General features: G+C 70.5%; 102 protein-coding genes, 1 tRNA gene, 5 pseudogenes and 1 riboswitch (1 of these 109 running past the window's edge). Of the genes and pseudogenes, 26 read left to right on the forward strand and 82 right to left on the reverse strand.

Translation table 11 applies throughout. The features are described 5' to 3' along the window. Positions 1-98: 98 nt before the first annotated feature. The 10 genes from ACFYW9_RS26200 to ACFYW9_RS26245 form a co-directional block, all read right to left on the reverse strand. A complete protein-coding gene (locus ACFYW9_RS26200) occupies positions 99-896 on the reverse strand; it encodes a histone protein (protein WP_389154948.1) in 798 nt (265 codons plus the stop codon). Between the two features lie 286 nt (positions 897-1182). After that, on the reverse strand, positions 1183-1455 hold the full coding sequence (locus tag ACFYW9_RS26205) for a hypothetical protein (RefSeq protein ID WP_389154951.1): 273 nt from the start codon (positions 1453-1455) through the stop codon (positions 1183-1185). Positions 1456-2295: 840 nt separating this feature from the next. After that, positions 2296-3480 (reverse strand): alcohol dehydrogenase catalytic domain-containing protein, encoded by a 1185-nt coding sequence (locus ACFYW9_RS26210; protein ID WP_389154954.1) that lies wholly within the window; start codon positions 3478-3480, stop codon positions 2296-2298. A 39-nt stretch (positions 3481-3519) separates the two neighbouring features. Next, a complete protein-coding gene (locus tag ACFYW9_RS26215; protein WP_389154958.1) occupies positions 3520-4539 on the reverse strand; it encodes an SDR family NAD(P)-dependent oxidoreductase in 1020 nt (339 codons plus the stop codon). A gap of 41 nt (positions 4540-4580) precedes the next feature. After that, positions 4581-4862 carry a hypothetical protein gene (locus ACFYW9_RS26220; protein WP_389154961.1) on the reverse strand — a complete coding sequence of 94 codons (282 nt, stop codon included), beginning with the start codon at positions 4860-4862 and terminating at the stop codon, positions 4581-4583. Positions 4863-5226: 364 nt separating this feature from the next. After that, entirely contained in the window at positions 5227-5493 is a 267-nt protein-coding gene (locus ACFYW9_RS26225; protein ID WP_351875973.1) for a DUF4235 domain-containing protein, read from the reverse strand. A 4-nt stretch (positions 5494-5497) separates the two neighbouring features. After that, positions 5498-5947 (reverse strand): DUF3618 domain-containing protein, encoded by a 450-nt coding sequence (locus tag ACFYW9_RS26230; protein WP_389154964.1) that lies wholly within the window; start codon positions 5945-5947, stop codon positions 5498-5500. Continuing rightward, positions 5944-6315 carry a phage holin family protein gene (locus ACFYW9_RS26235; protein WP_389155247.1) on the reverse strand — a complete coding sequence of 124 codons (372 nt, stop codon included), beginning with the start codon at positions 6313-6315 and terminating at the stop codon, positions 5944-5946. The genes ACFYW9_RS26230 and ACFYW9_RS26235 overlap by 4 nt, the downstream gene beginning before the upstream one ends. 215 nt (positions 6316-6530) lie before the next feature. Next, complete coding sequence (locus ACFYW9_RS26240) at positions 6531-6920, reverse strand: phosphatase PAP2 family protein (protein ID WP_389154967.1); 390 nt, start codon at positions 6918-6920, stop codon at positions 6531-6533. Then, complete coding sequence (locus ACFYW9_RS26245; RefSeq protein WP_389154970.1) at positions 6917-7969, reverse strand: YihY/virulence factor BrkB family protein; 1053 nt, start codon at positions 7967-7969, stop codon at positions 6917-6919. The genes ACFYW9_RS26240 and ACFYW9_RS26245 overlap by 4 nt, the downstream gene beginning before the upstream one ends. An 830-nt stretch (positions 7970-8799) precedes the next feature. On the opposite strand from ACFYW9_RS26245, the gene ACFYW9_RS26250 reads away from it, so the two are divergent. After that, positions 8800-9624: a DUF2382 domain-containing protein gene (locus ACFYW9_RS26250; RefSeq protein ID WP_389154973.1), complete on the forward strand. Its 825-nt coding sequence runs from the start codon at positions 8800-8802 to the stop codon at positions 9622-9624. Positions 9625-10546: 922 nt separating this feature from the next. Here ACFYW9_RS26250 and ACFYW9_RS26255 read toward each other — a convergent pair. Together ACFYW9_RS26255 and ACFYW9_RS26260 are read right to left on the reverse strand one after the other, a co-directional pair. Then, positions 10547-10681, reverse strand: a complete 135-nt coding sequence (locus ACFYW9_RS26255; RefSeq protein ID WP_389154976.1) for an ANTAR domain-containing protein — start codon at positions 10679-10681, stop codon at positions 10547-10549. A 212-nt stretch (positions 10682-10893) separates the two neighbouring features. Continuing rightward, on the reverse strand, positions 10894-11313 hold the full coding sequence (locus ACFYW9_RS26260) for an ATP-binding protein (protein ID WP_389154979.1): 420 nt from the start codon (positions 11311-11313) through the stop codon (positions 10894-10896). A gap of 331 nt (positions 11314-11644) precedes the next feature. On the opposite strand from ACFYW9_RS26260, the gene ACFYW9_RS26265 reads away from it, so the two are divergent. Then, complete coding sequence (locus ACFYW9_RS26265; RefSeq protein WP_389154982.1) at positions 11645-12163, forward strand: STAS domain-containing protein; 519 nt, start codon at positions 11645-11647, stop codon at positions 12161-12163. Here ACFYW9_RS26265 and ACFYW9_RS26270 read toward each other — a convergent pair. Continuing rightward, positions 12104-12439, reverse strand: coding sequence for a DUF6415 family natural product biosynthesis protein (locus ACFYW9_RS26270; RefSeq protein ID WP_389154985.1), 336 nt, complete (start codon positions 12437-12439; stop codon positions 12104-12106). The genes ACFYW9_RS26265 and ACFYW9_RS26270 overlap by 60 nt on opposite strands. A gap of 165 nt (positions 12440-12604) precedes the next feature. On the opposite strand from ACFYW9_RS26270, the gene ACFYW9_RS26275 reads away from it, so the two are divergent. Beyond that, a complete protein-coding gene (locus ACFYW9_RS26275) occupies positions 12605-12916 on the forward strand; it encodes a hypothetical protein (RefSeq protein WP_389154988.1) in 312 nt (103 codons plus the stop codon). 91 nt (positions 12917-13007) lie between these two features. Continuing rightward, a pseudogene (locus tag ACFYW9_RS26280) lies at positions 13008-13242 on the forward strand (hypothetical protein); the annotation flags it as partial. 127 nt (positions 13243-13369) lie between these two features. On the opposite strand, the gene ACFYW9_RS26285 reads toward ACFYW9_RS26280, so the two are convergent. The 14 genes from ACFYW9_RS26285 to ACFYW9_RS26350 all read right to left on the reverse strand — a co-directional run bounded on the left by ACFYW9_RS26285 (position 13370) and on the right by ACFYW9_RS26350 (position 26045). Beyond that, positions 13370-13443, reverse strand: a tRNA-Pro gene (locus ACFYW9_RS26285). A 57-nt stretch (positions 13444-13500) separates the two neighbouring features. Then, positions 13501-14919, reverse strand: coding sequence for an MFS transporter (locus ACFYW9_RS26290; RefSeq protein ID WP_389155250.1), 1419 nt, complete (start codon positions 14917-14919; stop codon positions 13501-13503). Positions 14920-15070: 151 nt separating this feature from the next. Then, complete coding sequence (locus ACFYW9_RS26295; protein WP_389154991.1) at positions 15071-15430, reverse strand: MmcQ/YjbR family DNA-binding protein; 360 nt, start codon at positions 15428-15430, stop codon at positions 15071-15073. A gap of 139 nt (positions 15431-15569) precedes the next feature. Next, positions 15570-16103 (reverse strand): GNAT family N-acetyltransferase, encoded by a 534-nt coding sequence (locus ACFYW9_RS26300; protein WP_389155253.1) that lies wholly within the window; start codon positions 16101-16103, stop codon positions 15570-15572. Next, positions 16103-16678 (reverse strand): helix-turn-helix domain-containing protein, encoded by a 576-nt coding sequence (locus tag ACFYW9_RS26305; RefSeq protein WP_389154994.1) that lies wholly within the window; start codon positions 16676-16678, stop codon positions 16103-16105. Before ACFYW9_RS26305 ends, ACFYW9_RS26300 begins: the two co-directional genes overlap by 1 nt. A 41-nt stretch (positions 16679-16719) precedes the next feature. Continuing rightward, complete coding sequence (locus ACFYW9_RS26310) at positions 16720-17625, reverse strand: LysR family transcriptional regulator (RefSeq protein WP_328672776.1); 906 nt, start codon at positions 17623-17625, stop codon at positions 16720-16722. A 79-nt stretch (positions 17626-17704) separates the two neighbouring features. Continuing rightward, the gene (locus ACFYW9_RS26315; protein ID WP_351870668.1) at positions 17705-18898 is read right to left on the reverse strand and encodes a glycine C-acetyltransferase; all 1194 of its coding nucleotides are present in this window, start codon (positions 18896-18898) and stop codon (positions 17705-17707) included. An 18-nt stretch (positions 18899-18916) separates the two neighbouring features. After that, the gene (gene tdh / locus ACFYW9_RS26320; RefSeq protein ID WP_351870535.1) at positions 18917-19945 is read right to left on the reverse strand and encodes an L-threonine 3-dehydrogenase; all 1029 of its coding nucleotides are present in this window, start codon (positions 19943-19945) and stop codon (positions 18917-18919) included. Positions 19946-20319: 374 nt separating this feature from the next. Then, positions 20320-20904, reverse strand: coding sequence for a GAF domain-containing protein (locus ACFYW9_RS26325; protein WP_389154999.1), 585 nt, complete (start codon positions 20902-20904; stop codon positions 20320-20322). After that, positions 20901-21500, reverse strand: coding sequence for an ATP/GTP-binding protein (locus ACFYW9_RS26330; protein WP_389155002.1), 600 nt, complete (start codon positions 21498-21500; stop codon positions 20901-20903). Before ACFYW9_RS26330 ends, ACFYW9_RS26325 begins: the two co-directional genes overlap by 4 nt. Beyond that, on the reverse strand, positions 21478-21849 hold the full coding sequence (locus ACFYW9_RS26335; RefSeq protein WP_351870672.1) for a DUF742 domain-containing protein: 372 nt from the start codon (positions 21847-21849) through the stop codon (positions 21478-21480). Before ACFYW9_RS26335 ends, ACFYW9_RS26330 begins: the two co-directional genes overlap by 23 nt. 2 nt (positions 21850-21851) lie before the next feature. After that, positions 21852-22286, reverse strand: coding sequence for a roadblock/LC7 domain-containing protein (locus ACFYW9_RS26340; RefSeq protein ID WP_351870540.1), 435 nt, complete (start codon positions 22284-22286; stop codon positions 21852-21854). A gap of 65 nt (positions 22287-22351) precedes the next feature. After that, on the reverse strand, positions 22352-24481 hold the full coding sequence (locus tag ACFYW9_RS26345) for an ATP-binding protein (protein WP_389155006.1): 2130 nt from the start codon (positions 24479-24481) through the stop codon (positions 22352-22354). A gap of 346 nt (positions 24482-24827) precedes the next feature. After that, positions 24828-26045 carry an MBL fold metallo-hydrolase gene (locus tag ACFYW9_RS26350; protein WP_389155009.1) on the reverse strand — a complete coding sequence of 406 codons (1218 nt, stop codon included), beginning with the start codon at positions 26043-26045 and terminating at the stop codon, positions 24828-24830. A 408-nt stretch (positions 26046-26453) separates the two neighbouring features. Between ACFYW9_RS26350 and ACFYW9_RS26355 the strand changes: the two genes are divergently transcribed. The 3 genes from ACFYW9_RS26355 to ACFYW9_RS26365 all read left to right on the forward strand — a co-directional run bounded on the left by ACFYW9_RS26355 (position 26454) and on the right by ACFYW9_RS26365 (position 30018). After that, entirely contained in the window at positions 26454-28073 is a 1620-nt protein-coding gene (locus ACFYW9_RS26355) for a 5-guanidino-2-oxopentanoate decarboxylase (protein WP_351870550.1), read from the forward strand. After that, entirely contained in the window at positions 28070-29254 is a 1185-nt protein-coding gene (locus tag ACFYW9_RS26360) for a Glu/Leu/Phe/Val dehydrogenase dimerization domain-containing protein (protein WP_389155014.1), read from the forward strand. Before ACFYW9_RS26355 ends, ACFYW9_RS26360 begins: the two co-directional genes overlap by 4 nt. A gap of 143 nt (positions 29255-29397) precedes the next feature. Continuing rightward, positions 29398-30018, forward strand: a complete 621-nt coding sequence (locus ACFYW9_RS26365) for a TetR family transcriptional regulator C-terminal domain-containing protein (protein ID WP_351870556.1) — start codon at positions 29398-29400, stop codon at positions 30016-30018. A gap of 222 nt (positions 30019-30240) precedes the next feature. Here ACFYW9_RS26365 and ACFYW9_RS26370 read toward each other — a convergent pair whose 3' ends face one another. After that, positions 30241-31026 (reverse strand): SGNH/GDSL hydrolase family protein, encoded by a 786-nt coding sequence (locus tag ACFYW9_RS26370; protein WP_351870674.1) that lies wholly within the window; start codon positions 31024-31026, stop codon positions 30241-30243. A gap of 271 nt (positions 31027-31297) precedes the next feature. Next, positions 31298-32230, reverse strand: a complete 933-nt coding sequence (locus ACFYW9_RS26375) for a peptidoglycan DD-metalloendopeptidase family protein (protein WP_389155018.1) — start codon at positions 32228-32230, stop codon at positions 31298-31300. A 4-nt stretch (positions 32231-32234) separates the two neighbouring features. After that, positions 32235-32396, reverse strand: a riboswitch (cyclic di-AMP (ydaO/yuaA leader). A 641-nt stretch (positions 32397-33037) separates the two neighbouring features. Between ACFYW9_RS26375 and ACFYW9_RS26380 the strand changes: the two genes are divergently transcribed. After that, positions 33038-33835, forward strand: coding sequence for a tyrosine-protein phosphatase (locus tag ACFYW9_RS26380; RefSeq protein ID WP_389155021.1), 798 nt, complete (start codon positions 33038-33040; stop codon positions 33833-33835). A gap of 23 nt (positions 33836-33858) precedes the next feature. On the opposite strand, the gene ACFYW9_RS26385 is transcribed toward ACFYW9_RS26380, so the two are convergent. From ACFYW9_RS26385 to ACFYW9_RS26480, 20 genes are all read right to left on the reverse strand, one after another. Then, positions 33859-33975 (reverse strand): DUF6126 family protein, encoded by a 117-nt coding sequence (locus ACFYW9_RS26385; RefSeq protein ID WP_037618597.1) that lies wholly within the window; start codon positions 33973-33975, stop codon positions 33859-33861. 26 nt (positions 33976-34001) lie between these two features. Next, positions 34002-34640 carry an XRE family transcriptional regulator gene (locus ACFYW9_RS26390; protein ID WP_351870567.1) on the reverse strand — a complete coding sequence of 213 codons (639 nt, stop codon included), beginning with the start codon at positions 34638-34640 and terminating at the stop codon, positions 34002-34004. 108 nt (positions 34641-34748) lie between these two features. Next, positions 34749-36149 (reverse strand): aspartate aminotransferase family protein, encoded by a 1401-nt coding sequence (locus tag ACFYW9_RS26395; RefSeq protein WP_351870570.1) that lies wholly within the window; start codon positions 36147-36149, stop codon positions 34749-34751. Next, complete coding sequence (gene dxs / locus ACFYW9_RS26400) at positions 36146-38098, reverse strand: 1-deoxy-D-xylulose-5-phosphate synthase (RefSeq protein WP_389155026.1); 1953 nt, start codon at positions 38096-38098, stop codon at positions 36146-36148. Before dxs ends, ACFYW9_RS26395 begins: the two co-directional genes overlap by 4 nt. A gap of 27 nt (positions 38099-38125) precedes the next feature. Continuing rightward, a complete protein-coding gene (gene ispG / locus ACFYW9_RS26405) occupies positions 38126-39283 on the reverse strand; it encodes a flavodoxin-dependent (E)-4-hydroxy-3-methylbut-2-enyl-diphosphate synthase (protein ID WP_389155029.1) in 1158 nt (385 codons plus the stop codon). Positions 39284-39287: 4 nt separating this feature from the next. Then, a complete protein-coding gene (hpnH, locus tag ACFYW9_RS26410; protein WP_389155032.1) occupies positions 39288-40310 on the reverse strand; it encodes an adenosyl-hopene transferase HpnH in 1023 nt (340 codons plus the stop codon). A gap of 5 nt (positions 40311-40315) precedes the next feature. Further along, positions 40316-40957: a 1-hydroxy-2-methyl-2-butenyl 4-diphosphate reductase gene (locus ACFYW9_RS26415; protein WP_389155035.1), complete on the reverse strand. Its 642-nt coding sequence runs from the start codon at positions 40955-40957 to the stop codon at positions 40316-40318. Between the two features lies 1 nt (position 40958). Continuing rightward, entirely contained in the window at positions 40959-42962 is a 2004-nt protein-coding gene (gene shc, locus ACFYW9_RS26420) for a squalene--hopene cyclase (RefSeq protein WP_389155038.1), read from the reverse strand. Between the two features lie 152 nt (positions 42963-43114). After that, on the reverse strand, positions 43115-44245 hold the full coding sequence (locus ACFYW9_RS26425) for a polyprenyl synthetase family protein (RefSeq protein ID WP_351870587.1): 1131 nt from the start codon (positions 44243-44245) through the stop codon (positions 43115-43117). Further along, positions 44242-45648 carry a hydroxysqualene dehydroxylase HpnE gene (gene hpnE, locus ACFYW9_RS26430; RefSeq protein ID WP_389155042.1) on the reverse strand — a complete coding sequence of 469 codons (1407 nt, stop codon included), beginning with the start codon at positions 45646-45648 and terminating at the stop codon, positions 44242-44244. The genes ACFYW9_RS26425 and hpnE overlap by 4 nt, the downstream gene beginning before the upstream one ends. Further along, positions 45645-45785: a DUF6380 family protein gene (locus tag ACFYW9_RS26435; RefSeq protein WP_351870593.1), complete on the reverse strand. Its 141-nt coding sequence runs from the start codon at positions 45783-45785 to the stop codon at positions 45645-45647. Before ACFYW9_RS26435 ends, hpnE begins: the two co-directional genes overlap by 4 nt. Continuing rightward, on the reverse strand, positions 45785-46735 hold the full coding sequence (hpnD, locus tag ACFYW9_RS26440) for a presqualene diphosphate synthase HpnD (protein WP_351870596.1): 951 nt from the start codon (positions 46733-46735) through the stop codon (positions 45785-45787). Before hpnD ends, ACFYW9_RS26435 begins: the two co-directional genes overlap by 1 nt. Beyond that, positions 46732-47634, reverse strand: coding sequence for a squalene synthase HpnC (gene hpnC / locus ACFYW9_RS26445; RefSeq protein ID WP_389155048.1), 903 nt, complete (start codon positions 47632-47634; stop codon positions 46732-46734). Before hpnC ends, hpnD begins: the two co-directional genes overlap by 4 nt. Positions 47635-48003: 369 nt before the next feature. Next, positions 48004-48783, reverse strand: coding sequence for an ABC transporter ATP-binding protein (locus ACFYW9_RS26450; RefSeq protein WP_389155051.1), 780 nt, complete (start codon positions 48781-48783; stop codon positions 48004-48006). Then, entirely contained in the window at positions 48776-49705 is a 930-nt protein-coding gene (locus ACFYW9_RS26455) for an ABC transporter permease (protein WP_389155055.1), read from the reverse strand. Before ACFYW9_RS26455 ends, ACFYW9_RS26450 begins: the two co-directional genes overlap by 8 nt. 97 nt (positions 49706-49802) lie before the next feature. Further along, complete coding sequence (locus ACFYW9_RS26460) at positions 49803-50648, reverse strand: glycosyltransferase family 2 protein (RefSeq protein WP_387301319.1); 846 nt, start codon at positions 50646-50648, stop codon at positions 49803-49805. Between the two features lie 35 nt (positions 50649-50683). Continuing rightward, on the reverse strand, positions 50684-51463 hold the full coding sequence (locus tag ACFYW9_RS26465) for a CDP-alcohol phosphatidyltransferase family protein (protein ID WP_351870607.1): 780 nt from the start codon (positions 51461-51463) through the stop codon (positions 50684-50686). Beyond that, positions 51441-52502: an iron-containing alcohol dehydrogenase family protein gene (locus ACFYW9_RS26470; protein ID WP_351870610.1), complete on the reverse strand. Its 1062-nt coding sequence runs from the start codon at positions 52500-52502 to the stop codon at positions 51441-51443. Before ACFYW9_RS26470 ends, ACFYW9_RS26465 begins: the two co-directional genes overlap by 23 nt. Beyond that, complete coding sequence (locus ACFYW9_RS26475) at positions 52490-53242, reverse strand: phosphocholine cytidylyltransferase family protein (RefSeq protein ID WP_351870614.1); 753 nt, start codon at positions 53240-53242, stop codon at positions 52490-52492. The genes ACFYW9_RS26470 and ACFYW9_RS26475 overlap by 13 nt, the downstream gene beginning before the upstream one ends. Next, positions 53239-55035: a DUF5941 domain-containing protein gene (locus ACFYW9_RS26480; protein WP_389155259.1), complete on the reverse strand. Its 1797-nt coding sequence runs from the start codon at positions 55033-55035 to the stop codon at positions 53239-53241. The genes ACFYW9_RS26475 and ACFYW9_RS26480 overlap by 4 nt, the downstream gene beginning before the upstream one ends. Before the next feature lie 316 nt (positions 55036-55351). Here ACFYW9_RS26480 and galE point away from each other — a divergent pair, with 316 nt between their 5' ends. From galE to idi, 3 genes are all read left to right on the forward strand, one after another. Continuing rightward, complete coding sequence (galE, locus tag ACFYW9_RS26485; RefSeq protein ID WP_389155060.1) at positions 55352-56332, forward strand: UDP-glucose 4-epimerase GalE; 981 nt, start codon at positions 55352-55354, stop codon at positions 56330-56332. Positions 56333-56467: 135 nt separating this feature from the next. Continuing rightward, on the forward strand, positions 56468-57406 hold the full coding sequence (locus ACFYW9_RS26490) for a cation diffusion facilitator family transporter (protein WP_389155063.1): 939 nt from the start codon (positions 56468-56470) through the stop codon (positions 57404-57406). A 320-nt stretch (positions 57407-57726) separates the two neighbouring features. After that, positions 57727-58320, forward strand: a complete 594-nt coding sequence (idi, locus tag ACFYW9_RS26495; protein WP_326784322.1) for an isopentenyl-diphosphate Delta-isomerase — start codon at positions 57727-57729, stop codon at positions 58318-58320. A gap of 16 nt (positions 58321-58336) precedes the next feature. Here the strand turns inward: idi and ACFYW9_RS26500 are convergent, their stop codons facing one another. After that, positions 58337-58837 (reverse strand): ATP-binding protein, encoded by a 501-nt coding sequence (locus tag ACFYW9_RS26500; protein WP_326790709.1) that lies wholly within the window; start codon positions 58835-58837, stop codon positions 58337-58339. A 298-nt stretch (positions 58838-59135) separates the two neighbouring features. Here ACFYW9_RS26500 and ACFYW9_RS26505 point away from each other — a divergent pair, with 298 nt between their 5' ends. Next, positions 59136-59879 carry an enoyl-CoA hydratase/isomerase family protein gene (locus tag ACFYW9_RS26505; RefSeq protein ID WP_389155068.1) on the forward strand — a complete coding sequence of 248 codons (744 nt, stop codon included), beginning with the start codon at positions 59136-59138 and terminating at the stop codon, positions 59877-59879. 407 nt (positions 59880-60286) lie between these two features. Here the strand turns inward: ACFYW9_RS26505 and ACFYW9_RS26510 are convergent, their stop codons facing one another. The 10 genes from ACFYW9_RS26510 to ACFYW9_RS26555 all read right to left on the reverse strand — a co-directional run bounded on the left by ACFYW9_RS26510 (position 60287) and on the right by ACFYW9_RS26555 (position 71750). Further along, positions 60287-60985: an SDR family oxidoreductase gene (locus ACFYW9_RS26510; protein ID WP_389155071.1), complete on the reverse strand. Its 699-nt coding sequence runs from the start codon at positions 60983-60985 to the stop codon at positions 60287-60289. A 623-nt stretch (positions 60986-61608) separates the two neighbouring features. Next, the gene (locus ACFYW9_RS26515) at positions 61609-62685 is read right to left on the reverse strand and encodes an alpha-hydroxy acid oxidase (RefSeq protein ID WP_389155074.1); all 1077 of its coding nucleotides are present in this window, start codon (positions 62683-62685) and stop codon (positions 61609-61611) included. Between the two features lie 133 nt (positions 62686-62818). Next, entirely contained in the window at positions 62819-64123 is a 1305-nt protein-coding gene (locus tag ACFYW9_RS26520) for a PLP-dependent aminotransferase family protein (RefSeq protein ID WP_389155078.1), read from the reverse strand. 39 nt (positions 64124-64162) lie between these two features. Further along, complete coding sequence (locus ACFYW9_RS26525; protein ID WP_389155081.1) at positions 64163-65089, reverse strand: prephenate dehydrogenase; 927 nt, start codon at positions 65087-65089, stop codon at positions 64163-64165. After that, positions 65074-65991, reverse strand: a complete 918-nt coding sequence (locus ACFYW9_RS26530) for a phytanoyl-CoA dioxygenase family protein (RefSeq protein WP_099944317.1) — start codon at positions 65989-65991, stop codon at positions 65074-65076. Before ACFYW9_RS26530 ends, ACFYW9_RS26525 begins: the two co-directional genes overlap by 16 nt. A 52-nt stretch (positions 65992-66043) precedes the next feature. Further along, a complete protein-coding gene (gene hppD / locus ACFYW9_RS26535) occupies positions 66044-67108 on the reverse strand; it encodes a 4-hydroxyphenylpyruvate dioxygenase (RefSeq protein WP_389155085.1) in 1065 nt (354 codons plus the stop codon). 106 nt (positions 67109-67214) lie between these two features. Then, positions 67215-67721, reverse strand: a complete 507-nt coding sequence (locus ACFYW9_RS26540) for a flavin reductase family protein (protein ID WP_351870631.1) — start codon at positions 67719-67721, stop codon at positions 67215-67217. Positions 67722-67914: 193 nt separating this feature from the next. Then, positions 67915-69159, reverse strand: coding sequence for an acetyl-CoA carboxylase biotin carboxylase subunit family protein (locus ACFYW9_RS26545; RefSeq protein WP_389155088.1), 1245 nt, complete (start codon positions 69157-69159; stop codon positions 67915-67917). A 267-nt stretch (positions 69160-69426) separates the two neighbouring features. Further along, the gene (locus tag ACFYW9_RS26550) at positions 69427-70485 is read right to left on the reverse strand and encodes an LLM class flavin-dependent oxidoreductase (protein WP_389155091.1); all 1059 of its coding nucleotides are present in this window, start codon (positions 70483-70485) and stop codon (positions 69427-69429) included. A 20-nt stretch (positions 70486-70505) separates the two neighbouring features. Next, positions 70506-71750 carry an ATP-grasp domain-containing protein gene (locus ACFYW9_RS26555; RefSeq protein ID WP_389155094.1) on the reverse strand — a complete coding sequence of 415 codons (1245 nt, stop codon included), beginning with the start codon at positions 71748-71750 and terminating at the stop codon, positions 70506-70508. Positions 71751-72515: 765 nt separating this feature from the next. On the opposite strand from ACFYW9_RS26555, the gene ACFYW9_RS26560 reads away from it, so the two are divergent. Further along, complete coding sequence (locus tag ACFYW9_RS26560) at positions 72516-73388, forward strand: LuxR C-terminal-related transcriptional regulator (RefSeq protein ID WP_389155097.1); 873 nt, start codon at positions 72516-72518, stop codon at positions 73386-73388. Between the two features lie 616 nt (positions 73389-74004). Here the strand turns inward: ACFYW9_RS26560 and ACFYW9_RS26565 are convergent. Beyond that, complete coding sequence (locus ACFYW9_RS26565; protein ID WP_389155100.1) at positions 74005-75159, reverse strand: MFS transporter; 1155 nt, start codon at positions 75157-75159, stop codon at positions 74005-74007. Between the two features lie 454 nt (positions 75160-75613). Between ACFYW9_RS26565 and ACFYW9_RS26570 the strand changes: the two are divergent. Next, positions 75614-75799, forward strand: a pseudogene (locus ACFYW9_RS26570) (transposase); the annotation flags it as partial. 73 nt (positions 75800-75872) lie between these two features. Here ACFYW9_RS26570 and ACFYW9_RS26575 read toward each other — a convergent pair. Then, positions 75873-76073, reverse strand: a pseudogene (locus tag ACFYW9_RS26575) (XRE family transcriptional regulator); the annotation flags it as partial. 160 nt (positions 76074-76233) lie between these two features. Here ACFYW9_RS26575 and ACFYW9_RS26580 point away from each other — a divergent pair. Further along, the gene (locus tag ACFYW9_RS26580) at positions 76234-76683 is read left to right on the forward strand and encodes an SRPBCC family protein (RefSeq protein ID WP_389155103.1); all 450 of its coding nucleotides are present in this window, start codon (positions 76234-76236) and stop codon (positions 76681-76683) included. Between the two features lie 195 nt (positions 76684-76878). Here ACFYW9_RS26580 and ACFYW9_RS26585 read toward each other — a convergent pair. The 3 genes and pseudogenes from ACFYW9_RS26585 to ACFYW9_RS26595 all read right to left on the reverse strand — a co-directional run. Then, positions 76879-77577: pseudogene (locus ACFYW9_RS26585) on the reverse strand (IS3 family transposase); the annotation flags it as partial. 92 nt (positions 77578-77669) lie between these two features. Further along, entirely contained in the window at positions 77670-78305 is a 636-nt protein-coding gene (locus tag ACFYW9_RS26590; protein WP_389155106.1) for a DJ-1/PfpI family protein, read from the reverse strand. Between the two features lie 149 nt (positions 78306-78454). Next, entirely contained in the window at positions 78455-79408 is a 954-nt protein-coding gene (locus tag ACFYW9_RS26595) for a GlxA family transcriptional regulator (RefSeq protein WP_389155109.1), read from the reverse strand. Positions 79409-79520: 112 nt separating this feature from the next. On the opposite strand from ACFYW9_RS26595, the gene ACFYW9_RS26600 reads away from it, so the two are divergent. Together ACFYW9_RS26600 and ACFYW9_RS26605 are read left to right on the forward strand one after the other, a co-directional pair. Continuing rightward, positions 79521-80387, forward strand: coding sequence for a hypothetical protein (locus ACFYW9_RS26600; protein ID WP_389155112.1), 867 nt, complete (start codon positions 79521-79523; stop codon positions 80385-80387). 144 nt (positions 80388-80531) lie between these two features. Then, positions 80532-82937, forward strand: a complete 2406-nt coding sequence (locus ACFYW9_RS26605) for a Tex family protein (protein ID WP_389155115.1) — start codon at positions 80532-80534, stop codon at positions 82935-82937. 273 nt (positions 82938-83210) lie between these two features. On the opposite strand, the gene ACFYW9_RS26610 is transcribed toward ACFYW9_RS26605, so the two are convergent. After that, a complete protein-coding gene (locus ACFYW9_RS26610) occupies positions 83211-84851 on the reverse strand; it encodes an ABC-F family ATP-binding cassette domain-containing protein (protein ID WP_389155118.1) in 1641 nt (546 codons plus the stop codon). A 135-nt stretch (positions 84852-84986) separates the two neighbouring features. Continuing rightward, positions 84987-85472, reverse strand: a pseudogene (locus ACFYW9_RS26615) (oxidoreductase); the annotation flags it as partial. A gap of 68 nt (positions 85473-85540) precedes the next feature. Here ACFYW9_RS26615 and ACFYW9_RS26620 point away from each other — a divergent pair. Further along, positions 85541-86503 carry an FAD-dependent oxidoreductase gene (locus ACFYW9_RS26620; protein ID WP_389155121.1) on the forward strand — a complete coding sequence of 321 codons (963 nt, stop codon included), beginning with the start codon at positions 85541-85543 and terminating at the stop codon, positions 86501-86503. Positions 86504-86628: 125 nt separating this feature from the next. Here the strand turns inward: ACFYW9_RS26620 and ACFYW9_RS26625 are convergent, their stop codons facing one another. After that, a complete protein-coding gene (locus ACFYW9_RS26625; protein ID WP_389155124.1) occupies positions 86629-88587 on the reverse strand; it encodes a Xaa-Pro dipeptidyl-peptidase in 1959 nt (652 codons plus the stop codon). A gap of 182 nt (positions 88588-88769) precedes the next feature. Here ACFYW9_RS26625 and ACFYW9_RS26630 point away from each other — a divergent pair, with 182 nt between their 5' ends. Further along, on the forward strand, positions 88770-90269 hold the full coding sequence (locus ACFYW9_RS26630; protein ID WP_389155127.1) for a M1 family metallopeptidase: 1500 nt from the start codon (positions 88770-88772) through the stop codon (positions 90267-90269). A gap of 148 nt (positions 90270-90417) precedes the next feature. On the opposite strand, the gene ACFYW9_RS26635 is transcribed toward ACFYW9_RS26630, so the two are convergent. Both ACFYW9_RS26635 and ACFYW9_RS26640 read right to left on the reverse strand, forming a co-directional pair. Next, positions 90418-91362 (reverse strand): adenosine kinase, encoded by a 945-nt coding sequence (locus ACFYW9_RS26635; RefSeq protein ID WP_389155130.1) that lies wholly within the window; start codon positions 91360-91362, stop codon positions 90418-90420. Between the two features lie 245 nt (positions 91363-91607). After that, positions 91608-92693: a DUF5937 family protein gene (locus tag ACFYW9_RS26640; RefSeq protein ID WP_389155133.1), complete on the reverse strand. Its 1086-nt coding sequence runs from the start codon at positions 92691-92693 to the stop codon at positions 91608-91610. A 265-nt stretch (positions 92694-92958) separates the two neighbouring features. Here ACFYW9_RS26640 and ACFYW9_RS26645 point away from each other — a divergent pair, with 265 nt between their 5' ends. Together ACFYW9_RS26645 and ACFYW9_RS26650 are read left to right on the forward strand one after the other, a co-directional pair. Continuing rightward, a complete protein-coding gene (locus tag ACFYW9_RS26645; protein ID WP_389155136.1) occupies positions 92959-93243 on the forward strand; it encodes a hypothetical protein in 285 nt (94 codons plus the stop codon). A 233-nt stretch (positions 93244-93476) separates the two neighbouring features. Further along, positions 93477-94175 carry a MerR family transcriptional regulator gene (locus tag ACFYW9_RS26650; protein WP_389155139.1) on the forward strand — a complete coding sequence of 233 codons (699 nt, stop codon included), beginning with the start codon at positions 93477-93479 and terminating at the stop codon, positions 94173-94175. A gap of 63 nt (positions 94176-94238) precedes the next feature. Here ACFYW9_RS26650 and ACFYW9_RS26655 read toward each other — a convergent pair whose 3' ends face one another. Beyond that, entirely contained in the window at positions 94239-94964 is a 726-nt protein-coding gene (locus tag ACFYW9_RS26655; RefSeq protein WP_389155142.1) for an SDR family NAD(P)-dependent oxidoreductase, read from the reverse strand. A gap of 142 nt (positions 94965-95106) precedes the next feature. Between ACFYW9_RS26655 and ACFYW9_RS26660 the strand changes: the two genes are divergently transcribed. The 3 genes from ACFYW9_RS26660 (at position 95107) to ACFYW9_RS26670 (ending at position 98772) form a co-directional block, all read left to right on the forward strand. Beyond that, entirely contained in the window at positions 95107-96135 is a 1029-nt protein-coding gene (locus tag ACFYW9_RS26660; RefSeq protein ID WP_389155145.1) for an ABC transporter permease, read from the forward strand. A gap of 83 nt (positions 96136-96218) precedes the next feature. After that, a complete protein-coding gene (locus ACFYW9_RS26665; RefSeq protein ID WP_389155149.1) occupies positions 96219-97286 on the forward strand; it encodes a sugar ABC transporter substrate-binding protein in 1068 nt (355 codons plus the stop codon). Between the two features lies 1 nt (position 97287). Continuing rightward, positions 97288-98772: a sugar ABC transporter ATP-binding protein gene (locus ACFYW9_RS26670; protein WP_389155152.1), complete on the forward strand. Its 1485-nt coding sequence runs from the start codon at positions 97288-97290 to the stop codon at positions 98770-98772. Between the two features lie 52 nt (positions 98773-98824). On the opposite strand, the gene ACFYW9_RS26675 is transcribed toward ACFYW9_RS26670, so the two are convergent. The 7 genes from ACFYW9_RS26675 to ACFYW9_RS26705 form a co-directional block, all read right to left on the reverse strand. Beyond that, complete coding sequence (locus ACFYW9_RS26675) at positions 98825-99568, reverse strand: IclR family transcriptional regulator (protein ID WP_389155155.1); 744 nt, start codon at positions 99566-99568, stop codon at positions 98825-98827. Between the two features lie 165 nt (positions 99569-99733). Then, the gene (locus ACFYW9_RS26680) at positions 99734-101359 is read right to left on the reverse strand and encodes a thiamine pyrophosphate-binding protein (protein WP_389155158.1); all 1626 of its coding nucleotides are present in this window, start codon (positions 101357-101359) and stop codon (positions 99734-99736) included. A gap of 272 nt (positions 101360-101631) precedes the next feature. Next, positions 101632-103824 (reverse strand): 3-hydroxyacyl-CoA dehydrogenase NAD-binding domain-containing protein, encoded by a 2193-nt coding sequence (locus tag ACFYW9_RS26685; protein WP_389155161.1) that lies wholly within the window; start codon positions 103822-103824, stop codon positions 101632-101634. Between the two features lie 38 nt (positions 103825-103862). Beyond that, on the reverse strand, positions 103863-105077 hold the full coding sequence (locus tag ACFYW9_RS26690; protein ID WP_351873331.1) for an acetyl-CoA C-acetyltransferase: 1215 nt from the start codon (positions 105075-105077) through the stop codon (positions 103863-103865). A 22-nt stretch (positions 105078-105099) separates the two neighbouring features. Next, positions 105100-106242: an acyl-CoA dehydrogenase family protein gene (locus ACFYW9_RS26695; RefSeq protein ID WP_351873328.1), complete on the reverse strand. Its 1143-nt coding sequence runs from the start codon at positions 106240-106242 to the stop codon at positions 105100-105102. Between the two features lie 352 nt (positions 106243-106594). Continuing rightward, positions 106595-107731, reverse strand: a complete 1137-nt coding sequence (locus ACFYW9_RS26700) for a CaiB/BaiF CoA transferase family protein (RefSeq protein ID WP_389155166.1) — start codon at positions 107729-107731, stop codon at positions 106595-106597. Positions 107732-107896: 165 nt separating this feature from the next. Next, the gene (locus ACFYW9_RS26705; protein ID WP_351873322.1) at positions 107897-108277 is read right to left on the reverse strand and encodes an MmcQ/YjbR family DNA-binding protein; all 381 of its coding nucleotides are present in this window, start codon (positions 108275-108277) and stop codon (positions 107897-107899) included. Between the two features lie 141 nt (positions 108278-108418). On the opposite strand from ACFYW9_RS26705, the gene ACFYW9_RS26710 reads away from it, so the two are divergent. After that, on the forward strand, positions 108419-109591 hold the full coding sequence (locus ACFYW9_RS26710) for a saccharopine dehydrogenase NADP-binding domain-containing protein (RefSeq protein ID WP_351873319.1): 1173 nt from the start codon (positions 108419-108421) through the stop codon (positions 109589-109591). Between the two features lie 43 nt (positions 109592-109634). Here ACFYW9_RS26710 and mmpA read toward each other — a convergent pair whose 3' ends face one another. Continuing rightward, entirely contained in the window at positions 109635-109781 is a 147-nt protein-coding gene (mmpA, locus tag ACFYW9_RS26715) for a morphogenic membrane protein MmpA (RefSeq protein WP_351873317.1), read from the reverse strand. Positions 109782-110148: 367 nt separating this feature from the next. Next, positions 110149-110499: a winged helix-turn-helix transcriptional regulator gene (locus tag ACFYW9_RS26720; protein WP_389155171.1), complete on the reverse strand. Its 351-nt coding sequence runs from the start codon at positions 110497-110499 to the stop codon at positions 110149-110151. Between the two features lie 54 nt (positions 110500-110553). On the opposite strand from ACFYW9_RS26720, the gene ACFYW9_RS26725 reads away from it, so the two are divergent. Next, positions 110554-111453 carry an NAD(P)-dependent oxidoreductase gene (locus tag ACFYW9_RS26725; RefSeq protein ID WP_389155174.1) on the forward strand — a complete coding sequence of 300 codons (900 nt, stop codon included), beginning with the start codon at positions 110554-110556 and terminating at the stop codon, positions 111451-111453. Between the two features lie 70 nt (positions 111454-111523). Here the strand turns inward: ACFYW9_RS26725 and ACFYW9_RS26730 are convergent, their stop codons facing one another. Together ACFYW9_RS26730 and ACFYW9_RS26735 are read right to left on the reverse strand one after the other, a co-directional pair. After that, positions 111524-112213 carry an endonuclease V gene (locus ACFYW9_RS26730; protein WP_389155177.1) on the reverse strand — a complete coding sequence of 230 codons (690 nt, stop codon included), beginning with the start codon at positions 112211-112213 and terminating at the stop codon, positions 111524-111526. Between the two features lie 201 nt (positions 112214-112414). Beyond that, positions 112415-112499 carry the final stretch of a WD40/YVTN/BNR-like repeat-containing protein gene (locus ACFYW9_RS26735; RefSeq protein ID WP_389155180.1) on the reverse strand. Its footprint extends 1022 nt past the window's final position, so only the last 85 of its 1107 coding nucleotides appear in the window; the start codon falls outside the window, past its right edge; it ends in the stop codon at positions 112415-112417.

Below are 112499 nucleotides of genomic sequence, written 5' to 3' on the forward strand. Positions count from 1 at the left end.
ACCTGCGCGGACACGAACTTGGACAGCTCTCCACGGAGCTTGTCCATGCCCGACGCGCCTTCTTCCGGCTTGTCCGTTTCCTTCTCGGCCATGGCTGCCTACCTCCCACGACCGGCACGCTTGGACGCCGCCCGCTTCGATGACGTCGTCTTCGAGGCAGCGGACTTCTTGGCCGGAGCGGTCTTCTTGGCTGTGGTCTTCTTCGCCGACGACTTCTTCGCCACCCGAGGCTTGTCTCCGCCGGCGGGAGTGGCCTTCTTGCCTGTTGCGGGCGCGGATGCCTTGCGCGACCCATCCGGTCGTGAACCGCGGCCCCTCCGCGGCTTCGCCTCCGGCTCTTCTTCCCCTTCCTCTTCTGGTTCTTCTTCCTCTGCTTCCTCCTCTCCGGCTTCCTCCTCGTCCTCATATTCGGCTTCCGGTTGTTCCTCTTCCTCTTCTCCTTCTTCGGCCTGATCCTCGTACTCGCCCTGGGGCTCTTCTTCCTCTTCCCCTTCCCCCTCCTCGTTCTCCGCGTCCCCCTCCGGCGCGTCCTGCTCCTCGTCCTCCTCGCCCTTGCTCTCGTCCTCGTCCTCTTCGTCCGGCTTCTCCAGAAGCCGGGCCGTACGCTCGCTGAGGCTGCCCGCAAGCGTGCTCATGCCCCGGCCGGCGGCGGCCGTCATCGCCTTGCGGCCCGCCTCCAGCACTTCCCCTCGCAACTGCTCCTGCAACTCGGCGACCTGCGGGATCTCCCCCAGCCGCCGCATCCCTTCGGCGGCGAGCTGGCGAGGCTCAAGACCGAAGCGCCGGCCCGCGACATAGGTCGCGATGGACAAGGCCATCCGGCCCTTCTTCGTACGGCCCAGCACATAGCCGCCCACTACCGCAGCAGCGAGAACCACCTTGTCCTTGTCATCCATGACCTCGTCACCTTCGATCCTTCGACGTGGAACAGGTCTGCGCGGCGTGCAGCCGGTCGAGCAGCCGTTCCTCTTCTCGTTCGAACTCCTCCAGACTGATGTCTCCGTCCTCAAGCTCCCTGTTCAGCAGGGCCCGGACACAGCACTGCAGCGCCGCGCGGCCCGGAGACCGTTTGGTCAGAGTTCAACTCCGATCAGCACACGAAGCCTGCGGTACACATACAGCACCCCGTATGCGTGTTCGAGCGGCACGCCGTTCACCCGGGCGCGACAGGTCGCCCGCGAGTCAGCCGATGCTCTGCGCCAGCGGTTCGCTAGCAGCTGCGCCGGTGGCGCCCTCTTGCTGCTCGTACTGGGAAAGTGCCAGACCAAGGCCGAAGAAAGTCGGGGCCCATTCGCCGACGTAGATTCCCCAGCGGTCGGCCCGGGCGATGTCGAGGCCAGGCTCCATCTTCAAGGAGCCGGCCCAGGCGACGACGGTGAGGCCTATGGATGCCATCGCGGCCAGGTACGCGTGTTCGCTGCGGATACCCATGTCATGCATCCTCTTGATGATCACAATGTGCTCCGTTCACTAGACCTCTCGACGGAGTACCCGGACCAACCCACCCCATTCGGACTATTCCTCTGAAATATGGCTTTGTGTGGAGCTCGCGGGCTGACACCCTGCACGCCTCGCGTGACACTGCCACACCCCTCCCTCCTTGCTCCGGCCGATCCATCCTCATTTCGCCTAGCCATCGAGCTCTTGTGTCTACGGCGTGCGAGTCATGGCCGCCGGACGGAGGCCGCGGACGGGGTCGCCGGGCGGCCGGTGCCAGAACCGGGCCGGAACACGAGCGCGCCCGGACCTCCGGCTGTATCGCCGCGGAAATGATCACCCTCACCCACCGGGCATCCCCGAGGTCCTGCCCCGCGAACGGCCGACCGAGCCCATGCGGTACCCGACCACGGGCGTCGCGGCCGGAATGTTCCTGCCCGATGTCGAGGACCTGCACCTGAAGAAGGTGCGGCTCGGCGCCGAAGACTCAGCGGTCTCACGGTTTCTGGCCGACGAGCCGCGCTGTTCTCGTGGCCGCGGGGCGGATGTCGCGGCGTACGCGGTGCCTTCAGGCCTCCGGGCGGACGTCGCGGTTCTCGAAATCACGCCGGACACCGGCCCCGTCGTCGTCCACCAGCCCTGCCTGGTCAGGCAGTTCGAGCAGACGGGAGCAGTGCTCGCACAGCATCGTCCCACCCTCGGACGAGACGGCCGGCCTGCTTCCACACGCCTTGCACGCGCCCACGCCTCGGTTCTGGCCAGGGGTGTGTCGTTCTTCCATCAGGCAACTCCCGGTCACTCGTGCGGTTACGTATGTATGAAATGGGTGGAATCCAGGTCGAGGCGTGGATTCCGGGGTCAGGGGTGGAGGAGCGTCTTGACCATGGCGTCCTCCTTGGCCTGGAACATCGCGTAGGCCTTGGGGGCGTCCTCCAGCGGCATGTCGTGGGTCTTAAAGGAGTCCACGCCGAGCGGATCGGCGTCGGTCAGCAGGGGCAGGATGTCCTCTACCCAGCGCCACACGTTGGCCTGGCCCATCCGTAGCTGGATCTGTTTGTCGAACATGGTCAGCAGAGGCATGGGGCTCGCCGCGCCGCCGTACACGCCGGAGACGGAGACCGTGCCTCCACGCCGTACGAGCTCTATGGCGGCGTGCAGGGCGGTCAGCCGGTCCACGCCGGCCCGCTCCATGAGCGGCTGCGCGACACTGTCCGGAAGCAGGGTGGTGACCCACTGGGCGGCCTTCGCGAACGGTGCTCCGTGTGCTTCCATCCCGACGGCGTCGATGACGGCGTCGGTGCCCCGACCCTCGGTCAACTCGTTTACGGCATCAGTCAGTTCGGCGCCCTCGCGCCGGGCGTCGAAGCAGGTGACACCGTGGGCGGAGGCGCGGGAGAGCCGGTCGGCGACCGGGTCGATCCCGATGACCAGGCCGGCCCCGCGGTGCTGTGCGATCCGGGTCGCCATGTCACCGATCGGGCCGAGCCCGAGCACGGTCACCGTGCCGCCGTCGGGGATGTCGGCGTACTCGACAGCCTGCCAGGCCGTCGGCAGGACGTCGGAAAGATAGACGTAGCGGTCGTCCGGTGGCCCGTCCGGGACCTTGATGGGCAACCTGTTGCCGAACGGGACCCGCAGCAGTTCTGCCTGGCCGCCCGGGACCTGACCGTAGAGCTTGGTGTACCCGAAGAGCGAGGCACCGGTGCCGCGTTCACGGACCTGTGTGGTCTCGCACTGCGAGTGCAGCCCGCGGTCGCACATGTGGCAGTCGCGGCACGAGACGTTGAACGGGATCACGACGCGGTCGCCCGGCTTCAGGGCGTGAACCTCGGACCCGGCATACTCGACCACGCCCATGGGCTCGTGCCCCAGGATGTCCCCGGGGTCCAGATAGGGACCGAACAACTCGTAGAGATGAAGGTCGGACCCACAGATGCCGCTCGACGTGATCCGTACGATCACATCGTCGGCCTTCTCGATCCGCGGGTCCGGCACGATCTCCACACGGACGTCCCTCTTGCCGTGCCAGGTCAGTGCGCGCATGAGAGCTCCTTCTGTCGCGGGTCTCGGCCGCCGCGTCGGTCAGGCGCTGGTCGGCGGGCCCGGAATGTGCTGGTTGTAGCGGTCGGCGGCCCGGTCGTTGAGGCCACTGCCCAGCCTGCGTACCTTCTCCGTCCAGGTGGGGGCGGTCCGATCGATGTCGTGGCCCTGCTCGATGCCGTGCCCCGCCGCGCCGGCGCCGCCGTGCGCCGCCGGGGGAGCGGGCAGGAGCCGCGCGGCGAGGCCGCTGAGCCGGGTGACCGTGGCCGGCGCCACGCCGTGCGCAACCGCAGCGGCACGCGCGGCGGGAGTGAGCACCAGGCGGGTCCTGCGCTTCTCCAGCGCCCGTACGATGCGTTCTGCCGCACGGTCAGCGTCCATCGAGAGGACGGGTGTCCCCGAGAGAGCCGAGAACCAGGCGAACTCCCGGGAGGAGCGTCCGCCGAACTCGGCCTGAAGATGAGAGCCGGTGCGCATCAGCCCGGGATGGACGGTCGTGACGCTGAGGTTGTCTCCGGTCGTCTCGGCCCGCAGTCCTTCGCCCAGCGCGCCGACGGCGGCCTTGGCGCACGAGTACGGCAGCAGATGCGGAACGGCGAGCAGTCCGCCGACCGAGCCGATGAGGCACAGTCGGCCTCCCGCCTCGCTCGCGCGCAGGGAGGGGAGTGCCGCCACGGCCGTGTTCACGGCGCCGCCGAAGATGGTGTCCATGGCGTCCTCGAAGGCCCCGCTGTCGAGCGACGCCACCGGAGCCACCTGGATGACACCGGCGTTGGCGACGACGATGTCGAGCCCGCCGTGCCGGGCATCCGCCTGCCGGACCACCGACGCCACGGCATGCCGGTCACGGACGTCACACACCGCGGTGGAGAACTTCTTGCCGGTCCTTTCCTCGGCCCATTCGGCGCCGCGTCGCAGTTCGTCCTCGTCGCGGGCCGCCATCGTGACCAGGCAGCCGCGCTGGGCCAGCCGTGCGGACAGCAGCAGCCCCAGGCCCCTGGATCCGCCCGTCACCAGTGCGGACAGGCCGGCCAGATCCGACCGGCGTGGAGTCGATACCACTTTCATCACCTCGCTCGGGGGAGGAGCCCCGAGTACCCGGATCAGGCACCCGCAGACGTGCGCTCCGCGACGAAAGCCGGTCGGCGCTCCGAGCGCTCCTTGGTGTGCGGAAGGCCCAGACGGTTGGGGCGGCCGGGGAGGTGAAGGCGGTCCGGGCGGCTGGGCAGCAGCCGGAACCCCCGCTGCCGAACAACCCGCTCGACCCGGATGTCTGGCCCTACCGCCCACACCAGGGCTCCGGCGATGACGAGTCCGCTCAGCAGGCCAGCGAGCGTGTCGAACACGGCGTTCGAGAGCGCGATACTCCAGTAGCCGTCGTTCATGGCGGCCGAGTACCCGCACTCGTGAAGCGCAGACTCCGTCGTGCCCGGCTCCCCGCGGAGAGCGGGTCCGTTTCCGGCAGTCGGGTCTTTTCTCGCTGTGAACCGTTTCGAGGTGGATGACTGAAATGGAGTAACGGGCAAGTCCTGAAGGGCTGTCAGGCTTGGATGTTGCTCGTAGGAACAACGTCACCGTCCGTCCCTGGCAACCCCCAACTGCGTACAACGGCCGACGCCCATGATGGCAGGCGGCGTGGCTGGACATGGCAAAGGGCCCGATCCGGCCAAGACTCGGGCCCCGGACGCGCACCCGGGTCCGCACGGCGGCTCATAAACACTGGGCTCCGCGGCTACCAGGCCGAGGCCGTCAGCCGGGCCAGGTTCCGGTCAGGTGGCGTGTGGTGGTGGCGCCTGCGCGGTCGACGGCGGCTTTGACTGCGGCGAAGATGGCGCCCTGGAGGGTGGCGGCCAGAAGGATTTCGCCCCAGTTGCGGTCCTCGTCTGTGGCGTCGGGTGCGTCTTTGTCGTGGCCGAGCACTTTCCATGCCTGTTTGAAGGCGGCCCCGGCGATCATGCCGGTGATGGCTCCCAGGGCGAGCCCGACTGGTTTGTAGGCGATCTTCGAGGCTTTCATCTGTTCAGTCCTTCTTACGGCGGCTTATCAGCCAGATCGCGGTGATGCCAGCGGCGGCGACCAGCAGCACGGTGCGATGGTCCCGCGCCAGCTGCGCGGACCGGGCCGTCTTCTGCCGCAGGGGTTCGGGTGCCTTCTCCTCCCACATCCGTCCGGCCCGAGCCGTCGTGGCGCGGACCTGTCCGGCCGCCTGGGCGGCCTTGTCGTTGACCGGGTCGGGCAGCTTGGCCCGGACCTGGGAGGTGGCCTTCGCGGCGTGAGCCTTGAGCTCGTCGGCCTTGACGACCGCCTGCTCCTTCAGTTCGCCGGCCCTTTGGCGGGCGCGGGCCTTGACGTCGGTCTTGTCCGCGAGGGCCTGGACGGTCACCCCGAGGTCGTGGCGGGTGTGCTCGATCTGTTCACGAAGCTGGTCGGGGCTGGGGGCGCTCTGCCGGTCGGCGGGCATCTGGGTCATCGGTGTGCGCTCCTCTTGATCTCGGCCACATCGGCCTTGACGTTCTCGATCGTGCTCTGGGGCATGGGAGGGGCGGCCTTGCCGATCTGCTTCTTCCCGCTCAAGGCCAGGAAGGCGGCGATCACACCGAGAACGGCGGTGACGATGAGGGCCGCGGCCCACACCGGCAGCACCAGGGCCAGGGCTGCGATCACGGCGGCGACCAGTGCCTGCAGCATCAGGAAGCCGGCCAGTGAGGCACCGCCGAAGAGTCCGCCGCTCTTGCCGTAGCGCTTGCCCTTCTCCGTCATCTCCGCCTGCGCCAGCTTCATCTCGCCGCGCACCAGTTCGGTCAGCTGCTGCGAGGCCTGCTGCACCAGCTCGCCCACCGGCTCGTGCCCCACGCCGTTCGTCAGCCGGGATGAGCCGGTGCCTTGCGGTTGTGTACTCGACACGTGATCATCCTTGCTCTGTTTTGTCCTTGTCGGCCGGATCGTGCTCACTGACCCCGACCGTCCGATGAGTGCCCGAGTACCCCGAACATCGCAGTTCAGGAGAAACGGTCTGCCGCGAATCAGCGGATGTGCTCGGAATCGGTGCGTGGCTACTGCAACCAATTCCGCAGCAGGCGGGACATGCGCAAGATGAGCCAGGCGCTGCCCAGGCCGACCACGGCACCGGCGGTGACATCCACGGGGTACTCGGATCCCGACTGCACCCGTTCGACGGCCAGGGTCAAGGCGAATGCCGCAAGCCCCGAGACTGCGGCCGTCCGTCCGCGCCGACCGCCGAACACGGACATCACGACCGCCGCGCCACACCACGAATTGTTGCTCTCAGCCGCCGCCGACAGCCGGCCAATGGCGGACGGGATGCGGGAGCCAGCCTGTTGCGCCAGATGCCGATCCGCTTCGCTCAACCCGTCGCCAGTCTCATGGGTTGCAGGTATCCACAGATGAGCAGTTGCATACGGGTCAGGCGTCTGGTCTGTCACTCTTCGCCTTCGTGGAGGCGGCGTAGGTCTTCCTCGTCCCATTTCCGGGTGTCGCGGGGCTGGGTGTAGGGCTCGGTCTCGGGCGGCATGCCGCCGGCGATGGCCCGCTGGCGTACCGCCTCGGCGTCGAACTCCAGGCCCAAAAGGATGGCCAGGTTGCTGATCCACAGCCACACCAGGAAGACGACGACGCCGGCCATGGTGCCGTAGGTCTTGTTGTACGAGGCGAAGTTGGCCACGTAGAACGCGAATCCGGCGGAGGCGATCATCCAGATCACCAGAGCCAGGAAGCTGCCCGGAGTGATCCACTTGAAGCCCTTCACCTTCGCATTCGGGCTCGCCCAGTACAGGATCGCGATCATGATGGTGACGAGTACGACCAGGACCGGCCACTTGGCGATCGACCACACGGTCAGCGCGGTGTCCCCGACGCCGAGCGCCGTGCCGACCTGACGGGCCACGCCCCCGGTGAAGACCACGATCAGCGCACTGACCACCGCCAGAATCATCAGGACAACCGTCACACCCACGCGCACCGGCAGGACCTTCCACACCGGACGTCCCTCGGGCATGTCGTAGATGGCGTTCGCGGCGCGGATGAACGCCGCGACGTACCCGGAAGCCGACCACACCGCCACCACCAGGCCGACGATCGCCACGATGGAGCCGATGCCGGCGTTGCCCTGCAACTGTTCCACCGCGCCGGTGATGATGTCGCGGGCCGAGCCGGGGGTGAGCTGCTTGAGGTTGTCCAGGACCTTGTCCGTGGTCGATCTGCCGGCGATGCCCAGCAGGGAGACCAGGACCAGCAGGGCGGGGAACAGGGCGAGCACGCTGTAGTACGTCAGCGCGGCCGCCCGGTCTGCCAACTCGTCCTTCTTGAACTCCCGCAGACTCCCGGTGAACGCCTTCCCCCACGCCCGCCGGGGCAGCTGCGTCGGCGCATCCGGCGCCCGCTCCTCCACCTCGGGCCCGGGCCCGGCCTCCTCAGGCGTCGGCACATCGACATCTTTTTGCTCTTTTTGTCTTGGAAGACTGAATTTTGCCATGCGCGCCGAGTACCCCAGCTCACGGCGTTGAGCAGTGGTCCACGGGATGGATACATGTGGGGTATCAAACGCCCGGACGCCTCGTCCGTAGCCCGCTGCCCGTAGCCCGTAGCCCGTAGCCCGGATGCTGCCTTCACGGTCGGGTGCTGCCTCAACCGTTCGCACGCGCGAGGCGACCGGGAGCCGTCGTCGACGCCTGGTCAGCTGCTTCCATCGACTGCAGGGTGCTCAACCCGCGCCATACGGATACAGCCCCGGCAACCCTCATTGATGCGCACGCCGGTTGATGCGCACGCCGGCCCAAAGATCACGCCGCTCACGCGACCTGGCTTATCCCGTGCCGGGACCGCACACCGCTGCTCGCGGTCACACGGCGGACCTGTCGGAACTGGCCCCTCGCCGATGAACGGCACCATCAGGTGGCCCTGACTGTCCAAGCGGGGTCTGACGTCCGGGCGGATCCTGCGCTCCTGCCCGCCGGGCAAGCGCAACCGGGCCTGGCCGCCCTGCCGCATCAATGCCACCAGCCGCACGGGCACATCCCGCAAAAGGCCACCCCCTGCGAAGTACCCGACCGCCGCAAGGCCAGCGAAGCGGTGGAGAACCTGGCTGCCAAGGTCACGTCCACGCCGTGGAGCGCGCCCTGGCCATCTTCTCCGCCGCTCGGCGATACATGGAGTCCCGTACGAGATCTGGCGTGCGGCGAGCTCGCCGTTACCGAGTCTGGGCCTCGCAGTAGCACCACCGGAAGAACAAAAGGTAATTTACGCGTTTTCTACCCATTGGGATGGAAACCCGGTCTGTAACCTCAACAAGGAGCAGGAGCAGCGATGATCACCCGAGAGCAGATACCCGCCGTGCTGGAGCACCCGGTGTACGACACGGATGGAAGCAAGGTCGGCGACGCGAAGAACGTCTTCTACGACGATGCGACCGGCCAGCCGGAGTGGGTCACGGTCAAGACGGGCATGTTTGGCAACAGCGAATCGTTTGTCCCCATGCGAGACGCGCACATCGTCGAGGACCACCTTGAGGTGTCCGTGTCCAAGGACCGCATCAAGGACGCTCCCAACGTCGACGTAGACGGTGGCGGGCACCTGTCAGAGGACGAGGAACACCGTCTGTACGAGCACTACGGCATCGCCTGGGACGAGGCCTGGCAGCAGGCCAACGACCCTGGGCAGGCCGGGTGGGCCAGCACAGGCCGCGAATCGGCCCGCCCCACTGCCGACGCAGGGATGGGCGGCACGATGCGGGCCGGGCCGCCTGGTGATGACGCGATGACACGCTCCGAAGAGGAGATGCACGTCGGGACAGAACGCCAGACGACCGGCCGTGCGCGGCTGCGCAAATATGTGGTCACCGAGGAACAGCAGCAGACCATTCCTGTTCGCCATGAAGAGGTCCGCGTGGTGCGCGAGCCCATCACCGAGGCGAACATCGATGACTCACTGTCAGGCTCCGAGATCTCGGAGGAGGAACACGAGGTCACTCTGCACGCAGAACGGCCTGTGGTGGAGACCAGGGTGGAACCGGTGGAGCGCGTCCGCCTCGTCACAGACGAGGTAGTCGAGGAGGAGACCGTCACGGGTACCGTGCGCAAGGAGCGCATCGAAACCGACTACGACGGTGATGAAGCGGGCAGGCCGGGCTGACGGCCCTCGGCGGAGAGGCATCATGCGTCGGGATCGGTGGCGGGTCCCGACGCACCTGACCGGGTGTCCAATAGCGATCGGCCAGGTGTCGCCTCGGCTTTACTGTCAAGACGTCGCGCGCAGGATTCGTCTTCACCCTTCGAAGGCGCGCGACCGGAGGGCCCAGGCCAGGCTGGCCTGGGCCCTCCCCTTGTCATCAAGCTGCTGTAGCTGTCGCCGACGACGGCCCTCGTCTTCCCACCACCCGGTCGCTGACATCGCGGTCGCTTCTCACCGTCTTCGCCTACGGAGTCTCTGCTTCTCGCTGAGCCGGGCGATGAGGCACGCAGAGGGACGCCCGTGCAAAGAGAAGCGACAACTGTTCAAGTCCGACGCTGGGGGCCCCTTCCCGAGCGCCCTCATTCCGAGTCAGTGGGTCCGCCGCCTCCCGGTCCTTGCCCAAGTGTTCCCTGTCATCCATCACACTCGCCTCAGCTTCGTCCACCGCCAGGAGCAGTTCATCGAACGCCGTAACAGCGTGCTCGTCGTCATGCTCGGACCGGCGGGTGTTGGGATCGTGCACCTGCCCCTATCGGTCCCATCTCACGTGCTGCGCCGCGGAGGGTGCGAGGGTCTGCCCCGCCTTTCCGGGCCGGATGCCAAGGCGGCAGAGGCCGAACAGCCCAGCCGGTCTCGAGCTGATAGCCGACCGCACGATTCCAGCTCGACGGCCGCCGTCCCTTCTCCGCGGCACCTGCCGCCCACCCGTGTCAACCGGCTGCCGCGGGTGGTTGGGGAGACTGGGCGCCGAACTGAGCTGCTGATTCAGCTCAGTTCGGATGTCGGCGGACATCGGATGTCGGCGGACAGCTGACCAGTGCGGGCCCATTCGATGATCAGTTCCGATAGGTGACGGAGCCTGGTGTTCGTCCGCTGGGAGACTTCAATACAGAACGTCCCATGCCTGATCCGGCGTCAGGCGCCCGACAGCGAGGACGACTCCGACGGCCTGGTCGACTACGGCGTGTGAGTGGATGGCCTGCTGCACCTGGGCGTTCCTGTTCAGCAACTCCCCCACGCGCGCTTCCAATGGCTCCGTGGCGGCTCGCTCCGGCTCGTCGGCCTGGAACTCACCGCGTCTCCGCCGGATGGTCGTCCCTTTCAGCAGATGTCCTGCCCTCAGGTCGCAGGGCAAGCCGGCAGGGAGGAGGAGAGGCCCGGATCACCACGTCGGAGCAGTGGGCGGGGCAGGACGGCACAGCGGGCCAGACCAGGACCTGAGCTGTGGTGCTACGCGGTGGTGAGGGGGATGTCGGCCGTGATGCGCTTTCCGACCGGAGTCTCCTCCACGGTCACGGTGCGGGCGAGGGGGGCGACGATCTCCAGGCCGTGCCGGCCGATGCGTCCGGGATCCTGCGCCTTGGCGGACGGCATGACCGGGCTGCTGTCCCAGAGTTCGACCCGCAGCACGGCGCCTGTCACTACGCGCAGGTGCAGCAGGGCCGGCCCGGGGGCGTACTTGCGAGCGTTGGTGACGAGTTCACTGACGATCAGCTGGGCGATCTCCACCGTGTCCCCCGCCACCGGGATCCCGACGCGCCCCCTCACCTTGTCCAGGAAAGCGGTTGCCAGCTGACGGGCGTGGGAAACCCGGACCCCGTCGCTGTCCAGGGTGAGCGACGCCTCCAGAGGCAGGTCACACTCGGGCAATCCGTCATCCCTATCAACGCCTGCGGGTGAGTTATCCATAACGGCCCGTTCTCGAATCCCCCTGCCAGTACCCCTCCGGTACCGTGCACGCCCGCCCCGAGGTTGATGCTGCTGCCGCTGACGGCGGACTCAGGACGGCGGCCCTGAGCGCGCCGGTCCAGCGGGTTGTCGAGATCGTCGGCCTCGACACGATCATCCCCTGCTACCCCACGCTGCCGCAGGCGCTCGCGGCCGCCTCTCCCAACGCCTCCCAGAACGGAGCGGCCACCGCGCGGCGCCACATGACATATTTTTCACGTAATCACTGACGCGTTCCCGCAGGGAGTGTCACATGAGGGACCCCAAGGCGACTCTGGGCGAGGTCATCGCACCAAGGCGCACGGTGGACGCCGGTGAGCGCAGTGAGCAGCCGCCCAGGCAGGCCGATCTACGAGCTCCGGACGAGGCTGTGGTGGTTCAGTACGAATGCCACGGCTGCCGGGTCCTCATCTGCCGGGTCCTCATCGCAAGCGGCTCCTATGACATGGCCTCGATCAAGCCGCTGGCAGACGCGCTGGGCATCGCGGCTCGGGAGGATCCGAGGGTAGTCCTGGAGGCCTCCAGCATTACCTTCGCAAGCTCGGCATTTCTGAATCTGCTGGTCCTCACACGCCAAACGACCGATCTACGCGTGGCCGCGCCCACACCACAGGTACAGCGACTCCTGGAGATCACCGGAATCGACACCATCCTGAAAGTGCGAGCGACGGTAGAAGAGGCCGCTACCTGCCAAGCGCCTCCGCCGAGGGACTCATGGGCTACTTCGAACGCTTGTCGGGTTACCGAGCAAGGAGACATCCGCTCCCGATGATGTGGCGTTCACGGCGTGGCAGCACAGAGCCTCGATCGAGCGTGCCAGGTCCCGGGCATGCCCGATCTCGCTGATGCAGGTGTGGCCAGGTACCGCGTCAAGGCGTCGGCGGGCTTCGTCCGCGCATGCCGGTACGGCTCGAGGTGGGGGCGTGGTCGGGGCGAATGGCCGCATTCGGTCCTGGACGTGCGAGGCCAGGAGCATGAGGTCGCCACTTGGGTCGTGGTCGTGGTGCGTGAGCCCGGCTCCTCCAGTGCCGTGCGGGGCGGCGGGCATGCACCGCGCCGGACGGCGTGTCCCGTGGGAAACGGGGTGGGGTGGTTCCCCCGCGAACCGGCGGTGCCGGCCGGACGCGGGACGGTCCGGCGATCACCTGCATCATCACGAACGAGAGGGGTACTTGCGTGTCACACCACACCCGCGCGAGGAAATGAGGACGTCGTGAGCGAGCCCCGCCCGCAAGGCCCCGGGACCGGTGAGGGGCCGATGCCGAAGCCCATCCCGAAGGACCTGCCCGATCAGCAGGCCGCACCCGGCGAAGACCCCTTGGACGTCGTCGGCGAACCCGGACAGTTGGCCCAGAGCCACCGGACCGGCGCGGAGCCCAGCCGCGCGGAAGGCGAAGCCGGGGACTCGGAGAAGCCCGGCACAGAGGTCCCCGACACGGACGAGGCGGGCACCAGCCCCAGGGGTGCCCCGCACTCCGGCGGCCCCCGCCCCGAGCACCCGGTGCCGGACGAGCCGACGGACTGACACCCTCGCGCTCCGCGGGCGCTCGGGCGGGTGACGCGGGGGCAGCGAGGCCCGCGACCGCCGCGAAACCGGCGCCGGAAGGGAAGTCACGATGGGTGTGCGAACGTGGATCGCCGAGTGGCCCGTCTACCGTCGCTCACCGGCCCCAACCTGCTGGGGAGCGTGGCAGCGCCGCCGTGTCACCCCGCACGAAGCGGCTGAGGCCCCACACCGACACCGCCGAGCGGGTGGTGCAGTCGGTCTGCCCCTACTGCACGGTCGGCTGCGGCCAGCAGATCTACGTCAAGGACGACAAGGTAGTCCAGATCGAGGGCAACCCCGCCTCAGCCGAGCCCGATCGTCGTGACCCGCTGACCTCGGTCAAGTACGCCGGTCCCCAACTGGTCCCCAAAAATGATCGAGGGCCGGTTTCGGACACCTCCGAAACCGGCCCTCTTTCACGACTGTCTCCAGTCGGGACGACAGGATTTGAACCTGCGACCCCTTGACCCCCAGTCAAGTGCGCTACCAAGCTGCGCCACGTCCCGATACCCGTCTGACCTGGGATTTCCCCTGGCTGGACGTGCACGGAAACAATACCGCACTCACGCCGGTGGTCGCGCACCCGTTTTGTGCGGGCCGGGCGGCCGGAGGGCCCCTTCGCGCGGTGCGGCGGTGGTGTCCGGCGACCGGGGCGCGGGGCCGTCGACCCGTACCAGGCCTCGCACCGCGGGCACCGAGAGCAGGGCCGCACAGACGACGAGGGACATGACGCCCGCCACGAGCAGGACGTTGTCGGCGCCGAGGGCCGCGGCGGCGGGCCCCGCGAGCGCCTGACCGACGGGCATCATCGCCAGGGAGCCCGCGACGTCGTAGGCGTGGATGCGGTTGAGGACGTCGGGGGCGACCTGCGTCTGCACACTGGTCGCCCACATCACGCCCCAGAACGAGGTGCCCGCTCCGGCGATCATCGCGCACGCCGAGACGGCCGCCACGCCGAACCCCGCCCCTACGGACGCGGGGAAGCAGGCGAAGGCCAGGAGGGCGAGGGAACCGGCGCGCAGCATGCGGCGCGGACGCAGGCGCAGGGCGATAAGCCCGCCGACGACCGTGCCCGCGCCGAGGGCGGAGTTGATCAGGCCGTAGGCGCGCGGGCCGTGCGCGCGCACCACCTCGGTGGCCACCAGGGGGACGGTCGGACCCCAGACGGAGATCATGTAGACGCACCAGATGACGATGACGGCCCACATCCACGTACGGGATCTGAACTCCCGCCATCCTTCGGCGAGGTCGGCCCTGAAGCCGCCGCCGTGGGTCCTGCTCGCGGGGGCGGCCGCGGGCAGGCGGAGCAGCAGCAGGCACAGGGCGCTCAGTGCGAAGGTGCCGGCGTGGGCCACGAAGACCCCTCCGGCGGAGGCGAACGCGACCAGCAGACCCGCCAGGGCGGGGCCGGCGAGCTGGGCGGCGGACTCGGCGATCCGGATGGCGCCGTTGGCTCCCTGGATGTCGGAGGCCAGACGTGGAACGGTGCTGGCGACGCCGGGCTGGAAGACGGCGCCGGCCACGCCGTTGACCGCGCCGATCACACAGACCTGCCAGAGGACCACATGGCCGGCGAAGAAGAGGGCGGCGGCGATCGACTGGGCCACGAGCCGCACGAGGTCGGCGCCGATCATCAGTCTTCGGGTGCTGAACCGGTCGGCGATCACTCCGCCGAAGATCACCAGTCCGGCGAAGGGGGCGGCCGAGGCGGCCATGGCGAGGCCGACGGCGCCGACTCCGTATCCGTACCGCAGCAGTCCCGCGGCGAGCGCGACGGGCAGCATGGTCTCGCCGAGCCGGGCGAGGGCCCGCGCGACGAAGAACAGGGCGAAGTCCCGCGACCAGACGGGCCGGGGCCGCCGGTCGCCGAGGAGGCCGGTGGCCCCGGCCCGGGACCGGAGCGAGCCCGCGGCCGAGCCTCCGTCCGAGCCCGTCGCTCCGGACCGCTTCCCGTTCCGCGGCTCCTCGCCCGATGACGTCATGGCCATCCCGCCCGTGCCCCTCCCCCTGGCCCGACGGCTCCCCCACGAAGCCGCCCGTCCCGCACTTCGTTCCCGATTCCGGATCGCGTCCGTCGGCGGATCACTCCCGATTCGGATCATGCCACGGGGCACCGCGGGCGCAGAGGCCGTTTCAGTCGGCGGACGGCAGGCCCAACTCGGGGTGGGCGTCGATGAGTCGGGGCGGGGCCGCCTGGCGCCAGGAGTCGGCGAGGATGGCGTGGAGTTCGTCGTCGTCCTCCAGGGCGTCGAGCCTGGCCCGGACCCAGGCGAAGCCGGCCTCGTGGCCGGCGATCCAGAACTTCCCCGGCTCGGCCAGGACCAGTTCGTCGCGCTCCTCCTTCGGACAGCGCACGGCGATGGAGGTCTCCGCCTCGGGCAGGGTGGCGAACATCTTTCCCGCGACCCTGAACGTGGGCATGCTCCAGGCGGTCTTCTCCGTCGTGTCCGGCAGGGAAAGGGCGATACGGCGTACGTCGTCTGCATCCGGCATGAGACGCACGGTAGTCAGTGCCACTGACATCGACGCGGTGAAGCACGACGTCAGCGGTGGACCGGGCGGCGCCACCCCAGAACCGGCGGTCCCGCTCCACGAGGTGACGGGCCGGTGCCCCGCCGGGGTCCGGAGCCCGTCAGGCGCCGTCGGCGGGCGCTCCCAGCCGCTTGTAGAAGATGGTCGTCGGATGGAGTTCGCCCGACGGCGTCGCCGCGTAGTCCGGTATCGCCCCGAGCCGGGTCCAGCCCGCCGACAGGTACAGCGACTCGGCGGGGCTTCCGGTCTCGGTGTCGAGATGGAGCAGGGTGATGCCCTCGGCCGCCGCCGCCGTCTCCGCGGTCGCCAGGAGCGTCCGGCCCACACCCTGACCGCGGCCGTCCCGGTGGACCATCAGCTTGACGAGTTCGGCGCGATGGCGGCTGTTGGACTTGCCCGGGAAGGCGAGGGCGACGGTGCCGAGCAGCCGGCCGCCGACGTGGGCCGCCCAGACCGCGTGGTGCCCGGCCGAGACCGCGTCCGCGCGCTCGCGCCACCAGGCGACGGCCTCCGCGCGACCGAGCGGCGCGAGGAATCCGACCGAGGCGCCGCCGTCCACGGTGTCGGTGAGCAGGACCGCCAACTCATCGGCTTCGTCACGGAGTTCGGCCGCGGTGAGGCGTGCGACGGTGATCACGGCAGCACCACCGCCAGCGCGTACCGCGCGTCCTCGGGGCCGGGGCAGCGAAAGCGTGTCGGCCCCCAGACGCGCAGCCGGAGGCAGTCACCGGCGCCGAGGTGGTGCTCGGTGTCCTGCGCGGTCACGTCGAGCCGTCCGTCGAGGACCCAGATGTGCTGCTCCAGGCCGGGCACGGGAGGCCTGTCGTACGCGATGTCCGCGTCGGCCGCGAGCCGTCCCTCGACCAGTTCGCCCCTCAGCCCCGAGTGCGGTGGCGACACCGAGCGCCGGACGAATCCGGAGGCCTGGTCCGTCCAGACCCTCTGGTCGGCGGCGCGGACCAGGAGCGCCGATTCCCGTTCGACCTCGCTGAGCAGGTGCGACATGGTGCGCCCGTACACATGGCAGAGGCGGTTCAGGAGGGAGGCCGTGGGGCTGATCTCGGCGCGCTCCGCACGGGAGAGGGTCGACCTGCTGATCCCGCTGCGCTCCGCCAGCTCGCCCAGGGTCCAGCCCCGTTCGGCCCTCAGCTCGGCCAGTCGCGCCCCGAGCCGGACGTCGACGGCGGCGGCATCGCCTTCGTTTCCCATATCCGGGATGCTATCCCACATGCGGGAAGCGGTCGACGGGGTCAGTCGACCGTCGCCGCTCGCGTCAGCGCCTCCAGGACGGGGCGGATCAGCGGATGGCCCTCGGCGCCGCGGCGTACGGCGGCGAAGACGCGACGGGTGGGGGCGACCCCGTCCACGGGGCGCACGACGACGCCCGTGAGCTCCATGCCGCGCAGGGCGGAGCGGGGGACGAGCGCCACGCCCGCGTCGGCGGAGGCCAGGGCGACGACGGCGCGGAAGTCGTCGGAGGAGTGTTCGAGCCTCGGCTGGAACCCGGCGTTCTCGCAGGCCAGGACGACCACGTCGTGGCAGGGGTTGCCGGGGTACGGGCCGATCCAGGGGTCCTTGGCCAGCTCGGCGAGGGGCACCTCCTCGGCGTCGGCCAGCCGGTGGGTGACGGGGACGACCGCGTCGAAGGGTTCGGCGTAGAGCGGGACGTGCGTCAGGCGCGGGTCGTCGGCGTCCGGGGCGCCGCGGTACTCGACGGCCACCGCGATGTCGACCTGCCGGTCGAGCACCATCGGCAGGCTGGCGTCGCCCTCGGCGTCCTGGACGCGGACGAGGATGCCGGGCGAGGTGACGGCGAGGCGGGCCAGGGCGGGGGCCACGACCAGGCCGATGCCGGTCGCGAAGGAGGCCACGGTGACCGTACCGGCGGAGCCCGAGCTGTATGCCGCCAACTCGGCCTCGGCGCGCTCCAGTTGAGCCAGCACGGCGTTGGTGTGACCGAGCAGGATCTCGCCGGCGGGGGTCAGCCGTACGCCCTTGGCGCCGCGCTCGACGAGCCGGTGGCCCGTCTCCTGCTCCAGGGCGGTCAGCTGCTGCGAGACCGCCGAGGGCGTGAGATACAGCGCGGCGGCCGCCGCCGTCACCGTGCGGTGGTCGGCCACCGCACGGAGGATGTGGAGCCGCCGCGCTTCGATCATGCGACCGATTCTCTCAGGTCACACGCCCTTTCCGGCCATCGGACCGGTGTGCGCCCCCGGCTCGGGGGCGCGTCCGCCCTCAGGCGTCGAGTTCGGCCCGCGCGGCCACGAAGGCGTCCACGGCCCGGTTCACGTCCTCGGTGGAGTGCCCCGCGGACAGCTGGACACGGATACGGGCCTGCCCCTGAGGGACGACCGGGTACGAGAAGCCGATCACGTACACGCCGCGCTCCAGGAGCAGCTCCGCCATCCGGCCGGCGACGGAGGCGTCGCCGATCATGACGGGGGCGATCGCGTGGTCGCCGGGGAGGATGTCGAAGCCCTCCTCGGTCATCCGGGAGCGGAACAGCGCGGTGTTCTCCGCGAGCCGGACGCGCAGGTCGTCGGCGGACTCCAGCAGGTCGATGACCTTCAGGGAGGCCGCGGCGATCACCGGGGCGAGCGTGTTCGAGAAGAGGTACGGGCGGGACCGCTGGCGCAGCAGGGCGACGATCTCGGCGCGGGCGGCGACGTAGCCGCCGGAGGCGCCGCCGAGGGCCTTGCCCAGGGTGCCGGTGATGATGTCGACGCGGTCCATGACCCCGTGCAGCTCGGGGGTGCCCCGGCCGCCGGGACCGACGAAGCCCACGGCGTGCGAGTCGTCGACCATGACCATCGCGTCGTAGCGGTCGGCGAGGTCGCAGATCTCCTGGAGCGGGGCGAGATAGCCGTCCATCGAGAAGACGCCGTCGGTGACGATCAGCCTCCGGCGCGCGCCGGAGGCCTCCTTGAGCTGGGCCTCCAGATCGGCCATGTCGCGGTTGGCGTACCGGAAGCGGCGCGCCTTGGACAGCCGGATGCCGTCGATGATCGAGGCGTGGTTGAGGGCGTCGGAGATGACCGCGTCCTCGGCGCCGAGGAGGGTCTCGAAGACACCGCCGTTGGCGTCGAAGCAGGAGGAGTAGAGGATCGTGTCCTCCTGGCCGAGGAACGCGGACAGCCGCGCCTCCAGCTCCTTGTGCACCTCCTGCGTACCGCAGATGAAGCGCACGGAGGCCATGCCGTAGCCCCAGCGGTCGAGCGCCGCGTGGGCGGCGGCGACGACCTCGGGGTGGTCGGCCAGGCCGAGGTAGTTGTTCGCGCAGAAGTTGAGGACCTCACCGGGGCGGCCGCCCGCGGTGACGTTCACGGTCGCGGACTGCGGGGTGCCGATGACCCGCTCGGGCTTGTGCAGCCCGGCGGCGCGGATCTCGTCGAGGGTGGTGCGCAGGTCGTCACGGACGGAGTCGAACATCATCAGTTCCTTAAGTCCTCAGAGGGTCCAGTCGAGAATGACCTTGCCGCCGCGGCCGCCTGCCGCGTCGTCGAACGCCGCCTCGTAGTCCCGGAAGCCGTAGCGGCCGGTGATCACGGGCATGAGGTCGAGGCCGCTCTCCAGGAGGACCGACATCGCGTACCAGGTCTCGAACATCTCCCGGCCGTAGATGCCCTTGATCGTGATCATGGAGGTGACGATCCGGGCCCAGTCGACCGGGAACTCCGCGGACGGCAGACCCAGCATGGCGATCCGTCCGCCGTGGGTCATGTTGGCGATCATGTCGCGCATGGCCTCGGGGCGGCCGGACATCTCCAGGCCGATGTCGAAGCCCTCGCGCAGGCCGAGGGTGCGCTGTCCGTCGGCGATGGTCGAGCCCGCGACGTTGAGGGCGAGGCTGACGCCGATCTTGCGGGCCAGTTCCAGGCGCTCCTCGCTGACGTCGGTGATGACGACGTTGCGGGCGCCCGCGTGGCGGGCCACGGCGGCGGCCATCAGGCCGATCGGTCCGGCGCCGGTGATCAGGACGTCCTCGCCGACCAGCGGGAAGGACAGCGCGGTGTGGACGGCGTTGCCGAACGGGTCGAAGATCGCGGCGACGTCGAGGTCGACCGGGACGCGGTGCACCCACACGTTGGTGGCGGGCAGCACGACGTACTCGGCGAACGCGCCGTCACGGCCGACGCCCAGGCCGACGGTGGCACGGCAGAGGTGACGGCGTCCGGCGAGACAGTTGCGGCACTTGCCGCAGACCAGGTGGCCCTCCCCGCTGACGCGGTCGCCGACGTTGATGTCGCTGACGTCGCGGCCGGTCTCGACGACCTCGCCGACGAACTCGTGGCCGAGCACGAGGGGCGTCGTGATGGTCTGCTGCGCCCAGCCGTCCCAGTTGCGGATGTGCAGGTCGGTGCCGCAGATCCCGGTCCTGAGAACCTTGATCAGTACGTCACCGGGGCCGGCCTGCGGCTCCGGGACGTCCTTGAGCCAGAGTCCGGGCTCCGCCTTCTCCTTGACCAGCGCCTTCACTCGTACGGCTCCTGTGCGTGAGGTCCCGGGAAAGGGCACGCCGAAGCGGACCCGCACCGGGGAGAGGGGTGAATTCACCCAGGAATCTGCCGTACGACGGCGCCCTGGGTCCATCGAGGATTTCTTAAGCGCGGCCCCAGCTTTCCTTCACGCCCGCGTTCTCCCGGCCCGTCCGAGGGCCGGTCGCCGGGCCGCCGGAGCGGCGCGGGGCGAGGAGGCGAAGTGGGGGACGGTGACATCAGGCATGACTACGTGGACATGCGTCACCCCCGTTCTATGGGGGCTCATCACATACATCAGGGATGGGTCCCGGCATACGTCACAGGATGGGTCCCGGACCGCCGACAAGGCCGGACCCGCGCCCCGGCGCGTCGTCAGATCCCGTGGGCCTCGTCCCGCCGTTCGAGCTGCCCGGCCAGTTCGGCCGCCATCGCCTTGATCGTCTCCAGGCCCGCCCTTCCCCAGGGGCGCGGCTCGATGTCCACGACACAGATGGTGCCGAGGGCGATGCCGCTGCGGTCGAGCAGCGGGGCACCGAGGTAGGAGCGCACACCGAACTCGTCGACGACCGGGTTTCCGGCGAAGCGCGGGTAGTCGCAGACGTCCTCCAGGACGAGCGCCTTGCGGCGCACCACCACATGGGGGCAGAAGCCGTGGTCCCGGGCCATGTAGCGGCCCGGTTCGAGCTCGCTGCCGTCCACGCCGGCCATGAGCCGCGCGCCCCTGGCGCCGTCCGGGGTGTGCAGACCCGCGAAGAACTGCTGTCGCTCGTCGATGAAGTTGACCATCGAGTACGGCGCCGCGGCGACCCGCGCGAGATGGTCCGCGAAGGCGTCGAAGGCGGGCTCGGGGCGCTCCCCGAGGCCCAGCCTGCGCAGCCGCCGCACCCGGGCCGGGGCGTCCTTGTCCTGCGGTGTCAGCAGCAGACGCCCGGCCGGCCGGGGCGGGTCGTGGCTCATGTACGGGCTCCATGGCTCGAGGTGTGGGCGGGCGCGTGGGCCAGGAGGTGCCGGACCAGGGTGAGCAGGGTCTGCACCCCGGAGCTGGAGATCCGGGCGTCGCAGCAGACGACGGGGATCTCGGGGTCGAGGTCGATGGCCGCGCGCACCTCGGCCGGGTCGTAGCGGTACGAGCCGTCGAACTCGTTGACGGCGACGATGAACGCGAGACCGCGCTGTTCGAAGAAGTCGACGGCCGCGAAGCAGTCCTCCAGGCGCCGGGTGTCGGCGAGGATCACCGCCCCGAGCGCGCCGTCGGAGAGCTCGTCCCACATGAACCAGAACCGCTCCTGCCCGGGGGTGCCGAACAGATAGAGGACATGTTCCGGATCCAGGGTTATGCGGCCGAAGTCCATCGCGACGGTCGTCTCGACCTTGTTCTCGATCCCGTCGAGCCGGTCGGTCGAGGCGCTGACCGTGGTGAGCAGCTCCTCCGTACTGAGCGGCGCGATCTCGCTCACCGCGCCGACGAACGTCGTCTTGCCGACCCCGAACCCTCCCGCCACCAAGATCTTGAGCGCGGTGGGGAACAGGTCAGAGCTGTCGTCGTAATCCATCGAGCACTGCCTCCAGAAGGGACCGGTCAGTGGGGTTGTGGTGGAACCGAGGGGGCTTGGTGGTCAGCGCCCCGCAGTCGACGAGGTCCGACAGCAGCACCTTGGTGACCGCCGCCGGCAGCTTCAGATGGGCGGCGACCTCCGCGACCGAGACGGGTGCCCGGCAGCGTTCGAGCGCCTGGCAGTGCTCGGGGCCGAGGTAGCCGAGGGGTGTGGCTCCGGTGGCCATGACCTGGGAGAGGAGGTCGAGCGCGGTGCTCGGCCGGGTCCGGCCGTCGCTGACGGTGTAGGGGCGCACCAGGCGTCCCGCCGCGTCATCGAGCCAGGGCCCGTCACCGGCCGCGGCCACGTTCAAGACCTCATCGCGGAGGGTTCGACGGCCTGCCGCCGGGGCGCGGTGACCAGATAGGGGCGGACGCTCTTGACGAGCATCGCCATCTCGTAGCCGAGGACGGCCGCGTCGGCCTCGCGGCCCGCGAGCACGGCGAGACAGGTGCCGGAGCCGGCCGTGGAGACGAACAGCAGGGTCGAGTCGAGTTCGACCACGACCTGGCGCACCTCGCCGCCGTCCCCGAACCGCACACCCGCACTGCGTCCGAGGGCGTAGAGACCGCAGGCGAGCGCCGCCATGTGGTCGGCGCTGTCCGGGTCGAGGCCGTGGACCGACTTCACGAGCCCGTCGCTGGAGAGCAGTACCGCGCTCGTGGTGTGGGGTACGCGCTGGACAAGGCCGCTCATCAGCCAGTCGAGATCGGATACGTGACCGGTCGGCGCATCGCTCGCCATGGGGGATCGACTCCTTGAGGTACGAAGGTCTGAGGGAGCGGTGGGAGTGGGTGCTGTGGGGGTGGTCATCCGGCCGGTGCGCTCCCGTCGTGCCGGGTGGCGCGGTCGCGGGTGGTGCGGTCGTGGCCGGACGCGAGGTCGTGGGCTCCTTGCGGTGCCGGCGCGTGCGTCGCACGCGCCCTGCCCGGGTGAGCCTCCGCCGGTGTGTCGCCCTCCAGGGGTACGTCCAGGGGGTCGCGGCCGTCGGCGGTGGTGCCCGGGGGCGGGTCCGCGCCGTCCCCGGGCGGTTCCTCCAGGCGCGCCCGGTCCGGGAAGACGGCCGGGGCGGCCGGCCACGTCGGTGACGGAGTCCGGGACGGTTCCGGCCGTTCCCGGTCCGCCGGCTCCACGTGGGCGGCCTCCGCGAGCCCGATCCCGCGCTGGAACGCCGCCATGAGACCCGGGTCGTGCCCGACGAGGCGGTCCGTGTCCGGGCGGGGCGCCTGCCCTTCGCGCAACTGCGGGGCGAGGTGTTCCTGGGCGCGCCGCTTGGGCAGGCCGGGCTTGCCCATGGTGCCGCGGACGACGCCGGTGCGCGGTGTGGGCGGCACGGCCGCGTTCTCCGCGGCGGTGAGCCGGTCCTCGGGGCGGATGCCGGGTACGGCCTCGGCCGGGTTGGGCCGCTCCGCACGGGCGCCGCGCACCGGGAGCGGCTTGGCACCGCGCCCCCCGTCCGGCGCGTCCACGCCACGCGGCGGTGTCCGTTCCCCTCGTACGGGCTCGGGCAAGGACCCTGGTGACGGCTCACGTGACAACTCCCGTGACGGCTCACGTGACGGCTCACGTGACGACAGCCGTGGCGCCACGGGGGCCGCCGGGCGGGCGGCGGGCAGCACCGGGACCTGTGCCGGCGGCGTGTGCGCGGACCCCGGGCCGAGGGCCGGCCGGTGCCGCCCGTCCGTCCCGTTCGGCGGCGCCTGTACCGCGCCCGCGTCCTCGACGGCGTCCGGCACCGAGCCCAACAGGCCCTGCGGGACCACGAGTACGGCCTGGACACCGCCGTAGATGTTGTTCTGGAGCCGTACGTGGATGCCGTGCCGGCGGGCGAGCTGCGAGACCACGAACAGGCCGATGCGCCCGTCCTGGAGCAGGCCGGCGACATTCACCTGGTCGGGATCGGCGAGCAGGGCGTTCATCCGGTCCTGTTCGGCCGCCTGCATGCCGAGTCCGCGGTCCTCCACCTCGATGGCCAGTCCCGAGGTGACGAGGTCGACGCGCAGCAGCACCTGGGTGTGCGGGGCGGAGAACAAGGTGGCGTTCTCGACGAGTTCGGCGAGCAGGTGGATGACGTCGGCGACCGCGTGGCCGCGCAGGGTGCCGTCGATCGGGGGCACCAGCTTGACCCGCGAGTACTGCTCGACCTCGGCGATCGCGGAGCGCAGCACCTCGGTCATGGAGACGGGGTTGCTCCACTGCCGGCGCGAGACGGCGCCGCCGAGCACGGCCAGGTTCTCGGCGTGACGCCGGATGCGGGTGGCCAGATGGTCGACGTGGAAGAGCCCTTTGAGGAGGTCCGGGTCCTCGATCTCGTTCTCCAGCTCGTCGAGAATGGAGATCTCGCGGTGCACGAGGGACTGGAGGCGCCGGGCCAGATTGACGAACACCTCGACCTTCTGGTCGTCGCCCGTCCGGCTGGAGAGCTGCGCGGCCTGCACGACGGCCGCGACGGCGCCCTCATGGGCACGGGAGAGGTCGGCGGCGAGCAGCTCGAAGTCGTCGGCGTCCGCGGGCGGGCGGCGGCGCTTCCTGCGCGCGGGCGGGTCCTCGCCGCGGCGCAGTCCCTCGACGACGTCGCGCAGTTCGGTCTCGGTGCGGGCGCTCGTGCGACGCAGGGCTCCTATGCGTTCCCGTACGGACGCGGCGGCGCGGTCGGCGGCCACGGCGGCGATCAGGATGCCGGACAGGGCCACGCCGACCGCTCCGGCGAGGACGGCCCACAGGACGGGGCCGGGGCGGGCGCCGGTGGAGCGGACGGTGAACAGGACGGCGGCGCACGCGCTCAATGCCACGGCGGTCGGCGGCAGGACCGCGAGGCGCAGCAACTGGGGCCGCAGGTGCGTCTCGGGCGGCGCGAGGCTGGCGCGGGCGGCCGGTCGGCCGTGCCGGCCGCCCTCACGGCGGTCTGCGCGTGCGGCCGGTGCGCGGAGGTGAGACATCGGCGTCCTCGTACTGGATGCGTCGGGGGCGTGGAGCTCCCGCGGTTCCGCGACTCGGGCGTGCCCCGTCGCGGTGCCGGTCGAGAGAGCCGCAAAAATCGGCCCTGCGTCGCCCGTCGGCAACTGACAGTAGTCGCCAACGCATCAGGTGCGGTGGGCTGTTGACAAAGTCCCCTGGGTAGCGTCCCGCTCTGGTATGAGGCGTCGCACGGCTGACCGATAACCCCGTCGGACACACGTTCGCGCCTGGCTCCGGATCCGATCAGAGCTGGTCGGAAGCGGTCGCAAGCAAACAGCGAGGGCCGGGGAGCATGGTGCTCCCCGGCCCTCGCCGCAGATCGGTGGATCAGCCCGCGGACACCGTTTCGGGCTCTCCGGTTCCTTCCGCCGAGCCGTCGGCGATGTCACCCGGCGTATCGGTGACGGTCTCCTCGACGACCGGCCAGCCGCCCTTCGGCACACGCGCCGCACCACGCCACCACGGCTCGGAGGGGACGGTCCCGGCGGTCGGCTCGAAGGGTTCTCCGGGGCGGGGCAGCGCGACGCTCGCCCCGGCCGCGCGCGCGGCGGCCAGCGTGCCCTCGCCCGGGTCGCTCCAGGCATGGGTCGAGAGGTTGAACGTCCCCCAGTGGATCGGCAGCATCACGCCGGAGGGCCGCCCGCCCTGGAGGTCCAGGTGGGAGCGCATCCCCTCCTGGGGCGTCATGTGGATGTCGGGCCAGAAGTCGCTGTACGCGCCGATTTGGATCATCGTGGCGTCGAACGGGCCGTGGGCGGCGCCGATGTCCTTGAAGCCCTGGAAGTACCCGGTGTCGCCGCTGTGGTAGATCCGGTGCTCGTCGCCCTCGGCGACCCAGGAGGCCCAGAGGGTGTGCTGGGTGTTGCGCAGGCCGCGCCCGCAGAAATGGCGCGCGGGCGTCGCCGTCAGGGTGATCCCGCCGACCCTGGTCGACTCGTGCCAGTCCAGCTCGCGGATCCGGTCGGCCGGGACGCCCCAGTGCTCCAGATGGGCACCGACGCCGAGCGGCACGGCGAACACCGTGTCCGTGCCGCCCAGCGCCTTGATCGTGGGCATGTCCAGGTGGTCGTAGTGGTCGTGCGAGATCACCACGACGTCGACCGTGCCGAGCGCGGCGAGCGGCAGGGGAACCGGGTGCAGCCGCTTGGGGCCGGCGAAGGCGAACGGGGAACAGCGCTCTCCCCAGACCGGGTCGAACAGCACGCGGTGGCCGTCGATCTCGGCGAGGACGCTGGAGTGCCCCATCCAGGTGAGCCGCAGCCCGGTCGCGGCGGGCCTGGCCAGGTCGGCGAGCGTCGTCGCGTGCACCGGCACGGTCCCGACCGGGGAGCGGTGGGCGCGCTCCTCGCTGCGGAAGTAGACCTTCGCGAACTCCACCATCGAGCCGTCGGGGCGGGTTCGGGCGGTCTCCGGGTTCTGGAAGACCCCGTCCGCGAAGTTCGGCGAATTGCGGATGCGGCGCATGCGCGCACCAGCCGGATCCGCGCCGAAGGCGGCGGGCCGCAGCGCGCGGAGCCCGGAGCTCAGGGTACGGAAACCGGTCACGGATACCTCCAGATGGAGTCGGTCAGGCTTTCATTATGGTCGTCGCCTCTGACAGCGCCGGGTCACCCCGGTCACAACGCGTCGTCCGTGGCCCCGGGTCCGTATCTGCTCAACCCCGCCGCACCCCCGCTTCTTCCGCTCCGGCGGGGCCTTTCCCGGCGCCGCCGTTCCCCCGGCGCCGACCGGGCCCTCGCACGCGGTCGTCGCGGTGTCTCCCGGCGCCGTCGATCCCGTGCGTTGACATGACCCGGCACTCGTTTCGATACTGACTCACGATTCAGTAGACAGGTTCTCGTACCCATGGCGCGAGGACCGCGCCGGCCCGTCCACGTCTGGAGACACCGTGTCCGACCTCCCCGCCGAAACGGCCACGGCCGAGGCCGCCCCGTACGTCGTGCGGAGCCTGTGATGGGTGAGACGCTCACCGGCGGCGAAGCCCTCGTCCGGGCCCTGTCCGCGCACGCCGTGACCCGGGCCTTCGGCATTCCCGGCACGCACAACCTGGAGATCCACCGCCACCTGTCCGCGTACGGCGTCCGGCACGTCCTGACGCGCCACGAACAGGGCGCCGGATACGCCGCCGACGGCTACGCGCGCGCGACCGGGCGCCCCGGTGTCGTGATCACCACGAGCGGACCCGCCCTGCTGAACGCGGCGGCGGCCGTCGGCCAGGCCTACTCGGACAGCGTGCCGCTGCTCGTCGTCTCCCCGGGGATGCCCCTGCGCCACCCCCGGCTCGCGACCGGCCTGCTGCACGAGACGCGCAGTCAGACGGAGGCCCTACGGGGCGTGGCCGCGTTCAGCCACCGCGTGTCCTCGGTCGCCGAGATCGACGCGGCGGTGGCCCGCGCCTTCACCCTGTTCCGTACCGGCCGGCCGCGCCCCGCGCACATCGAGATCCCCCTCGATCTGCTGGAGACCGCCGAGGAGACAGGCCCCGTACGCGTCACTCCTCCCGTCGTCCCCCTCGCCCCGGCGCCCCTCGCCGTGGAGCGGGCCGCCGGGGCGCTGCGCGAGGCCCGCCGTCCGGCGCTCGTGCTCGGCGGCGGAGCGCGCGGCGCGGCCGTCCCGGTCCTGGCCCTCGCCGAGAGGCTCGGCGCTCCTGTCCTGACCACGGCCAACGGCAAGGGGATCGTCCCGGAGACCCATCCGCTGGCCGTCGGCGTGTCGCTGCACAGCCCCGCGGTCCGGAACTGGCTCGCGGAACGCGACGCCGTGCTCGCCGTGGGCACCGAACTCGCCGAGTCCGACTTCTGGTCCGCGCCGCCCGTCCTGAACGGCGCGCTGATCCGGGTGGACCTGGACCCGGACCAGATGTACGCGGGGCTCGCCGCGGACTTCGCCGTCGTCGGCGACGCGCGGCTCTCCCTGACGGCCCTGCTCGCCGCCGTCGGGCGACCCGGCGGCACCGACGGATACGCGCGCGTGCCCGTCGAGGACCCCGTCCGGCGGGCGGCGGCCCTGCGGGCCGCGCGGAACGCCGAGACCGCCGCACGCGACGCCCGCTGGATCCCCTACCTGCGGGCCGTCCGTTCCGTCCTCGCCGACGACGCCGTGATCACCTCGGACAGCGCCCGGTGCTGCTACTACGGAGCCCTCCCCCACCTCCCGCTCGGCCCCGCGGGCCGCTATCTTCACCCGACCGGCTACGGCACGCTCGGCTACGCTCTGCCCGCGGCGATCGGAGCCAAGGCGGCGTGCCCCGGCCGCGAGGTCGTGGCGCTCAGCGGCGACGGCGGCCTCCAGTTCACCGTGCAGGAACTGGCGACCGCGGTACAGCTCCGCCTCCCGCTGCCCGTCGTGGTGTTCGACAACGGCGGCTACGGAGAGATCCGCGACGAGATGGCCGCCCGGGGCGACACCCCCACGGCCGTCGACCTCGCTCCGGTCGACCTGCCCGCCCTGGCCCGCGCCTACGGAGGGCAGGGCACGCACGCGTACGGCCCGGACGAGCTGAGCGCCGCGCTCGCCGAGGCCCTGCGCACCCCCGGCCCCACCCTGATCGCCGTCCCCGAGGAGACCCCATGACCGCCGCCGCCCCCCTGATGACGCTCACCTGGACGGACCATGTCAGCGGCCGTCAGGGATTCCTCGTCGTCGACCGGCTCGTGCGGGGCGTCTCCAGCGGCGGTCTGCGGATGCGGCCCGGCTGCACGCTGGAGGAGGTCGCCGGACTCGCCCGCGGCATGACCATGAAAGAGGCCCTGCACTACAACCCCGAGGGCCGGTACATCCCGCTGGGCGGCGCCAAGGGCGGGATCGACTGCGATCCCCAGGACCCGGCGGCGTACGGCCTGCTGGTGCGCTATCTGCGCGCCATGCGTCCCTACATCGAGGCCTTCTGGACCACCGGTGAGGACCTCGGGCTCACCCAGGACCTGGTCGACCGGGCCGCCGCGGAGGCCGGCCTCGTCTCGTCCATCCAGGCCGTGTACCCGCTGCTCGACGACGAGGCGGCGGCCCGGAAGCGGCTCGCGGACGCCTTCGCGGTCGAGGTGGACGGCATCGGTCTCGACGAGCTGGTCGGCGGCTGCGGAGTCGCCGAGTCGGTGCTCGCCGCGCTGGACCGGGCCGGGACACCGTACGCGGGCACACGGGTCGCCGTGCAGGGGCTCGGCACCATGGGCGGGGCCACCGCGCGCTTCCTCGCGTGCGCGGGACTCAGGATCGTGGCCGTCGCCGACGTCAAGGGAACCATCGCGAACCCGGACGGCCTCGACGTCGAGGCACTGCTCGCGGCACGGGACGCCTACGGAACGGTCGACCGCGCGGTACTGCGCCCGGCAGACCGCGAACTCCCCGGTGACGCCTGGCTGTCCGCCGATGCCGAGGTCCTGGTGCCCGCCGCGGTCTCGTACGCGATCGACACGGCGAACCAGCGGGAGATCACGGCCCGTTGGATCGTCGAGGCTGCCAACATGCCCGTCCTCGCGGACGCGGAGGAACTGCTCGCCGCGCGCGGGATCACCGTCCTGCCCGACGTCGTGGTCAACTCCGGTACGAACGCCTGGTGGTGGTGGACCCTGTTCGGCGACATCGGCGCCGACGCGGACGAGGCGTTCGCCCACACCCGGCGCTCCATGCGCGCCCTGATCGACCGGACGCTCGCGCGCGCGGAGGCCGACGGCACGACCCCGCGGGCCGCCGCCCACGCCATCGTCACCGACCGGCTGCCGGTCATCGCGGAGCGGTTCGGCTGGTACCGCTGAGGAACGCGGCGCCGGGCCGGGGGCGGCGATTCCTGCCGCGAGGAGAGTTCACCGGCCGACGGCGGGCGCGGCCGGCCGGAGCCGGCCCGGACCCGCTCCGCTCCTGTCGGGGCTTCCGGCAAAGGGCTGTGTAGGGTTGCCGCGTGGCGAGAGTCCGGTTGAGCGTGGCGGAGCGGCGTGAGGAGTTGCTGCGCGCCGCCGTGGAACAGATCGAGGCGCGAGGCGTCGCGGCGGTACGGATCGCCGACGTGGCCTCGGCCCTCGGCGTGAGCAACGCGCTGGTGCTGTACCACTTCTCGACGAAGGAGAAGCTGGTCGCCGCCGCGTTCACCTACGCGGCCGAGGACGACCTCGCCCATCTGCGCAAGCTGCTCGGCCGCCGTACGACGGCGCTGCGACGCCTTCGGGCCGCCGTGCGGTGGTACGCCCCGACGGGCCAGGCCAAGGGCTGGCGCCTGTGGATCGAGGGCTGGGCGGTCGCCCTGCGGGAGCCCGCGCTGCGCGAGGTCACCCGTGATCTCGACCGGCAGTGGAAGGCCGCGATGACCGAGGTGATCGCGGAGGGCGTGGCCGCCGGCGAGTTCCGCTGCCCGGACCCCACGACCGCGGCCCTCAGGCTCACGGCGCTGCTGGACGGACTGGCGGTCCAGATGACGGCGTACTCCGGAGCGGTGTCACGGGCGCGGACCCAGGAATGGGCGGACGAGGCACTCGCCCGCGAACTGGGCCTGGAACGCGAGGCGTTGATGGCGGCGGTGCGCTAGCTGACACGGCGCCGGTCCCGTACCGGCCCCGTACCGCGCTTCGCCCGCTCCCCGGCGTGGACCGCCGGGCGGGTGGTCGTCCCGGATCCCGTCGGGAGCGGCCGGTACCCCTGATCCGCACCCGGCCCGGGGCGCCGCGGCCACCGGGACCGGGCCGGTCGGGCGCCCGGGTACCGGTCCCGACCGGCCCGGCCGGCCCTGCCGACCGGGCCGGCGCAGGTCTCAGGCGACCGACTCGATGCGCATCTTGATGTCGTCCGGGGAGAGGGCGCCCTTGGCCGCGACGTGATCGCCCGAGGACTCCCCGCGCAGCCGCCGTCCGATCCACGGGACGAGGTACTCGCGCGCCCACTGGATGTTGTCGCGGCGCACCTCCAGCGTGCCGCGCGGCGGGAGGGGCGGCCAGGGCTGGTCCGGGTCGGCCGGGACCTCCAGGCCGAGTACCTGTCCGGCACGGAGCGCCACCCGGGTGTGCCCCTCGGGAGAGAGGTGCAGCCGGTCGCCGTCCCAGGCCCGGCGGTCCTGGATCGTCTTCAGGGACCAGAGGTCGAGGACGGGACAGCCGTAGCGGTCCGCGATGGCACGCACATGCCCGTTGTAGGTGGCGATCTTGCCGCGCAGGTGCTTGAGCACGGGGACGCCACGCGTGTCGAAGCCGGTGGTCACCATGACGGTGCCGACGGCGGAGGTGAGGTCGACGATCGCGCGCTCGAAGCGTTCCGCGACCTCGTCGGGGTCGGTGCCGGGGCGGATGATGTCGTTGCCGCCTGCGCAGAACGAGACCAGGTCCGGGCCGAGTTCCTTGGCCCTCTGGAGCTGGGACTCGACGATCTGGTCGAGCAGTTTGCCGCGCACGGCGAGGTTGGTGTAGCCGAAATCGCCTTCGGGCCTGCGGTCCGCGAGAAGTACCGCGAACCGGTCCGCCCAGCCGACGAACGCTCCGTCGGGCCCAGGGTCGCCGACGCCCTCGGTGAAGCTGTCCCCCACCGCCACGTACGACCCGATCACTGATCTGTTGTCACTCTTCGAATCGTCTGCCACATGGAGCATGATTCACCTTTTGATGTGAGCTACGCGACCGTAGGGAAGGGTTGACGGCCGGTGAGATAAGCCACTCGCCAAGCATTGGTCAACTATGGAATAAGGCTCGCGTCAAGGATGTTGAAGCAGCGATCGCCCAGGGGCCGTTGCCGCGGGCACACCGAAGGCCGGACCCGGGGGATCGAGGGGTCCGGCCTTCGGAGATCTTCCTGCCGTCAGGAGCAGGAGGCTGGGGGGGTCAGCCCACGGCGACACCGTGCGAGCGCAGGTACGCGATCGGGTCGACGTCGGAGCCGTAGTCCGGCGTGGTGCGGATCTCGAAGTGCAGGTGCGGTCCGGTCACGTTGCCCGTGGCACCGGAGAGACCTATCTGCTGCCCCTCGGTGACGGTCTGCCCCGCCGAGACGGACAGCGACGACATGTGGGCGTACTGGGAGTACTTGCCGTCGGCGTGCTGGATGACGACCTGGTTGCCGTAGGCGCCGCCCCAGCCCGCGGAGACGACGGTGCCCGCGGCGATGGACTTGAGCGTGGTGCCGGTCGGGATCACGAAGTCCACGCCCGTGTGGTAACCGCTGGACCACATGCCGCCCGCCACCTTGTAACCCGTGCCGACGGAGCTGCTCGCGACCGGCAGGGTGTAGCCGGACGAGGTGCCGGTGGAAGGGGCGGCGGAAGGGGCGGTGGAAGGAGTGGCGGAAGCGGTGTCGGAGGGGGCCGTGTCGGCGGCCTGGGTCGCCTGACCGGCCTTCGCCGAGGTGGTCGTCCGGGCGGCCGAGTGCGTGGCCGAGTGCGTGGCGGCCTTCTTGCCGAGCGACAGCTCCAGACCGGGGTGGATCAGCGACGGGTCGCCGCCGATGGCGGAGCGGTTGTCGGCGTAGATCTTCTTCCAGCCGCCGCTGACGTTCTGCTCGTCGGCGATCTTCGAGAGGTAGTCGCCGGACCTCACCGCGTACGTCTTCGTCCCGGCGGCCTTGGCGGCCTTCTTCGCGGGAACGGCGGTCGCGGCCTTCTCGACATGGTGCGCGACGGCGGTGGCCGGGGTCGCGGCGTGGGCGCCGGTGGCTCCCATCAGGGGCAGCGCGAGTGCGGCGCCACCGGTTCCGGCCACGGCGATCGAGCGGGTGAAACGCAAGGACTTGGGACGGCGGTGCTTACCCTTCGCGGGCATGACGAATTCCTCTCCGGCGCCTGCGGGGTGAGCTGTCGGGTGCGGGCTGGAGATGCCCGGCCACGCTGCTGCGCGGCTGTACCCCTAGCCTGTTCCGGAAAAGAACCGGACCAGGCGCGGAACCTGTGGGTCCCCCGCTCCTGCCGTGTACGGGTGAGTGTGCGGATTCCGGGCGGCGGCAGGATTGGGCGTCCGTCCGGATTGAGGCAGAACGTAAGCGACATGAGAGCGCGTCGACAACTATGTGCGGTTTCTGTGCGCTCGCCTTTCTTGATCCATGCGGAAACCGCCGTCACCCTCCGTGGAGCGACGATCTTCCCGACCTCTCAACCCACCTGTAAATCCAGGCAGGTTGAGTAATGAGGACGGCAACGCATCGTCACGAATATGACGCTCCTCACGCGACTCGCCCCAGGGCGCCCTATTCCAGGGCTAGTTGTAACGAAGGCACCTATTCGGACAGAACAGACAGATGCTGCATGAGCGGATATCCGGTACATCCGGATCCCTGTACGGAATGACGCGCAAAACGACACCCCCTCATGCCCTGTTTCGCCTCGATTGCCCCATGGGATCGAGGCGGCCAGAAGCGCGCGACCGGTCCATCGCGGGATTCAAACACGCATTCGACATCAGATGTCACAATGCGTCGCTCCCAGGGCGTTCCGTCCGGAAGGCATCGGCTGTGGACAACTCATTGCCCGAGGAACCCATGTCGTATCGTCGGGAGCGCGAGCCGGTACAACTGCCGACGAGCGGCGCCGAGTCCAGCACGGCGACGCCGGCGGCCGAATGGGAGGAGCCCCCGTGACGCAGCAGGTCCCGTCGACCGAGCCCGAGCTCGGCGGAGTGCGCAACTTCCGCGACGTGGGCGGACTGCCCACCGCGGACGGCCGGCGAGTGCGTCATGGGCACCTGTTCCGCAGCGGCCACCTCGCCCACGCCACGGAGGAGGACGCCGCGTTCCTCGCCTCCCTGGGTCTCCACACGATCTTCGACTTCCGTAATGCCGCGGACCAGAAGCTGGAGGGCCCGGACGTCGAACTGCCGGGCGTGCGGAACGTGAACCTCCCGCTGAGCGACCCCGCGGACGGCAGCGAGTTCTGGAAGATGGTCCGCGACGGCGATCTCGACCAGCTGCGCGCGATCCTCGGCGACGGCAAGGCCGAGAACCGGATGATCAACTCCTACCGCACGATCGTCAGGGAGCGCACGGCCGAGCACTCCCAGGTGCTGCACGCCCTGGCCGACGACAGTGTGCCCGCGCTGATGCACTGCGCGGCGGGCAAGGACCGTGCCGGGCTGTCCATCGCGGTCACCCTGCTCGCCCTCGGCGTCGAGCGCGAGGCGATCGTGGCCGACTACCTGGAGTCGAACGCCGCGCACCGCCGTTACAAGGTGCACCGCAACGGCTCCTCGGCCGGTGCCTACTCCCCCGAGGTGATGGAACTGCTCAGCCCGCTGTTCGACGCGCGCGCCGCGTACCTGACGGCCGCCTTCGAGACGATCGAGGAGACCTGGGGCAGCGTCGAGGTCTATCTGGAGCAGGGCCTGGGACTGACGCCGGAGCTGCGGGAACGCCTGCGCGGGCGGCTCCTGGACTGAGCCGCCCGCCGGGACCGGACCCCCTACTGGTTCTGCGCGCCCAGCGTGAAGAGCAGGTAGATGAAGGCCGCGAACAGGTGGCCGACGGCGACGTAGATGATCAGCCGCACCCACAGGGCGCGCGGGAACCTGTCCTCCATGGAGCGGCGGCGTTCTGTGGGTTCGGTCATGACGTCTCTCCCGAGGTGGGGTGGCCCGTCGCCGGGCCGAGGCACAGCGCGGCGACGGGGCTCTGCAGCAGGGTGTGTACGAAGAGGAGCTCGGCTCCGTCGCGTTCGGCGGCGGCGATGCGGTGCGGGGTCAGCGAGTCGAAGTGGGCGCTGTCTCCCGGCGCGAGGACGTGCGCGGTGTCCCCGAGGCGCAGACTGAGCCGCCCCCGGAGGACGTACAGCCACTCCTCGCCCGGGTGGACGCGCACGATGTCGCCCTGCGAACCGTACGGGACGTGCACACGCAGCGCCTGCATGCCGCGGCCCGCGGAGCCCGCCTGCCAGTAGGTCCAGCCCCCGGCCGGGGCCGGTTCCATGGCGGCGGCCCGTACGATCGCGTCACGGTCGGGGACCGCCTCGCCGAGCAGTTCCGAGACCGTCGTACCGTAGACACGGGCCAGCGTGAGCAGCATCGGCAGCGAGGGCTGGCGCTGTCCGGTCTCCAGCCGGGAGAGATGGGCGGGCGAGAGCCCGGCCGCGCGGGCGGCCGCCTCCAGCGTGAGGGAGGCGCTGCGGCGCAGGGCCCGGAGCCGGGGCGCCACGGCGTGCAGCTCGGCGGACGGCTCGTCGACCGCCCCTGTGTCGGCAGGGCTCATGGGACCATTGAGCCAAACAATTACCTCTGGGGCAATTTTCTTGCCCCAGAGGCAAAAGGTCCGCCGCACCCGCACCGCCTTCGCGGCGACCGCCGGTGCGGCCGGGTCTCAGCGGTTCGCCACCGCCTGCTTCACCAGCGTCTTCCCGAAGTCCCACATCAGCCCGCCGCCGTTGTGCGCGTCCTCCATCACCGCGGTGAAGGCCTCCACGAACCGGTCGACATCCCGCTCGTCGATGACCAGGGGCGGGATCAGCTTGATCACCTCCAGGTGGTCGCCGGAGACCTGGGTGAGGATGTGGTGCCGCTGGAGCAGAGGCACGACGACCATCTGCGCGAACAGACCCTTGCGCGCGGCCTGCAGCATGCTCCAGCGGCCGCGCAGCTTGAGCGACGCGGGCCGGCCGAACTCGATGCCGATCATCAGACCCCGCCCGCGCACCTCGCTGAGCAGCTCGTAGCGGTCGACCAGGGCCGCCAGCCGGGACTTCAGCAGTTCCCCGGTGATCCGCGCGTGGGCGACGGTCTGCTCGTTCTCCATCACGGAGAGCACAGCGAGCCCCGCCGCCATGGCCTGCGCGTTGGAGCCGAAACTCGCCGAGTGCACGAGGACCCGGTCCATCGAGGAGTAGACCTTCTTGAAGATCCAGTCCTTTCCGAGGGTCGCGCCCACCGGCACATAGCCGCCGGAGAGCGCCTTGGCGACGCACACCAGGTCCGGTTCGACGCCCTCCTCGTGCTGGTAGGCGTAGAAGTCCCCGGTCCGGCCGAGGCCGGTCTGCACCTCGTCCGCGATGAGCAGTGCCTTGTGCCGGTGCAGCAGCTCCTGGGCGGCGCGCAGATATCCGGGCGGGGACTCGTGGACGCCCTTCCCCTGGATCGGCTCCACGATGAGCGCGGCGACGTCGCCCTTCTTCAACTCCCTTGCCAGGGCGTCCAGATCACCGAGCGGGACGGCCGTGTCGGGCAGCAGCGGCGCGAAGCCCTCGCGGAAGCCGTCCTCGCCGTTCACGGACAGGGAACCGGTGGTCAGCCCGTGGAAGGCGTGCGCGCAGTACAGGATCCGCGGTCGGCCGGTGGCGTACCGGGCGAACTTCAGCGCGGTCTCGACCGCCTCCGTACCGCTGTTGCCGAAGAACACCCGGTCCAGGTGCGGGCTGTGGGTGAGCAGCCGCTCCGCGAGCAGGCCCGGCAGCGGCTGGCAGTCGAAGCGGGTGAGGTCGGCGAGCGAGGCGTCCAGGACGTCGTGGAGCGCCCGCCGGACGACGGGGTGATGGCGGCCGAGGCCCATCACCCCGAAGCCGGCGAGCATGTCCAGGTGGTCGTTGCCGTCCGCGTCCCAGAAGTGGGCCCCCTCGGCCCGCTCGTAGACCTTGTCGAAGCCGATGGTGTGCAGCATGCGCGGGAGCTGGTGGTTCAGGTACTTCGTGTGCAGTTCGTAGCGCTCGGCTCCGCGCTCGGCGAGGAGCGCGCCGAGGTCGAACTCCCCCTTCTGGGCAGGGTCGGTCATTCCTGTTTCTCCTTGGACGACTCTTTCTCGGCCGGCCGGTCGGCGGCCTCGATCGGTTCGTACGCGGCCTTGGCCCGCTCGTCCCTGACGGCCAGGGCGGCGCTGATCCGTCCGGCGATCTCCACGGGCGTGAGCCCGATGTCGGCGAGCACCTCGGACCGCTTGGCGTGCGCGAGGAACTGCTCGGGGATGCCGAACCGTCTTACGGGCACGTCGACTTCGGCGTCCCCGAGGGCCAGCGAGACGGCGGCGCCGACGCCCGAGGCCCTGCTGTTGTCCTCGACGACGGCGACGAGCCGGTGTTCGGCGGCGAGGTGGGGCAGCGCCGGGTCGACCGGCTTGACCCAGCGCGGGTCGACGACGGTGCAGCCGATGCCGCGGGCCTGGAGCAGGTCGGCGGTCTGGAGGCAGACCTGGGCCATGACGCCGACCGCGACGAGCAGGACCTCGGGACGCTCGCCCCGGTGCAGGACGTCGAGCCCGCCCACATGGTCCACCGCGGGGATCACCGGACCGACGGACTCCTTCGGGAAGCGGATCAGGGTCGGCGCGTCGTCCACGGCGACCGCCTCCCGGAGCTGGGCCTTCAACTGGTCGGCGTCGCGCGGAGCGGCGATCCTGAGGCCGGGCACGACCTGGAGGATCGACATGTCCCACATGCCGTTGTGCGAGGCGCCGTCGACGCCGGTGACCCCGGCCCGGTCGAGGACGAAGGTCACACCGCAGCGGTGCAGCGCGACGTCCATGAGGAGCTGGTCGAAGGCCCGGTTGAGGAAGGTCGCGTACACGGCGACGACGGGATGCAGACCGCCGGTCGCGAGTCCGGCCGCGGACACCGTGGCGTGCTGCTCGGCGATGCCGACGTCCCACACCCGGTCGGGGAACCGCTCGGCGAACTTCCCGAGCCCGACCGGATGCAGCATGGCCGCCGTGATGGCCACGACGTCCGCCCGCTCCTCGCCGATCCTGACGATCTCGTCGCCGAACACGGAGGTCCAGGAAGGGCCGTTGGACGGGGCGAGGGGCTCGCAGGTGAGCGGGTCCATCACGCCGACCGTGTGGAAGTGGTCCTCCTCGTGCGCGAGCGCGGGTTCGTAGCCGCGTCCCTTCTCCGTCAGGCAGTGGACGAGCACGGGACCGTGGAAGCGTTTCGCCCGGCGCAGCGCGGACTCCACGGCTCCCACGTCGTGACCGTCGATGGGACCGACGTACTTGAGCCCGAGGTCCTCGAACATGCCCTGCGGCGCGAACGCGTCCTTGAAGCCCTTCTTCGCGCCGTGCAGCGACTCGTAGATCGTGTTGCCGACGAGGGGGGTGCGCAGCAGGACGTCCTTGCCCCAGGCGAGCACCTGCTCGTAGCTGTCGGTGGTCCGCAGGGTCGCGAGGTGGTTGGCGAGGCCGCCGATGGTGGGGGCGTACGAGCGTTCGTTGTCGTTGACGACGATGATCAGGGGCCGGTCCTTGGCCGCGGCGATGTTGTTGAGCGCCTCCCAGGCCATGCCGCCGGTCAGCGCGCCGTCGCCGATGACCGCGACGACGTGGCCCTTCTCGCCCTGCACCTGCCGGGCCTTGGCGAGCCCGTCCGCCCAGCCTAGCGCCGTGGAGGCGTGGCTGTTCTCGATGACGTCGTGCTCGGACTCCTCGCGGGAGGGATAGCCGGAGAGGCCGCCCTTGCCGCGCAGCTTGGAGAAGTCCTGACGTCCAGTCAGCAGTTTGTGTACGTAGCTCTGATGGCCGGTGTCCCACAGGATGCGGTCGAAGGGCGACTCGAAGACCCGGTGGAGGGCGATGGACAGCTCCACCACTCCCAGGTTGGGTCCGAGGTGACCACCGGTCCTGGCGACCGCGTGCACCAGGAACTCCCTCACCTCGTCGGCCAGTTCACCGATTTCCGCCTCGGACAGCGCCTTCAGGTCGCGTGGTCCCCGGATGTTCTCCAGAATCGTCACGTCGGGCCCCCTCTCGGTCCGTGCTGATCAGCTCACGGTGACGGCCGGTTCCCCGGACGCGACGCCGTCGTTCTCCATCTGCTCGGCGATCTTCATCGCCTCGTCGATGAGCGTCTCCACGATCTTCGACTCGGGGACGGTCTTGATGACCTCGCCCTTGACGAAGATCTGCCCCTTGCCGTTGCCGGAGGCGACCCCCAGGTCCGCCTCCCGTGCCTCGCCGGGACCGTTGACGACGCAGCCCATGACGGCGACGCGCAACGGGACCTCCATGCCCTCCAGGCCGGCCGTGACCTCGTCGGCCAGCTTGTACACGTCGACCTGGGCCCGCCCGCAGGACGGGCAGGAGACGATCTCCAGCCGTCGCTGCCGCAGTCCGAGCGACTCCAGGATCTGGATGCCGACCTTGCACTCCTCGGCGGGCGGCGCGCTCAGCGAGACCCGGATGGTGTCGCCGATGCCCTCGGAGAGCAGGGCGCCGAACGCCACGGCCGACTTGATGGTCCCCTGGAACGCCGGACCCGCCTCGGTCACGCCGAGGTGCAGCGGGTAGTCGCAGGCGGCGGCCAGCTGCCGGTAGGCGTTGACCATGACGACCGGGTCGTTGTGCTTGACCGAGATCTTGATGTCCCGGAAGCCGTGCTCCTCGAAGAGGGAGGCCTCCCAGAGCGCGGACTCGACGAGCGCCTCGGGCGTCGCCTTCCCGTGCTTCTGGAGCAGCCGCCTGTCGAGCGAGCCCGCGTTCACCCCGATGCGGATGGGGATCCCCGCGTCCCTCGCGGCCCGGGCGATCTCCTTCACCTTGTCGTCGAACTGCTTGATGTTGCCGGGGTTCACCCGCACCGCCGCGCAGCCGGCGTCGATGGCCGCGAACACGTACTTCGGCTGGAAGTGGATGTCCGCGATCACCGGGATCTGCGACTTCTCGGCGATGGTCGCGAGCGCGTCCGCGTCGTCCTGCGTGGGGCAGGCGACACGGACGATCTGGCAGCCGGACGCGGTCAGTTCGGCGATCTGCTGGAGTGTGGCGCCGATGTCCGACGTACGGGTCGTGGTCATCGACTGGACGGACACGGGCGCCCCGCCGCCGACCGCCACCGGTCCGACCTGGATCCGCCGCGTCACACGGCGCTCCGCGATCGGCCGGAGCGGTACCTCTGGGAGGCCCAGGGAAACGGCGGTCATGGCCTCACCCCCGGCTTTCCGTGAAGGTCTCACGGGCGGCCCGGATGGACTCCTTGAGGGAGCCCATGGTGGCGAGGACCGCGGTCGGCTCGTAGCCGCAGTGCGCCATGCAGTTGGCGCACCGCTCGTCCTTGCCGCGGCCGTAGGAGTCCCAGTCGGTCTCCTCCAGGAGCTGCTTGTACGTCTGCACGTACCCGTCGCTCATCAGGTAGCAGGGCTTCTGCCAGCCGAAGAGCGAGTAGCTCGGGATCGCCCACGCGGTGCACGGGAAATCGACCTTGCCCTCCAGGAAGTCCAGGAAGAGCGGGCTCTGGTTGAGCCTCCAGCGGCGCCGGTTGCCGCCCGCGAAGGCCTTCTTGAACAGTTCCCGGGTCTGCTGGACGCCGAGGAAGTGCTCCTGGTCGGGGGCCTTCTCGTAGGCGTAGGCGGGCGAGAGCATCATCTCGTCGACCTTCAGGTCGTCGTTGAGGTAGTTCAGCACCTCGATGACGGTCTGCGGGGTGTCGGTGTTGAAGAAGGTCGAGTTCGTGGTGACGCGGAAGCCGCGGCGCTTGGCCTCCTTGATGGCCTCGACGGCCTCGTCGAAGACGCCTTCCTTCGCGACGGACTCGTCGTGCCGCTCGCGCAGCCCGTCGATGTGGACGGCCCAGGCGAAGTACGGCGAGGGCGTGAACTTGTCCATCTTCTTGCGCAGCAGCATCGCGTTGGTGCAGAGGAAGACGAACTTCTTCTTCGCCACCAACTGCCGCACGATCTCGTCGATCTGAGGGTGCATCAGCGGCTCACCGCCGGCGATGGACACCATCGGCGCACCGGATTCGAGGACCGCGCCCACCGCCTGGGCGACCGGCATGCGCTGCTTGAGCACACCGGCGGGGTGCTGGATCTTGCCGCAGCCCTCGCACGCGAGGTTGCAGGCGAAGAGCGGTTCCAGCTCGACGAGCAGGGCGAACTTGTCCCGCTTCCTTAGCTTCTGTTCAAACAGGTACGCAGCGACCTTCATGGACTGCCGAAGCGGCATGGCCATACGGCTCACCTCCGAGGGAGCGACAAAGAACGGTGCCATTCGAAAAAAGCGGGAAACACGGAACGAAGAACGCGGAAGGCTGATATTCCACCGCGAAACGTGCCGATTCGGACGAGCTCATGTTCTGGAGCATCCACGACCACCCGGACGGCCGCAACGGGACGGGTTCCCGAGCGGACCGCGCCGAGCAGCGTGGCCGCCGACTCCATGTCGACGGCGATGGCTCCGGTCGCGAGCAGACCGGAGCGCTCGTGACCGCGGACCACGTGATCGGAGCCGGTGAGCGGCCCCGTGTGGACGGTGCGGCCCGGCAGGGCGCGGGCGAGTTCCTTGACCAGCAGATCGGTGCCCACGCACGGCGTGGTGCCGCCCGGGTCGCGGGTCTCCTCGGCGACGACCAGGTCACCGGGGTGCATGCCCGGGGCGAGCCCCGCGCAGAAGCCGGTGGCGAGCACGGCCGCCGTGGCCAGCTCCGGGTCGGCCAGCGCCCGGGTGACCGACCGGTCGGCGGCCCTGGGTCCCATGCCGGTACGCAGCACGGTGACCGGCCCGCCGGCGCCGCTCCGGTCGCCACTGCGCAGGGCGAGGTGCTCGATGCCGAGCGCGCAGGCGATCAGAAGCGGGGCCGGGGCGGGCGTCCTGTCCATATCAGCCCCCCTCGGCTGCGGAGAAGGGCTCTCCGTGGACGTAGCGGCCGAGCGCGGTGAGCGGGAAGACGTGGCGGTAGAGGTGGTAGTTGATCGAGAAGTCCCACGGGAAGCCGGTCCCCGTGAAGTACGGCTCGTCCCAGGTGCCGTCGGGCAGCTGCGTCTCCGCGAGCCAGACCACCCCGCGCTCGGCGGCCTTGGAGTCGTGCTCCCCCGCGGCGAGCAGGGCGAGCAGGGCCCAGCCGGTCTGTGAGGCGGTCGAGGCGCCGCGTCCGCTCCATCCGGCGACGTCGTCGTAGGAGCGCAGGTCCTCGCCCCAGCCTCCGTCCTCGTTCTGCACGGACTCCAGCCAGGCCACCGCCCGGCGGATCGCCGGGTGCGAGCCGGGCAGTCCCGCCGCCGCGAGCGCCGGGACCACGGACCCCGTCCCGTAGACGTAGTTGACGCCCCAGCGCCCGAACCAGGAGCCGTTCGGCTCCTGATGGGAGAGCAGCCACTCGATGCCCCGGCGGGTGCGCGGGTCATGGGCGAGCCCCTCGACCGCCAGCATCTCCACCACGTGCGCCGTCACGTCCGCGGAGGGCGGGTCGATCACCTCCCCGAAGTCGCAGAACGGCAGCCGGTTGGGGAAGGCACTGGTGTTGTCGACGTCGAACGCGCCCCAGCCGCCGTCCTTGGACTGCATGCCGAGATTCCAGCGGACCCCGCGTCCGATGGCGTTCTCGACGCGGTCCGGGTCGTGATGCCGGACGCGGCGCAGTGCGAGGACGACCTCCGCGGTGTCGTCGATGTCGGGGTAGTTGTCGTTGTGGAACTCGAACGCCCACCCGCCCGGCGGCAGTTGGGGCCGCTTGACCGACCAGTCGCCGGGCCGGACGATCTCCTCCCCGAGCATCCAGTCCACGGCCTTGACGAGCTGCGGGTGGTCGGCGGGCACGCCCGCGTCGGCCAGCGCGATGGTGGCCAGGCAGGTGTCCCACACCGGCGACTGACACGCCTCGATCATCCGCGCGCCGTCGTCGCGCCACACGGCGAAACGGTTTAGCGAGGCCAGCCCCTCACGCATCACCGGGTGTTCGAGGTCGTAGCCGAGCAGATGCAGCGCGATGACCGAGTAGACGGCGGGCGGCTGGATGCCTCCCCAGCAGCCGTCGTTCTCCTGACGCTCGATGATCCAGCGGCCCGCCGTGTTCATCGCCGCTCTGCGCAGGGCGCGCGGCGCGACCCTGCGGTACTGGTGCAGCGCCTTGTCCAGACGCTGGAAGGCGCCGTCCCAACTGGTCACGGGGGCGAGCGGTCTGACCGGGTTGGGGGTGCCCGCGTCGGTGTGCAGTTCGTCCAGCGGGAACGGCGCGGGCCGCACCGGACGCGTCGCCGAGACGATGGTGAGCGGCACGATGGTCTGCCGCGCCCAGCACCCGAAGTCGTAGATGTTCAGCGGCATCCACTTCGGGAAGTAGATGAGCTCCGGCGGGAGTTCGGGGAGGTCGTCCCACTTCCACCAGCCGAAGAGGGCGAGCCAGATCCGGGTGAAGACACGGGCCGCGGCGATGCCGCCGCGCTCGCGGATCCACGCGGACGCCCTCGCCATGTGCGGGTCGTCCGGGGCGTCCCCGGCCAGCCGCAGGGCGACGTACGCCTCGATGGTGGTGGAGATCTCGCCCGGACCGCCGTAGAACGAGGCCCACGTGCCGTCCTCGCGCTGCTCGCCGCGGATGAACAGCGCCGCACCGCGGGTGGTCGCCTCGTCGCGGATTCCCAGGAACTGACGGAGCAGCAGGTCCTCGGCGTCCATGGTGACGTTCGTCTCGAGGTCGCCCTTCCACCAACCCTGGGCGTCCTGCCGCGCGAGCAGGAAGTCGGTGGCGCGCTCCACGGCGCGCGTGGCGGCGTCTCGGGTCTCGACTGTCCCGGCCGCCTCGGGAGTGGTCCGATACCGGGTTTCGCTGGCCGAGGCAGCGCGGGGCGGCAGGGCCCCGGTGCTTCCGTCGGTCGTCGCTGTCATGGCTTCCCCTTCGTGCAGTGGTGTGTCTCTGCTGTGGGTCCGCCGTCGGCCGGTGCGTTCGTTCGGATGGATATCCCCCCGCTCGAACGAGGTTCGAAGCTTGGGGAAGGCACCGGCCGGCGACTACGCGAGGTTTATTCGACCGATAACGATCATCTCTTCCGCACGACGACGAAGTCGGCCAGCGCCACGAGCTGGGCGCGGACCTGCTCGGGCATCGGTACGGCGTCCAGCGCCTCGATGGCGATCGCGTGCTGGCGGCGCGCCTCGTCGGCGGTCCACTCGCGGCCGCCCGCCTCCTCGATGAGCGCGGCGCGCACGGCGAACTCCTCCTCGGAGAAGTTCTCGAAGTCGCTCGCCTTGGCGTCCTCGGCGAGCAGCTCGCCGAGCCGCTCGGAGGCGGGTCCGCCCGCGGCGAGCGCGGCCACGACCGGCAGGGACTTCTTGCGCTGGCGCAGATCGCTCCAGGTCTGCTTCCCGGTGGCCTCCGGGTCGCCCCAGATGCCGAGGAGGTCGTCGACGGCCTGGAAGGCCAGGCCGAGGTGGTAGCCGTAGCGCTCCAGCGTGTCGGCGGTGAGGTCGTCGGCGCCGCCGAGGACCGCGCCGATGGAACAGGCGCAGGCGAGCAGGGCGCCGGTCTTGTTGCCCTCCATCTCCAGGCACTCCTCGACGCTGACGCGGTCGCGGTGCTCGTAGGAGATGTCCTGGGCCTGGCCGTCGATCAGGGCCCGGGTGGCGGTGGTCAGACGCCGGGTGGCCCGGCCGGCCTCGACGGTGCCGAGCTCCAGCAGGACCTCGTTGGCCAGCGCGAACAGGGCGTCGCCGACCAGGATCGCCTGGGCGGGGCCGTGCACCTTCCAGACCGTGTCGCGGTGGCGGCGCTGCTCGTCGCCGTCCATCAGGTCGTCGTGCAGCAGCGAGAAGTTGTGCACCAGCTCGACGGCGACCGCTCCGGGGACACCCACCTCGGGGGCCGCGCCGGCGGCCTGCGCGGAGAGCACGGCGAGCGCGGGGCGCACCGCCTTGCCGCCGTCGCCGTCCGCGGGGTTGCCCTCGGCGTCGATCCAGCCGAAGTGGTAGGCGGCGACGGTGTCCATGGGCGGCGCCAGCCGGTCGACAGCCGCCTTGAGCACCGGTGTGGCCAGGGTCCGGCCGCGCTCCAGGAGCGCGGTCACGTCCACCGCGTCGGCAGCCGTTTCGGCCGGGGGCACAGTGGGCACAATCTCTCCTCTTGTTGCGGAACCGGGGGTGCGGGGGCCTGCCATGCTCCGGTCGAGCGTCATGCCGCCTCCTCGAAGAGTCCGAGGAGGTGGTCGCGGGGCCGGCCCAGGGCGCCCAGCGCGGCCTCCGCCGCACCGACTCCACTGCGAACCGCACTCTCCATGGTCGCGGGCCACCCTGTGGCGGTCCACGCTCCGGCCAGGTACAGGCCGGGGGCCTTGGTACGGGCACCGGGCCGCAGCCGCCCGACGCCCGGGGCGGGAGCGAACGTCGCGGTGCGCTCCCGGGTCACGAAGAAGTCCTTCACCCCGGCGCCGCGCGCACCGGGCAGCAACCGCTCCAGCTCGGGCAGATACCGCTCCCGGAGCACGGCGACGGGCTCGTCGATCTCGTCCTGGGCGGCCGACTGCGACAGCGCCAGGTACTGCCCCTCCCGGAGTCCGGAGGCCTCGGTGCGGTCGAAGACCCACTGCACCGGGGAGCCCAGGGCCGCGAAGAACGGCGCGGTGAGGACCTTGCGGTCGTAGACGACGTGGACGTTGAGGATCGGCGCGGTGCCGATGTCCAGAAGCCGCTCGGGGGCGTCGAGCGCTCCCTCGGGCAGGAGGTCGTGGGCCTCGCGCTGGGGTACGGCGAGGACGACGGTGTCGGCCTCGATGCGCTCGCCGGGAACCTGAACGCTCCAACGGCCGTTCTCGTAAGGGGAGACGGAGGTGACGCGTGTACGGATCTCGGTACGTACGCCCGCGGAGTCGAGCGCCTTGCGGGCCAGGGTGTCATGCAGTTCGCCCAGCGGGACGCGCGCCCAGCCGATGTCGGCCGCGCCCGGGTCGGACAGCAGACCCGTCTTGAACACCATCGCGGCGAGCCCGAGCGAGCAGTCCTGGGCCACCGCGTTGAGGGTGGCGACCCCCACGAGGTCCCACAGTGCTTCGACGGCACGTCGCGACTGACCGTGCCCGGCGAGCCAGTCGCCGAAGTTCTGCGCGTCGAGCGCCGGATCCTTGAGATCCAGTCCCTTGAGCGCGAGCGCGGCACGGCCGACCTTGGCACGCTCGGCGAGCGAGAGGTGCTGATAGGTCACGAGGCTGCGCGCGAGGTGCAGCGGTACGGGCAGCGCGCCGCGGCCGATTCTGCCGAGCCGTCGTCCCGGCGGTGCCTCCGCGTCGAGAACGGGCACGTCGAGACGATCCTGCAGAGGCGCGAGCGCGGTCCCGTCGACGCGGTCGAGGAACCAGCGGTAGGCGGTGCAGCAGCGCAGGAAGACATGCTGTCCGTTGTCCACGGTGAGCTCGCCGCGCTCGAAGGAGAACGCGAGACCGCCGAGGCGCGGCCGGCCTTCGAGCAGTGTCACCCGGAGCCCGGCGTCGGCCAGCGCGAGCGCGGCGGTGATCCCGGCGAGCCCTCCGCCGATCACCACGGCGGCGGTCCGGCCGGAGTCGTCCGTGGACTCGACCTCGCTCATGACGCACCCTCCCCCGCGACCGCCCCGGGGTCGTCGAACGCTCCACGGCAGGCCGTTGCAGTCAGGGACGCCATCCGGCTCCGGAGGGTTGCCTGCCACTTTTCGCCGGCCGCGTCACCGCGGCCCGTGGTGTCCATCAGACACGCCTCCGGACCGTACGGCGGGAGACGTGCCGGGCGTCGAGGCCGGAGAGGCCGCGCACGGCGACGTACGCCTTCTCGCGTCCCGGCAGGGACACCCGGCCGCGCAGCACGGCCTCCGGCTCGCGCTCGATGCGGTCGAGAAGACGCCGGTAGATGCCCGCCATGGCCGCGACACAGGCGCCGCTGCGCCGATCCAGCATGGGCAGCAGCCGGTAGCCCTCCGCGAAGAGGGCACGCGCCCGCCGCACCTCGAAGTGCACGAGACCCGCGAAGTCCGAGCCCGGCGGTGGAGTCGGCCCGGCGAACCCGGCCGAGCAGCCGAACTTGGCCAGGTCGTCGGCGGGCAGGTACGTGCGCCCGCCCTCGGCGTCCTCGCGGACGTCCCGCAGGATGTTCGTGAGCTGGAGCGCGAGCCCGAGCGTGTCGGCGTACTCCGGCGCGCGCTCCGCGCCACGCGCCCCCGGTTCGGTGCCGAAGACCCCGAGCGAGAGCCGCCCGATCGCTCCGGCCACGCACCGGCAGTAGACCTTCAAGTCGTCCCAGGTCTCGTACGTCTCACCGCGCACGTCCATCAGCACGCCGTCGATGAGCTCGTCCAGGCCCCCGAGGGGCACCGGGAAGTATCCGGCGGTGTGGCTGAGGGCGACCGCGACCGGGTCCGTGTCGTCCTCGGCGACGTCGCCCGCCCGGACGCGGGCGAGCAGCGCCCGGGTCTCCTCCAGGCGCGCCGCCTTCACGTCCGGCGCCAGCGTGCCGTCGCCGATGTCGTCGACGCGCCGGGAGAACGCGTAGAGCGCCGACATCGCGCGGCGCTTGGACGTCGGCAGAAGCCTGATGCCGTACGCGAAATTACGGGCCTGCTGACCGGTCACCGCCTCGCAGTAGCTGTACGCGGCGAGTACCGGTGCGGACACGTGCTGTTCCGACTCCACGGTCCGGATCACCCCTCTCCTCGCAGAGTCACTCCCACCTCGCGCAGCAGCTGGAGCTTGCCGGGCTTGGGCGGGCCGGGAAGTACGTCGTATTCGGCGGCGGCGATCGCGCCGATCGCCGCCTTCCCCCCCGCGACGAACCCCGCGAGCAGCAGTTTCAGCCTGCCGTGGACGCTACCCACGAGGGGGGTGCCTTCATTCAGGAGGTTCGAGGCGCGTTCTGCTTCGTATGCAACCAGTGCTCGCACCGATGCGCCTGCTGTGGGGACGGCGAGATCCGCTTCGACGACGTGAAAGCGCTTCATGTCCTCGGCGGGCAGGTAGACGCGGTCGCGGCCGAGGTCCTCGGCCACGTCCTGGAGGTGCTCGACGATCTGGAGCGCCGTGCACACCGCGTCGGAGCGGCGGATCCGCTCGGGCGTGGACGTTCCGGTGACGGAGAGGACCAGACGGCCGACGGGGTTCGCGGACAGTTCGCAGTAGGCGAGCAGATCGTCGTAGGTCTCGTACCGCTTGACGATCTGGTCCTGGCGGTTGGCCGCGATCAGGCCGAGGAAGGGCTCGGGGGTCAGACCCGCGCGGTGGACCGTGGGGCGCAGCCGGCGCAGCAGGGGGTGACTCGGGGTCGAGTCGAACACGCGGTGAAGATCGGCTTCGAGTGCGTCGAGCAGGACCAGACGGTCGTCGGCGTCCGCGGCCGGCACGCCGAGGAGGCGGGCGTCGGCGCCGCCGGGGGCGAGATCGCCGTCGCCGATGTCGTCCACGAGGCGGGCGAAGCCGTAGACGGCCGTCAGGTCGTCGCGCCAGGCCCTGGGCAGGAAGAACGGGGCCACGGGGAAGTTCTCGCCCGCGGCTTTGTCGAGGGTGCCGCGCTCCGGATCGCCGGTGCGGGCCGTCCCGGCTTGGGTCACCGCTCGCCGCCCGGCGCGAGGACGGCACACGCATCGCGGAGCTGGAGAGTCACCGTAGCCATTGCCGTCACATCTCCCGTTCTACACTGCCGACCCAACACTGCCCATTTCGGACACGCCGCCCGAAGATCCGCTCGGCGTGACGGTGCCAGGTGTCGCGTATTATCGCCCTACTTGACGCGTTTCAGCACCGGTACAGCTTACGTTGTACAACGCGGCACACTCCGCCGGGGTGTCCTGCACATCACAACAACACACCGATTGGCGTCAAGATTCCTCGCGCCGACGGGAGTTGACGTTTCCTTTGCAGACGCAGGGCCCCGCCGGAGAGTTCCGGCGGGGCCCAGGTCCTGTCGTGCGCGAACCGGGCTACTTGCCCGTGAACTTCTCGTACTCCTTGAGGACGTCCGCGGTCGGACCGTCCATGCGCAGCTCGCCGCGCTCCAGCCACAGCACGCGGTCGCAGGTGTCGCGGATCGACTTGTTGTTGTGACTGACCAGGAACACCGTGCCCGCGCTCTTGCGCAGCTCACGGATGCGCGCCTCGGACCGCTTCTGGAAGGAGCGGTCCCCGGTCGCGAGGGCCTCGTCGATCATCAGCACGTCGTGGTCCTTGGCCGCCGCGATCGAGAAGCGCAGCCGGGCCGCCATGCCGGACGAGTACGTCCGCATCGGCAGGGTGATGAAGTCGCCCTTCTCGTTGATGCCCGAGAAGTCGACGATCTCCTGGTAACGCTCCCTGACCTGATCACGGGACATGCCCATGGCGAGACCGCCCAGGATGACGTTCCGCTCGCCGGTGAGGTCGTTCATCAGGGCCGCGTTCACGCCGAGCAGCGAGGGCTGGCCGTCGGTGAAGACCTTGCCCTTCTCCGCGGGGAGCAGACCGGCGATGGCCCGCAGGAGCGTGGACTTGCCGGAGCCGTTCGAGCCGATCAGGCCGATGGCCTCGCCCCGGTACGCGGTGAAGGAGACACCCCTGACGGCGTGCACCTTGCGGACACCGCGCTCCTCGCCGCGCTTGACGATGCGGCTGAGGGCGGACGTGGCGCTGCCCTTGCCGGTCTTGGCGCCGTTCACGCGGTAGACGATGTGCAGTTCGTCCGCGATGACGGTCGGGATGTTCGACCTCTTCTCGAGCTCAGCCACGGCCGTACCTCTCTTCAGCCTTCCAGAAGTAGACGAACCCGCCGACGGCGGTGACCACGGCCCAGAAGACGGCGATGGCCCACACGTGCGGCGGCAGGTTGGAGGAGCCGTAGCCGTCGATGAGCGCGAAGCGCATCAGGTCCATGTAGACGGCGGCCGGGTTCGCCTGGAGCGCGCGGGCGATCCATTCGGGGCTGTCGGCCAGCATGGTGCTGATGGAGAACATGACACCGGAGGCGTACATCCAGGTGCGCAGGATGAACGGCATGAGCTGGGCGAGGTCGGGCGTCTTCGCCCCCATCCGCGCCACGATCAGGGCGAGGCCGGTGTTGAACAGGAATTGGAGGAACAGCACCGGGACGATCAGCAGCCAGGACAGGCCCGGGTAGCTGCCGAAGCCGATCGCCACGATGAACAGCACGATCATCGAGAAGAGCAGCTGCTGGAGCTGCTGGAGGGCGAACGAGATCGGCAGCGAGGCACGCGGGAAGTGCAGCGCGCGCACCAGTCCCAGGTTGCCCGAGATCGCCCGCACACCCGCCATGACCGAGTTCTGCGTGAAGGTGAACACGAAGACGCCGGTCACCAGGAACGGGATGTACACGTCGTGTGGAATACCGCGGTTGGCCTTCAGGATCAGCCCGAAGATCAGGAAGTAGACGAACGCGTTGAGCAGCGGCGTCACCACCTGCCAGAGCTGGCCCAGCTTGGCCTGGCTGTACTGGGCGGTGAGCTTCGCCTGCGAGAAGGCGAGGATGAAGTGCCGCCGGCCCCACAGCTGACGAACGTACTGGCCCAGCCCGGGCCGGGCGCCGCTGACCGCGAGGCCGTACTTGGCGGCCATTTCGGCCGCGGAAAGCCCGTCATCGGGCGACGGCCGGTCGCTCACCGCGACTCCGCCGTCATGCGTGGTCTCACTCACAAGGGGAACTTTCGTCTTCAAGATGCGCACAGCCGGTTGGGACGTGGGCATGAGCCGGGAACCGGGTAGGGCCCGGGTGCTCTCAGGGTCGAGCTTGTCAGATGACCGGAGGCCGGCCCAGTCGGGTCAGCCTCCACACCGTGCGCCACCTCATGGGGCGCCTCGGTCCGCAGGGACTCCTCCAGCCTTCCCTGAATCCACCGAACCAGGCCCGCAGAGCGGCCCGCGAGGGGCGGCGCAGCAGCGTCAGGAGCATCCAGACGCCGAGGTAGACCGGGACGAGTGGCGCGGGAAGGTTCCGGCGGGCGAGCCAGACGCGGTTGCGGGCCACCATGCGGTGGTACACCGCGTGCCGCGAGGGAGCGGTCGTCGGGTGGTACAGCACCATGTCGGAGCGGTAGTCGATCATCCAGCCGGCGTCGAGGGCCCGCCAGGCCAGGTCGGTCTCCTCATGGGCGTAGAAGAACGCGTCCGGGAGTCCGCCGACCTCGGCGAGGACCTTCGTACGGACCGCGTTGGCGCCGCCGAGGAACGTGGTGACGCGCGAGGAGCGCATCGGGTCGGCGGCGCGCAGCCGCGGCACGTGGCGGCGCTGGGTCTCACCGGACTCGGGGTCGGCGATCCGGAAGCTGATGATGCCGAGCTCCGGGTCGTCGGCGAAGGCCCGGCGGCACAGTTCGGCCGTGTCGTGGTGGGCCAGCAGGCCGTCGTCGTCCAGGAAGAGCAGGACGTCCACGTCGGTGCCGCCGGGGCCGAAGGCCTCGATGCCGACGTTGCGGCCGCCGGGGATGCCGAGGTTCTCGGGCAGCTCGACGGTCCGGACCCCCGCGGGGACGTCCGGCACGGGTGAGCCGTTGCCGACCACGACCACCTCGACGCGGTCGCCGTCCTGCTTGGCGACGGAGTCGAGCAGGGCCCTGAGCTCGTCGGGGCGGTTGCCCATGGTGATGATCACCGCGCCGACCTTCGTCGCCGTACTCACTTGAGCCTGCTCGAAGCGAGGATGGACACCAGGTGCAGCACGGTCTGCAGGAGCGCGATGCCGGCGAGCACGGCGGTGCCCAGCCGGGTGAAGAACAGGTCGCCCCTGATCTGGTCCGCGACGGCGAGGAGCAGGATCAGCAGGGACGCCTCGATGCCGAGGACCAGCCGGTGGAACTTGAGCGCCGCGGCGGCCCTGCGGGCCAGCGCCACGCCCGAGGAGCGGGGCTCGGCGGCGGACTCCTGGACCGGCGGCAGCCCGCCCTGGTGGCGGGCGACGCCGACGAGGTCGGTCTCCGCCTTGATCAGGATCGCGCCGAGGGCGGCCAGTGTGCCGAGGAAGGCCCACAGCCAGTCGATACGCCCGGTGCCCCACAGGTCCGCGGCGCGCAGGCCGAGGCCGACGAGGACGGCCGCGTCGGTGAGATAGGCGCCGACGCGGTCGAGATAGACCCCGCCGAGCGAGTACTGCTTCTTCCAGCGCGCGATCTCGCCGTCGACGCAGTCGAGCAGCAGATAGAGCTGGACCATCACCACGCCCAGCACCGCGCCCGTGATTCCCGGCACCAGCAGGGCGGGGGCCGCGAGCACGCCGCAGAGGGTCATCAGGTACGTGAGCTGGTTGGGCGTGATCCTGGTGTTCACCAGGTAGCGGTCGCAGCGCAGCGAGATCTCTCGCATGTACAGGCGTCCCGCCCAGTGCTCACCGCTGCGCCGGTCCTTCACCCCCGGGGGGTGAACGACGGGGCGGAGTTCAGCTACCGATGGCCTTGGCATAGTCGGAGTAGATGTCCTTGATCTGGTGGGTGTTCAGGTCGAGATGTTCGAGGATCGTGTAGCGGCCGGGCCGGGTCTGCGGAGCGAACTCCACGACCTGGACGAACTCGTCCACCGTGAAGCCGATCTCCTCGGGCAGCACCGGCAGTCCGTGCCGGCGCAGCACCCCGGCCATGTACGCCGACTCCTCGTGGGCGCCGCGCAGATACATCGCGAAGGCCGCGCCCAGGCCGCACTGCTCGCCGTGGCTCGCGGCGCGCTTGGGGAAGAGGAGGTCGAAGGCGTGGTTGATCTCGTGGCAGGAGCCGGAGGCGGGCCGGGAGTCGCCCGAGATCGACATCGCGATACCGGTGAGGACGAGCGCCTCGGCGAGGACCTGGAGGAAGCCGTTGTCGCCGACGCCCCCGGGGTGCCTGAGCACGGCCTCGCCCGCCTGGCGCGCCATGGCGGCGGCCAGTCCGTCGATCTTCTCGCCCTTGACGCGGTTGGACAGTTCCCAGTCCGCGATCGCGTTGATGTTGGAGACCGCGTCCCCGATGCCCGCCCGGACGAACCGGACCGGCGCGTCACGGATGACGTCGAGGTCGATGACCACGGCGATCGGGTTCGGCACGCCGTAGGAGCCGCGGCCCGCGTCGTTGTCGAGGGTGGCGACCGGCGAGCACAGGCCGTCGTGCGCGAGGTTGGTGGGCACGGCGACCAGCGGCAGCCCGACCCGCGCGGCGGCGAACTTGGCACAGTCGATGATCTTGCCGCCGCCCAGGCCCACGACGGCGTCGTAGTGCCCGGCCCTTATGGCGCCGGCCAGCTTGATCGCGTCGTCGAGCGTGCCGCCGCCGACCTCGTACCAGGTGGCACCGGGCAGGGCCGGGGCGATCCGGTCGCGCAGCCGGGCGCCCGAGCCGTTGCTGACCGCGATGGCCAGCTTGCCCGAGTGCGAGATGCGCTCGTCACTGAGCACGCTCGCCAGGTCGTCCAGGGCACCGGGACGGATGTCGACGACGACCGGCGAGGGGATGAGCCTCGTCAGTACTGGCACGCGATCTCACGTCCCTTGGCGAGGTCCTCGTGGTTGTCGATCTCGACCCACTTGACCTCCCCGATCGGCGCGACGTCGATCCGGAAGCCGCGGTTGACGAGCTCCTGGTAGCCGTGCTCGTAGAACTGCTGCGGGTCGGTCTCCCACACCGTCTTCAGGGCGTCGGCCAGCTCCGCGGCGGCGGCGCCCTCGATGAGGGTCACACCGATGTACTCGCCGGTGGCCTCGGACGGCTCCATGAGCTTGGTGATCTTCTGGACGCCCTTGTCGGGGTCCACGACGACCTTCATCTCCTCGTCGGCGAGCTTCTTCACCGTGTCGAGGGCGAGGATGATCCTCTTGCCGTCGCCGCGGGCGGCGAGCAGCGTCCGCTCGACGGAGACCGGGTGCACGGTGTCGCCGTTGGCGAGGATCACGCCGTCCTTGAGGGCGTCACGTCCGCACCACAGGGAGTAGGCGTTGTTCCACTCCTCGGCCTTGTCGTTGTCGATGAGGGTGATCTTGAGGCCGTACTTCTCCTCGAGGGCGGCCTTGCGGTCGTAGACGGCTTCCTTGCGGTAGCCGACGATGATGCCGACCTCGGTCAGGCCGATCTCGGCGAAGTTGCCGAGGGTCAGGTCCAGGACCGTGATGGAGTCCTCTATGCCCGCGGGGCCAACCGGCACGAGAGCCTTGGGGAGGCTGTCGGTGTAGGGGCGCAGACGCCTTCCGGCGCCGGCCGCCAGCACGAGGCCGATCATGCGGGTTCTCCTTCATCGTGTACGGCGGGCGCCCCGGAGGACACCCAGAAGCGGATGCTCTCGACGAGCACCAGCAGTGCCACGGCCACGGCGAGTGCCGTGAGCGCGACCTCGAACTGTGCGGCGGTGAGCAGCGCGGCCAGGACGGTGACCAGCAGCGTCCTGCCTTCGTGCCCGCCGATCGCCCGCACCAGCCAGTGCGGGGGGGCTCCGGCGTCTCCGCGAATGCGGTACACCGTGTCGTAGTGATGGTAGGCGACCGCGGCCACCAGGCCGAAAGCCGCCGGAAGCGCTCCGTTCACGTCGGCGTTGACCGCCAGTGCCAGAACGGTGAGGTACTCGGCCGCGCGGAAGAACGGCGGGACCAGCCAGTCGAGGGCGCCCTTGAGGGGCCTGAGCAGGGCGGCGGGCGACAGCAGGACGTACACGACGGCGCCCAGGACGGGGAGCCAGCTGCCGTACGGGGCGAGTGCGGCGGATGTCACGACGACCGCCCCGGCGACGAGGGCGACCACGGCCGGGGCGACGCGCGGGAGGCGGCCCGCGAAGCGGGTCAGGTACTCGGCGAGCGCGCCGGAGTCGGTGAGGTCCGCCAGCGCCCGGGCGGCGCGGTCCGTGCGGCGCGCCTTGCGGGTGAGCGAGCGCAGGACCCGGCCCGCCGTGGTGTAGGTGGCCGCGAAGGCGCAGCCGGCGAGCAGCGCGTAGAAGGTGATGCGGGGGGTCGTCAGCGCCGTGAGGACGGCGATCATCGCCCATCGTTCGCCGATGGGCAGGACTATCATCCGGCGCACCCAGACCGTCCAGCCGACGCTGTCGAGCTTGTCCGAGAGGGCCGCGGTGGGGCTGGTGTTGGCCGTGGCGTCGTGGTTCGCCTCGTTGAAGGAGAAGTCCACGACGTGCCGGCAGGTCTGGAGGATCATCGCGCCGAGGGCGAGCGCCCACACGTCGTCGCCGCCGCGGGCCGCGCCGAGCGCGAGTCCCGCGTAGTAGGCGTACTCCTTGGCGCGGTCGAAGGTCGCGTCCAGCCAGGCGCCGAGCGTGGAGTACTGCAGGGAGTAGCGGGCGAGCTGTCCGTCCGTGCAGTCCAGGACGAAGGAGAACATCAGCAGCAGACCGGCCACGACGAAGCCGGCGCGGGTGCCGGTGGCGGCGCAGCCCGCGGCGATCAGCGCGGTGATCAGCGAGGCGGTGGTGACCTGGTTCGGGGTCAGACCGCGGCGGGCGCACCAGCGGGCGATGTAGCGCGAGTACGGGCTGATGCAGTACGTGGTGAAGAAGCCGTCGCGGGCCTTGACGGCGCTGCGCAGCCGTACGGCCTCGTCGTCGACGGCCAGGACGGCCTGCCGGACGCCGTTGCGCTCCTGCGGGTCGGCGGGGACCGCGGCGACGAGGGTGCCGAGCTCCGGGCGGTACACGGAGAGGTCGTCCGCCTCGAGTGCCTCGCCGAGGCGCTCGACGAGGTTCTCGGGGGCCGCGGCGGCGTTGCCGGCGGCCACGCTCTCCCGGGTCACGGCGCGGGTCAGGGCCCGCCGGGCCTCGGGCTGCACGGAGACGGCGCCGGGAATGGCGGAGGCCGCGAAGCGGGGGTCGGTCAGGCCGAGGCGCAGGGCGTGCACATGCCCGACGAAGCGGGCGTCGACGACGGCGACCCGCTCGTTCGCCGGCACGGCGGCGAGCAGGGTCTCGGTCTCGCCCGCGTCGGACGCGGGACGCACGTCGAAGCCGAGCGACCGCAGATCGCCCTCGAGCGACGATCCGGGGACCGGCTGGCCGGTGAGGATGGCGGTCGGCAGCGAACTCACTCCCTGGGTGCCGGCGCGCCCTGGCGCCGGCGTGTGCGTGATGGGGGGCGCCCCCGGCATGGCGGCGGCCCCGGCGGCATGTCGGCAGAGGCTATCGGATGAACGGAAGCGGCCGTTCACCGCCTGTTCACGGCCCGATCAACCGATTTTGTCCGACGGGCGCCGCGATCATCATCAGGGATCGCGGGCCCGGGTCACAAGCGCGGCTTCGCGGACCGGCACATTCCCGGCATGACGTGCGGCACCCGGCCTCACCGAAACCGGGGCGCCCCGGACACGGCGCCGGACCCGCATAGGGTGGTCGTCCATGACATGGCTGATCACAGGCGGGGCCGGATACATCGGGGCACACGTGGCGCGGGCGATGGCGGAGGCCGGGGAGCGCGTCGTCGCCCTCGACGACCTGTCGACCGGGACACCGAAACGGCTTCCGGAGGACATCCCCCTCGTCCGGGGGTCGTCGCTGGACGGTGATCTGCTCAAGCGGGTCCTGGCGGAACACGGGATCACGGGTGTGGTGCACCTCGCCGCCCGCAAGCAGGTCGGCGAGTCCGTGGCCGAGCCGACGCGCTACTACCAGGAGAACGTGGGCGGCCTCGCGACGCTTCTGGACGCGGTGGCCGGGGCGGGCGTCGAGCGGTTCGTGTTCTCCTCCTCGGCGGCCGTCTACGGCAACCCCGATGTGGACCTCATCACGGAGGGCACCCCCTGCGCCCCGATGAGCCCCTACGGCGAGACGAAGCTCGCGGGCGAGTGGCTGGTACGTGCGGCGGGCCGGGCGCACGGCATCGCCACGGTGTGCCTGCGCTACTTCAACGTGGCGGGCGCGGGGGCGCCGGAGCTCGCCGACACCGGGATCTTCAACATCGTCCCGATGCTGTTCGACCGCCTCACCCGCGGCGAGGCCCCGCGGATCTTCGGCGACGACTACTCGACGCCGGACGGCACCTGCGTACGCGACTACATCCATGTCGCCGACCTCGCCGAGGCGCATCTCGCGGCGGCCCGGCGGCTGACGGACGGGGCGAGCGGTGATCTGACGGTGAACATCGGCCGGGGCGAGGGTGTCTCCGTACGGGAGCTCGTGGCGCTCGTCGCCGAGGTCACCGGGAACCCCGCGCGGCCCCTCGTCGAACCGCGCCGCCCCGGCGACGCCCCCCGGGCGGTCGCCTCGGCCGCTCTGGCCGCCGACGAGCTGGGCTGGAGCGCGCGCCGAGGGATCCGCGAGATGGTGGAGTCGGCCTGGCGGGGCTGGCTGCTGCACCACCCGGAGACCACCGGCGCATGACCGCGTCAGCGCTCTGACCTGCGGATCGTTTCCGCAGGTCAGAGCATATGACAACGGTGTTCAGTGCCGCGTTGCCCGATACCCCCCGCCCGTAGTTGACTGTCACGACCGAGCGGAAAACAGGAGGCGGCTTCCATGGGGGCTGGGCACGACCACGGGCACGCGCACGGCGCTCCCCGGGCCGGTACGGCGACGGCCGCGTACCGCGGGAGGCTGCGTGTCGCGCTGGCGATCACCCTCACCGTCATGGTCGTCGAGATCTTCGGCGGTGTCCTCGCCGATTCGCTCGCGCTCGTCGCGGACGCGGCGCACATGGCGACGGACGCACTGGGTCTTGGCATGGCCCTGCTCGCGATCCACTTCGCGGCCCGCCCGCCGAGCGAGAAACGCACGTTCGGCTACGCGCGGGCCGAGATCCTCGCCGCGCTCGCCAACTGTCTGCTGCTGCTCGTCGTCGGCGGCTACGTGCTCGTCGAGGCGGTCCAGCGCTTCGTCACGCCCGCTGACACCCACGGCGGACTGACGATCGCGTTCGGCGTGTTCGGCCTGGTCGCCAACACGGTCTCGCTGACGCTGCTGATGCGCGGGCAGAAGGACAGCCTGAACGTACGGGGCGCCTTCCTGGAGGTCGCGGCGGACGCGCTGGGCTCGGTGGCGGTCATCGTCGCCGCCGTGGTGATCATGACCACCGGCTGGCAGGCGGCGGACCCGATCGCCTCGATCGCCATCGCGCTGATGATCGTCCCGCGCACCTGGAAACTGCTCCAGGAGACGCTCGACGTGCTCCTGGAGGCGGCGCCCAAGGGGGTCGACATGGCGGACGTACGTGCCCACATCCTGGCCCTCGACGGTGTCGAGGACATCCACGACCTGCACGCCTGGACCATCACCTCCGGCATGCCGGTGCTCTCCGCGCACGTGGTCGTCAGCTCCGACGTCCTGAACGCGATCGGCCACGAGAAGGTGCTGCACGAGCTCCAGGGCTGTCTGGGTGTCCACTTCGACGTCGAGCACTGCACGTTCCAGCTGGAGCCGAGCGGCCACGCCGAGCACGAGGCGAAGCTCTGCCACTGACGCGCGGCCCGCCCGCGGCGCCCTTCCGCGGGACAGGGCGGGCACCGGGACATCCGCGGGCGGCTCCCGACGGGCACCGCCCGCGCGGCCGGACGTCGCAGGAGGTGCCGTCCGGACATCCGGCGGCTCTCGTCCTCGACGGTTCCGCGCCGGTGGCACCGGGCACGATCAGGTATCCGGCGGTATTCGGCGTCCGGCGCCCGGGCCCGTGCGTCCCGCCGCGGGACCCCGGGGCGGGACATGCGGAGAGTCGCGAAGTGCCGGGAGTGCCGGTTTCGTACGGCAGACTTGGTGCTGGAAAACCGATGCGAAGGATGGGTATGCCGATCACACCTGCCACCGCGACGCACAGTTCGTCGAACGGCACCGCTGAAGCGATCTTGCTGGAACTGGTCGACGAGGACGGCAACACGATCGGTACGGCGGAGAAGCTCGCGGCCCATCAGGCCCCGGGACAGCTGCACCGGGCGTTCTCGGTGTTCCTCTTCGACGAACAGGGCCGGCTGCTGCTCCAGCAGCGCGCGCTCGGCAAGTACCACTCCCCCGGCGTCTGGTCCAACACCTGCTGCGGCCACCCCTACCCGGGCGAGGCACCCTTCGCGGCGGCGGCCCGGCGGACGTACGAGGAGCTCGGGGTGTCACCGACGCTGCTGGCCGAGGCGGGCACGGTCCGCTACAACCACCCGGACCCGGACTCGGGCCTGGTGGAGCAGGAGTACAACCATCTGTTCGTCGGAATGGTGCAGTCGGCGCCGCGGCCCGACCCGGAGGAGGTCGGTTCGACGGCCTTCGTGACCGCCGCCGAGCTGGCGGAGCGGCACGCGAAGGACCCCTTCTCGGCGTGGTTCATGACGGTGCTGGACGCGGCCCGTCCGGCGATGCGGGAGCTGACGGGTCCGTCCGCGGGCTGGTAGCCGGTCCGCAGGACGCTCAGACGCTCGGAGCGAGCGGCAGGGCGGCCCAGATCACCTTGCCGCCGCCCGCGGTGTACTCGACGTCGCACCCTCCGCCGTACTCCCTGGTCACCTCGCGCACCAGCAGCAGGCCCCGGCCTCCGGTCTGGCCGTGGTCGGCCTCCAGAGCGGTCGGACGGTAGGGGTGGTCGTCCTCGACGGACACCCGCACCCAGTCGGCGCCGACCGCGACCTCCACCGCGAGCATCGGCGACAGAAGCGCCGCGTGCTTGACGGCGTTCGTGACCAGTTCGGAGACGATCAACAGCAGTCCCTGAACGACATCGTCCGAGACCGGCACGCCCTGGCGGGCCAGCAGATCACGGACGGCGTGCCGCGCCTGCGGCACCGAGGCGTCGACTGCGGCGGCGGTGAACCGCCACACCCCCTCGTACGGCAGCGGTCCGGGCGATCTGACGTCGGGAGTCGCGACTCCGCCTTCGGGGCTAGGGTCGGACCCCCGCCCGAGGTTGTCCATCGTCCGGTCGCCACCCTTGCGCTCGATTGTCACCACACGTCGAGTGTTGGTAATGCGCCGGTCCGTACCGGTTGACTGAACAGAAGTCAGCAGTTATCGCCGATTTTTGATCGCGAATGCAAGACAAAGCCATTTCTATGACAACTCTTGCATCTTTCGTGCCGCCTTTCGAAACTCTTCGGGTTGTACGGGTTTGTCCCGGGACTGACACGATTCGTTCCCCACGACTCCGTCGCCCGCACGGCGGCCCGCGACCATGATCGGAGTGCGGCCGGCCGCTCCGGATAGCATCCGGCGTATGGAGCCGCAGCTGTTGCACCACGTCGGCGACGGGGTCGCCACCGTCGTCATCCACCACCCCGCCAAGCGGAACGCCATGACGACGCCGATGTGGCGGGCGCTGCCGCCGCTGCTGGACACGCTGAGCACGCGCGCCGACGTGCACGCGCTGGTACTCACCGGCGAGGGCGGCACCTTCTGCGCCGGGGCGGACATCTCGACACTGCGGGAGTCGCCGGACGAGGCCCAGAGCCTCGCCGTCCTCGCCGAGGAGGCGCTCGCCGCGTTCCCGAAGCCGACTCTCGCCGCGATCCGCGGCTATTGCGTGGGCGGCGGGTCCCAGCTCGCGGCCGCCTGCGACCTGCGGTTCGCGCAGGAGGGCTCGCTGTTCGGGGTGACTCCGGCGAAGCTCGGGATCGTCTATCCGGCTTCCTCCACGCGGCGACTGGCGGCGCTGGTGGGGCCCTCCGCCGCCAAGTACCTGCTCTTCTCTGGCGAGTTGATCGACACCGAGCGCGCGCTGCGCACCGGTCTCGTGGACGAGGTGCTGCCCGAGGGCGAACTCGACAAGCGGGTCGCGGAGTTCACCCGCGTCCTCGCCTCGCGCTCTCTCATGACGCAGGCGGCCGCGAAGGAGTTCGTGAACGGGCGCACCGACCGTGACGCCCACTGGACGCGGCAGGCGCGCGCCTGCGGCGACACCGCGGAGGGGGTCGCCGCCTTCCTCGAACGCAGGCAGCCGCACTTCACGTGGGCTCCCTGAGGGGTCGCCGGGCCCTTCGGGCAGCGCGTCGAGCGGGAGCGGGAGCCCCCGTCATGTTTTCGCGGTCCCGCAATGGGGCCACTGGCCTCCGGGCCCGGTATGACTGTGTCCCCTCTGTCGCACGGATGGCCTGGGGGGGTGGTGTCGCCGGGTCCGTGGGGTGCCGTCGGAGACGCTGACGGGAGACCCGGCCATCGCCCGGTCCGGCGCGATGCCGGACAGTTCGCGGGCGGCAGGTCTGCATGACGTGGATGCGCGAGCACGGTGCCACCGCCATGGCCGGCACGGTCAACGACACGGAGAGGGTGCGGTGTTCGACACCGACGGGATTCCGCGCCGAAGCCGCCTGACCACCCGATCCCGAAACCTCCCGGGGCCCGTCGCGTGCGGTTGACCGCCGAACGAGGTCAGTTGACCTGGCCGGCAGGACGCACGACGAGGTGGTTGATGTCCATGCCTCCAGGCTGATTGACGGCGAAGAGGATCGTCTCGGCGACCTGTTCTGCGGTCAGTGCCGGTGCTGCCTCGGGACAGCCGCCACGCTCGTCCCAGAACGGGGTGTCCACCACTCCCGGGGCAACGAGGGTGACGCCGACGCGGTCTTTGGCCACCAAGAGCCGGACGTTCTCGACCAGGGCGTGCGTGGCCCACTTGGTGACGGAGTACAGGTTGCCGGGCGTGTTCCTGGTTCCCGCGACCGAACCGACGATCACGATCCGGCCCTTGGACTCCCTGAGGTACGGGAGTGCCTCACGCACCAGCAGAGCCGGGCCGAGGACGTTGGTGAGAACCATGGCACGCATCGCCTGAGGGTCGTGGTCCTCCAGGGTGCCGGGCAGGGAGAACCCGGCGTTGGCGATCACCGTGTCCAACCGGCCCCAGACGTCCGCGACATGACTCACAGCGGAGGCGACATGGTTCTCGTCACTGGCGTCGCCGCCAATGGTCAGTAGCCGCTCCCCCGCTCCGGCTGAGGTGGCGAATGCGGCCAGCCGGTCGGCGTTGCGGCCGGTAATAGCCACGAAGTGACCTTGCTTGAGCAAGGCACGGGCAGCGGCCGCGCCGATTCCGCTCGAACCACCTGTGATCAACGTGACGGGTTCCATGGGGCGGCCTCCTCATTGATGGCGGCATCGACGACATGTCAGGGCTCGAGGTGTTGATCGGCCGACCGACGTGTGATCCGTGAACCACGCCAAGTTGCCGCCGAGTCCCAGGACGCTGCGGCAGACGAAGCGGCGGTCGTGCGGTCGGTCGGAGGGCATCTCAGTCATGCCATCGACGATCAACTGCTGAAAGTCGAACCGATGTTACTACTGTTACTACGCCACCAGGTCCTGTGACCTGTGGTCTTGGCAGGGTGTGTAGTGCCGGTCACGGGCACTCCCGGGCTTCAGCAACGAAACCTTCTAACCCAACTGAGAGGAAAGAAGGCTCACTTGTCCCACCGGTGCCGGCGGCATCGAGCCCAACGAGGGTCTCCTCGCGGAAGCGGCGCGCGGTCTCGGGGACTGCAGCACCGCGAGGTCCGCGAACCGCTTGGCGCTGCGCGGTTCGAGACCGGCGAGGATGTCCGGATCGGGGCGCAGCACCGCATGCGGTGGGAGCCTGCGCTCGCTGTCGAGCTCTGGCGGTCCCTGCCAAGCCTGGGCGAATACCTCCGGTCGGTCGGCGTTCCGGTGCCGTCATCGACGCGTCGACACAACAACTGTCCATTCGGAGCTGTGAATCAGCCTCGGTAGGAGACTCCCGACCGTCCGAAATCGGCGACGGACGGCGCGCCCGTCAAGGCCATGACTTCCTCGAACTCGTCAATGAGCAGTCGTAGGACGCCCGCGACTCCCTCGGCACCGGAATGCGACAGCCCCCACAGAGCCGGACGTCCGATCATGACCGCGTCCGCGCCCATGCACAGGGCCTTGGCCACGTCTGCGCCGTGCCGGATCCCCCCGTCAAGGACGACCTGGCATCTCCCTCCCGCAGCGTCCACCACCTCGGTGAGGCACTCCGGAGCGCTCTTGGCGAAATCGAGCTGTCGGCCGCCGTGATTGGACACGACCAGCCCCGAAACACCGTTCTTGACTGCCAGTTCGGCGTCCTCGCCCGTCAGCACACCCTTCAGCACCACCGGCAGAGACGTCACTCCACGCAGCCAGGCAAGGTCCTCCCAGGTGATCGAGGCGTCGAACTGCTCCCTCGAGTGCCGTGCGACAGCCGATTGCCCGTTCAGGCTCCGGTGGGAAGCGGCCATGACCTCCGGAGAGATGTTGACCGCTCGCACATCAGGCGGTACCACGAACTCGTTATGGGCATCGCGCGGGCGGAACGCGACTCTGGGTGCGTCGACGGTCAGCACCAGCGCCCGATAGCCGGCGGACTCGGCCCGGCGGATCAGATCCGTCATCGCCCCGCGGTCCTTGAGCCAGTAGAGCTGGAGCCACAAGGGGCCGCCGGCCGCGGCGGCGATGTCCTCAAGAGTCCGACTGGCGAACATACTCACCGTGAACAGCACGCCCGCGGCGCCCGCGGCGCGCGCCGTTGCCACCTCGCCCTCAGGGTGGGCGAGCCGATGGTAGGCCATGGGAGCGATACCCAATGGAGCCGCCAACTCGGTACCCAGTAGGGCGGTTGAGGAGTCGCAGCGAGAGACGTCGACGAGGCAGCGCGGCCGCAACTGAATCCGGTCCAAGGCTTTCCGGCCCGCCGTCAGCATCGACTCGGTGCCGCTGCCGCCTGCGAGGAAGTCCCAGACCGGTTTCGGCAGCCGCTCCTTGGCCGCGGCCTCGTAAGCGTCCAGATTCGGCACCTTGCATTCTCCATTCTCCGTGCGGTGGGCGGGTCGCCGGCACGCATGTGCCGTTGGGCCCAGTACTACAGCCGGACTTCCGCGTTTCCGCAGGTCGGGTACGCCGCCAGAAGCCCGCGTAACTGACGCGTCATCAGTACTGACCGGCTGTGCCGGTTGTCTGCGCGGTGATGAAGTCGGCCAACCTCGCAACGCCCTCGGTGATCTCCTGCGGGCTCTGTGAGCTGCACGACAAACGCAACTGACGAGTGCCGCCGCCGTCCAGATGGAAGTCGCACATCGGGGTCCACAGCACCCCGAAGCACCGCGCGGAGAGCTCGAGAGCCCGGTGGTCGGCGACGAAAGGGACGTCGACGACGACGAAGAAGCCGCCGTCGGGACGGTTCCAGCGGACTCCGGCCTCGGCCCGGCGTGCCGCGGGGAAGTGCCGCTCCAACTCGTCGAGCAGCGTGTCCATGTTGGTGCGGTAGTGAGCGACAGCGTGAGAGTTCGCGGTGCGAAGCCGACAGCCGCTTTCGACCAGCAGCCCGCCGATGACGGCCTGACTGATGGCCGAGGTATTCACCGTGGTCATGCTCTTGATCTTCGACAGTTCGTCCGTGAGCATCGTGCGCCTGCCGTTCGGGCCCACGACCTCCTGGTCGGCGATGATGTAGCCCACACGGGCTCCAGGAAGCGCGGTCTTGGCGAAGGAGCCCAGGAGTATCACACGGCGGCTGTGGTCGAGGGCCTTCAGTGTCGGGCGGGCTGATCCGGTTCGGACGAAGAACCCGTAGGGGTCGTCCTCCAGGACAAGCAGGTCTTCGTCAGCGGCCAACTCGAGCAGACGCCTCCGCGCCGCCGGACTCATGCTCGCTCCCGAGGGGTTACCGAAATCCGGGACCACGTAGAAGGCCCGGGGGTTTTCGCCTGCCTGCCTGCCGGCGTGGACAGCCGCGAGCACGGCTTCCGGATCGGGTCCGGCGGGGCCTTCAGGCACGGGGCGCACTCGGATGCCCAAGAGCTGGGCCGCACCGGTAATGCCCACATAGCAAGGTGAACTGACCAGCAGAGTGTCTTCGGGCCTGGCGAAGAGCGCCCTCAGGGTGAGGAGCAACGCCTCCTGGCAACCCGTCGTCACCACGATCGCTTCCGGCGGGACCTGTATTCCCTCGTCGTTGGCGATCGTCCTGGCAATCAGTTCACGGATGATGCCGCTGGTACGGCCGTACTGGAACAACTGGGTCCGCACCTGGTCACGTGACCAGCCGAGTTCCTTCTCGAGGTACGTGGTGTAGGTCTGTAGATGGCGTGCGAGGTCCTCGGGTTCGAAGCCGCCCTCGGTCGGCCGGCCCGGAGCGAAGGAAATCGCGTCCGGGAAGCGGCCGACGACCTCATTGAGGAAGGTCATCGCGTCGAGGACCGGGGCACTGAGCGAGCCGTGCAGGTCGGCGAGCAACAGGGCCTGATCTGGTGGCGCTCCGACTTGAGTCATGCCTCACACCCCTCCCGGTACGGTTGCATAAGTCCGGCTCGGGCCGGCTTCGTCCGTGCCGAACGCGGGGATCCGAGCCCTTCCCTGCACGCCGCGGAGCAGGACCGATGCGAGCCGATCCCTTGAGGCACTGCCTTGCTCCGGCTTCCGGGCGGTGCCCAGTGTGCGCAATGTGTCGACCATCAGCGCCACGTCGTGGGAGAACTCCGCAAGGACGTCGGCGACGGCCACGGCATTCGTGCCCAGAATGTCGGTCCACAGTTCGACGCAGCCTCCGGCGAGGCGGGTCACGTCACGGAGTCCCTGTCCTGCGAGCCCGAGCTGGAGCTGCTCGCCATGCAGCAGACGCGCCGCGAGCAGGCTCGACACCAGATGCGGGGTGTGGGAGACCAGCGCGACCGCCTGGTCGTGCTCCGCTTGGGTCATCACGACCGGCCTGGCCCCGCACAGCTCAGCCAGGTTCCGCGCGCGTTCGACCGTCTGCGCCCGGGTCTGCGGGGCCGGAGTGAGCACCCAGGGACGACCGTGGAACAGGTCAGCGCTCGCGGCCAGCGGACCCGACTGCTCCCGGCCGCCCATGGGATGACCTCCGACGAAGCGGGTCAGGTCACAGCCGGTCCGGGCCGCCTCCTGCTGGACCTGCTCCTTGACACTGGCCGCATCCGTGAAGTCATGTGCCAGCGCCCGATGCTGGTGTTCTCTCAGGGCCGCTGCAACGTACCGCGGTGGTACCGCGATGACCGCCAGGTCGACCGGTTCACGCGGACTGCCCGCGATGCCTGCCCCGAGCTCGGCGGCCGTGCGCGCCGCCTCCGGGTCGGTGTCGATCAGGTAGGTGGTCACGCCCCGGCCACGCAGGGCCAGGGCGATCGAGGTGCCGATCAACCCGGTACCGACCACCGCGGCACTACGCATCAGTGGTCGCTCCACAGCAGCGGGAGGTACTCGGGGTCGCTGTAGTCGGGAGTGCCCTCGGCCGTGCGGCGCACCAGCACGTCGTGGTTGTAGCCGACCTGGGTGCCGTCCGAGCGGAGGAACTCGCGGTAGTGGTTCTCGCCGTCCTGCAGGTGGAAGGAGATCGCGCGGCGCGGACGGTCGCTGACGTTGGCACCGCTGCCGTGGTAGGTGCGGCAGTGATGGAAGTTGACGTGCCCCTTGGGGATCGTGACCGGGATCTTGGTGACCTCCACGCCGTTGAACGCCGCGTTCTCCTCCAGCATCTGGTCCAGCTCGGAGCGGTCTCGCTCGGCGAAGTGCAGCGAGGTGGCGTCGTTGTCGGCGGTCTCCTTCCACAGGTGGCTGCCGTCGACCATGGTGATGGTGCCCATCTCCTCGCCGCAGTCGTGGAAGGGGATGAAGGCGGTCAGCATCCGCTCGGAGGTGGAGGTGGACCAGTAGTGGCGGTCGAAGTGCCAGGGCACGATGTTCGACTGCTCCTGCGCCGCCGGGGGCTTGTAGATGAGCGTCGACTGGAACACCCGGATCTGCTCGGCCTGGGCGAGGCGTGCGGCGACCGCGCCCAGCAGCGGCTTGCTCAGGATCCGGCCGATGGTGTCGTCCTCGTAGTGGATGTAGTCGTTGTGCCGCTGGACGTCGCCCTTCTCCGGCTCCCAGTAGGCCAGCTTGGGCGGGCGGACCGGCAGGGTGCGGTCGCGATGGCCTGCGTAGAAGCGCTCGCTGGCGGCCTCCAGCTGCTCTATCTCCTCGTCGGTGAACAGCTTCTTCGACAGGTACCAGCCGTGCTCCGCGTAGAAGGCGACGTCCTCGTCGGTCGGCAGCAGCGCGCGCTCCTCGTCGGTGAGGGCGAAGGTCTGGATGGCCTCGGTGGTCATGCTCTTCCTTACAGGTCGGTGGTTCGGTGGATGGACGGCGCCCTGAGCCGGGTCAGGAGACGACCTTCTCGCGGGCGACCGCCTCGTAGAGCGCCTTGATGTTGCCGCTGCCGAAGGTGCGGGCGCCGTGCCGGTCGATGACCTCCCAGAAGTACGTCTTCCGCACGTGCGGGGACTGGGTGAAGATCTGGAACACCTGGCCCCAGTGGTCCTCGTCGATCAGGACGTTGGTCCGGCGCAGGTCCTCGATCGCGAGCGCGGAGCGCTCGAAGCGCTCCTGCAGCTGGTCGTAGTAGGAGCCCGGCGTCTGCAGGAAGGTGACGCCCCGCTGCTCCAGGGTCTGCACGGTGCCCACGATGTCGTCGCAGAGCAGCGCCACGTGCTGGACGCCGGCGCCGCCGTGGCGGGCGAGGAAGGTGTCGATCTGGCCGGGCTGGCGGTCGGTGACCGGCTCGATCAGGGTGAAGGTCACCTTGCCGGACGGGCTCTGGACGACCTTGGAGTCCATCGCCTGGGAACCGACCTCGATGAACTCCTCGAAGATCTGCGAGAAGCCGAAGACGTGCTCGTAGAACGCGACCGTGGGGCGCAGCTGGCCCGCGGGCAGGCAGATCGCCGCGTGGTCCACGGTGCTGAGCAGCTCCTCGCCCGCCTCCGGGTCCGCGGCGATGATGTCCATCACCCCGGGCAGGAACTGCCTGCGGTCGCCGGTGCGCTGGACGAACCGGTGGGCCACGTCACCGAAGCCCAGGACCGCGGCGGTGACCACCTCGGTGCCGTCCTTGCTGTGGACGGTGGGCTGTTCGACGGCGACGGCGCCCCGCTCGACTGCCAGCTCGAAGGCACGGGTGGCGTCGTCGACCTCGAACGCGATGTTGGCGACGCCGTCACCGTGCTTCATCACGTAGGAAGCGGCTGGGTGGGTGGGGTTGAGGGCGGAGGTGAGGACGACCTCGATGCCGCCCTGGCGCAGCAGCAGCGAGCGGTGGTCGGCCTGTCCGGTCTCGGGGCCGGCTTGGCCGCAGATACGGAAGCCGAAAGCGGTGCAGAGGTAGAACGCGGACTGCTGGGCATCTCCGACGTAGAACTCGATGTGGTCTACGGCCCCGATATTCATGTAAAACCCTTCTGCTTCCATCGTCGACAGGAGGAAGTCGAGATGTCGATATATTTTCGGGAAGGGACTGCCTGTCGAATCAGGAGATTCGGGTGCGAACGTCGCACTAGGCAGTGGAAAACTCGTTCAGCGGCGACCAGACACCGTAGTCGCCCCGACGGTAGAGAAGTGGCTCGCGGTGGAAGGTCTCAGCGCCTTCCACCCGGCCTACGAAAAGCCAGTGGTCACTCACCTCGATCGCATTCTCAACCCTGCATTCCGCAATGCCGAGTGCGATTTCGGTGAGCAGCGGAGCGCCTCCGGCAACGGCCGAGGGGCGCCATTCGACATGTGCGAACTTGTCCGTGGCCTTGCTCGCGAACACCTGCGAGGCGTCACGCGCGGACGAGGAGAGGAAGTTCACCGCGAACGCCTGCGACGAAACAATCGCCGGCAACGTGCGGGACCCCTTGCCGACGGAGACCAGCAGCGTCGACGTCGCCGCCGACACCGAACAGACGGCGTTGCTGGTGAAGCCGTACGGCTCACCCGCTCCGTCCATTGCCGTGACGATGGCGATCGGAGTCGGGAACGAGCCAAAGAGTTCGCTGAAGCGTACAGAACCGACGTCCATCAAGTTCCCCCGCGGAGCAGCTCGTGAATTTTTCCTGGCAGGCCGAAGCGACCGACGGCCCCTGATGGTGCGGTGCGGCCCCCACCGCTTTTCGGCAGCGGTCGGTCCGCGATCGCGCCCGCAAGCGTCTCCTCCCGGGCGGCAGTCGTCGCTTCCGCCGCGCTCGGCCGGGCGGGGCCCGGTCCGGGATTCCTCACTGCGGCACCGGAGCGGTTTCGATCCGGAAATCGGCGACGATCTTCCGGATGTCCTCCGCCACGGCCGACTCGTCGCCGGTGAGGATGAACCGCCCGCTGTGCACCGCGTCGTAACTGCCGCCGGGCTGCATCACCTCGCCGGGGGTCGGTACCAACTCCCGCCAGATCGTGGCGAAGTGGTCCCGCATGGAGGTCACCGAGACGACCTCGGCCGGCAGTCCGGCGGGCTTCGGGATGATCAGCCAGCCGCCGGACGGGTCGCCCGTCTGCGGCGGGACCGTCGCCCCGCCCTCACACAGGGCGTCCAGCCAGAGCTCGAAGAGGTTGACCCCGAAGAGCTTGTCCGTGAGGTACGGCACCTCGGCCCCGCCGATCCGGCCCGCGATCTCCAGGAACACCAGGTCCCCCTCGGCCGTGACGAAGAGCTCGAGGTGGAACGGCATGGAGCTCATGCCCAGACCCGACACGCACTGCCGGGCGAACTCGTGCACACGGTCGCGCAGCGGGGAGTCCTGGACGACGACCGAGCCGAGCGGCTGCCGGCCGGCCTCGAAGGCAAGGCAGTCGCCGATGTAGCGGGACACCGCCATGAACGGGATCTGCGAGTCCTCGCCGACAAACCCGTCCACGTGGTAGATCGGCCCGTCGATGAACTCCTCGAGTTCGTAGTCCCCGGTGTCGATCTGGTCCAGCAGCGTCGTGAGCGTGGCCTCGTCCTCGATGCGGTGCACCCCCCTGCTCCCCGCGCCGGACAGCGGCTTGAGTATCAGTGGGAACCCGAGCACCCGCGCGAAGTCCACTGCGGATTCGGCGTTGTCGCAGGAAGCGAACCGAGGCACGCGGACACCCGCCTTCGCCACGGCTTCTTTCATCCGCAGCTTGTTCCGGTAGAGCGCCACGTCCTCGGGTCGCGGACCGGGGATGTCGAGTGCCGCGCGAACTTCGGCCGCGATACCGAGCGTGGCCTCCGACACGGCGACGAGCCGGTCGACCGGGCCGACGTGGTCCGCGGTCTTCTGAACCGCTCCGCAAACCGCCTCGAAGTCGTTGAGGTCTTCGACCTCGACCAGGTCGGCGATCTGCTCGGGATCGGCAAGGACTCCGGTGGCGCCGACCGCGTCGACCACGTAACTGACCTGGTGCCGCTCATGGTCGATGAGCTCCTCGAAGCGGCCCATCGAGAAGTCCCAGCGCGGCCCCTCCTGGAACCTCGGCCACCGGTTGATGACGACAATGTGCATGATTACTCCTCCGTAGCTGTCCACGTATGCGATCGCCAGCTTTGGCGCAGGTCAGACGCGCAATTCAGTCGGGTGAGGTACGTGAACAGCCACGCTGCTCCGTCACTGCGGCGTCGGCCTCGACCGGCACCGTCCGCGGGGTGAACTCGATCGCTTCTTCCGGTTCGTCACACGTATGCGTGGCGAGCACCGCAGGGCTTCGTTTCGCGAGATTGCACGGCCGCCTGGCTACGGTCCGGGCAGCGCGCAGGTGGTCGCCCTGCTCGCTCAGGACGCCTCTGCCTCAAGACGGCGAATCAGGGGAGCCACATGAGTGAAGAAGTTCCTCATCTCGTCCCGGGTCGGCCACCCCGAGAAGATGAATTCACTGATGCCCGCGGCCTTGTAGCTGTAGATGTACTGGGCCACCTCTTCATAGCTCCCGACGATGCACAGGGCCGGACCCCCGCGGTAGGCCACGGCACCCGTCCAGATGTAGGGCGAGAGCCATTCGTCGACCGCGGAGTTCGCCAACTTGTAGGAGGACGTGACCGCCTCGGAGTCGGTGGTGCTGAGCGCCCGGCGGACCCACTCCTTGTGGTCCTCGTTCGGATTGCGCACGAGCTCGGCGAGCTCCGCCACGGCTTCCTCGCGGGTGGGACGGGCCAGCACGTGCATGCGGGTACCCACGCGGCACCCGCCCTCGACGAGCGGCCGGCCGGCCTGTGCCAGCGCCTCAGGGGTGTCTCCGTAGCGCAGCCAGCAGTCCCCCAAGGCCAGCGCGGTCTGCTGCGCCACGGCCGACGCCCCGCTGAGGTAGATCTGCGGCCGCACTCCCCCGCTGTATCCGAGGCCGAGCTCCGCGTCCTTGAGTACGTAGTGCTGCCCGTCGTAGCTCAGCGGTGACTCGCCCTCCCAGAGACCCCGGAGGATTTCCAGGAACTCGTTGCAGCGCGCGTACCTCTCGTCATGGCTGAGGAAGTCGCCGTATCCGGCCTGCTCCGCCGGAGAGGTTCCGGACACGATGTTGAGGGCGATGCGCCCGTCCGTCATCCAGGAGAGAGTGTTGACGACCTGCGCGAAGAGCGGCGGCGCCATCAGGCCCGGCCGATAGGCGAGCATGAACCTGACACGATCAGTGACCTGCGAAAGCGCCCCGATCACCGGGATCGGATCGGGAAGTCGCTTGGAGATCCCGAACAACAGGCTGTCGACGCCGAGTTCATCAGCCTCCTGGACGAAGTCCCTGACTTCCCCCATGTCGAGCTTGCCCATATTGTAAGGATCCGTGGGCTTCGCCTGTCCCGTGTCGGGCGGCGAGCACCAGTGGAGGCGCAGGGGGTTCATGTTCGATCCTTCCTTCTGTGTCAGGTGCTGACCACGCGTACGCGGTCACCGATCTCGGACCAGCGCTCGAGCGCCTCTTCCGGGGAGTCCGCGGTGAAGACGACGGCCGCGATCCGACAGCTGTAGTCCGTCTCATCGGTCTTGATGCCGGCGCCCGGTTCGATGAGGACGTGGCCCCCCACCACCCACGGCTCGGACGTCAGCTCGTCCCAGCCTTCGAGTCGCGCGTACGAACCTGCGCCGCCCGCGGTCAGGAAACGAATTCCCGTCGCCTTGGCGACCGGCTCGCCATGCGCCGCCGCGCTCCGGGGATCCGCGCCGGTGATGTCCGCGAGGACCTTTCCGGGCAGCCTGAGGCCGGTGACCATCTCCATGAGTTCGGTGATCTTTCCGCCGGGCAGGCGCGCGGCCACCTCGATAAGTACGGGGCGCCCCTCACTGAGGCGCAGTTCGCAGTGGAACGGCCCCGTCGTGATCCCCACCGCCTTGACGACATCCACGGCGTACGACGCGAGTTCGTGGCGGACAGCCTCGTCGAGCGGCGCGGGCGTGAGATGCCCCAGCTCCAGGAACCGAGGCTCGGGACCGAGCAGCTTCCGCGTCACCGCCACAACGGTGACTTCGCCGCTGCTGACGTAGCCGTCGGCGCTGTACTCCGTTCCGGCCACGTACTGTTCGACCATCACATCGGCGGTCAGCGGCCGGTCGAACTCGAGTCCCTCCTCGGCGTGGATCGCAGACACCGCCCGGCGTGCCTCTTCGAAAGAGTCGACGCGCGACACGTGAACGCTCCCGCCGGAATCGACCGGCTTGATGACTGCGGGGAAGCCCACGTAAGCACATGCCGCATCGAGTTCCGCCAGCTCACGGACCACAGTGAACCTCGGTACGTGCAGGCCGGCCGCAGCCACCGCCTCGAGCATCCTCGCCTTGTGCCGGACCTGGTCCACGGCCGTGCCGGCCAGACCGGGCAGCCCCAGCCGGGCGGACAGTCGGGCGGCCGCAGGCACGTAGTACTCGCCGCCGGCGACAACAGCATGAATGGCGTTCCGCTGGTGGGATTGGACGACGGCAGCCTCCAGGACATCCCCGGAGTTGGTATCCGTCATGATCATCTCTGTCGCGGCAGATCGCACGGACTCGGCGACTCTTCGGCCTTCGGCCTCATAGGAGGCCACCACGACGTCCCAATCGAGAGAACGGGCATGAGCGATATAGGCGTTCGCGGAGAACGCGGGTTGCACCACCAGGACGCGATAAGGCATAGGGTTTCCTCGAGTTCTAGCTCTGAGCTCGGCCATGGTTCACCTGACGAGAAGTCAGACCTCAGCGCATTGAGGATTACCGCCGTTCACAGCCACCATTGACGGAGAACTGAAAGTAGACCGGCACGCGCACTCCGAGAAGTCCCCCGAAGTCGGTGGGCAACAATCCACTCGGCGGAGCGGCGGCTTCTCGCGCTCCGGCGCATCGGGCAGCGGGAACCCGCCGCGCTCTCCGCGCGGTCAGGGTAAGAAGAGCGTCACACTATTCCAGCCGACATCGTCAGCCAGTACCACACTTGCACCGACCGCAGACGCCGGAGTGACGGACGGCGAGAACGAGCCGCACCCAATAGCTGTCGCCACTGCCACACCGGCGATGCTGCCGATGAACGCGACACGTACGGTGCGCTTCACACGAGTCAAGATTGCACTAACATGCATGATGCATTTATCCATTCACTGCACCCCATTGGGCGCGAGGTAGAAGGTCGGCTTGGCCCCAGCCATCTCGATAGCTGTCCACACATCCCATTCGAGTGAATTGCGCGCCCGACCTGCAGCAAAGCTGACGATCACAGTCGAGGCAGAACAGCACATTCGCGTCTCCCTCAACTTTTCCATTCGTTTCCATCAAATTCAGTACACGAATATCCAGGCGGCAATCAAGCTCTGACCTGCACCCAATCCTTCCTGCACCACCCCCGACCAGGCCAGACGCTAAGATGGCTCCGGTTCACGCACTGCCGATCTTCACGGGGGTCCAATATGGAAAAAGAAGGAAAATGGGAAGGGCTCACGACAGGGTTAGCCACCGTGGGTGATGAGATGGGCACTGAGAGTCGCGGCCGACACGCTGATCAGCCAAACGCTCTGACGAAGCCGGAAGAGTTCGCCCGGCAAATGGCCAAACACTTGACGGACTTGAGCAAACTCGTCGATGAGCAGGCCAGCCGACTGCGCGACGTGTCGCACACAGCCACCAGCAGGAACTCGGATGTCCGCGAAATTCACGGCCTATCCACCATCGCTCAGGCCATCGATGACGCCCTGTCGGGCTCACGGCGGGAAATTCTTACCGCGCAGCCGGACGGCCCTCGCCCGAGGGAAGTTCTTGACGACGCCCTGGAAAGCGTGCGGCGTCACTTGGCCGCCGGCGTCGTCATGCGTACTCTCTATCAACACACGACGCGTTTCGACGAGGCGACAAAAGAGTACGTCCAAAAGGCAATAAGCCTCGGAGCTTCGGTCCGGACGCTCGACGAGTTCTTCGACCGCCTGATCATCGTGGACGACGTCGCCTTCATCGCGGCGAACGCGGACCGCACCTCTGCGGTCGCGGTGAGCGAGCCGGCCGTCGTCGGCTTTCTCCGTGACATGTTCAACAGGTCGTGGGATCGGGCAAAGCCCTTCCCGTTCGTCCCGAATTACGCGGCGATGGCAGCAAAAGAAGTCATGCCCGCAATGCGTGACTCGATCAAGCGCCTGCTGATCAACGGCTACCCGGACAAGCAGATAGCTCGGCGGCTCGGCATCAGTGAGCGGTCGTTGCAGAGTCACATCGCCACCATGAAGCGAGAGCTCGAGGCACACAACCGGATGCAGATGGGCTATCTCTGGGGCAGAGGCGAAGGCCGGTAGGACGGTCCGAGAGGGCGAACCACGGCGGCATGTCCGATTCGCCGAGGTGTCGTCGACTGCCGATGATGCGAGGCGAAGCGTCATCTGCTCGCATGCGGGATGCCCGGGCGGATCCGAGGTTTGCGGGCGGCGTTCTCGGCGCGGCGGGTTCGGGCAGGCCGGCGAAGGTCGACCCGGCCGCGCTGACGCTGCTGGTACGGCCGTGGCCCACGGGCTCGTCTCGGCAACGAAGTGACCGTGCCATCGTTGCGCAAGGCCGCCGGCGACTACCTGGCGCCGCGCCGCTCATTCGGGTTCGAGCTGGACGAGCCGGGCAAGCTCGGCATCCGGCTTGCCGACAGCCCGGACGCGGAAGGCGCCGGGCCCCTCGCGGTCGGGCATGCGCTGCGGTGGGCCACGGCGCCGGGCGCGTGGCCCTGCCGGCACTGCCGAGGCCGAGTGCCGCACGCGGATTCGCAAGCTGCTCACATGCCATCGACGCCCGGCAGGAGCTTCTGCCGGCAGGCATGCTGCCGCACGGCTACCGGCGGGTCCCGACGTTCTGGTTCAGCGACGCCGACACAGCCGGGCCGATGTCGGCCGCGGACGCGCGACCGTCGGCGCTGCACGCAGCCACCTACTCGGCCTTGCCCGGGTCGATCCAGCGGAGCGAAGTCCCGGCGATGGCGAAAACCGCGCCGAGGGTCAGCCAGCCCCATACCGGGAACTGCAGTACGCCGCTTGTCATCACCACCGGTGCAAGCGATATCGCCGTGGATGTCCCTGACTGGAACAGGCCCTGGTAGGCGCCGGCCTGGCTGTCGGGGGCGAGGTTGTAGCTCAGCGTGGTACTCGAGGCCGCGAAGTACACCTCGGCGATCGTCATGACCAGCGTCGCTCCCAGGACCAGGACAGTCGCCGCGATCGCCGACCCGGATCGTGACGCGACGCAGACCGCGCAGCCCAGGGCCAACAGCCATCCGGCGCGCTCGCCGACCCGGATCGCGCCGACACTGTCCTCGGTACCTCTGCTGAGGCGAACCTGGAGCAAGGCGACGAGGGCTGTGTTCATCACGAGCGCCACCGCCACGATCTCCCGCGGTGCGCTCGTCTCGCGGACCACCCACAGCGGCAGGCCGACTTCGAAAATGCCGAACTGAAGCGCCAGGACGGCGCATATCGCACTGAACAGAACATAACGCCGATCTCGTAGCACGCCCGAGCGTCGGCCATCCTGCCCGGTGGCCGCGGCGGCGGTCGCCCGGGCGATCGGAAGGCCGGCCAGCATGGCCGCCGCGACGACGAAGGTCAGACAGTCGACGACGATGACGGCAAAGTAGGCGGTAGCCGTGTTCACGGCGAGCGCAAGGCCGCCGACGCCCGCGCCGAGCCCGACCCCGACATTCGCCAGTGCTCGAAGCTTCGCCCGCGCCTTGACCACACCCTCCCGCGGCAGCGCTGTCGCCAGCAGTGCCCGGTACGCGACCACTGACCCGCGATCCACCGCGGTGATCGGGCAGATCAGCATGAGGAACAGCCAGAACGAATGAACTTGCGTATAGCCCAAGATCCCCACGGCCTCCGCGGACCAGAGGATCATCAGCACACGGCGGGCACCCCAGCGGTCGCAAGCCCGGCCGAAGGGCACGGACGCGAGGATGCCGCATACGCCGCCGGCAGCCAGTCCCGTGCCGAACTGGCCCGCCGTCATGTCCCCGACGTGCGTGAAGAACAGCGCACTGTTCACCCGGAACAGACCGTTGCCGAATGTGTTGATCAGCGTCAGAGGCACGAGCAGCCTGGCCGCACGGTTAGCGGGCGCCCCGGAGGCTTCGGCCCGGGACGCCCGCGTCTTGGGTAGCGCAGGCATGAGGGAGCGGATTCCCACAGAGTTTCCTCGAATTTCTAGCTCTGAGCTCGGCTATGGTTCACGTGACGAGAAATCAGACCTCAGCGCGATGAGGATTACCGCCGGCGAACCCCGCAGCGATCAAGCTCCGACCTGGGCCGGTCCGCTCGTTCGAGGTACGTGAACAGCTACCCCGCCACCTCGAACCTCAAAGAGGACCTCCGGCCCAGGGCCAATCCTTCCTCCACCGCCCCTGAGCAGGCCAGGCCCCAAGAGGGCTCCGGTTCCTGCACTGCCAATGTTCGCGGGGTCCGAAGAGGTCATTTTCATCTTGAATGCGGCGCTTTGAGTTCGCTCTGCCTCTCGGGGTGTCCCCGGGCGGCGGTAAGCCCAGATCATGGCTGACCGTGGTACGTATCCGAGTGATCTGCCCGATGCCCGCCGGGAGTTGATCGAGCCGGCCCTGGCAGCGTGGCGCTTCGAACGTCGTGGCCGGGCCCTGGACTTCGGCCGGCCACCGGAGCATGACCTGCGCGAGATCATGAACGCGATCCTTTACGTGGACCGCACGGGCGTGGCCTACAGCGACCACGGCCTGGTCGTCTTCCTCGCAAAGGCCTGCGTCACCGACGCGCATACAGGATCTCTCGCCGAGTTCACCGCAGACTCCCGGCCTGCGGCGATCGGTGAGACTCGGTGCGTATGTGCGCACGCACCTCTTGCAGGCCGAACAGGATGAGAAACTCAACCACGCCGCCGTCGGCGCTGCCCAGCCGGTGAGGCAGGGACGTGTCGAACTCGGCCGCCTCACCGAGCGGCAGTGTCAGGTCGCGCTCGCCGATCACGAGCCGCAGCCGTGACCTTCTCCTCGTAGCGTAGAGACCGTGACTGCAGGGGAAGTTGAGGGTGGCTCTCGCCCCCCCCAGATCAACGTGTGCCCGGCCGACCGCTACCGCGTCCACCGGGTCTTTTTCGGCCGGGGACGCAGCCCGCATCCACTCACAGGAGCTCTCTACCGTGCACACATACGACGTCACAGTGACCACCAGCGCCTCGCCGGACATCGTCTGGAAGCTGCTGGTCGACGCCGCAAGCTGGCCACTGTGGTCCAAGGTGGACAGTCTGGACACGACACGGTCGGTCGACCTCGACCCCGGCGGCGACGACGGCGTCGGTGCCGTCCGGGCTTTCCGCACGGGACGCATCGTGACCGGGGAGCGGCTGACTGAGAAGGTCGAGCGACGCCTCTTGGGTTACGAAGACGCGTTCAACTCGTCGATGCACAACTATCACGCGCGCATCGAGCTGAAGCCGACAGCGGGCTCAGGCACGGTCATCCACTGGTACGGCGAGTACGAGACGAGCTGGCTGTTGCGCTGGGTCATGCCGCGCTACCTCCAGAAGTTCATGCAGGGCATGGCGGAAGGGCTGGCCCGCTACGCCGAGGAGTGCGGGCCGGCTCAGTGACGCCTACGCCGCAGCGCGCGTTCAGCCAGGGCTCGCCCGAGCATCGCGGCGGATCACCCGGGAGTCTCGTACACAGCCTGGACGGGGTCAGGCACCTCGGTGCGCACACCGGATCGACCCCGACTTGATCGGCGGCGAACCCGATCACCTCAGCGGTCACCATGCCCGCGTGCGGACCAGTCGGGGCGGCCGCACGGCCAGTTCGACCCGGGTCTTCCACCGCCGGCGGTTGAGCAGCTCGATCTGCGTCGAGGACCAGAACGATTCCGTCATCGCGTTGTCCAGGCCGTCCCCGACGGTGCCGAACGAGGGTGGAGTCCTGTTTTGAGTCGATGGACCAGCCCACGATCCTGCGGCTGAACGCGTCCAGGACCGCCGCGCAATAGACCCGTCCTTCCCTGGTGCGGTGCTGCGTGATGTCGGTGACCCACAGCTCGTCGGGACGCAGCCGATGGACCTTGCGATTGACCAGGTCCTCGGCGGTGACGATGCCACGCAGGCGCTTCACGCGCACCGGACCGGGCAGTCCGTGGATCCCGGCCTGCGTCATCAGCACCGACACGGTCCTGGAGCAGACCTGGATGCCCATGCCCGGAGTGAGCTCGGCGTGGACACGGCGGTAGCCGTAGGTGCCACGGGAGGCGACGTGGACCTCCCGGATCAGCCCGGTCAGCCAGGCCCGCCGTAGCTGCCGCGGTGTGGTCGGGGTGCGCTTGTGCTTGTAGTAGTTCTGCCGGGTGACGCCAAGGATCCGGCAGCACCGGTCGACCGGTGCCCCGGCATCGACGAGTCGGTCGATCACCGGGTAGAGCCTTTTGGGCGGGGCTTGTCCTCGTCAAGGAACTTCGCCGCCTGCCGGACGATCCCCAGCTCGGTCTCCAACTCACGGATCCGCCAAGGACTGTCAGTCAGCCACCGGAACTGGAACCCAGGGCCTGGGGCAGGTCACACATCCTTGACGAAGGACATAGAGACACCCCCCGCGGCTACGTCAGGAGGAAACGGCTCTTGTTCCGGAACTCCTCGACGAGGTGGGCTGGTGCCTTGTCCGGGGACCCGGCGTCGTAGGGCGGCTGCGGGTCGTACTCGGTCAGCAGCTGGACGGCCTGGGCGTGTTCGTCCCCGGCGATCCGGCCGAGCAGGGTGAGGCCCATGTCGATGCCGGAGGAGACTCCGGCCGAGGTCACGTACCGGCCGTCGAACACCACCCGCTCCCCCGTGGGCTCGGCACCGAACCGCTCCAGCTGGTCGAGGGCCAGCCAGTGGGAGGTGGCCCGGCGGCCCTCCAGGAGCCCCGCCGCGGCGAGCAGCAGGGACCCGGTGCACACCGAGGTCGTCCAGAGGCTGGTGGCGTCGGCCGCCCGCAGCCAGTCGAGCAGCACCCGATTGTCCATCTGGGCACTCTGGCCGGGCCCTCCCGGTACGACCACGATGTCCGGGTGCGGAACCTCCGCGAGGCTCTTGTCCGCGGTCAGCGCGAGCCGGCCGGTGTCGGAACGGACCGGGCCGGGGCGCTCGGCGACGAACACGGTGTCCGCTTCCGGCAGCCGGCCGAGCGTCTCGTACGGGCCCACGGCGTCCAGGGCGGTGAAGCGGTCGTAGAGGACGATGGCGATCTGCATCGGGGTCCTTCCGTCGAAAGGGTGCGCTGCGGGGTGCGTGGGGTGCCGGCGGCATCAGGGAGCCGCCCGGTAGGGGCATGGGGCGCGGCGAGGAGCGGGGCAGGGCGTACCAGGGGTGGGGTGTCGGCCCGCGCGAGGTGGCGGGGGCGTCAGCCGGCGGGAGCCGGCCGGAAGCGGCGCCGGTACTCGGCGGGTGCCGAGCCGAGGAACTTCACGAAGGCACGGCGCATGGCTTCGGGCGTGCCGTAGCCGCAGGCCCGGGAGACCTCCTCGATGCCGTCCGTGGTGTCCTCCAGGAGACGGCGGGCGTGTTCGAGCCGTACCCGCTCGACGTAGCGGCCGGGCGTCGTGCCCGTCTCCGTCCGGAAGGCACGGGCGAAGTGGCGGGGCGAGAGACGGGCGCGGACCGCGAGCGACTCGACGCTCAGGTCGTCGCCAGGATGCTCGGAGATCCAGTGCTGGACCTCGCGCAGCGGTTCGCGGCGCGCCGTCTGGGCGGCGAGCTGGGCGCTGAACTGGGCCTGGTTGCCCGGCCGCCGGAGGAAGACGACGAGATGGCGGGCGATGGTGAGGGCGGTGTCACGGTCCAGGTCCTCCTCCACGAGGGCGAGGGCCAGGTCGATGCCGGAGGTGACGCCCGCCGAGGTGGACACGTTTCCGTCGCGTACGTAGATGGGGTCGGGATCGACCGTGACCGCCGGGTGGTCGCGGGCGAGGCTGTCGCAGTAGGCCCAGTGGGTCGTCGCGCGACGGCCGTCGAGCAGGCCCGCCGCCGCGAGCAGGGCGGCGCCGGTGCACACCGAGACCAGGCGCTCGGCGCGCGGGCCGTGGGCGCGCAGCCAGCCGATCAGACGGGGATCCGGGCGCCGGGTTCCGCTGCCGCCGGGAACCAGCAGGGTGTGCGGGACCGCCGTGTCGGCGAGCGCCTGGTCCGGGACCAGGACGAGGCCGCTGGAGGAGCGGACCGGGGAGCCGTCCAGGGAGGCCGTGCGGATGCGGTACGAGCCGCCGCGGCAGGTCTCGGCGCCCGCGAACACCTCCAGGGGGCCGGTGACATCGAGGCTCTGCACGCCGTCGAAGAGGACGATCAGGACCGTTCGCATGTCTCGATTCTCGACCGGTGCGCGGAGAGCCGCAATGTCGAGGATCCCACCTTTCCTGCCATCGAGGGTCCGGGAGTTCACGACATACCAACCAGTCGGTAATGTGCGGGGTATGACCCCTCCACTGCCGGAGCGCGCCGGCCGGCGCTGCCACAACGTCCTCAACCCGCTGCACTCGACGCGCTACTTCTCGCCCGATCTGGGCCGTGAGCTGGCCGCGGTCGGCGTCGGGAACGAGCGCAGCGCCTACTTCGCGGTGCGGGCCGCCGCGATGGGCGCGGTCGGCGCGGGCACGGTGACGGCCACGTTCTTCAACTTCCGGCACGAGCTCGTCGCCGGACATGTGCCCGCGGTGTGGCGGGCCGCCTCCCCGGAGACGGTGCTCGCGGCACGTCTGCGCGCCGTGGACGCGACGCTCAGGCGGCTGCTCGGCGAGGACGTCATCGCGTCCGAGGAGGTGGCCGAGGCGGCGAAGCTCGCCCTGCGCGCGGCCGAGGCCTGCACCCGCGCCTTCCGCCCGCTGTACGCCGCTCACGCCGACCTGCCCGTGCCCGAGGCGCCGCACCTGGCGCTCTGGCACGCGGCCACCCTGCTGCGCGAGCACCGGGGCGACGGTCACCTCGCGGCGCTGCTCGACGCGGAGCTCGACCCGGTGGAGGCCCTGGTGAGCCACACCGCGACCGGCAAGGGCATGGTGCCCCAGTGGGTGCTCGGCACCCGCGGCTGGTCCCGGTACGACTGGGAGGCGGCGTCCGGGCGGCTGCGCGAGCGCGGGCTGCTCGACGCGGACGGCGAGCTGACACCGGCCGGTACGGAGCTGCGCCGGGACATCGAGGCCCGGACGGACCGCCTCGACCGGGCTCCCTACGAGCACCTGGGCGCCGCCGGGGTCGAACGGCTCACCGAGATCGCGAAGGGTCTGCTGATGACCGCCTTCGCCGCCGGCGCGTTCCCGGAGGGAATGATCGGCAAGGGCTGAGGAGCCGGGCCGGAGCGGGTGTGCCGGGCGCGGACCGGGTCCGGACACGGCGCGCGGTCCCCCGAGTGCCGCCCTGAGCCCCCGATGTCGGTGCCACCTGCCACAATTGCCGCGCAACCTCAGTGGAGAAGGCGGTACGGGATCGTGACGACACCCCTCGTAGGGTCCATCGAAGGCAGGATCGCCGAAGAACTCGGCGTACGGGAGCGGCAGGTCAAGGCCGCCGTCGACTTGCTCGACGGCGGTTCGACGGTGCCCTTCATCGCCCGCTACCGCAAGGAAGCGACCGAGATGCTCGACGATGCGCAGCTGCGCACCCTCGAGGAACGGCTGCGCTATCTGCGGGAGCTGGAGGACCGGCGGGCCGCGATCCTCGAGTCGGTACGCGAGCAGGGCAAGCTCAGCGCCGAGCTGGAGGCGCAGATCAGGGCCGCCGAGACCAAGGCGCGTCTCGAGGACATCTATCTGCCGTTCAAGCCCAAGCGGCGCACCAAGGCGCAGATCGCGCGCGAGGCTGGTCTCGAACCGCTGGCCGAGGGCCTGCTCGGCGACCCGTCGGTCGACCCGTTCGCCGCGGCGGCGGCCTTCGTCGACGCCGACAAGGGCGTCGCCGACCCGCAGGCCGCCCTGGACGGCGCCCGGTCGATCCTCACCGAGCGGTTCTCCGAGGACGCCGACCTGATCGGCGAGCTGCGCGAGCGCATGTGGGTACGCGGACGGCTCGCCGCCAAGGTGCGCGAGGGCAAGGAGGAGGCGGGCGCCAAGTTCGCCGACTACTTCGACTTCGCCGAACCCTTCAAGGCGCTGCCCTCGCACCGGATCCTCGCCATGCTGCGCGGCGAGAAGGAGGACGTCCTCGATCTCGTCCTGGAGCCGGAGGAGGCCACCGAGGGACCGTCCTCGTACGAGGGGATCGTCGCCCACCGCTTCGGGATCGCCGACCGCGGCCGTCCCGGCGACAAGTGGCTGACGGACACCGCCCGCTGGGCCTGGCGCACGCGCATCCTCGTGCACCTCGGCATCGACATGCGCCTGCGGCTGCGCACCGCCGCCGAGGACGAGGCGGTGGACGTCTTCGCGGCGAACCTGCGGGACCTGCTGCTCGCCGCCCCGGCGGGCACCCGCGCGACGCTGGGCCTGGACCCCGGTTTCCGTACGGGCGTGAAGGTCGCCGTCGTCGACGCGACCGGCAAGGTCGTCGCCACGGACGTGATCTACCCGCACGTCCCGGCCAACAAGTGGGACGAAGCCGTCGCCAAGCTCGCCCGGCTCGCCGAGGAGCACGCGGTCGAGCTGGTCGCGATCGGCAACGGCACGGCCTCCCGCGAGACCGACAAACTCGCCGGTGAGCTGATCACGAAGCACCCGGAGCTGAAGCTCACCAAGGTCATGGTGTCCGAGGCGGGCGCGTCGGTGTACTCCGCGTCCGCGTTCGCCTCGCAGGAACTGCCCGACATGGACGTGTCGCTGCGCGGCGCCGTCTCCATCGCGCGTCGGCTCCAGGACCCGCTGGCCGAGCTGGTGAAGATCGACCCGAAGTCGATCGGCGTCGGGCAGTACCAGCACGACCTGTCCGAGGTGAAGCTGTCCCGCTCGCTGGACGCGGTGGTCGAGGACTGCGTGAACGGCGTGGGCGTGGACGTGAACACCGCCTCCGCCCCGCTGCTGGCCCGGGTCTCCGGCATCACCTCCGGCCTCGCGGAGAACATCGTGGCGCACCGCGACGCCAACGGACCCTTCACCTCCCGTACGGCCCTCAAGGGTGTGGCCCGGCTCGGCCCCAAGGCCTACGAGCAGTGCGCGGGCTTCCTGCGGATCCGGGGCGGGAGCGACCCGCTGGACGCGTCCAGCGTGCACCCCGAGGCGTACCCCGTGGTGCGGCGGATGGTGAAGACGGTGGGCAGCGAGGTCGCGTCCCTGGTCGGCAACACGGGTGTGCTGCGCTCGCTGAAGCCCGCCGACTTCGTCGACGAGAAGTTCGGCCTGCCGACCGTCACGGACATCCTGAGGGAGCTGGAGAAGCCGGGGCGCGACCCGCGGCCCGCCTTCAAGACGGCCACCTTCAAGGACGGTGTGGAGAAGATCTCCGACCTGTCCTCCGGGATGGTCCTGGAGGGGGTCGTCACGAACGTCGCGGCCTTCGGGGCGTTCATCGACATCGGCGTCCACCAGGACGGCCTGGCGCACGTCTCCGCGCTGTCGAAGACGTTCGTGAAGGACCCGCGGGACGTCGTGAAGCCCGGCGACATCGTCAAGGTGAAGGTCCTGGACATCGACATCCCGCGCAAGCGGATCTCGCTGACGCTCCGGCTGGACGACGAGGCGGCGGCTCCGGAGGCCGAGGGCGGCGGCCGGTCCCAGCGGGGCGGACGGCCGCCCCAGCAGCGCGGCCAGCAGCCGCGTGGTCAGCAGCAGCGCCAGGGCCGCGGCGGCGGCACGGGGGGCGGTGCCGGGGGCGGCTCCCGGCAGGCTCCGCCGCCGGCGAACAGCGCCATGGCTGACGCCCTGCGGCGCGCGGGCCTGACCGGTCCCGAGCGGGGACGGAAGTGACACCGGGCTGACACACGGAAGGGACGGCTGCCGATTCGGCAGCCGCCCCTCCCACTTCCGCACCGGGAGACCGGAACGGCCGAAGTCCCGGGAGGCCGGAGAGCCGGGAGGCCGGAGAGCCGGGAGGCCGGAGAGCCGGGAGGCCGGAGAGCCGGGCCGGAAGACCCGGGGCCGGGGCCGGACGACCCGGTGGCTGATGGCCGGGACCGGTGGCCGCGAGGCCTGGGGCCGGGAGCCCGGGGCCAAAGGCTGCGAGGCCCGGGGCCGCGAGGCTCAGTGTTCCGTCACCTTGCCGTCGGCCACCTCCAGGCGGCGGGTCGTACGGACCGCGTCCAGCATGCGGCGGTCGTGGGTGACCAGCAGGAGCGTGCCCTCGTAGGAGTCCAGGGCCGATTCCAGCTGCTCGATGGCCGGCAGGTCGAGGTGGTTCGTCGGCTCGTCCAGGACGAGCAGGTTGACGCCCCGGCCCTGGAGGAGTGCCAGCGCCGAGCGGGTGCGTTCGCCCGGGGACAGCGTGGCCGCCGGGCGCAGGACGTGTTCCGCCTTCAGCCCGAACTTGGCCAGCAGCGTGCGGACTTCGGCGGGTTCCGTGTCCGGGACGGCCGCGCCGAACGCGTCCAGCAGTGACTCGGAGCCGTGGAAGAGCTTGCGGGCCTGGTCCACCTCGCCGACGACCACACCGGAACCGAGCGTGGCGTGGCCGGCGGACAGCGGCACCCGGCCGAGCAGCGCGCCCAGCAGGGTGGACTTGCCGGCGCCGTTCGCGCCGGTGACGGCCACCCGGTCCGCCCAGTCGATCTGGAGGGTCGCCGGACCGAAGGTGAAGTCCCCGCGCCGCACCTCGGCGTCGCGCAGGGTGGCGACCACCGCGCCCGATCGCGGGGCCGCCGCGATCTCCATCCGCAGCTCCCACTCCTTGCGGGGCTCCTCGACGACGTCCAGCCGCTCGATCATGCGCTGGGTCTGCCGGGCCTTCGCGGCCTGCTTCTCGCTGGCCTCGCTGCGGAACTTGCGGCCGATCTTGTCGTTGTCGTTGTTCGCCTTGCGCCGCGCGTTCTTGACGCCCTTGTCCATCCAGCCGCGCTGCATCTGGGCCCGGCCCTCGAGGGCGGAGCGCTTGTCGGCGTACTCCTCGAAGTCGTCGCGTGCGTGCCGGCGGGCGGTCTCACGCTCTTCGAGGTACGCCTCGTAGCCACCGCCGTACAGCGTGATCTGCTGCTGGACCAGGTCGAGTTCGAGGACCTTGGTGACCGTGCGGGTGAGGAACTCGCGGTCGTGGCTGACGACGACGGTCCCGGCGCGCAGACCGGAGACGAAGCGCTCCAGGCGCTCCAGACCGTCCAGGTCGAGGTCGTTGGTGGGCTCGTCGAGGAGGAAGACGTCGTAGCGGGAGAGCAGCAGGGAGGCGAGTCCGGCCCGGGCCGCCTGACCTCCGGACAGGGACGTCATCAGCTGGTCGAGACCGACGCCGAGCCCCAGTGAGTCGGCGACCTCCTCGGCCCGTTCGTCCAGGTCGGCGCCGCCGAGGTCGAGCCAGCGCTCCAGACTCGTCGAGTACGCGTCGTCCGCGCCGGGCGCCCCGTCGACGAGCGCCTGTGTCGCCGCGTCCATCACCCGCTGGGCCTCGTCGACACCCGTCCGGCGCGCGAGGAAGTCCCGTACGGTCTCACCCTCCCGGCGCTCCGGCTCCTGGGGCAGGTGCCCCACGGTCGCGGACGGCGGGGAGAGCCGCAGCTCACCCTGTTCCGGGGTGAGGAGGCCGGCGAGCAGCCGCAGCAGCGTGGACTTGCCCGCGCCGTTGGCGCCGACGAGTCCGATCACGTCGCCGGGCGCGACGACGAGGTCGAGTCCGGCGAAGAGCGCGCGGTCGCCGTGTCCGGCGGTGAGGTTCTTGGCGACGAGGGTGGCAGTCATCAGGGAGCCGATTTTAACGGCCCGCCGCACTCCCCCTCACCGCCGATCTCCACGGCCCCGGGTTTCCCGGGCCACCGGTCACCGTCAGGCCCGGTCGGGGGCCGCGGACGGGCCGCAGGTTCCGCCGGCACGCTCCAGAACGCGGCGGCGGGAACGCGGGCCACCGTCGAGCAGGGAGTCGAGCGTGGCGCGATACCCGGGACCGTGGAAGCGGAACGGCCCCATGCCGTGGTAGCCGTTGCGTTCCAGATCGGCCCGTGCGCCGGTCTGCCAGGCGAAGTCCCGCCAGACGTAGTCGTCACCCTCCTTCTCGATGACCGCGGTGACGGCACCGCATTCGACGGTCTCGCACTCGGGACAGCCGTAGATGACGTACCTGCCCCCGTCGAGCGGGGCGTCCGCCTCCAGGAGCAGGTTGCGCACCTGCGCGGTGAAGATCGCGGGCGGTACGTCGGAGGCGAGCGGGGAGACCGCGTCGAGGCCGGAGAGCCGGCACAGCAGCGGGAGTCCGTCGACGATGAAATCGACGAAGTCCCGGCGTACTCGGTGGTCACCGTCCGTGACGACTCCACCGGCACGCATCGCCGGGGCCAGGCCGAAGGTGGCGTACTCGGAGGACATGACGTGAGTATCCCCTTGCGGAGAGTGACGCGACACCACCGCATGGCATGCTCCGCTAACGTCCCGGCATGGAGAAGCCCGGGAACGGTGATGTGATCGTGGTCGGCGGCGGGGTCGTCGGCCTGACGACGGCCCTGGTGCTGGCCGAGGCCGGCAGGCGGGTCCGCGTGTGGGCACGGGAGCCCGCCGAGCGGACCACCTCGGCTGTTGCGGGGGCCCTGTGGTGGCCGTACCGCATCGCGCCGAAGGCGCTCGCCCGCGCGTGGGCCCTCGTGTCCCTCTCCGTGTACGAGGAGCTCGCGGCGCGGCCCGAGGAGAGTGGCGTACGCCTGGTCGAGGGGGTCATGGGCGAGACGCGGCTGGACGAACTGGGGTCGTGGGCGGCGCGGGTACCCGGACTGCGCGCGGCGACGGCCGAGGAGTATCCGGGCACCGCGCTGCGGGCACGGCTGCCGTTGATCGACATGCCCGTGCATCTGCGTCATCTGCGGGAGCGGTTCCTGCGGGCGGGCGGGACGGTCGAGGAACGGACGGTGACGGACCTCGCGGAGCCGGACGCGCCGGTCGTCGTGAACTGCGCGGGCCTCGGCGCCCGCGAACTCGTACCCGACCCGGCCGTACGGCCCGTGCGCGGACAGCTCGTGATCGTCGAGAATCCCGGGATCCGTGAGTGGCTCGTCTCGGCCGACCCGGCGGCCGGGACGACGACGTACGTCTTTCCGCAACCGGACCGGGTGATCCTCGGCGGCACCGCGGACGAGGACGACTGGTCCCGGGTTCCCGACCCGGAGGTGGCGGCGCGGATCGTCGAGCGGTGCGTGGCACTGCGTCCCGAGGTCGCCGGAGCCCGTGTGCTCGGTCACCGGGTGGGGCTGCGGCCGGTGCGCGGAACCGTCCGGCTGGAACGCGAGGTCCGGCCGGACGGACGGGTGCTGGTGCACAACTACGGGCACGGGGGCGCCGGGGTCACCGTGGCGTGGGGGTGCGCGCGAGAGGCGGCCGGACTCGTCGGTCCGGCCGCCTCCGTCTGAACTCCGTCCGCGGCGGGCCGAAGGTCGGCGGGCCGGCCGTTCAGCGGGCCCGAGGACCAGAAGGTCAGAGGGTCAGAGGGTCAGAGGGTCAGGGGGCAGAGGGGCAGAGGGTGAGGGGTGAGGGTTCAGTGGTCCTCCCCCGGGACTCGGTGCGCGGCGCGCGGGGCGCGTACGCCGTCGAGGACGGACGCGGCCGGTGCCGCCGCGGAGCCCGCCGTCGCGCGCTCGAACGCGTCCGCGCCGCCCACCAGGGGCACTCGGGCCGAGGTGCGGGACAGGTCGAGAGTGAGGGTCGGTGTACCGGCGGGAGGGTCGATGAGGTCCTTGTCGGTGCCCGCGACGATCAGCGCGAGCCGGTGTCCCTTCGGGACCACGTGGTCCGTGGCCGCCAGGTCCAGCGTGATGGTGTACGCCTTGCCCGGGGTGAGCGGAACGCCTCGGTCCGAGGCGTGGTTGCCGAGGTCGGCCCAGCCGCGGCTGAGGACCGTCTGCTCGACGTCGGTCCTGGTCGCCTCGGTCACCTTGTAGCAGGAGCTGTCGCCGGCCGTGCTCGCGCCCCAGCAGGTGCGGTCGGTGAGGGTCGTGATGCCCTCGCCGGAACCGGCGTAGTCACGGATGGTGTCCGGGCCGAGGTCCACGAGGACCGCCGAGAGGTGGGCCGTCGAGGTGGTCGGCGTGGCGGTGACGGTCACCTTGGAGGAGCCGGAGAGCCGCAGGTCGCGGGTGAGCGGCCGGGTGGTGAAGCCGGCCTTGTCGGCGGTCGGCCGGTCGATGTGGGCGGCCCAGTCGGTCTCGCTCTGCCCTGGGTCGTCGGTGAAGGTCTCGGTCCCGGACCCCCGGCCGAGCCCGAGGGTGCCGACACCCGGCTGCGCGCCCGTACCGGGTCGCAGGGTCGTGGCACCGGTGGTGCGGGGCGGCCAGACGGCGGAAGTGGCCCACTGGTCGGGGTGGCGTTCGATGTCGGCCATGGGCTCGCGGTCGATGCCGTTGTCGTAGCCGAGGAGCTCGTGGTCGAACCAGCGGTGCAGGGTGTCGACCCAGGCGGAGCGGCGGAAGTCGAAGGGGTCGACGTGGCCGGTCTGGGAGAGCCAGATCTTGCGCTCGACCCCGTTCCTGGCGAGCGCGTCCCACCACTGGCCGAAGTTCTTGGTGCGGACGTTGAGGTCCTGCATGCCGTGGACGAGGAAGACGCTGGCCCTCACCTTCGAGGCGTCCTTGACGTAGTCGCGCTCGGTCCACAGCGATGTCCAGTCGCCGGTGCGCGGCGCCTCGTCGACCAGCTTCCGCTGCACGGCCGCGCACTTGGCGCGGGCGTCGGGGCTGTCGACGTAGCCGGACAGCCAGTCCGGGCCGGAGTCGTAGAGCGGGGCGCCCTTGGCGAAGTAGTAGTCGTACCAGGAGGAGATGGCGCTGATCGGCACGATGGTCCTCAGGCCCTTGACGCCGGTGGCGGCGACGCCGTTGGCGATGGTGCCGTCCCAGCTCTTGCCGATCATCCCGGTCCTGCCGTTGGTCCAGCCGGCTCCGGCCGTGGCGGTGCCGGTGCGCGTGGTGTAGCCCTCGGCCCGGCCGTTCAGCCAGTCGACGACCGCCTTGGCGGACAGGATGTCGGAGCGGCCGCCCACGTCGACGCAGCCGTCGGAGCGGTTGGTGCCGGCGAGGTCGACGCCGACGAAGGCGTAGCCGCGCGGCACGAAGTAGTTGTCGTAGAACAGCGGCATCTGGACGACGTGACCGTTCGCGTCGTACGTCTTCTTCTGGCTCTCGTTGCCGCGCCCGCAGCAGGAGTAGTACGGGCTGGCGTCCATGATCACGGGTATCTTGCGTCCCTGGCGGGCGAGTTCGCGCGGCCGGACGATGTCGACGGCGACGCGGTCGTGCCGTCCGTCGTTGTCGCCGTCGAGGCCGGTGTCCACCCAGACGGACTCGCGGATCGCGTTCTCGTACGAGTAGACCGGCGTGCTCTGTCCCGGGGCGCCGTGTGCGGCGGCCGGGACGAGTAACGCGGTCATCAGGGCGGCCACGGCCGCCGTCGCGAGCGATCTCCAGGTCATGAAGCGCGTTCGGCTCACTGGTATCGGCATGCGCGGAAGGTACCCCGGTCAACTCCTGTGCGACAGAGGGTCGGTGACAGGCCCCTGGGGCCGGATGGCTCATGTCGGCCGAATGGCGATCGTGTGACAGGGGTGGCCGTGGACATGACCGGGACCCCAGGGACTGAATAGGCTCCGGACCGACTTCACGCCCCGACGACTTGGAGCTTGACGTGCACCGCAGACTCATCGCCCCGGGCGCTCTGGCCGCCTCCCTGCTGCTGGCGATCCCGGCATCGGCGGCGAGCTACACCCCGGGAGCACCGGGCATCGGCGACGCCTACTACCCGGCCTACGGCAACGGCGGATACGACGTCTCGCACTACGACCTGAGGCTCACGTACCAGCCGGCGACGGACCAACTGGAGGGCACGGCCACCCTCCTGGCGACCACCACGCAGGACCTGTCCCGGTTCGATCTGGACTTTCTGCTCGACGTGAGCGAGGTCCGGGTCAATGGCGTGAAGGCGTCGTTCGCGGCCTCCGGTGAGCACGAGGTGCAGATCACCCCGGCGAAGCCGCTCGCCAAGGGCACATCCGTCACGGTCGTCGTCCGCTACAGCGGAGTGCCGTCCACGAAGAGCGCGTACGGCTTCTCGACCTGGCACCGCACGCCGGACGGGGCGGTCGCGGCGGACGAGCCCGAGTCGGCCTGGTGGTGGTACCCGAGCAACGACCACCCGCTCGACAAGGCGACCTACGACGTGTCGGTGGCCGTGCCCGACGGCACCCAGGCCATCTCCAACGGCACGCTCCAGTCGACGAGTTCGCGGCTCGGCTGGACCCGTTACAACTGGCGGTCCAACAAGCCGCAGGCCACGTATCTGACCACGCTCGCGGTCGGGAAGTTCGACATCACGACCGGCACCTCCGAGGGCGGCGTCCCGGTCGTCAACGCCTACAGCAAGGACCTCGGCGACAACGACGGGGCGGCGCGCGCCAGTGTCGAGCGCACGGGCGAGCTGGTCGACTGGCTGAGCGGCTACTTCGGGCCGTATCCCTTCAGCAGTGCCGGCGGCTACGTCCCCAACACCACCACCGGGTACGCGCTGGAGACCCAGACCCGCGTGTACTACAGCCCCCGGCAGTTCGCGAACGGCTCCAACACCTCCGTGGTCGTGCACGAGTTGGCGCACCAGTGGTACGGCGACGACGTGTCGCTGAAGGGCTGGAAGGACATCTGGATCAACGAGGGCTTCGCGCGCTACGCGCAGTGGCTGTGGTCGGAGCACGAGGGCGAGGGCACGACACAGGAACTCGCGGACTACGTGTACGCCTCGCATCCGGCGGACGACTCCTTCTGGACGGTGGCGCCCGGCGACCCGGGTCCCGACAACCAGTTCGACATCGCGGTCTACGACCGGGGCGCGCTGGCGGTGCAGGCGCTGCGCGACGAGGTCGGGGACGACGCCTTCTTCGCCATCCTGAAGGGGTGGCCGAAGGAACACGCGTACGGGAACGCGTCGGTCGCCGACTTCCGGGAGTACGCCGAGCAGGTGTCCGGTACCTCGCTCGCGGCGCTCTTCGACACCTGGCTGTTCCAGCCGTCGAAGCCTGCGGCGCCCGCGGCGCGGAGCGTGGGCGTGGCCTCGGCCGCCGCGGCGAAGGGCGCCGTCGTCCCGCCGAAGTCGTGGAAGAGGATCGCCGCGACGGACACGGTCCACTCGGACTGAGGCACGCTCCCACAGCCTGCGGCACGGGTCCGCGTCCCGGCGCATCGGGGGCGCGGACCCGTCGCACGTCCGCAGCGCCCGGCCAAGGCCGCGGCCGTGCTGGAGAACATCATCGGCGGCCGGACCGTCGTCGGCCTCGGGCTGCCCGTCAGGGGCGCACGGGCCCGGCCTCGGGTTCGGCCTCCCGGCGGTCGAACTCCGCTGCCTGGTCCAGGAGTTCCGCGCGGCTGATGGCGTCGGCCCGGGTCGCGGGTACCGTGCAGGCGTAGGCGCCGGCCAGCGCGCCGTACAGGGCGCAGCGCCCGAGGGGTTCGCCGGCCAGGCGGCCGTAGAGGAAGCCCGCGGCGAAGGAGTCCCCGGCGCCGTTCGAGTCGACCACCGGTGTGCGGGGCGGGATCGCGGGGATGTGCGTCACCTCGTCGTCGGCCAGCATGTACGCGCCCTCGGCACCGGCGGTGGCGACGACCACCTCGGCCCGGCCCCGTTCCGCGATCTTCCGCATGGTGGTCACGGGGTCGGCGAGGGCCGTCGTGGAGACGAACACGATGTCGGCGGCGTAGGCGAAGGCCTCGTGGTACGGGTTCTCGCCGTCCCAGTTGTGCAGGTCCGTCGAGATGGTCACCCCGGCCTCCCGGAGGATCGGCAGGGCGAAGGCGCACGGGTACGTGATGGACACATGGGCGTGCCGGCTCGATGCTGCCAGGTCCCGCACCGTCTCCTCGGGCAGCCGGTCCCCTTCTCTCGCCCGGCTGTCGTCGTACAGGGACAGCCTGCGCCCGTCGGGGCCGACGAGATTGACCGCGCGCTTGGTGCCCGCGGGCTGGGGGATCTCGGTGAGCGCGATGCCCCGGTCGCGGTGCAGGGCCCGCACGAGGTCGCCCTCGGGGTCGTCGCCGAGCAGGTCGAGGTGGTGCGTGCGCAGGCCGAGGGCGTGCAGGCCCAGTGCGACGAAGTCTCCGGTCTGCCCGGCGCGGGTCTCGATGCCTGGACGGATCATGTAGCTGTCGGCGTAGGGCAACGGCAGTTCGGGGACGTGGACGATGGTGTCCACACCCGCACCGCCCAGGACGAGGACGTCGGTCTCGCGGCTCATGGCTCTCCCTCTCGGACGCGAGCAGCGAGTCAACCAGCCCCCGACGATCACCGCAAGGAATTGCAGAAACTTCCGCAAGCGGCTTCCATGCCCCCGCCGGCCCACCTGGTTCGCCACTCGGTTCGCCACCCGCGCGTACGGCTCGGCCTGGACGAACCGGGCGGCGCCCAGGCCGAAGTCGTCGTCCCGTACGGGGTTGAATCGGCTCCTCCCCCTCCCCCCGGACGGCGCCGGCCGGGGTCCGGTCAGCGCAGTACGGCCGCCAGGAGGTCGGTGCCCAGCGCTGTCAGATCGGTCGGGTTCAGGGTGTAGCGAACGTAACGACCCTGCCGCCGGGCCGTGAGCAGGCCCGCGCGGCGCAGGACGGCGAGGTGGCGGGAGATCTCCGGGGGTGAGAGTTCCCAGGCGTGGGCGAGTTCACGGGTGGTGTGCGGACCGCGGGCCAGGGTACGCAGCAGCCGCAGCCGTACCGGATGCGCCAGTGCCTCCAGCCGCAGTGAGACCGTTTCCAGCGATACCGGCTCCGACGGGCCCGGCTCGGCCACGGGGTACTGCACCACCGGCTGCCACCCGGGCGCGTGGACCGCCACCAGGTGCGGGCGGCCGAAGACACTGGGGATGAAGGTGACCCCGGTGCCGTGGGCGGCGGTCGACTTGTCCTGCAGCTTGTCGACGACGATGTGGTCACCGTCCGGGGACAGGGTGACCGCGCTGGAGACCGATGCGAGTGCCGCCGCGATGCCCTGGCGCTTCAGCAGGTCGTTCTTCACGCGCAGGTCGGTGGCCAGTCGCACGGCGACGTCCGCCCAGGCGGCGTCGAAGAAGGCCTCGCCGCACCGCTCGAGAGTGTGGCGCACCCGCGCCCGCACCGCGGCCGGGTCGGCGAGCAGCCGTTCCGCGAAAGCCTCCTGCCGCGCGCCGCGGGCCTGGGCCAGGTCCAGGGCCCGCTCCCGCGCGGTCGCGTCGGTGAGCGGCGACGGCGCGCCGAAGTGGACGCGGTTGCTGCCGCACGTGGTGACGAGCGCGGCGGTCACATACCTTTCGTCGTCGATCCGGTCCACGTCGTCCAACTCCTCGGCGAGGGTGGGCCGAGGGCGGGCGGGGACCAGGAAGTCGGCCTGTGAGGAACGCCAGAGGAAGTCCGCCTCCCGCAACCGCTCGGCCAGCTCCGGCCGCAGCCCGGCCCAGACGTCCCCGGCCCAGTCGGCGAGCTGCGGATGATGGCCGGGCTGGGCCAGCACGTGCAGCATCGCGGTCAGCTCGGCCAGCGGGGAGGCGGCGAACCGCAGCCGCTCGGACGGCAGTCCGCCGATGTCGATCCTCAACGTCACCTCTTCAGGATCCCCGACGAGGCGGCCGACGGCCACGTCGGTTGACGATGTCCGTCAACCGACGTGGCCGGCCCAAGTCGGTCTGCGACAAGGCCAGTAAGTACCTTTCCAGGAACTGAAACGGCCTGTGCGACGATCAGTCGCACCGGACGGCCGGCCCGCGTGTCCGGCCGTCGGGTGGCCCGGGTTCGCGCCGACTGCCCGCGCGTCATCCACAGGCGCCCGTCTTTTTCCCATCGAAATACAAGAAAGTCTGCGAAACGATATGGACGAGTCCGGCAAGGTCTACCTGCTGTCGCACGTGCATCACAAGGCCGAGGAGGACGGAATGATTCGGCACTTCGCGGATCCCGATGACTTCTGGGCCGATGAAGAAGACGGAGACGACGTCAAACACCTCGGCGTCTATTCGAGCCGCGAGCTGGCACAAGAACGCATCGAGCGCGCCCGTACCCTTCCCGGGTTCGCCGACGAACCCAACTGCTTCTACATCGAAGAGGCCGTGATCGACGAAGACCAGTGGACAGAGGGATATGTAACGGTGCACTGACGATGGCCGGCACACCTCTTCACCGTACGTAGGGCCGGGTTCGGTGAACCTGCTCAACGGGTGACCACGCCCTTCCGGCACCGCTGCTTCCTTCCTGGCGGTCAAGGGCCATGACCCGCGTCGCTCCTGGACAGGCGCTTTCACAACACTGGTGGGACAGCAATACTGTTGCACCGCGCCGTCACCCGTCACCCTGGGCGCGCGCCGCACGACGCGAGAGGCGAGGACCTGCCATGACGACGGACACCGAGGAGCCGGCTCTCACGGTCGACGAACTGGCCGCGCGGGCGGGCGTGACGGTCCGCACGGTCCGCTTCTACAGCGCCAGGGGCCTGCTGCCGCCGCCCGTCATCGGCCCCCGCCGGGTGGGCCGCTACAGCCAGGAGCATCTGGCCCGGCTCGCGCTCATCGAGGAGTTGCAGCACCAGGGCATGACACTGGCCGCGATCGAACGGCATCTGACGCAGCTGCCGCCCGGTCTGAGCGCGCACGACCTCGCCATCCACCGTGCCGTGGTGGCCTCCTGGGCACCCGACGCGATGGAGGACGTCACCAGGGAGGAACTGGATCGGCGGGCCGGGCGGCCGCTTCGTGACGCGGACCTGGAGCGGCTCGCCGCGATGGGCGTCGTCGACGGGACGGGGGATCCGGTCCGGCTGGACCCCGGGCTGCTGAAGCTCGGCCTGGAGCTCCTGGACGTACCGATCGCGGACGAGACGATCCTCGCCGCGCGGACCGTCCTGCTGGAGCACGCGCGCGCGGCGGCCCACGCGCTGTCCGGCCTGCTGCGCAACGCCGTGGGCGAACAGGAGTCCGTGGCGGCCGTGAAGTCGCTGTCGGCGCACATGCAGCCGCTGGTGGTGCAGGCACTGCTGACCGCGTTCCAGCGTTCCCTGAAGGACGAGTTGCGGGAATGGCTCAAGGAGTCCTGATCCGGGGCCGTCTCTCCCACCGGAGGCCGGGGCCCGGCCGGGCCCGCCCGACGGTGCCGGCACTCACAAGTAGGCCGATCCGCCTGCCACGTTGAGGGTCTGGCCGGTGAGGAAGCCGCTGCCCCCGTCGACCACGTACAGGAGGGTCGAGACGAGGTCGCACGGCTCCTGGGTGCGCGGGACGGCCTGTCGGGCGAGGACACGCTCGAAGCCGCCGTCCGCGCCCACGGTCCGTTCGGCGGTGGCGGTCCGCACCATGCTCGGCGCTATCGCGTTGACGGTGATGCCGTACGGTCCGAGCGCGGACGCCAACGTCCGGGTGAGGCCGATCAGTCCGGCCTTCGAGGAGACGTACGCGACCATCGTGGGCGGTGCCGTGAGCACGGCCGCGGACGTGATGTTCACGATCCGGCCCCAGCCCGCCGCCTTCATATGCGGCAGTACGGCACGGGCCATCAGGAACGGCGCCTCCAGGTTGACGCGCATGACCCGCCGCCACTCCTCGGGCGTGGTGTCCTCGAAGGCCGACTCCGGGTACACACCGGCGTTGTTGACCAGCACGTGCAGGGTGCCGAACCGCTCGATGACGAGGTCGAGCGCCGACGCGATCTGCGCCTCGTCGGTCACGTCGGCGATCAACTCCACGTAGTCCGGCACGCGTTCCGCCGTCTCGGGCTGCGGGACCAGGTCGAGGCCCGCGACCCGGTGGCCGCGCCCGGCGAGCGCGACGGCGAATTCCTGTCCGAGGCCCTGCGCCGCTCCGGTCACCAGTGCGGTACGTGTCTCCATGCGCCGAGTGTGGCCAGCCGTCCGGAACCCGGCAAGAGCACATTCCACTCGCCGGAACGGCCCTGTTGCCGCGGGCGTTCGCCGGGCCCACGCTGCGGGGCGACCCGCCCAGCGTCAGCCGTACGTACGGGAGCCGTGCCCGATGGCCAAGACCGAGCATGCCGTGGACGACGCCGAGCACGCCCGCGAACAGGACGGCGGGCGACGGTGGCCGGCCAGGCTGTCGCGCCGGCTGGTGCGCGACGAGCTGGGGGTGCTCGTCGTGCTCGCACTGCTGGTCGCGGCGATCGGCGTCCCCTACCCGGACTTCCTCGCCGCCGACAACCTGCTCACCACCGCGCACAACTCCGTCTACATCTCGCTGATGGCCTGCGGGATGGTCTTCGCGCTGGCCATGCGGGAGGTCGATCTGTCGGTGGGCGGCACCTACGCGTTGTGCCTGGTCGTCGGAGCGCTGCTGGTGCGCGACGGTACGCCGCCCTGGCTGGCGGTCCCCGTGATGCTGGCCGCCGGCGTCGTCCTCGGCGTCTTCAACGCGCTGGTCACCACACTGCTCGCGCTGCCCTCGTTCATCGTGACGCTCGGCACGCTGATGCTCTACCGCGGGGTCGGACTCGCGCTCGCCGACGGAAAGCAGATCACCGACCTGCCGCTCGGCGACTCCTTCTTCACCCTGGCCGGCGGTGACGCGGCGGGGGTGCCGTTCGCGCTGTGGGTCCTGCTCGGCGTGGTCGTCGTCCTGACGGTCGTGCTGACCCGGACGCGTTACGGGGCCCGGGTGCGGGCGATCGGATCCAACCCCGAGGCCGCCGAGTTCAGCGGGATCCCGGTGGTCCGCACCCGGGTGCAGGCGCTCGCCCTGTCCGGACTGACCACGGCCTGCGCGGCGGCACTCGCGCTCGCGTTCTACGGGGCCGGCGACCCGACGCTCGGCCAGGGCTACGAACTGCAGGCCATCGCCGCCTGCATCATCGGCGGCACCCCGCTGGCCGGCGGGCGCGGTTCGGTGGTCGGCGCGGTCGCCGGGGCGATGATCCTGGCCGTGGTGGCCTCCGGACTCGTCTTCTTCGAAGTACCCATCAACTGGACGTCGTTCGCGACCGGCGGCGTGATCCTCGTCGCGGTCGCGGCGGACAGCACGCTGCGCAGAACCGGCCGCCGCCGACGCTGAGGTCCCGAGCGCAGTACCCCGCACCCGTCCGGAGGTCCCCCTTCCGGACTTCAGAGCCCGTCCGGATCCGCTTGGAGGCCGTGATGCACCCCCGATCGCGTACGTTGCTCGCCGTGCCCGCCGCGCTGGCTCTGCTCGCCACCGCGGGATGTGGCGCCGGCAGCGGCTCCGACGGCAGCGGCGGCCGCCTCGACATGGGCATCGCCGTGGCCAACATCAGCCTGAACTTCGCCCACGAGATGGTCCTCGGCGCCCAGAGCGCCGCGAGCCACCACGGCGGCGTGAACTTCAAGGCGGTCGGGCCGCCCAACACGGACGGACCCGCCGAGGTGCAGCTCTTCCAGAACCTGACCGCCCGGGCCAAGGACGGCATCGTCCTGGAGAACCTGGACCCGCCGCTCTTCACCCGCCCCGCCGCCCGGGCCGTCGACCAGGGCATCCCGATCGTCGCCCTGGACACCTCGCCGACCGAAGGCAGCAAGATCGGCTTCTACGTGGGCAACGACAACTACGCGCTGGGCGAGTCGATGGCGACGGAGGCTCTCGAACGGCTGGGCGAGGATCCCACGGGCCAGATCGTGATCGGCGTGCCCAACCCCGGCACGCCGGTGCTGGACAACCGGGCGAAGGGCATCGCGGACACCTTCAGGAAGCAGGCCCCCGGCGTCGAGATCCTCGGCCCGTTCCAGACGTACAGCGATCCGGGACAGAACTACAGCGCCTGGTCGGCGCAGGTCAACGCGCACCCGAAGGCGCTCGCCTTCCTCGGTGTCGGCGACGCCGACAGCTACAACCTCGCGAAGATCAAGAAGGCCGAGCACGGCGACTGGCTCACCGCGGGCTTCGACGTCGACCCGAAGACCCTCGAAGCGGTCAAGGACGGTTCGAACTTCGTCACCATCGACCCCCAGCACTTCCTCAAGGGCTACCTGTCCACGTCGATACTGATCGAAGCGGTACGCGACCACGACGGCGAACTCCCCGAGGGCTGGTTCCTGTCCCCCGGCGGAGTGGTCGACCGGTCCGACGTGGACGAGATCATCGCGCGCCAGAAGTCCGCGAAGGCCGCCTACGACTGGTACAAGCCGACCGTCGACAAGCTGCTGGGCGATCAGAAGGCCCGGCTGAAGCCGCTGAAGGACGCGCGCTGACATGGGTGACGGCGAGCTGCTGACGGCGTACGGCCTGGTCAAGTCCTACGGCGGGGTCAGAGCCCTGGACGGCGTGGGTATCGGTCTGCGCGGCGGCGAGGTGCACGCGCTGGTCGGCGAGAACGGCGCCGGCAAGTCGACGCTGGTGGGCATCCTGTCCGGCACGTCGACACCGGACGAGGGCACGGTACGCGCGGCGCGCGAGACGCGCTCGGGCGGAATCGCCGTCGTGTCGCAGGAGTTGAGCCTCTTCCCCGACCTCACCGTCCGCGAGAACCTCTACCCCGACCTTCCCCCGCGCCGGTTCGGCCTGCTCGACCGGCGCGCGATGGACCGCGCGGCCCGGCCGGTGCTCGCCGAACTCGGCCTCGACATCGACCCCGGCACACCGCTCGCCGAACTCACTCTGGCCGACCGGCAGTTGACCGAGATCGCCCGAGCACTGCTGCGGCACCCCCAGGTGCTGGTGCTCGACGAACCGACCTCGGCGCTGCCCGCCGCCGCGGTGGACCGCCTGGAACACGTACTGCGGGCGCTGACGGCACGGGGGATCGCCGTCCTGTACGTCACCCACTTCCTGGAGGAGGTCATGCGCTTCGCGCAGCGCGTCACGGTGCTGCGGGACGGACGGGTCGCGCTGGCCGGGGTCCACCGGGCCGACGTCGACGTGCCGGAACTGGTGACGGCCATGCTCGGTGGCGCCCCGCCCCTGCCCGTACGGCGTTCACGTGTGGCCGGGGACGGGCCCCCGCCGGTGGTGCTGTCCGGGGTGAGCGTGCCGGGGCGGCTCACCGACGTCACGTTCACCGTCCGGGACGGCGAGGTGGTGGGGGTGGCCGGGCTCCAGGGCGCGGGCCATCTCACCGCGCTGGAGGTGGTGTGCGGCCGTACGGGGATCTCCGCCGGGCGCGTCGACGTGGGCGGGCGGGGACTGCCGCGGTCCCTGCGGGCGGCGGTGCGCGCGGGCGTGGCCTTCGTACCCGGCGACCGCAAGCGCTACGGGCTGATGACCGGGCGTACGGTCTGGGAGAACGTCACCGCGGTGAGCCGGCTGAGCCTGGGGCGCGGCGGAACGCTGCCCTCGCGCGCCCGGCTGATCCGGAGCACGTCGGCCCTGACCGACCGGTTGCGGCTGCGGGGCGCCCCGGACGACATCGTGGCCCGGTTGTCCGGCGGCAATCAGCAGAAGGTCGTCTTCGCCAAGTGGCTCGCCGTCGAGCCGCGGATCGTCGTCCTCGACGATCCGACCCGGGGTGTGGACATCGGCGTACGCGCCGAGATGCACCGGATCATCGGTGAGTTGGCGGCGTCGGGGGCGGCCGTGCTGACGGCCTCCACCGACCCGGCGGAACTGGCCGAACTGTGCGACCGGGTGCTGGTGTTCGTCCGGGGGCGGCTCGTGGGCGAGGTGCACGGCGGACAGCTCACGGAACACGCGCTGGCGGTGGCGATGCAGTCGGGGGTGACGCGGACCGCGCGGCGTTGAGGGCGGTCCGCGCGATGCCGGGCACGGTCCGCGCGGTGCGGCGCCGGGCCGGTCACGCGGACAGGGCGCGCGTCAGGGCGCGGGCCGCGGCGCAGACCCGTGCGCCGACCCGGTCCATGTCCAGGCGGCGGGTGCCGCCGGTGACCGAGAGCGCGGCGATCGGACGCGGTCCCCCGGGGCCCCGTTCGTAGACGGGGGCCGCGACGGCGGAGACACCGATCTCGGCCTCCTCCAGGTTGACGCCGTAGCCGCGGGCCCGTGTCGCGGCGAGGTCGCGGGCGAGCTGGCCCGGCAGGACGAGGGTGCGCGGGGTCAGGCGGGGCAGGGTCCGGTGCGGTGGCCGGGGGTCGTGCGCGAGGAAGATCTTGCCGGTGGCCGTGCAGTGCGCGGGCAGTCGGCCGCCGGTGCGCGAGACGATCGGGGTGGCCCGTCGGCCGGTGATCTTCTCCAGGAAGAGGGTGTCGGGCCCGTCCGGCACGGCGAGGTGCACGTTCTCGCGGGTCTCCTCGTGCAGATCGCCGAGGTAGGGCAGGGCCACGTCGCGCAACTCCCGTGCGGAGGGCGCCGACTGACCGAGGACGAAGAGGGCGAGGCCGATGCGGTAGCGGCCCTCGCCGGTGCGTTCCAGGAGTCCCAGCCTGACCAGTTCGCCGCTCAGCCGGTGCGCGCTCGGCTTGGGCAGCCCGGTGCGCTGCGCCAGTTCGGCGAGGCTCAGCGCGTCCGCGGACTCCCCGCAGGCGCGCAGCAACGCCGCACCCCGCGCGAGCACCGACTTCGGGACCGCGGCCTCCGTCATGGACCGATGGTCGGGCGCGCGGCGCCGGATGACAAGGGACGGGTCACCGTGCGTCGCCGACCGTGACGCAAGCGGTATCCCGATCGCCTCCGCAGGCGGCAGGCGGCAGGCGGCAGGCGGCGGTCAACTCGGCTTCCTCGCGGAGATGTCCGGGCCCGTCGCCGGTCATCTCAACGGTACGTCGACGAGCATCGGGCGGACCAGGTCGCCCGCACCCGCGACGAGGTCGCGCAGATGGTCCGCGCTGTCGGCCCTGACGGCGTCGATCCCGAAGAACCCGGCCGCCCGGGTGAAGTCGAGCGCGCCGAGGTCCGTCCCGGGACAGGGACCTCGGCCGCCCATGGCCTCGTAGGTGTCCTGAAGGGTGCGGTAGGCGCCGTTGCTCATCACGACGAACAGCACGGGTACCGCGGAGCGTTCCGCGCTCCACAGGGCTTGCAGGCCGAACAGGGCGCAGCCGTCCCCGAGCACGGCGACCACGGGCCGCCCCGGCTCGGCCAGGGCCCGGCCGACGGCGGCCCCGGTCCCCCAGCCGAGTCCGCCGCCGACGGTGTGGGTGTAGCTTCCGGGACGGTCCAGGCGGATCAGCCGGCGCAGCAACAGGCCGACGGTGATGGCCTCTTCGACCACCACAGCGCCGGGTGGCAGTCCGTGCGCCACGGCGTGGGCGGCGGCCCGGGGTGCGAGCGGCGCCCTTGAGTACGCGGCGCGGGCGGCAGCCTCCGTACGGCTTCGTTCGGCCGCGTGCCGCTCGCCGGCGCGCAGCACCCGGGCCTTGGCCGTGTGGGCGGGCACCTGGTCGCGCAGCCGGTCGGCCAGCCGGTCGAGAGAGGGGGCGAGGGCACCGACCAGGCCGAGGTCGGCGGCGAAGTTGCGGCCGATCTCGTCCGGATCGGTGTCGAGCTGGACGACGGTGAGGCCCGGGGGCAGCGGGGGTCCCGCGGTGTAGTGGTGCGGGGTGAACGCGTGCGCCCCGGCGATCAGAACGGTGTCGTACGGCGCGAGCGCGTCCCTGATGGCCTCGTGGCGCGGGAGCAGCATGCCCGCGTACAGCGGATGGGTCGTCGGGAAGTCGAGGCAGTCGGCCATCGGCTGGTGGTGGACGGGCGCGCCGCAGGTCTCGGCGACGCGCACGAGCGACGCGAGGGCGTCGTCGCGGCCCACGCCGTCACCGGCCACGACGACGGGGCGGGCCGCTCGGCCGAGCAGGACGGCGGCACGGTCCAGACCGGCGGCCGGGCCGGCGCGCGGCACGGGTGTGCGCCGCGGGATCTCGACCTCGGTGTCCTCCGCGAGCAGGTCCATCGGCACGGACAGGAACACCGGTCCGGCGGGCGGCCGTACCGCGAGAGCGAAAGCCCGGCGCACCGCGAGCGGCAGGTCGCGGGCGTGCTGGACGTCGATGGCCGCCTTGACGGCGGGGCGGGCCAGCCCGACGAGGTCGCCCGACAGCATCGGGTCCTGCTGGAGGTGGCGGCGGTCCTGCTGGCCCGCCATCACCACGAGCGGGGTGCGGGAGCGGCGGGCGTTGAGCAGGCCGATGAGCCCGTTGGCGAGTCCTGCGGCGATGTGCAGGCTGACGAAGGCGGGCCGCCGGGTCGCGCGGGCGTAGCCGTCGGCCATGGAGACGACGGCGCCCTCGTGGACGCCGAGGACGTACTCCGGCGCGTCCTCGGCCTCCGCGAGGGCGGCCAGGAAGGGCAGTTCGGTGGTGCCGGGGTTGCCGAAGACACGGTCCACGCCCTCGCCGCGCAGGATGTCCAGCAGGGCGAGGGCGGGGCGGCGGCCCATGGGGGCTCCTCGGCGTCGGCGGGTACCGGTTCGCCGGTCAGCGTCCGGTGCCCGCCCCCGTGGAGCAAGTCCCTCGTACCACTCAGCGACACGCCGCCTCGGGGCGGGTGCCCGGAGGCGACGTGTGCCGGGCGACGTGTGCCCGGGTGTGCCGCGGGCCGTGGTGCGGTGTGTCCCCAGGTCCCGTGTGTGCCGGGGTGCGGCCCGGGCCGGGGTGCGGCCCGGCGCAGGCCGCACCCGGCGCAGGCCGCACCCGGCGCAGGCCGCACGGATCAGGCCGCGTCGGTGAAACGCTCGCCCTTCTCCGCCTTCTCGACGAGCAGCGCCGGCGGGAGGAAACGGTCGCCGTAGCGCTCGGCGAGCTCCCGGGCGCGGGCCACGAACGCGGCCGGTCCGGTACCGGTCCCGCCCTCGTAGCCGTTGATGTACTGCAGGACGCCGCCGGTCCAGCCCGGGAAGCCGATGCCGAGGATGGAGCCGATGTTGGCGTCGGCGACGGAGGTCAGGACGCCTTCCTCCAGGAGCCGGACGGTGTCCAGCGCCTCGGAGAAGAGCATGCGCTCCTGCATGTCCTCGAACGGGATCTCGTGCCCCGGCTTGGTGAAGTGCTCGCGCAGACCGGGCCAGAGCAGACCGCGCTTGCCGTCCTCGCCGTACTCGTAGAAGCCCGCGCCGCCGCTGCGTCCGGGGCGCCCGAACTCGTCGACCATGCGGTCGATGACGGCCTCGGCCGGGTGGGTCTCCCAGGTGCCGCCCGCCTCCTCGACGGCCTGCTTCGACTCCTTGCGGATCTTGCGCGGCAGGGTGAGCGTCAGCTCGTCCATGAGGGAGAGGACCTTGGCCGGGTACCCGGCCTGGGCGGCGGCCTGTTCGACGGAGGCGGGCTCGACGCCCTCGCCGACCATCGCCACGCCCTCGTTGATGAAGTGGCCGATGACGCGGGAGGTGAAGAAGCCGCGCGAGTCGTTGACGACGATCGGGGTCTTCCTGATCTGGCGGACCAGGTCGAAGGCGCGGGCCAGCGTCTCGTCGCCGGTGCGCTCGCCCTTGATGATTTCCACCAGCGGCATCTTGTCGACGGGCGAGAAGAAGTGCAGCCCGATGAAGTCCTCCTGCCGCTCGACGCCTTCGGCGAGGGCGGTGATCGGCAGGGTGGAGGTGTTGGAGCAGAGCAGGGCGTCGGGCTCGACGATGTTCTGGATCTCCTGGAACACCTTGTGCTTGAGCGCGGTGTCCTCGAAGACCGCCTCGATGACCGCGTCGCAGCCCGCGAGGTCGTTCGGGTCGGCGGTGGGCGTGATGCGGGCGAGCAGCGCGTCGGCCTTCTCCTGGGTCGTACGACCCCGCGAGACCGCCTTGGCGCAGAGCTTCTCGGAGTACGCCTTGCCCCTGTCCGCCGCGTCGGCCGAGACGTCCTTGAGGACGACGTCGATGCCCGCGAGGGCGCAGGAGTAGGCGATGCCCGCGCCCATCATCCCGGCGCCGAGGACGGCGACCCTGCGGACCGGGCGGGGCTCGATGCCCTTGGGTCGGTTGGCGCCGGAGTTGACGGCCTGGAGGTCGAAGAAGAAGGCCTGGATCATGTTCTTCGAGGTCTGGCCCGCGGCCAGCTCGACGAAGTAACGGGCCTCGATGACCTGGGCCGTCTCGAAGTCGACCTGGGAGCCCTCGACGGCGGCCGCGAGGATGTTGCGCGGGGCCGGGTAGGGGGCACCGTTGGTCTGCTTGCGCAGGCTGGCCGGGAAGGCGGGCAGGTTGGCCGCGAACTTCGGGTTCGACGGGGTGCCGCCGGGGATGCGGTAGCCGGGCTTGTCCCAGGGCTGCTGCGACTCGGGGTTGGCGTCGATGAAGGCGCGGGCCTTGGCGAGCAGTTCCTCGGGGGTGGCGGCCACCTCGTGGACGAGACCGTTCTCCTGGGCGCGCGTCGCGTTGTACTGCGTGCCCTGGAGGAGGACCTTCAGCAGGGCGTCGGCGATGCCCAGCAGCCGTACGGTGCGGACGACTCCGCCGCCTCCGGGGAGCAGGCCGAGCGTGACCTCGGGACAGCCGATCTTGGTGCCGGAGGTGTCGAGGGCGACCCGGTGGTGGCAGGCGAGGGCGAGCTCGAAGCCGCCGCCCAGGGCCGCGCCGTTGATCGCGGCGACGACCGGCTTGCCCAGGGTCTCGATGCGGCGCAGGTTGCGCTTGATGGCGAGGCCGCCGTCGAAGAGGTCCTGGGCGGTCTCGGGCGTGACGCGGATGAGGTCGCGCAGGTCGCCGCCCGCGAAGAAGGTCTTCTTGGCGGAGGTGAAGACGACGCCCCGGATCGAGTCCTTCTCGGCCTCCAGCCGGTCGGTGATCGCGGCGAGGGAGGCGCGGAAGGCCGCGTTCATGGTGTTGGCGGACTGGTTGGGGTCGTCGAGGACGAGGGTGACGACGCCGGTCTCGTCCTGTTCCCAGCGGATGGTGGTGGGCTCAGTGCTCATCAGGGGATGCTCCGTAGATCCTTGATCCGTTGGGAAGGTCAGACGCGTTCGACGATCGTGGCGATGCCCATGCCGCCGCCCACGCACAGGGTGGCGAGGCCGTAGCGCTTGTCCTGGCGCTCCAGTTCGTCGACGAGGGTGCCGAGGATCATCGCGCCGGTGGCGCCGAGGGGGTGGCCCAGCGCGATGGCGCCGCCGTTGACGTTGACCTTGTCCAGCGACAGGCCCATGTCCTTCACGAAGCGCAGGACGACGGCCGCGAAGGCCTCGTTGATCTCGACGAGGTCGATGTCGTCGATGGTCAGGCCGGCCTTGGCGAGCGCCTTGCGGGCGGCGGGGGCGGGGCCGGTGAGCATGATGGTGGGCTCGGAGCCGGACACGGCGGCGGAGACGATCCGCGCGCGGGGGGTCAGGCCGTAGCGCTCGCCGACCTCCTTGGAGCCGATGGCGACCAGCGAGGCGCCGTCCACGATGCCGGAGGAGTTGCCCGCGTGGTGGACGTGGTCGATCTTCTCGACCCAGTGGTACTTCTGCAGCGCCACCGCGTCGAAGCCGCCCAGCTCACCGATGTCGGCGAACGACGGCTTCAGCTTCGCCAGCGAGTCGGCGGTGGTGCCGGGGCGCAGGAACTCGTCGTGGTCGAGGACGGTGAGACCGGCGCGGTCCTTGACGGGGACGACCGACCGCTCGAAGCGGCCGTCCTTCACGGCCGCGGCGGCACGCTCCTGGGAGAGGGCCGCGTACTCGTCGACGTCGCGGCGGGAGAAGCCCTCGATGGTGGCGATGAGGTCGGCGCCGATGCCCTGCGGCACGAAGTTGGTGGCCAGGTTGGTCATCGGGTCGGCGAACCAGGCGCCGCCGTCCGAGGCCATCGGCACCCGTGACATCGACTCGACGCCGCCCGCGAGGACGAGGTCCTCCCAGCCCGAACGGACCTTCATCGCGGCCATGTTGACGGCTTCGAGGCCCGAGGCGCAGAAGCGGTTCTCCTGGACGCCGGCCACCGTGTCGGGCAGTCCGGCGGCGATGGCCGCGATCCGGGCGATGTCGGAGCCCTGGTCGCCGACCGGGCCGACGACACCGAGCACGATGTCGTCGACGGCGGCCGGGTCGAGGCCCGGGAAGCGGCGCTGCACCTCGTGGATGAGCCCGACGACGAGGTCGATGGGCTTGGTTCCGTGCAGGGAGCCGTTCTGCTTGCCGCGTCCGCGCGGGGTGCGGATCGCGTCGTACACGTACGCTTCGGTGCTCACTGGTAAGCCTTTCGAGGAGGGTTTAGCCGAGCAGGGAGCGGCCGATGATCTCCTTCATGATCTCGGTCGTCCCGCCGTAGATGGTCTGGATGCGTCCGTCGGTGAAGGCCCGTGCGACCCGGTACTCCGTCATGTAGCCGTAGCCGCCGTGCAGTTGGAGGCACCGGTCGGCGACCCGCTTCTGCAGTTCGGTGGCCCACCACTTCGCCATGGAGGCGTGCACCGCGTCGAGTTCGCCGTCCGAGTGGTCGACGATGCAGCGGTCGAGGAAGGTGCGGGTGACGGCGCACTCGGTGGCCATCTCGGCTATCTCGAAGCGGATGTGCTGGAGTTTCGCGAGCGGCCGCCCGAACGCCTCGCGCTCCTTCACGTACCGGGTGGTGATCTCCAGCAGGTGTTCGGCCCCGGCGATGGCGGCGACGGCGATGCCCATGCGCTCCTGCGCGAGGTTCGTCATCAGGTGGACGAACGCGCCGTTGAGCTCGCCGAGCAGGTTCTCCTTGGGCACGCGGACGTCGTTGAAGAACAACTCCGCGGTGTCCTGCGACTTCTGGCCGATCTTGTCGAGGTTGCGGCCGCGCTCGAAGCCCTCCGTGCCCCGCTCGACGACGAGCAGCGACAGTCCGCGCGCACCGCCCTCGGGGGTGGTCTTCGCGACCACGATCACCAGGTCGGCGAGGATGCCGTTGGAGATGAAGGTCTTGGAGCCGTTGAGCAGGAAGTGGTCGCCCTTGTCCTCGGCGTGCGTCTTGATGCCCTGGAGGTCGGAGCCGGCGCCGGGCTCGGTCATCGCGATCGCGGTGATGATCGAGCCGTCGCAGAAGCCGGGCAGCCAGCGCCGCTTCTGCTCCTCGGTGGCGAGGTCCGTCAGATACGGACCGATGATGTCGTTGTGCAGTCCGAGGGCCAGACCGGCCGCTCCCGCGCGCGTGAACTCCTCGGCGAGCACGGCGCTGTAGCGGAAGTCGGTGTTCCCGCCGCCTCCGTACTCCTCGGGCACGGCGAGTCCGAGCAGGCCCTGCTTCCCGGCCGCCCGCCAGGCGTCGCGGGAGACGATGCCGTCCTTCTCCCACTGCTCGTAGTGGGGCAGCACCTCCTTGGCGAGGAAGGTGCGCACGGTCTCGCGGAACGCGTCGTGCTCGGCGGTGAAGATCTGCCGCTTCATGCGGGAAGCGCCTTCCTGGAGTGCGTACGGAAACCTGCGTGGAGGGCGGTGCCGGGGCTCGCGCAGGCGCGTGCGGGGGCCGGGCCCCGGCCGGGAGCTAGTGCCGCGGCAGGCAACGTTTGCCCGTCAAGGAGCGGCGTCATGGGGGTCCCCCCTGCTCGAGCGAAGCCGAGCGCTTGGGGGAGCGTGCTCTCGGTGTGCCGGCCGGAAGTCCTCGTACTGGATGTACTTGGGCTTTCGGCCGGTGCGGCGAGTGGGGGTGCCCCCTGCTCGGAGAGCTTGGGGGAGCGTGCCGGGCGTCGCGACGGGGCGAACGTTGCCTGCCGCGGCACTAGCGGCCGTCGCGAGCCCATCAGCCGCCGTCCTTCGTCAGCCGGGGTACGTCCCAGTCACGGGCCACGTCCGCCGTGCCCGCGCCCGGCAGAGCGGGTCCGCCGCGGACCGAGGTGGGGGTGGCCGAGAAGCGCGGAGCGGGGGCGGGCTGGGTGATGCCTCCGTGGTCCACGAACGTGCCCCGGGCGGCGAGATGCGGATGTCCGGGCGCCTCGCGCAGGGACAGGACCGGTGCCACGCACGCGTCGGTGTCCTCGAAGACGGCGGTCCACTCGTCTCTCGTACGGGTCCTGAAGCGGTCGGCGACCGCCGTGCGCAGTTCCTCCCAGCGCGCCGGGTCCTTGTGGGCGGGACCGAGTTCGGGGATACCGAGCAGGTCGACGAACCGGTCGTAGAACCGCTGCTCCAGGGGGCCGACGGCCATGTGCCGGCCGTCGGCGGTCTCGTAGGTGCCGTAGTAGGGGCACCCGCCGTCGAGGAGGTTGGCGGCGCGCCGGTCCTGCCAGCCGCCCGCGGCGATCATGCCGTGGATCATCGTCGAGAGGTGCGCGGTGCCGTCGACGATGGCAGCGTCCACGGTCTGGCCGGTGCCGGTCGCCCGCGCGTGGTGCAGGGCGGCGAGGAGGCCGACGACGAGGTAGAGCGAGCCGCCCGCGTAGTCGCCGAGGAGGTTCGCGGGGACCGCCGGCGGCCTGTCCGGGTCGCCGATCATCCCGAGGGTGCCGGTGAGCGCGATGTAGGCGATGTCGTGCCCGGCGCGCTGGGCGAGCGGGCCTTCCTGGCCCCATCCCGTCATCCGGCCGTAGACGAGCGCCGGGTTGCGGGCCCGGCAGTCCTCGGGGCCCACGCCGAGCCGCTCGGCCACGCCGGGGCGGTAGCCCTCGATCAGGATGTCGGCCCGTTCGGCCAGGTCGAGGACGCGGGACGCGCCGTCCTCGGCCTTGAGGTCGATGATCACGGACCGCTTGTTGCGGTTGGTGATGTCGTGGGCCGGGTCGACCCCGAGCCCGGGGCCGCCGGGCCGGTCCACCCGGACGACGTCCGCTCCGAGGTCGGCCAGCAGCATGGCGGCGAACGGGCCGGGACCGATGCCCGCCAGCTCGACCACGCGCACCCCGGCGAGGGGACCGTGCCCCGGCGTTCCTGCCGCTGTCATCAAGCCCCCAGCACTGTGACACCACTGATGTGACATCAGTGATGTTAAGAACGTGTTCCACTCCGGGCAAGCCCTTGGCGAGCAAGCGCTTAGTTAAATTCCGGGATCGGGAGCGGCTCCGGGACCGGGACCGGTGTCGCCGCCCCGTCGGCCCGGGCATCGCGATCAGCGCCCGTCCAGCTCCGCGATCAGCCTTTTGGGTGCTATGACGCGATAGCTCTCCTCGACCCAGTCGCACAGCAGTTCCGCCGCCGGGGCCCCCTGCTCCTCCAGGGGCACCCGCACCCAGCCGGCCTTGCCCAGGCCGTATCCGGCGGGCTGCGCACCCGGCGAGGTGAGCGCGTGGGCGTGCGCCGCCTCGTCCTTGAGCTTGACCGTGACGCCGAGCGGGTAACTGCCGTCGTCGAGACCGAGGAAGACGAAAACCTTCTTGTTGACCTTCGCGACCGTCTCGCCCCAGGGGAACTCCTCCGACGCACCGGGCAGGCCGAGCGCGAACCCACGCACCTTCTGCCACTTTTTCAGCGCGTTTTTCGACACGGTCACGGCATCCTCCGGCCTGTTCGTGCGACCTCGTCGTCCGACTGTTCGTACCTCACGCTAGCCTCAGCCACCGACAACGGCGCTTCGCGCACGACGTGGCGCGGACCGCACGTTCGAGCGCAGCCCACAGGGGTGGAGGGTGTCATGAGCAGGGTGAACGAGCCGGACCGCGCGTACGACATCGTGCTCTTCGGAGCCACGGGGTTCGTCGGGGAGCTCACCGCGGAGTATCTGGCCGCCCACGCGCCCGAGGGACTGCGGTGGGCGATCGCCGGGCGCAGTGCCGAGAAACTGGAACGGCTGCGGGAGCGGCTCGGCGGCGCGCCCGGTGTGCTGCGGGCGGATGTGACCGACCCGGACTCGGTGGGCGAACTCGCCCGGCAGGCGCGCGTGGTGGCCTCGACCGTGGGGCCGTACATCACCTACGGGGAGGAGCTGGTGGCCGCCTGCGCGGACGCCGGCACCGACTACCTGGACCTGACCGGCGAGCCCGAGTTCGTGGACCTGATGTACGTGCGGCACGACGCACGCGCGCGGGAGACGGGCGCGCGGCTCGTGCACGCCTGCGGCTTCGACTCGATTCCGCACGACCTGGGCGTCTACTTCACCGTGCGGCAGCTCCCGGAGGACGTGCCGCTGAGGGTGGAGGGATTCGTCCGCTCCCAGGCGATGTTCTCGGGCGGCACGTTCGCCTCGGCACTCAACCAGTTCGCTCGCGGCCGGCACATGCTCGCCGCGGCGCGGGAGCGCAGGCACCACGAACCGCGCCTGATGGGCCGGCGGGTCGAGGCCCCGCTGGGAGCGCCGCGGTTCGCCCCCGAGGTCGGGGCGTGGGCCCTGCCGCTGCCCACGATCGACGCCCAGGTGGTGCAGCGCTCGGCGCGGGCCCTGGCGCGGTACGGGCCGGACTTCCGTTACCGCCACTACGCGGCCGTCGAGCGGCTGCCCATCGCCCTCGGCGGAGTCGCCGGGGTGAGCGCGCTCTTCGCCGCGGCCCAGCTTCCGCCGGCGCGCCGCTGGCTGTCCGACCGGCTCAAGCCCGGCGAGGGGCCGAGCGCCGCACGCCGTGCCAAGAGCTGGTTCTCGGTGCGGTTCGTGGGCGAGGGCGGCGGCCTGCGTGTGTTCACCGAGGTGTCGGGAGGCGACCCCGGCTACGGGGAGACCGCGAAGATGCTCGCCGAGTCCGCCCTGTCCCTGGCCCTCGACGAGTTGCCGAAGACGTCCGGTCAGGTCACGCCCGTGGTGGCCATGGGCGACGCGCTGCTGGAACGGCTCGTCGCGGCGGGGATCACCTTCCGGGTGGCGGCGGTGCGCTAGCCGCTGACGTCCGCCCGGTGCGTTCGTGAGGGCCGCCCGGTCCTCACGACGCCCAGGCGATCACCGTGTAGATCATCCCGGCCGTCCAGGCCAGGCCGGCCGGAACGGCGAGGGCCAGCGCGGCCGTCACCGCCCGCCCGACGGGCCGCGCGGGTTCGGCGGAGGGCTTCGGGGCCTGATGTGTCGTCATGCGGATCAGCCTGCCGGTCGCGGCGCGGCCGTACATCCGTACGGGTACTCAGAAGCCGTACTCAGGAGCGCAGGCGGGCCGACAGGCGCGGCGAGCCGGGGGAAACCATCTGCTGGAGCGCCCGTCCCGTACCTAGCCGCTCTGTCACCGTCCCGTACCTCGCCGCCCTGTCGCCGTCCCGGGCGGAGTCGTCCGGGTCGCACCCCGCCCCGGGGCGTGTCGCCGCCGCTCGCCGCGTGCACCGGAGATCCGCCCCGCGGTGGCCACCTTTTTGTGGGTACTTGGCGAGGGGCCTCGGCCGGGCGACCCTGGTGGAGCGGCCGGAGGTCGCAAGAACACGGTGGGACGCGGATGGCGGGGTGATGCGTCATGAGGCCGACTGAGCCTCGGTGAGCTTCTCCAGACGACGGTGGCCCCAGTCGGAGAGGGGAGCCAGCGCCTCGGAGAGTTCTCGGCCGAACTCCGTCAAGGAGTACACGGTCTTCAACGGAAGTACGTCGTACACCTCCCGGTGCACCAGTCCGTCGGCCTCCATCTCCCGGAGCGCCTGGGTCAGCACCTTCTCGCTGAGGCCCGGCAGCCGACGCAGCAGCTCGCCCGGACGGTGGGGACCGGATTCCAGCAGCCAGAGCAGAACCGTCTTCCACTTTCCGTCGATCACCGCGATCGCGGCGGTCACCCCACAGACATTCGGGTCCTGAGCACGACTGCGCGTCATCGCCATCCCCTTCATTTCAGTACGGATCGCCAATATTTCTACGGGAGTCGAGCCATGTCCTTACGCACTGAACAGTCTGCCGTCACCGTCACCGTCACCGTCCTCGGCCTGGGGCCGATGGGCCGATCCCTGGCGGGCGCGTTCCTGGACGCCGGCCTGCGCACCACGGTCTGGAACCGGACACCGGGCCGGGACCGAGAGCTGGTCGCGCGGGGCGCCGCCGGCTCCCCGTCGGCCGAGGAAGCGGTCGCGGCCAGCGGGGTGACCGTGGTCTGCGTGGTGAACTACGACGCGGTGGACGCCGTTCTGCGGCGAGAGGCGGTCACGGGCGCGCTCAAGGGGCGCACGGTGGTCAATCTGAGCGCCGACACCCCGGGCCGGGCCCGGGACACCGCGGCGTGGGCGGCCGAGCACGGTGTCCGCTACCTGGACGGCGCGGTCATGACGCCGGCCACGACCATCGGAACGCCCGCCGCGGTGTTCATCCACAGCGGCCCGGAGGAGCTCTACAGGGAGCACCGGCCCGTCCTCCAGGCGCTGGGCGGCACCCACACCCACCTCGGCGAGGAGATCGGCCGGGCGGCGGCGTACGACATCGCGCTGCTCGACATCTTCTGGACCGCGATGGCGGGCTACGCGCACGCGCTGGCGGTGGCGCGGGCCGAAGGCATCACCGCGCGGGAACTGGCACCGTTCGCCAAGGGCATCGGCGACATCCTCCCGCCGATCTTCGAAGCGACCGCGCAGGAGGCCGACAACGGTGACTACCCCGGTGAGGGCAACCCGATCACCTCGGCCGTGTCCTCCATGGCGCACATCGTCCACACCTCCGAGGCGCACGGCATCGACGCGGGCGTGATGCGCGCGGCCGAGGCCGTGGTCCGGCGAGCCATCGACCTGGGCCACGGCGCCGACGGGTTCACGCGGATCGCCGAGTTCCTGGGCCGCCGCTAGGACCGCGGCAGACAGCTGGAGGAACCCGCGTCCGCCGGGGCAGGTGGCCCGGGGCGACGGGCGCGTGGAGTCAGGAAGTCGCCTGTCGCAGAGCCGTGCGGCACAGGGAGTCCGCCCGGCGGGTGGACTCCGGCAGGCGGTACTTCGGGGTGAGCGCGAGGGTGTGGGCGCAGGCGTTGCCGAGGTCCACACGGTGGCCGACGGACACGAACACGGGCTTGATCCCGTCCTGGGTGCGCACGGCGCGGCCCACCTCCTCGGTGCCCGCGAGCAGCGGTGAGGCGCTGCCGCGCCGGACGCCCGGCTCCTCGTAGGAGAAGGTGAACGGGTTCTTGGCGACCCCGATCGTGGGGAGCCCGGTGAGGACGCCGAGGTGACTGGCGAGGCCGAAACGGCGCGGGTGGGCGCGTCCGTATCCGTCGCAGACGACCAGGCCGGGCGGGCAGGGCAGGGCCTCCAGCGCGGCCAGGACGGTCGGGATCTCGCGGAAGGCGAGCAGTCCGGGGACGTACGGGAAGGAGACCCGGCCTACGGCGGTGGCCTCCGCCACGACGTCGAGGGTCGCCGCGTCGAGGACGACGGCCGCCGCGACCACCACGTCCCGCTCGTCGTCGTAGGCGACGTCGACGCCCGTCACCCGGCCGGTGCCGGGCGGCGGGCCCGGCTCGTCGAGCACCACGCGCTCGCGCAACTCGTCCTGCACGGCGCGGGCTTGTTCCTCGGTGACGGGCCAGCCCGCGGGAATCCTCACGATCGTCATGATGCGGACGAGCCTACGGGCCGGGCCGCGTCCGGGACCGCGTGGGGCGCCTCGCGCGGGGAAGGTCCCGCCGGACGCGTTCCGGCCGTCGGCGGCGCCGGTCCACGAAGCCGCCCCAGGGCCGGCTCGGTGGCCACGAAGACGGCACCGGGCCCGGAGCGCTGTCACGAGAGCCCCTCGGCCGCGGGCCCTCCCCGCGCCTCAGCGCTCCAGCCGCGCGACCCGTCCCTTCTCGCCGGAGGCCCAGCAGCCCAGGTCCGGGGCGCAGTCCACGGTGTCGTACGAG

Source organism: Streptomyces sp. NPDC002698 (assembly GCF_042888945.1).
Lineage (GTDB): Bacteria > Actinomycetota > Actinomycetes > Streptomycetales > Streptomycetaceae > Streptomyces.

Bases quoted from the DNA above. Each gene is read 5' to 3' on its own strand.
- galE (WP_389155060.1), top strand. From the start codon at position 55,352: ATGACATGGCTGATCACAGGCGGGGCCGGATACATCGGGGCACACGTG.
- hppD (WP_389155085.1), bottom strand. From the start codon at position 67,108: ATGAATATCGGGGCCGTAGACCACATCGAGTTCTACGTCGGAGATGCC.
- ACFYW9_RS26545 (WP_389155088.1), bottom strand. From the start codon at position 69,159: ATGCACATTGTCGTCATCAACCGGTGGCCGAGGTTCCAGGAGGGGCCG.
- ACFYW9_RS26200 (WP_389154948.1), bottom strand. From the start codon at position 896: ATGGATGACAAGGACAAGGTGGTTCTCGCTGCTGCGGTAGTGGGCGGC.
- ACFYW9_RS26560 (WP_389155097.1), top strand. From the start codon at position 72,516: ATGGAAAAAGAAGGAAAATGGGAAGGGCTCACGACAGGGTTAGCCACC.
- ACFYW9_RS26620 (WP_389155121.1), top strand. From the start codon at position 85,541: ATGGAGAAGCCCGGGAACGGTGATGTGATCGTGGTCGGCGGCGGGGTC.
- hpnE (WP_389155042.1), bottom strand. From the start codon at position 45,648: ATGAGCGAGGTCGAGTCCACGGACGACTCCGGCCGGACCGCCGCCGTG.
- ACFYW9_RS26595 (WP_389155109.1), bottom strand. From the start codon at position 79,408: ATGCGAACGGTCCTGATCGTCCTCTTCGACGGCGTGCAGAGCCTCGAT.
- ACFYW9_RS26600 (WP_389155112.1), top strand. From the start codon at position 79,521: ATGACCCCTCCACTGCCGGAGCGCGCCGGCCGGCGCTGCCACAACGTC.
- ACFYW9_RS26625 (WP_389155124.1), bottom strand. From the start codon at position 88,587: ATGCCGATACCAGTGAGCCGAACGCGCTTCATGACCTGGAGATCGCTC.
- ACFYW9_RS26590 (WP_389155106.1), bottom strand. From the start codon at position 78,305: ATGCAGATCGCCATCGTCCTCTACGACCGCTTCACCGCCCTGGACGCC.
- ACFYW9_RS26680 (WP_389155158.1), bottom strand. From the start codon at position 101,359: ATGGGCCGCCGCCCCGCCCTCGCCCTGCTGGACATCCTGCGCGGCGAG.
- ACFYW9_RS26710 (WP_351873319.1), top strand. From the start codon at position 108,419: ATGAGCAGGGTGAACGAGCCGGACCGCGCGTACGACATCGTGCTCTTC.
- ACFYW9_RS26645 (WP_389155136.1), top strand. From the start codon at position 92,959: ATGGACGAGTCCGGCAAGGTCTACCTGCTGTCGCACGTGCATCACAAG.
- ACFYW9_RS26225 (WP_351875973.1), bottom strand. From the start codon at position 5,493: ATGAAAGCCTCGAAGATCGCCTACAAACCAGTCGGGCTCGCCCTGGGA.
- ACFYW9_RS26315 (WP_351870668.1), bottom strand. From the start codon at position 18,898: ATGTTCGACTCCGTCCGTGACGACCTGCGCACCACCCTCGACGAGATC.
- ACFYW9_RS26555 (WP_389155094.1), bottom strand. From the start codon at position 71,750: ATGCCTTATCGCGTCCTGGTGGTGCAACCCGCGTTCTCCGCGAACGCC.
- ACFYW9_RS26375 (WP_389155018.1), bottom strand. From the start codon at position 32,230: ATGCCCGCGAAGGGTAAGCACCGCCGTCCCAAGTCCTTGCGTTTCACC.
- ACFYW9_RS26725 (WP_389155174.1), top strand. From the start codon at position 110,554: ATGTCCTTACGCACTGAACAGTCTGCCGTCACCGTCACCGTCACCGTC.
- ACFYW9_RS26230 (WP_389154964.1), bottom strand. From the start codon at position 5,947: ATGACCCAGATGCCCGCCGACCGGCAGAGCGCCCCCAGCCCCGACCAG.
- ACFYW9_RS26310 (WP_328672776.1), bottom strand. From the start codon at position 17,625: ATGATCGAAGCGCGGCGGCTCCACATCCTCCGTGCGGTGGCCGACCAC.
- ACFYW9_RS26305 (WP_389154994.1), bottom strand. From the start codon at position 16,678: ATGGGAAACGAAGGCGATGCCGCCGCCGTCGACGTCCGGCTCGGGGCG.
- ACFYW9_RS26670 (WP_389155152.1), top strand. From the start codon at position 97,288: ATGGGTGACGGCGAGCTGCTGACGGCGTACGGCCTGGTCAAGTCCTAC.
- ACFYW9_RS26265 (WP_389154982.1), top strand. From the start codon at position 11,645: ATGAGGGACCCCAAGGCGACTCTGGGCGAGGTCATCGCACCAAGGCGC.
- shc (WP_389155038.1), bottom strand. From the start codon at position 42,962: ATGACAGCGACGACCGACGGAAGCACCGGGGCCCTGCCGCCCCGCGCT.
- ACFYW9_RS26650 (WP_389155139.1), top strand. From the start codon at position 93,477: ATGACGACGGACACCGAGGAGCCGGCTCTCACGGTCGACGAACTGGCC.
- ACFYW9_RS26250 (WP_389154973.1), top strand. From the start codon at position 8,800: ATGATCACCCGAGAGCAGATACCCGCCGTGCTGGAGCACCCGGTGTAC.
- ACFYW9_RS26475 (WP_351870614.1), bottom strand. From the start codon at position 53,242: ATGATCGGCCTCGTGCTGGCGGCCGGCGCCGGAAGGCGTCTGCGCCCC.
- ACFYW9_RS26695 (WP_351873328.1), bottom strand. From the start codon at position 106,242: ATGAAGCGGCAGATCTTCACCGCCGAGCACGACGCGTTCCGCGAGACC.
- ACFYW9_RS26685 (WP_389155161.1), bottom strand. From the start codon at position 103,824: ATGAGCACTGAGCCCACCACCATCCGCTGGGAACAGGACGAGACCGGC.
- ACFYW9_RS26490 (WP_389155063.1), top strand. From the start codon at position 56,468: ATGGGGGCTGGGCACGACCACGGGCACGCGCACGGCGCTCCCCGGGCC.
- ACFYW9_RS26435 (WP_351870593.1), bottom strand. From the start codon at position 45,785: ATGGACACCACGGGCCGCGGTGACGCGGCCGGCGAAAAGTGGCAGGCA.
- ACFYW9_RS26610 (WP_389155118.1), bottom strand. From the start codon at position 84,851: ATGACTGCCACCCTCGTCGCCAAGAACCTCACCGCCGGACACGGCGAC.
- ACFYW9_RS26290 (WP_389155250.1), bottom strand. From the start codon at position 14,919: ATGACGTCATCGGGCGAGGAGCCGCGGAACGGGAAGCGGTCCGGAGCG.
- ACFYW9_RS26395 (WP_351870570.1), bottom strand. From the start codon at position 36,149: ATGACCGACCCTGCCCAGAAGGGGGAGTTCGACCTCGGCGCGCTCCTC.
- ACFYW9_RS26655 (WP_389155142.1), bottom strand. From the start codon at position 94,964: ATGGAGACACGTACCGCACTGGTGACCGGAGCGGCGCAGGGCCTCGGA.
- ACFYW9_RS26665 (WP_389155149.1), top strand. From the start codon at position 96,219: ATGCACCCCCGATCGCGTACGTTGCTCGCCGTGCCCGCCGCGCTGGCT.
- ACFYW9_RS26345 (WP_389155006.1), bottom strand. From the start codon at position 24,481: ATGTCTCACCTCCGCGCACCGGCCGCACGCGCAGACCGCCGTGAGGGC.
- ACFYW9_RS26730 (WP_389155177.1), bottom strand. From the start codon at position 112,213: ATGACGATCGTGAGGATTCCCGCGGGCTGGCCCGTCACCGAGGAACAA.
- ACFYW9_RS26460 (WP_387301319.1), bottom strand. From the start codon at position 50,648: ATGGGCAACCGCCCCGACGAGCTCAGGGCCCTGCTCGACTCCGTCGCC.
- ACFYW9_RS26510 (WP_389155071.1), bottom strand. From the start codon at position 60,985: ATGGAACCCGTCACGTTGATCACAGGTGGTTCGAGCGGAATCGGCGCG.
- ACFYW9_RS26360 (WP_389155014.1), top strand. From the start codon at position 28,070: ATGACCGCCGCCGCCCCCCTGATGACGCTCACCTGGACGGACCATGTC.
- ACFYW9_RS26530 (WP_099944317.1), bottom strand. From the start codon at position 65,991: ATGACCACCGAGGCCATCCAGACCTTCGCCCTCACCGACGAGGAGCGC.
- ACFYW9_RS26425 (WP_351870587.1), bottom strand. From the start codon at position 44,245: ATGACGCTCGACCGGAGCATGGCAGGCCCCCGCACCCCCGGTTCCGCA.
- ACFYW9_RS26210 (WP_389154954.1), bottom strand. From the start codon at position 3,480: ATGCGCGCACTGACCTGGCACGGCAAGAGGGACGTCCGTGTGGAGATC.
- idi (WP_326784322.1), top strand. From the start codon at position 57,727: ATGCCGATCACACCTGCCACCGCGACGCACAGTTCGTCGAACGGCACC.
- ACFYW9_RS26675 (WP_389155155.1), bottom strand. From the start codon at position 99,568: ATGACGGAGGCCGCGGTCCCGAAGTCGGTGCTCGCGCGGGGTGCGGCG.
- ACFYW9_RS26700 (WP_389155166.1), bottom strand. From the start codon at position 107,731: ATGACAGCGGCAGGAACGCCGGGGCACGGTCCCCTCGCCGGGGTGCGC.
- ispG (WP_389155029.1), bottom strand. From the start codon at position 39,283: ATGACCGCCGTTTCCCTGGGCCTCCCAGAGGTACCGCTCCGGCCGATC.
- ACFYW9_RS26325 (WP_389154999.1), bottom strand. From the start codon at position 20,904: ATGAGCCACGACCCGCCCCGGCCGGCCGGGCGTCTGCTGCTGACACCG.
- ACFYW9_RS26500 (WP_326790709.1), bottom strand. From the start codon at position 58,837: ATGGACAACCTCGGGCGGGGGTCCGACCCTAGCCCCGAAGGCGGAGTC.
- ACFYW9_RS26720 (WP_389155171.1), bottom strand. From the start codon at position 110,499: ATGACGCGCAGTCGTGCTCAGGACCCGAATGTCTGTGGGGTGACCGCC.
- ACFYW9_RS26550 (WP_389155091.1), bottom strand. From the start codon at position 70,485: ATGAACCCCCTGCGCCTCCACTGGTGCTCGCCGCCCGACACGGGACAG.
- ACFYW9_RS26270 (WP_389154985.1), bottom strand. From the start codon at position 12,439: ATGCCCGCCGCCCCGCACGGCACTGGAGGAGCCGGGCTCACGCACCAC.
- ACFYW9_RS26385 (WP_037618597.1), bottom strand. From the start codon at position 33,975: ATGGAGGACAGGTTCCCGCGCGCCCTGTGGGTGCGGCTGATCATCTAC.
- ACFYW9_RS26330 (WP_389155002.1), bottom strand. From the start codon at position 21,500: ATGGATTACGACGACAGCTCTGACCTGTTCCCCACCGCGCTCAAGATC.
- ACFYW9_RS26220 (WP_389154961.1), bottom strand. From the start codon at position 4,862: ATGAACGACGGCTACTGGAGTATCGCGCTCTCGAACGCCGTGTTCGAC.
- ACFYW9_RS26540 (WP_351870631.1), bottom strand. From the start codon at position 67,721: ATGGACGTCGGTTCTGTACGCTTCAGCGAACTCTTTGGCTCGTTCCCG.
- ACFYW9_RS26355 (WP_351870550.1), top strand. From the start codon at position 26,454: ATGGGTGAGACGCTCACCGGCGGCGAAGCCCTCGTCCGGGCCCTGTCC.
- ACFYW9_RS26635 (WP_389155130.1), bottom strand. From the start codon at position 91,362: ATGAGCCGCGAGACCGACGTCCTCGTCCTGGGCGGTGCGGGTGTGGAC.
- ACFYW9_RS26295 (WP_389154991.1), bottom strand. From the start codon at position 15,430: ATGCCGGATGCAGACGACGTACGCCGTATCGCCCTTTCCCTGCCGGAC.
- ACFYW9_RS26505 (WP_389155068.1), top strand. From the start codon at position 59,136: ATGGAGCCGCAGCTGTTGCACCACGTCGGCGACGGGGTCGCCACCGTC.
- ACFYW9_RS26415 (WP_389155035.1), bottom strand. From the start codon at position 40,957: ATGGACAGGACGCCCGCCCCGGCCCCGCTTCTGATCGCCTGCGCGCTC.
- ACFYW9_RS26660 (WP_389155145.1), top strand. From the start codon at position 95,107: ATGGCCAAGACCGAGCATGCCGTGGACGACGCCGAGCACGCCCGCGAA.
- ACFYW9_RS26245 (WP_389154970.1), bottom strand. From the start codon at position 7,969: ATGGCAAAATTCAGTCTTCCAAGACAAAAAGAGCAAAAAGATGTCGAT.
- ACFYW9_RS26390 (WP_351870567.1), bottom strand. From the start codon at position 34,640: ATGAGCCCTGCCGACACAGGGGCGGTCGACGAGCCGTCCGCCGAGCTG.
- hpnH (WP_389155032.1), bottom strand. From the start codon at position 40,310: ATGGCCATGCCGCTTCGGCAGTCCATGAAGGTCGCTGCGTACCTGTTT.
- mmpA (WP_351873317.1), bottom strand. From the start codon at position 109,781: ATGACGACACATCAGGCCCCGAAGCCCTCCGCCGAACCCGCGCGGCCC.
- ACFYW9_RS26465 (WP_351870607.1), bottom strand. From the start codon at position 51,463: ATGCCAAGGCCATCGGTAGCTGAACTCCGCCCCGTCGTTCACCCCCCG.
- ACFYW9_RS26340 (WP_351870540.1), bottom strand. From the start codon at position 22,286: ATGGCGAGCGATGCGCCGACCGGTCACGTATCCGATCTCGACTGGCTG.